Source organism: Pseudoalteromonas shioyasakiensis, from assembly GCF_022398475.1.
GTDB lineage: Bacteria > Pseudomonadota > Gammaproteobacteria > Enterobacterales > Alteromonadaceae > Pseudoalteromonas.
Genome location: NZ_JAKEVM010000002.1, coordinates 1 through 115,343, shown reverse-complemented (window position 1 = coordinate 115,343; position 115,343 = coordinate 1). Strand labels below are relative to the sequence as shown.

Annotated in this window: 89 protein-coding genes, 1 rRNA gene, 3 pseudogenes and 1 riboswitch (1 of these 94 running past the window's edge); of the genes and pseudogenes, 46 read left to right on the top strand and 47 right to left on the bottom strand. The window is 42.4% G+C overall.

The features are described from left to right. The 4 genes from L1D51_RS01240 to L1D51_RS01225 form a co-directional block, all read right to left on the bottom strand. Positions 1-896: the 5' portion of a S9 family peptidase gene (locus L1D51_RS01240; protein ID WP_239962234.1), read on the bottom strand. It extends 1,183 nt beyond the left edge of the window; 896 of the gene's 2,079 nt are visible here — the first part of the coding sequence; it begins with the start codon at positions 894-896; the stop codon falls past the left edge of the window. A gap of 275 nt (positions 897-1,171) precedes the next feature. Next, positions 1,172-1,741: a hypothetical protein gene (locus L1D51_RS01235; protein ID WP_062566323.1), complete on the bottom strand. Its 570-nt coding sequence runs from the start codon at positions 1,739-1,741 to the stop codon at positions 1,172-1,174. Positions 1,742-1,848: 107 nt separating this feature from the next. After that, positions 1,849-1,932, bottom strand: a riboswitch (cyclic di-GMP riboswitch). A gap of 135 nt (positions 1,933-2,067) precedes the next feature. After that, positions 2,068-5,205, bottom strand: a complete 3,138-nt coding sequence (locus L1D51_RS01230; protein ID WP_054562956.1) for an efflux RND transporter permease subunit — start codon at positions 5,203-5,205, stop codon at positions 2,068-2,070. Between the two features lie 9 nt (positions 5,206-5,214). Then, positions 5,215-6,387 carry an efflux RND transporter periplasmic adaptor subunit gene (locus L1D51_RS01225; RefSeq protein WP_054562957.1) on the bottom strand — a complete coding sequence of 391 codons (1,173 nt, stop codon included), beginning with the start codon at positions 6,385-6,387 and terminating at the stop codon, positions 5,215-5,217. 265 nt (positions 6,388-6,652) lie between these two features. On the opposite strand from L1D51_RS01225, the gene L1D51_RS01220 reads away from it, so the two are divergent. Next, a complete protein-coding gene (locus tag L1D51_RS01220; RefSeq protein ID WP_239962232.1) occupies positions 6,653-9,163 on the top strand; it encodes a zinc-dependent metalloprotease in 2,511 nt (836 codons plus the stop codon). 45 nt (positions 9,164-9,208) lie between these two features. On the opposite strand, the gene L1D51_RS01215 is transcribed toward L1D51_RS01220, so the two are convergent. Further along, a complete protein-coding gene (locus L1D51_RS01215; RefSeq protein WP_054562959.1) occupies positions 9,209-9,823 on the bottom strand; it encodes a PQ-loop domain-containing transporter in 615 nt (204 codons plus the stop codon). A gap of 271 nt (positions 9,824-10,094) precedes the next feature. On the opposite strand from L1D51_RS01215, the gene L1D51_RS01210 reads away from it, so the two are divergent. Beyond that, the gene (locus tag L1D51_RS01210; protein ID WP_239962230.1) at positions 10,095-11,234 is read left to right on the top strand and encodes a tetratricopeptide repeat protein; all 1,140 of its coding nucleotides are present in this window, start codon (positions 10,095-10,097) and stop codon (positions 11,232-11,234) included. A gap of 1 nt (position 11,235) precedes the next feature. On the opposite strand, the gene L1D51_RS01205 is transcribed toward L1D51_RS01210, so the two are convergent. From L1D51_RS01205 to L1D51_RS01185, 5 genes are all read right to left on the bottom strand, one after another. Beyond that, positions 11,236-14,058: a TolB family protein gene (locus L1D51_RS01205; protein WP_239962228.1), complete on the bottom strand. Its 2,823-nt coding sequence runs from the start codon at positions 14,056-14,058 to the stop codon at positions 11,236-11,238. 85 nt (positions 14,059-14,143) lie between these two features. Further along, positions 14,144-14,386, bottom strand: a complete 243-nt coding sequence (locus tag L1D51_RS01200; RefSeq protein WP_054562962.1) for a hypothetical protein — start codon at positions 14,384-14,386, stop codon at positions 14,144-14,146. 79 nt (positions 14,387-14,465) lie between these two features. Continuing rightward, positions 14,466-15,998, bottom strand: coding sequence for a PH domain-containing protein (locus L1D51_RS01195; protein WP_082401663.1), 1,533 nt, complete (start codon positions 15,996-15,998; stop codon positions 14,466-14,468). Beyond that, positions 15,991-16,524, bottom strand: a complete 534-nt coding sequence (locus tag L1D51_RS01190; RefSeq protein WP_054562964.1) for a PH domain-containing protein — start codon at positions 16,522-16,524, stop codon at positions 15,991-15,993. Before L1D51_RS01190 ends, L1D51_RS01195 begins: the two co-directional genes overlap by 8 nt. Before the next feature lie 68 nt (positions 16,525-16,592). Continuing rightward, positions 16,593-17,444, bottom strand: a complete 852-nt coding sequence (locus L1D51_RS01185; RefSeq protein ID WP_054562965.1) for a D-hexose-6-phosphate mutarotase — start codon at positions 17,442-17,444, stop codon at positions 16,593-16,595. A gap of 329 nt (positions 17,445-17,773) precedes the next feature. Here L1D51_RS01185 and L1D51_RS01180 point away from each other — a divergent pair, with 329 nt between their 5' ends. From L1D51_RS01180 to L1D51_RS01125, 12 genes and pseudogenes are all read left to right on the top strand, one after another. Continuing rightward, positions 17,774-18,259 carry a MarR family winged helix-turn-helix transcriptional regulator gene (locus L1D51_RS01180; RefSeq protein WP_054562966.1) on the top strand — a complete coding sequence of 162 codons (486 nt, stop codon included), beginning with the start codon at positions 17,774-17,776 and terminating at the stop codon, positions 18,257-18,259. A 105-nt stretch (positions 18,260-18,364) separates the two neighbouring features. After that, positions 18,365-19,684, top strand: coding sequence for a porin (locus L1D51_RS01175; protein ID WP_054562967.1), 1,320 nt, complete (start codon positions 18,365-18,367; stop codon positions 19,682-19,684). A 155-nt stretch (positions 19,685-19,839) separates the two neighbouring features. Continuing rightward, positions 19,840-20,310, top strand: a complete 471-nt coding sequence (locus tag L1D51_RS01170) for an RNA polymerase sigma factor (RefSeq protein ID WP_062566333.1) — start codon at positions 19,840-19,842, stop codon at positions 20,308-20,310. 11 nt (positions 20,311-20,321) lie between these two features. Beyond that, positions 20,322-21,266, top strand: a complete 945-nt coding sequence (locus tag L1D51_RS01165) for a FecR family protein (RefSeq protein ID WP_239962226.1) — start codon at positions 20,322-20,324, stop codon at positions 21,264-21,266. Positions 21,267-21,343: 77 nt separating this feature from the next. Then, positions 21,344-23,977 (top strand): TonB-dependent receptor plug domain-containing protein, encoded by a 2,634-nt coding sequence (locus L1D51_RS01160; RefSeq protein WP_239962224.1) that lies wholly within the window; start codon positions 21,344-21,346, stop codon positions 23,975-23,977. Between the two features lie 69 nt (positions 23,978-24,046). Beyond that, entirely contained in the window at positions 24,047-24,637 is a 591-nt protein-coding gene (locus L1D51_RS01155) for a biliverdin-producing heme oxygenase (protein ID WP_239962222.1), read from the top strand. Beyond that, a complete protein-coding gene (locus L1D51_RS01150) occupies positions 24,634-25,023 on the top strand; it encodes a YbaN family protein (RefSeq protein ID WP_239962213.1) in 390 nt (129 codons plus the stop codon). The genes L1D51_RS01155 and L1D51_RS01150 overlap by 4 nt, the downstream gene beginning before the upstream one ends. Before the next feature lie 329 nt (positions 25,024-25,352). Further along, entirely contained in the window at positions 25,353-25,931 is a 579-nt protein-coding gene (locus L1D51_RS01145; protein WP_239962211.1) for a biliverdin-producing heme oxygenase, read from the top strand. After that, positions 25,931-26,320 (top strand): annotated as a pseudogene (locus L1D51_RS01140) (YbaN family protein); the annotation flags it as partial. The gene L1D51_RS01145 and the pseudogene L1D51_RS01140, both read left to right, overlap by 1 nt. A gap of 196 nt (positions 26,321-26,516) precedes the next feature. Then, positions 26,517-27,149, top strand: coding sequence for a PepSY-associated TM helix domain-containing protein (locus L1D51_RS01135; protein WP_055198552.1), 633 nt, complete (start codon positions 26,517-26,519; stop codon positions 27,147-27,149). Continuing rightward, on the top strand, positions 27,149-27,649 hold the full coding sequence (locus tag L1D51_RS01130; RefSeq protein WP_055198551.1) for a DUF2271 domain-containing protein: 501 nt from the start codon (positions 27,149-27,151) through the stop codon (positions 27,647-27,649). Before L1D51_RS01135 ends, L1D51_RS01130 begins: the two co-directional genes overlap by 1 nt. Positions 27,650-27,658: 9 nt before the next feature. Then, entirely contained in the window at positions 27,659-28,501 is an 843-nt protein-coding gene (locus L1D51_RS01125) for a DUF4198 domain-containing protein (RefSeq protein ID WP_054562971.1), read from the top strand. A gap of 26 nt (positions 28,502-28,527) precedes the next feature. On the opposite strand, the gene L1D51_RS01120 is transcribed toward L1D51_RS01125, so the two are convergent. Next, complete coding sequence (locus L1D51_RS01120) at positions 28,528-29,064, bottom strand: hypothetical protein (protein ID WP_239962209.1); 537 nt, start codon at positions 29,062-29,064, stop codon at positions 28,528-28,530. A gap of 128 nt (positions 29,065-29,192) precedes the next feature. Between L1D51_RS01120 and L1D51_RS01115 the strand changes: the two genes are divergently transcribed. The 3 genes from L1D51_RS01115 to L1D51_RS01105 are packed head-to-tail and all read left to right on the top strand — an operon-like array spanning position 29,193 to position 31,487. After that, positions 29,193-29,618, top strand: a complete 426-nt coding sequence (locus L1D51_RS01115) for a DoxX family protein (protein ID WP_054562973.1) — start codon at positions 29,193-29,195, stop codon at positions 29,616-29,618. 60 nt (positions 29,619-29,678) lie between these two features. Further along, positions 29,679-30,545, top strand: a complete 867-nt coding sequence (locus L1D51_RS01110) for a pirin family protein (RefSeq protein ID WP_239962207.1) — start codon at positions 29,679-29,681, stop codon at positions 30,543-30,545. A gap of 54 nt (positions 30,546-30,599) precedes the next feature. Further along, a complete protein-coding gene (locus tag L1D51_RS01105; RefSeq protein ID WP_055198544.1) occupies positions 30,600-31,487 on the top strand; it encodes a LysR family transcriptional regulator in 888 nt (295 codons plus the stop codon). On the opposite strand, the gene L1D51_RS01100 is transcribed toward L1D51_RS01105, so the two are convergent. From L1D51_RS01100 to L1D51_RS01085, 4 genes are all read right to left on the bottom strand, one after another. Beyond that, on the bottom strand, positions 31,482-32,366 hold the full coding sequence (locus L1D51_RS01100) for an SMP-30/gluconolactonase/LRE family protein (RefSeq protein WP_239962205.1): 885 nt from the start codon (positions 32,364-32,366) through the stop codon (positions 31,482-31,484). The genes L1D51_RS01105 and L1D51_RS01100 overlap by 6 nt on opposite strands. Before the next feature lie 27 nt (positions 32,367-32,393). Beyond that, positions 32,394-33,101: a sulfite exporter TauE/SafE family protein gene (locus L1D51_RS01095; RefSeq protein WP_239962203.1), complete on the bottom strand. Its 708-nt coding sequence runs from the start codon at positions 33,099-33,101 to the stop codon at positions 32,394-32,396. Positions 33,102-33,229: 128 nt separating this feature from the next. Next, the gene (locus tag L1D51_RS01090; protein WP_054562977.1) at positions 33,230-34,009 is read right to left on the bottom strand and encodes an SDR family NAD(P)-dependent oxidoreductase; all 780 of its coding nucleotides are present in this window, start codon (positions 34,007-34,009) and stop codon (positions 33,230-33,232) included. A 45-nt stretch (positions 34,010-34,054) separates the two neighbouring features. Beyond that, on the bottom strand, positions 34,055-34,777 hold the full coding sequence (locus L1D51_RS01085; protein ID WP_054552285.1) for a FadR/GntR family transcriptional regulator: 723 nt from the start codon (positions 34,775-34,777) through the stop codon (positions 34,055-34,057). Positions 34,778-35,038: 261 nt separating this feature from the next. On the opposite strand from L1D51_RS01085, the gene L1D51_RS01080 reads away from it, so the two are divergent. Beyond that, positions 35,039-36,667, top strand: a complete 1,629-nt coding sequence (locus tag L1D51_RS01080; protein ID WP_239962201.1) for a sodium:solute symporter — start codon at positions 35,039-35,041, stop codon at positions 36,665-36,667. Between the two features lie 43 nt (positions 36,668-36,710). Here L1D51_RS01080 and L1D51_RS01075 read toward each other — a convergent pair whose 3' ends face one another. Further along, a complete protein-coding gene (locus L1D51_RS01075) occupies positions 36,711-37,739 on the bottom strand; it encodes a glycoside hydrolase family 43 protein (RefSeq protein WP_239962199.1) in 1,029 nt (342 codons plus the stop codon). 133 nt (positions 37,740-37,872) lie between these two features. Here L1D51_RS01075 and L1D51_RS01070 point away from each other — a divergent pair, with 133 nt between their 5' ends. Beyond that, positions 37,873-38,847, top strand: coding sequence for an arabinan endo-1,5-alpha-L-arabinosidase (locus L1D51_RS01070; RefSeq protein WP_239962190.1), 975 nt, complete (start codon positions 37,873-37,875; stop codon positions 38,845-38,847). 84 nt (positions 38,848-38,931) lie between these two features. Here L1D51_RS01070 and L1D51_RS01065 read toward each other — a convergent pair whose 3' ends face one another. The 4 genes from L1D51_RS01065 to L1D51_RS01050 form a co-directional block, all read right to left on the bottom strand. Then, a complete protein-coding gene (locus tag L1D51_RS01065) occupies positions 38,932-39,357 on the bottom strand; it encodes an FKBP-type peptidyl-prolyl cis-trans isomerase (protein ID WP_055020599.1) in 426 nt (141 codons plus the stop codon). Positions 39,358-39,367: 10 nt separating this feature from the next. Further along, a complete protein-coding gene (locus tag L1D51_RS01060; protein WP_239962188.1) occupies positions 39,368-41,812 on the bottom strand; it encodes a beta-L-arabinofuranosidase domain-containing protein in 2,445 nt (814 codons plus the stop codon). Between the two features lie 77 nt (positions 41,813-41,889). After that, entirely contained in the window at positions 41,890-43,227 is a 1,338-nt protein-coding gene (locus tag L1D51_RS01055) for an MFS transporter (protein WP_054562984.1), read from the bottom strand. Between the two features lie 271 nt (positions 43,228-43,498). Then, entirely contained in the window at positions 43,499-46,315 is a 2,817-nt protein-coding gene (locus L1D51_RS01050) for a TonB-dependent receptor (protein ID WP_054562985.1), read from the bottom strand. 598 nt (positions 46,316-46,913) lie between these two features. Between L1D51_RS01050 and L1D51_RS01045 the strand changes: the two genes are divergently transcribed. From L1D51_RS01045 to L1D51_RS01025, 5 genes are all read left to right on the top strand, one after another. Then, complete coding sequence (locus L1D51_RS01045) at positions 46,914-47,876, top strand: glycoside hydrolase family 43 protein (RefSeq protein WP_054562986.1); 963 nt, start codon at positions 46,914-46,916, stop codon at positions 47,874-47,876. 354 nt (positions 47,877-48,230) lie between these two features. Next, entirely contained in the window at positions 48,231-51,674 is a 3,444-nt protein-coding gene (locus tag L1D51_RS01040; protein ID WP_239962186.1) for a LamG-like jellyroll fold domain-containing protein, read from the top strand. Between the two features lie 52 nt (positions 51,675-51,726). Continuing rightward, complete coding sequence (locus tag L1D51_RS01035) at positions 51,727-52,224, top strand: hypothetical protein (RefSeq protein ID WP_236702908.1); 498 nt, start codon at positions 51,727-51,729, stop codon at positions 52,222-52,224. Between the two features lie 466 nt (positions 52,225-52,690). Then, a complete protein-coding gene (locus tag L1D51_RS01030; RefSeq protein ID WP_054562990.1) occupies positions 52,691-53,125 on the top strand; it encodes a DUF4019 domain-containing protein in 435 nt (144 codons plus the stop codon). A gap of 174 nt (positions 53,126-53,299) precedes the next feature. Next, entirely contained in the window at positions 53,300-53,695 is a 396-nt protein-coding gene (locus tag L1D51_RS01025) for a DUF4019 domain-containing protein (protein WP_239962185.1), read from the top strand. Positions 53,696-53,732: 37 nt separating this feature from the next. On the opposite strand, the pseudogene L1D51_RS21840 reads toward L1D51_RS01025, so the two are convergent. The 8 genes and pseudogenes from L1D51_RS21840 to L1D51_RS00990 all read right to left on the bottom strand — a co-directional run. Continuing rightward, positions 53,733-54,011: pseudogene (locus tag L1D51_RS21840) on the bottom strand (hypothetical protein); the annotation flags it as partial. Further along, positions 53,935-54,096 (bottom strand): annotated as a pseudogene (locus L1D51_RS01020) (hypothetical protein); the annotation flags it as partial. The pseudogenes L1D51_RS21840 and L1D51_RS01020, both read right to left, overlap by 77 nt. Positions 54,097-54,137: 41 nt before the next feature. Further along, positions 54,138-56,087, bottom strand: a complete 1,950-nt coding sequence (locus L1D51_RS01015; protein ID WP_239962181.1) for a family 43 glycosylhydrolase — start codon at positions 56,085-56,087, stop codon at positions 54,138-54,140. Positions 56,088-56,099: 12 nt separating this feature from the next. Further along, a complete protein-coding gene (locus L1D51_RS01010) occupies positions 56,100-57,167 on the bottom strand; it encodes an aldose epimerase family protein (RefSeq protein ID WP_239962179.1) in 1,068 nt (355 codons plus the stop codon). Positions 57,168-57,382: 215 nt separating this feature from the next. Further along, entirely contained in the window at positions 57,383-57,967 is a 585-nt protein-coding gene (locus L1D51_RS01005) for an HAD family hydrolase (protein ID WP_239962177.1), read from the bottom strand. 136 nt (positions 57,968-58,103) lie between these two features. Further along, positions 58,104-59,603: an L-arabinose isomerase gene (gene araA / locus L1D51_RS01000; RefSeq protein ID WP_054562995.1), complete on the bottom strand. Its 1,500-nt coding sequence runs from the start codon at positions 59,601-59,603 to the stop codon at positions 58,104-58,106. A gap of 23 nt (positions 59,604-59,626) precedes the next feature. Then, positions 59,627-60,322 (bottom strand): L-ribulose-5-phosphate 4-epimerase, encoded by a 696-nt coding sequence (locus L1D51_RS00995; protein WP_054552270.1) that lies wholly within the window; start codon positions 60,320-60,322, stop codon positions 59,627-59,629. Then, positions 60,319-61,971, bottom strand: coding sequence for a ribulokinase (locus tag L1D51_RS00990; protein WP_054562996.1), 1,653 nt, complete (start codon positions 61,969-61,971; stop codon positions 60,319-60,321). Before L1D51_RS00990 ends, L1D51_RS00995 begins: the two co-directional genes overlap by 4 nt. 231 nt (positions 61,972-62,202) lie before the next feature. On the opposite strand from L1D51_RS00990, the gene tal reads away from it, so the two are divergent. Next, entirely contained in the window at positions 62,203-63,156 is a 954-nt protein-coding gene (tal, locus tag L1D51_RS00985; protein WP_054562997.1) for a transaldolase, read from the top strand. Between the two features lie 121 nt (positions 63,157-63,277). Here tal and tkt read toward each other — a convergent pair whose 3' ends face one another. Next, complete coding sequence (gene tkt, locus L1D51_RS00980; protein ID WP_058586024.1) at positions 63,278-65,278, bottom strand: transketolase; 2,001 nt, start codon at positions 65,276-65,278, stop codon at positions 63,278-63,280. A gap of 354 nt (positions 65,279-65,632) precedes the next feature. On the opposite strand from tkt, the gene L1D51_RS00975 reads away from it, so the two are divergent. The 5 genes from L1D51_RS00975 to L1D51_RS21715 all read left to right on the top strand — a co-directional run bounded on the left by L1D51_RS00975 (position 65,633) and on the right by L1D51_RS21715 (position 73,910). Continuing rightward, entirely contained in the window at positions 65,633-66,520 is an 888-nt protein-coding gene (locus tag L1D51_RS00975) for a MipA/OmpV family protein (RefSeq protein WP_239962175.1), read from the top strand. After that, positions 66,520-66,903, top strand: a complete 384-nt coding sequence (locus L1D51_RS00970; RefSeq protein ID WP_055020608.1) for a DUF3019 domain-containing protein — start codon at positions 66,520-66,522, stop codon at positions 66,901-66,903. Before L1D51_RS00975 ends, L1D51_RS00970 begins: the two co-directional genes overlap by 1 nt. Continuing rightward, complete coding sequence (locus tag L1D51_RS00965) at positions 66,903-67,613, top strand: response regulator transcription factor (RefSeq protein WP_055020609.1); 711 nt, start codon at positions 66,903-66,905, stop codon at positions 67,611-67,613. Before L1D51_RS00970 ends, L1D51_RS00965 begins: the two co-directional genes overlap by 1 nt. A 6-nt stretch (positions 67,614-67,619) precedes the next feature. Further along, a complete protein-coding gene (locus tag L1D51_RS00960; RefSeq protein ID WP_239962173.1) occupies positions 67,620-68,804 on the top strand; it encodes an ATP-binding protein in 1,185 nt (394 codons plus the stop codon). Between the two features lie 159 nt (positions 68,805-68,963). Further along, positions 68,964-73,910 carry a S8 family serine peptidase gene (locus L1D51_RS21715; protein ID WP_275669099.1) on the top strand — a complete coding sequence of 1,649 codons (4,947 nt, stop codon included), beginning with the start codon at positions 68,964-68,966 and terminating at the stop codon, positions 73,908-73,910. Between the two features lie 62 nt (positions 73,911-73,972). Here the strand turns inward: L1D51_RS21715 and L1D51_RS00940 are convergent, their stop codons facing one another. Both L1D51_RS00940 and L1D51_RS00935 read right to left on the bottom strand, forming a co-directional pair. Further along, positions 73,973-75,118, bottom strand: a complete 1,146-nt coding sequence (locus L1D51_RS00940; RefSeq protein WP_239962171.1) for an acetyltransferase domain-containing protein — start codon at positions 75,116-75,118, stop codon at positions 73,973-73,975. Beyond that, entirely contained in the window at positions 75,108-77,192 is a 2,085-nt protein-coding gene (locus L1D51_RS00935) for a TonB-dependent siderophore receptor (protein ID WP_239962169.1), read from the bottom strand. The genes L1D51_RS00940 and L1D51_RS00935 overlap by 11 nt, the downstream gene beginning before the upstream one ends. Before the next feature lie 178 nt (positions 77,193-77,370). Between L1D51_RS00935 and L1D51_RS00930 the strand changes: the two genes are divergently transcribed. Further along, on the top strand, positions 77,371-77,835 hold the full coding sequence (locus L1D51_RS00930; RefSeq protein WP_054563006.1) for an energy transducer TonB family protein: 465 nt from the start codon (positions 77,371-77,373) through the stop codon (positions 77,833-77,835). An 85-nt stretch (positions 77,836-77,920) separates the two neighbouring features. Beyond that, positions 77,921-78,166 (top strand): DUF3297 family protein, encoded by a 246-nt coding sequence (locus L1D51_RS00925; protein ID WP_171037140.1) that lies wholly within the window; start codon positions 77,921-77,923, stop codon positions 78,164-78,166. A gap of 60 nt (positions 78,167-78,226) precedes the next feature. Here L1D51_RS00925 and L1D51_RS00920 read toward each other — a convergent pair whose 3' ends face one another. From L1D51_RS00920 to L1D51_RS00910, 3 genes are read right to left on the bottom strand one after another with little or no spacing between them, the layout of a single operon-like run. After that, positions 78,227-78,628, bottom strand: a complete 402-nt coding sequence (locus tag L1D51_RS00920) for a MerC domain-containing protein (RefSeq protein ID WP_054563008.1) — start codon at positions 78,626-78,628, stop codon at positions 78,227-78,229. A 45-nt stretch (positions 78,629-78,673) separates the two neighbouring features. Further along, complete coding sequence (locus L1D51_RS00915; protein ID WP_058586015.1) at positions 78,674-79,141, bottom strand: Fur family transcriptional regulator; 468 nt, start codon at positions 79,139-79,141, stop codon at positions 78,674-78,676. Next, positions 79,138-79,641 (bottom strand): ZrgA family zinc uptake protein, encoded by a 504-nt coding sequence (locus L1D51_RS00910; RefSeq protein ID WP_239962167.1) that lies wholly within the window; start codon positions 79,639-79,641, stop codon positions 79,138-79,140. Before L1D51_RS00910 ends, L1D51_RS00915 begins: the two co-directional genes overlap by 4 nt. A gap of 138 nt (positions 79,642-79,779) precedes the next feature. On the opposite strand from L1D51_RS00910, the gene L1D51_RS00905 reads away from it, so the two are divergent. From L1D51_RS00905 to L1D51_RS00895, 3 genes are all read left to right on the top strand, one after another. Continuing rightward, the gene (locus L1D51_RS00905; RefSeq protein WP_239962165.1) at positions 79,780-82,194 is read left to right on the top strand and encodes a TonB-dependent receptor; all 2,415 of its coding nucleotides are present in this window, start codon (positions 79,780-79,782) and stop codon (positions 82,192-82,194) included. A 28-nt stretch (positions 82,195-82,222) separates the two neighbouring features. Further along, a complete protein-coding gene (locus L1D51_RS00900; RefSeq protein ID WP_239962163.1) occupies positions 82,223-83,590 on the top strand; it encodes a 5-methyltetrahydrofolate--homocysteine methyltransferase in 1,368 nt (455 codons plus the stop codon). Between the two features lie 158 nt (positions 83,591-83,748). Further along, complete coding sequence (locus L1D51_RS00895; protein WP_239962161.1) at positions 83,749-86,964, top strand: S41 family peptidase; 3,216 nt, start codon at positions 83,749-83,751, stop codon at positions 86,962-86,964. Between the two features lie 96 nt (positions 86,965-87,060). Here the strand turns inward: L1D51_RS00895 and rtcR are convergent, their stop codons facing one another. Continuing rightward, positions 87,061-88,653 (bottom strand): RNA repair transcriptional activator RtcR, encoded by a 1,593-nt coding sequence (gene rtcR, locus L1D51_RS00890; protein ID WP_239962159.1) that lies wholly within the window; start codon positions 88,651-88,653, stop codon positions 87,061-87,063. Positions 88,654-88,854: 201 nt separating this feature from the next. Between rtcR and L1D51_RS00885 the strand changes: the two genes are divergently transcribed. Genes L1D51_RS00885 through L1D51_RS00870 form a run of 4 tightly spaced genes read left to right on the top strand, consistent with a single transcriptional unit; the run spans position 88,855 to position 93,196 of the window. Continuing rightward, positions 88,855-90,081 (top strand): RtcB family protein, encoded by a 1,227-nt coding sequence (locus L1D51_RS00885; RefSeq protein ID WP_055020618.1) that lies wholly within the window; start codon positions 88,855-88,857, stop codon positions 90,079-90,081. Between the two features lie 2 nt (positions 90,082-90,083). Next, positions 90,084-91,112, top strand: coding sequence for an RNA 3'-terminal phosphate cyclase (gene rtcA, locus L1D51_RS00880; RefSeq protein WP_239962150.1), 1,029 nt, complete (start codon positions 90,084-90,086; stop codon positions 91,110-91,112). A gap of 15 nt (positions 91,113-91,127) precedes the next feature. After that, the gene (locus L1D51_RS00875) at positions 91,128-92,384 is read left to right on the top strand and encodes a multifunctional CCA addition/repair protein (RefSeq protein ID WP_239962148.1); all 1,257 of its coding nucleotides are present in this window, start codon (positions 91,128-91,130) and stop codon (positions 92,382-92,384) included. Beyond that, a complete protein-coding gene (locus L1D51_RS00870) occupies positions 92,381-93,196 on the top strand; it encodes a nucleotidyltransferase domain-containing protein (protein ID WP_055020621.1) in 816 nt (271 codons plus the stop codon). Before L1D51_RS00875 ends, L1D51_RS00870 begins: the two co-directional genes overlap by 4 nt. 19 nt (positions 93,197-93,215) lie before the next feature. On the opposite strand, the gene L1D51_RS00865 is transcribed toward L1D51_RS00870, so the two are convergent. The 3 genes from L1D51_RS00865 to L1D51_RS00855 all read right to left on the bottom strand — a co-directional run bounded on the left by L1D51_RS00865 (position 93,216) and on the right by L1D51_RS00855 (position 95,590). Further along, positions 93,216-93,536, bottom strand: a complete 321-nt coding sequence (locus L1D51_RS00865) for a low molecular weight protein tyrosine phosphatase family protein (RefSeq protein ID WP_239962139.1) — start codon at positions 93,534-93,536, stop codon at positions 93,216-93,218. 267 nt (positions 93,537-93,803) lie between these two features. Further along, on the bottom strand, positions 93,804-94,442 hold the full coding sequence (prfH, locus tag L1D51_RS00860) for a peptide chain release factor H (protein ID WP_239962137.1): 639 nt from the start codon (positions 94,440-94,442) through the stop codon (positions 93,804-93,806). After that, the gene (locus tag L1D51_RS00855) at positions 94,439-95,590 is read right to left on the bottom strand and encodes an RNA ligase RtcB family protein (protein WP_239962135.1); all 1,152 of its coding nucleotides are present in this window, start codon (positions 95,588-95,590) and stop codon (positions 94,439-94,441) included. The genes prfH and L1D51_RS00855 overlap by 4 nt, the downstream gene beginning before the upstream one ends. Positions 95,591-95,994: 404 nt before the next feature. Between L1D51_RS00855 and L1D51_RS00850 the strand changes: the two genes are divergently transcribed. Beyond that, positions 95,995-97,143, top strand: coding sequence for a serine hydrolase domain-containing protein (locus tag L1D51_RS00850; protein ID WP_239962133.1), 1,149 nt, complete (start codon positions 95,995-95,997; stop codon positions 97,141-97,143). Between the two features lie 19 nt (positions 97,144-97,162). Here L1D51_RS00850 and L1D51_RS00845 read toward each other — a convergent pair whose 3' ends face one another. The 4 genes from L1D51_RS00845 to L1D51_RS00830 all read right to left on the bottom strand — a co-directional run bounded on the left by L1D51_RS00845 (position 97,163) and on the right by L1D51_RS00830 (position 102,854). Next, positions 97,163-98,281 carry an alpha/beta hydrolase gene (locus tag L1D51_RS00845; RefSeq protein ID WP_239962131.1) on the bottom strand — a complete coding sequence of 373 codons (1,119 nt, stop codon included), beginning with the start codon at positions 98,279-98,281 and terminating at the stop codon, positions 97,163-97,165. A gap of 169 nt (positions 98,282-98,450) precedes the next feature. Continuing rightward, entirely contained in the window at positions 98,451-100,037 is a 1,587-nt protein-coding gene (locus L1D51_RS00840; RefSeq protein ID WP_239962120.1) for an N-acyl-D-amino-acid deacylase family protein, read from the bottom strand. Positions 100,038-100,167: 130 nt separating this feature from the next. Continuing rightward, the gene (gene glmS / locus L1D51_RS00835) at positions 100,168-101,988 is read right to left on the bottom strand and encodes a glutamine--fructose-6-phosphate transaminase (isomerizing) (RefSeq protein WP_054563023.1); all 1,821 of its coding nucleotides are present in this window, start codon (positions 101,986-101,988) and stop codon (positions 100,168-100,170) included. Between the two features lie 95 nt (positions 101,989-102,083). Then, on the bottom strand, positions 102,084-102,854 hold the full coding sequence (locus L1D51_RS00830) for a DeoR/GlpR family DNA-binding transcription regulator (protein ID WP_054552250.1): 771 nt from the start codon (positions 102,852-102,854) through the stop codon (positions 102,084-102,086). Between the two features lie 155 nt (positions 102,855-103,009). Between L1D51_RS00830 and L1D51_RS00825 the strand changes: the two genes are divergently transcribed. Next, positions 103,010-103,537 (top strand): sugar O-acetyltransferase, encoded by a 528-nt coding sequence (locus L1D51_RS00825; protein ID WP_239962118.1) that lies wholly within the window; start codon positions 103,010-103,012, stop codon positions 103,535-103,537. Between the two features lie 299 nt (positions 103,538-103,836). On the opposite strand, the gene L1D51_RS00820 is transcribed toward L1D51_RS00825, so the two are convergent. The 4 genes from L1D51_RS00820 to L1D51_RS00805 all read right to left on the bottom strand — a co-directional run bounded on the left by L1D51_RS00820 (position 103,837) and on the right by L1D51_RS00805 (position 108,935). Further along, on the bottom strand, positions 103,837-104,283 hold the full coding sequence (locus L1D51_RS00820; protein WP_082401671.1) for an REP-associated tyrosine transposase: 447 nt from the start codon (positions 104,281-104,283) through the stop codon (positions 103,837-103,839). 287 nt (positions 104,284-104,570) lie between these two features. Further along, positions 104,571-106,967: an ABC transporter permease gene (locus L1D51_RS00815; RefSeq protein ID WP_239962116.1), complete on the bottom strand. Its 2,397-nt coding sequence runs from the start codon at positions 106,965-106,967 to the stop codon at positions 104,571-104,573. 1 nt (position 106,968) lies between these two features. Next, positions 106,969-107,670, bottom strand: a complete 702-nt coding sequence (locus L1D51_RS00810; protein ID WP_054552246.1) for an ABC transporter ATP-binding protein — start codon at positions 107,668-107,670, stop codon at positions 106,969-106,971. A gap of 11 nt (positions 107,671-107,681) precedes the next feature. Further along, positions 107,682-108,935: an efflux RND transporter periplasmic adaptor subunit gene (locus L1D51_RS00805; RefSeq protein ID WP_054552245.1), complete on the bottom strand. Its 1,254-nt coding sequence runs from the start codon at positions 108,933-108,935 to the stop codon at positions 107,682-107,684. A gap of 230 nt (positions 108,936-109,165) precedes the next feature. On the opposite strand from L1D51_RS00805, the gene L1D51_RS00800 reads away from it, so the two are divergent. The 5 genes from L1D51_RS00800 (at position 109,166) to L1D51_RS00780 (ending at position 114,691) form a co-directional block, all read left to right on the top strand. Then, positions 109,166-110,569, top strand: a complete 1,404-nt coding sequence (locus L1D51_RS00800) for a sigma-54-dependent transcriptional regulator (RefSeq protein ID WP_239962114.1) — start codon at positions 109,166-109,168, stop codon at positions 110,567-110,569. A gap of 3 nt (positions 110,570-110,572) precedes the next feature. After that, positions 110,573-111,877 carry a sensor histidine kinase gene (locus tag L1D51_RS00795; protein WP_055198484.1) on the top strand — a complete coding sequence of 435 codons (1,305 nt, stop codon included), beginning with the start codon at positions 110,573-110,575 and terminating at the stop codon, positions 111,875-111,877. A gap of 85 nt (positions 111,878-111,962) precedes the next feature. Then, positions 111,963-112,502: a hypothetical protein gene (locus L1D51_RS00790; RefSeq protein WP_150114707.1), complete on the top strand. Its 540-nt coding sequence runs from the start codon at positions 111,963-111,965 to the stop codon at positions 112,500-112,502. A gap of 118 nt (positions 112,503-112,620) precedes the next feature. Then, positions 112,621-113,898 carry a LysM peptidoglycan-binding domain-containing protein gene (locus L1D51_RS00785; protein ID WP_054563028.1) on the top strand — a complete coding sequence of 426 codons (1,278 nt, stop codon included), beginning with the start codon at positions 112,621-112,623 and terminating at the stop codon, positions 113,896-113,898. A gap of 91 nt (positions 113,899-113,989) precedes the next feature. Then, positions 113,990-114,691, top strand: coding sequence for a hypothetical protein (locus L1D51_RS00780; protein WP_239962112.1), 702 nt, complete (start codon positions 113,990-113,992; stop codon positions 114,689-114,691). A 450-nt stretch (positions 114,692-115,141) separates the two neighbouring features. Here L1D51_RS00780 and rrf read toward each other — a convergent pair. Next, positions 115,142-115,256, bottom strand: a 5S ribosomal RNA gene (gene rrf, locus L1D51_RS00775). Positions 115,257-115,343: the final 87 nt, after the last annotated feature.

Here is a 115,343-nt window from a genome sequence, read left to right as displayed (position 1 = left end):
TGCCAGTTGGTAACAATGTAAAAGGTATCACCTAGCTTATCGACATCGAACTCATGGCCTTCTTCGCGTGGCATTAAGGCGCTAAATTCACCCTCTGGGTTATTGGCATCAAGCACCCAAGTATCGTTTGTTTCTGTGGTCGCAAGGTCAATAATAATAAGGCTTTCATCGCGGCTTTTGCCAAGCCCCATAAAGAAGCTTTTATCTTGCTCTTCATAAACAAGTACGTCATCAGCTTGCGGGGTGCCTAAAACATGGCGGTAAACCTGAAAACCCAATAAGGTTTGCAGGTCTTTTTTCACATAAAACACCGTTTTGTTATCATTAGCCCACACCACTTGACCTTCGGTGTTTTCCAGCACATCACTAAACATCTCACCGCTCGCAATATTTTTAAAACGCACGGTATAAATACGGCGACCTTCGGTGTCTTCAGAGTAAGCAAGCAGCTGCTCATCAGGGCTAATTGCAACTTCACCTAACTCATAAAATTCGTAATCGCCAGCTAATTGATTTACATCTAACAACAGGTGCTTGTCGCGCGCTTCTATTGAGCTGCTACGATAATGGCGTGCATATTCATCGTCACCACGTACTTCTGAGTGATACCAATATTGGCCATCTTTCACGGGTACCGTGTTGTCGTCTTTTACAATACGGTCTTTTAACTCATTAAATAGCTGTTCGCGCAGTGGTTTTATGTCGGTAAGTTGTTTATCGCAATAATCGTTTTCGGCATTTAAATGCGCTAATACATCTTCATTTTCGCGCTCATCATCACGCATCCAATAATAATTATCGGTGCGCATCAGTTGATGTGTAGTTAATTGCTGAGGGTGTTTTTTTGCAACAGGAGGATGCGCTAATAAAGACAAAGAATACGAATATGACGACACAAGAAAAACCAAAATAAAAAAACGAATTGCTGGCAGTTTATCACAGAATTATACCAATCAGCTTAATTAAGTAGTCTATTTTGAGGCAATAAAACCTCGTTGATAACAAGGCAAAAATGTCGTTATTTAGTTGTTCTAAATGAGAAATTTTTAACGCAGTTAGCAGCAGGTTTAATCCCTCAAAATGATTAAGTATTATTGCGGGTTGGTATTAAAAAAGCCCACTCAAATTGAGTGGGCTAAGCAATGCTAAAATAGCATTTAGGGGGAAACTGTTAATGTGATACTTGCTGCCAAGCCATAGCCCAGCTTTTTCCTACGCCTGGCTCAAACAGCGGGTTGTGTGAATCTTTAACACGACAAAACTCGCTAAATGGCCATGGTTTACACATATAAATATGACCCGTTTTTGGTTGCAGTACTTTAACACCTGCACTGTAATCGCTGCATGCTTGTGGGTATATATAGTCATAATCTTGCAGACTATCTTGCACTCGCTCTTTACATTTTGCGATGCAATTAAACGCCACTTTTACATGCGTAATGCCCGACCCTTCAAGGGCATAAATTTGGTTTGAACGGTACGCAACCACTAAACCTTGTTCAGTCATTTTGCCCGCTTTTACCAGCGGAACATGCACGTTTATATGCTCGGCAACAGAACGTGGCCAATTATGAGGCTCACCCTGATCGGAACTGCTGATCGGGTATTCGAATGATAAATCGACTAGCTCTCCTTGCATGTCATAAAAGGTTACAATCACCCTATCTCCAACAAACAGTTGGGTATGATGATTTAAGCAACCAATCGGCAACCACTTCCCGGAGGCCATTGACGTATGCATAAACAAAATATCACCCTAAGAACAACTAATAGGCATTATCTAACAACCGAACAAAATAAATACTTTTAGTTTGAGGCAAGTGAACCAAAGCACTAGATTATGTGCTTATCAGCGGTCCCGCTATCATAGTTTAAAACCTTAGACCGGAAACTTTGCGTCCTAACCTTTCAGTTAGTTTGCCAAAAACAAGACTGAGTATAATCGTGACCGAATCACAAATCAAACAAAAGAATGTAACCAAACGTCTTATATAGCAAATAGTTACTAGCAAATGCGTTAGGAACAAAAAAGCCAACCTCTTGGCTGGCTTTTTCGCAAATGGGTTATTAATCCCTTGCTAGCTTTCTTCTGGTCGCTACTCGGTGCCCTGCGCGGAATACATTCAAGAAGCCATTACCCACATCACTCATTACAATATACAAACAAGGTACTAGTACTAAAGTGATTAGAGTTGCAAACATAACCGCAAAACCAAGTGCAACCGCCATTGGAATTACAAATTTAGCTTGCAAGCTGGTTTCGAACATAATCGGTAGTACACCGGCAAAGGTTGTAATTGATGTCAGGGTGATTGCTCTAAAGCGCGCACAACCTGCTTCAATAACCGCTTGGCGAGTTGAAATACCTTCTCGGCGTGCTTGGTTTACAAAGTCGGTCATAACTAACGAGTCATTAATTACAACACCGGCTGCGGCAATCAAGCCAAAGCCCGACATCAAGCTAATATCTAGACCAAACCAGAAGTGACCCCAAATAGCTCCGGTTAAGCTAAATGGAATAACCGACATAACAATAAGAGGCTGCGAATAGCTCTTAAGCGGCACTGCAAGCAAGATATATACTAAAATCATACCACCGATAAAGAACATGATTTGCTCGTTAGCTTGCGCTTGTTGTTCTTCAATAGAACCACCTAGCTCAGTTTTAACTGATGGGTATTCCTCTTTTAACTGCGGTAATAAGTTCTCATCAACTTGCTTAACCACTTCACCCGGTTCAATCGCTTCTTCATCGATACTGCCGTAGATATACACAGTACGATAGCCACCTTCACGGCGAATATAGCTAATACCTGGCTTTTCGTTCAGTTCAACAACATCACCCAGCATCACCTCTTGGCCTGCAGGCGTTGTGATAACAGCGTGCTTTAATGATGCAAACGCTTCACGTGTTAGTTTCGGGTAACGAACCATAACACGTACTTCTTCACCGCGACGAATAACACGCTGAGCTTCACCACCGTAAAAGCTTGCGCCCACTTGGTTAGCAATGTTGGCAAGGTCTAAACCTAGATCATATGCCACAGGTTTTAAGCTTAATTGCACCTCTTTGCTCGCCGGATCGATAGTCGAACTAATATCAAATAAGCCTTTTTGCTGTTGTAGTAGTTGGATAAAACGACGACCTGCCTCATTTAAGGTATCGATATCTGGGCCGTAAAGTAAGTAACCAAACTCACCATCCATACCACCGCCATTTACATCATCGTAAATTTGCAGCGATTTCACACCTGGGATACTTGGCATTTGTTCACGCCAACGACGAGATAATTCGAATGCGTTATACGGGCGAAGCTCTTCATCTACCAGCGGAGCAAGTAATTGTGCTTCAGTACGACCTTGGTTGAACACTAAGATATCGCGAATTAGCTTTTGACCAAATTCTCGTTCTGTCTCTTGGTCTACCTTGTTAACCATGGCTTCGATTTCACGAATAGCATTAATCGTTTGCATATCCGAGGCATTTTCATTCATTTCTAAACGAATTTGCGGGAAGTCATGAGGTACTTTTGGTGTTGGTACCACACGCACTTGATTTGATGAAATTAAGCCAAACGTCAAAATCAATAAACCGATAAACGCAAATAGCACAAACCAACGCCACTCCACACACAACTCAATAAAACGCTTATATGGGCCATTTACAAAGTTAAAGAAACGTTTGTTAAAACGCGCTCGCCAGCTATTAGGATTAATTGGCGGAAACTTAGTGTGGGCAATGTGTGCCGGTAAAATAAGTTTCGATTCAATCAAACTAAATATCAGACACAGAATTACCACCACGGCGATACCAAAGAAGAATGCGCTTTCTGGGCCACTTGATAAGGTGAATGGTGCAAATACAGCAATTGTTGTTAAAACACCAAATGTTGCTGGGGTAGCAACGCGTTTTGCGCCATTTACCACGTTTACAACACCACCGCCTTTTTTCTCAATTTCGGTGTAGGCACTTTCCCCTATGACGATGGCATCATCGACCACGATCCCCAGCACCATAATAAAGGCAAATAACGACACGATATTAATACTGATACCAAATAATGGCATCATCATCATTGCACCTAAGAAACACACAGGTAAACCAATCATTACCCAAAGTGCCAACTTAAAGCGCAAGAAGATAGACAACATAATGGCAACCAAGATAGCCCCTTGGAATAAATTGCTTTTCATCATGTCTAAACGGGCATTTAGGTAGTAAGTCATGTCCATTAATGGCTCAAGACGCAAGCCCGCCGGTAGCTCTTTATTCTTTTGCTCAATAAACGCTTTAACTGAATCAGCAACCGGGATCATGTTTTGTTCTTTGGTTGCTTTTACTGATAAATAAACGGCATTTTCACCATTAAATTTAAAGTAGCGCTCACCTTCTGTGAATTGGTCTTTAATCACAGCGATGTCGTTTAGCAGCACTTTCGCGCCATTAGCACCAATTTTTACTGGGATCTGGCGGAACTCATCACCGCTGTAGTATTGATTTTCAACACGTACCGAGATAATACCTGCGTCAGTACGTAGTTGACCTGCCGAGATATTCGCAGAGTAACGACGTACTGCACTAGCCACCTCACTTAAAGTAAGGTTATATTGACGCAGTGAATCAGGGTCAATTTCAATTGCAATTTCATCAAGTGGTACATCGTTTTGCACCAGTGACACATTGGATAATTGCAGTAACTCATCTTCAATTTTATTTGCTACTGGCTTTAACTCAGTAAGTGGAATATCACCTACCAGCGTCATACCGATTACATCTTGGCGAAATTCAACCTGACTAATCGTCACAGGCTCCATGCCCGCAGGGAAAGTCGCAATACTGTCTACCCGTAGCTTCACTTTATCGAGTACATCAGTAAGTTCTGCATCAGTGTTGATCTCTAAACTTGCACGGCCACTATTTCGAAACGAGCGATATACACCACGTTTAATTTCGGTGACATCTTTTAGTGACTCTTCAATCTTGATCAGAATACTTTCTTCAATTTCCTGTGGTGAGGCCCCCGGATAATTGGCTTGTACTTCAATATAGTTAATTTCAACATTTGGGAACATCTGGCGCTGAATAGTGAAATAACTAATGATCCCCATGATGATGATAAACACCATCATTAAGTTAGCAGCGACCGAGTTATTGGCAAAATAAGCTATAAGGCCAGACTGTTTTTCTGTGTTTGTATCAGTCATAGTGCTACCTTAAAGCTTTTCAACCGCTGCAGTTTCTGCATCGCTTGTCATTTCTTTCATTCCAGCAACCTTCACTTCCATACCCTCTTGCGGGTACTCAGGCAGCGTCAGAACCAACTGGTCATTCACTTCAAGGCCATCACTAATGTAGAAATACTCACCTTCTTCGCGTACTACCGTTACTTTACGTGGTTCAAGTTTATTCTCGTCGTTCACAATCCACACCGTTTGGTTATTCACTAAAGACTGTGGTAAACGGTAGATGTTTTGTAATGTTGCACCGGCAAAGCTCACTTGTACGTAAGCACCAAATTTAATAGGTTGTACGTCGTGCTTTAAGCCGTATGGGTCATCAACACGAACAACTAAGTTGCTCATGCGAGTCGCGTTATCAACAACGCCTAGGTCACGGTCAATTTCGGCTTCACGAGTAAAGCTGTTTAAGCCTTTATTGATGATAGTCGCTTTAACGCCTTTTAAGCGTTTTGGCAAAAATACACTATCGAAACCAGCGATTGGTACAATGATTTCTGCACTTTCAATATTATTAATTTCAGCAACTTGGCTACCCACATTGATGTATTGACCGACACCAATTTCACGGCTGATCACCAGCGCATCGTAAGGTGCTTTCACCTCACAACGAGCAAGGTCACGTTCGGCACGTTTTAATGCAGCTTGCGCTGATTTAACAGCGGCTTGCGCGCTTAAAACTTGAGGTTTACGTAGGAATAAGTCTGTGCGCTCACGTTCTGGGTAACGTCTTGCTTCATCCTCTGCCACTTTAGCTTGTGCTTGCTCTTCGATCAGCGCCGCTTGAGCACTAGCAAGTGACGCCTCAGCTTGTAGTACAGCTGCTTCGTAGTTATCTTTTTCGATGGTAAATAACACTTCACCACGAGCTACAATCCCACCAGCAACAAAGTTTGGGTGCCAGCTTGTAACTTCACCAGCCACTTGCGAGGCAAGTAAGGTACTTTCAAGCGGTTTCACTTCGCCGTAACTATTAATAATCACTTGATGATCATCACTTGCTACTGGCTCAACCTGTACTAAAGGACGCACATCAACTACATCCTTGTCTTTAGGCTCTTGAGCAATCGCGTTGATTGCCTTAAAACCAGCAACACCAACGATTAATGCAACAAACGGTAATATCCATTTTAATAAACTTGTGCGCATAACTTACACCTATAATATTTTCACTGGCCCTATCATACCAAAGCTGACAGAAACATTAATGTGACATTTGTAAGGAACTGTTACAAAAACAGATAAATTGGCAACACAAAAACCAAAACTTATCTAAGAACAATTTGTTACAAACAAAAGCCACCTAATATCAAAGACTTACATAAACACCTTCACACTTGTTAACAAACAGCCTTTTATCAAGGGGTTAATTCATTAAACTTGATTGAGAAATAATTAAAGGAACGAGTTAACAATGAAAATAACAAACATTGCGCTGGCACTAAGCTTAGCGTTTGCCATGAATGGCCACGCAGCCGAAACAAAAAAAGAAGAAAAGAAGCCAAAAACACTGGCTGAAATGATCAAAGATAAAAGCGAGTTTGCCGGTGTTTTCAGCATTTACCAAGATGCGAAAACCGGCGATAACTTAATGTTGATCGACCAATCTCAACTTAATACACCATTTGTGTACTTTGCTCACACCGTTGATGGTGTTACTGATGCAGGTCACTTCAGAGGCGCATACCGCGAGACAAAACTAATTGAGTTTCGTAAATATTTTGACCGCATTGATATTATTAGCAAAACACCACGCTATAAATTTGATGAAAACTCAGCCTTAGCACGCTCTGCCGATGCCAACATCAGCGAAGCTGTCCTTGCGAGTATTAAAATCGAAAAAGAAGAAGACGGTAAAATTGCTTTTAAAGTTGATAAGCTCTTTTTAAGTGAAGCACTGCATAAAGTGTCACCTTGGGCAAACCCAAAAGATAAAAATGCCAGCAAACGCTTTAAACTTGGTAAGTTAAACGACAAAAAATCGCGAATAGTTAAACAGCGCCCTTACCCAAATAACCTAGATGTTGTAGTGGATTATGTATTTTCTAATGCCAACCCAACAGTACGAGGTTCAAAAGCCGTAAGCGATCCTCGTAACGTTTCAATTAAAGTCCAGCATTCATTCGTTGCGTTACCAAAAAATGATTATCAAGCTCGCCAAGATGACGCGCGTATTGGTTATTTCACTAACGAATTCGACAATATGACATCAGCGGATTGGGCACCTTATGAAGATGTCATCAAGCGCTGGGACTTACAAAAGAAAGACCCATCAGCGGCACTGTCTGAGCCAGTTAAACCGATTACTTGGTGGATTGAAAACACTACGCCAGTTGAGTGGCGAGACACTATTCGCGATGCAGTACTAGCATGGAATAGCTCATTTGAAAAAGCAGGCTTTAAAAATGCCATCGAAGTAAAAGTACAACCTGATGACGCCGATTGGGATGCGGGCGATATTAACTACAATGTATTGCGTTGGACTGCATCACCGCGCCCTCCATTTGGCGGTTATGGCCCTGCCCTTGCGAACCCATTAACCGGTGAAATCTTAGGCTCTGACATCATGTTAGAGTATGTTTTCATGAAAAACCGTTGGATGTATGACACCTTATATACTCAAGGTGCAGCCACGCTTGAAACTAGCCAAAACAGCACAGACTTACATTGCTCATTGGGTCACAGCATTCAAGAAAACATGCTACTTGCTAAAGGCTTAGGCACAGGTGCGAGCATTGAAGACAAAGAGATTTTACGCCAAGGCTTAACTCAGCTTGTTTTACACGAAGTGGGCCATACCCTTGGTCTTAACCACAATATGAAATCATCTATCTTGTGGGATGAAAAAGAAGTTCACGATAAGAGTAAAACACAAGGTATCGTAACGGGTTCAGTTATGGACTATGCACCAGCAAACATTGCCCCTATTGGTATGCAGCAAGGTGATATCTTCCAAACAAAACCAGGCCCTTACGATGATTGGGCAATTGAATACGGCTACAGCCAAGCATTAGCAGATAAAGCCGCTGAGCAGCAGCGCCTTGAAAAAATTCTCGCTCGCTCATCTGAGCATGCTTTAGCTTTTGGTAATGATGCTGATGATATGCGTGCCCCAGGCCGCCATATTGACCCTCGTGTAATGATTGGCGATATGTCATCTAACCCTGCCGCATATGCTGATGATCGTATGGAGCTTATCAATAAGCTGTTTACTGAACTTAAAGACAAAGCCACGGTTAATGGTGAGTCATACCAACAGCTGGTTACCTCAGCGAACATTTTATTTAGAAGCTACAGAACACAAGCAGGCGTGGTATCTCGTCAAATTGGTGGTGTTTATGTAGAACGTAATGTGGTGGGTGATGACAAAAATGGCGCACCATTTACGCCAGTGCCACTTGAGCGCCAGCAACATGCAATGCAAGTGTTAGCCGACAAAGTATTCTCGCCAAATGTACTTTCGAGCATGCAGCCACTGTATAACTACCTGCTACAGCAACGTCGTGGCTTTAATCATTATGGTAAGAACGAAGATCCTAAACCACATGGCATGATTTTAGGCATGCAAAAGCTGGTACTTGCTCAGTTGTTACACCCAGCGGTCATGCTGCGTATTTCAGACAGTGCAATGTATGGCAACGAGTATTCACTTAACCAATTTATGAATGACTTAACAGCAAGCATTTTTGTAGACAGCAAAAAAGCAAATACCCTAAGTCACAATCTACAAGTTGAATATGTGAATCAGCTAATCGCGATTGCTGGTTTAGGCAAAGCGAGCAAGCACGATAACCTAGCCAAAGCTGCTGCGCTTTATCAGTTAAATCAAATTGCTGATATGAGCGTACCATGGGGGGCAGACACCGCAGCTAAAGCCCATAAGCAATATATCGATCGCTTAATTAGTAAGGCCCTCGAAGCATAAGTAAAACAACACAAAAAAGGCTGCCACTTGGCAGCCTTTTTGTTTTTAAGCCATTGCTGGGCGCGATTTATAATACTGAATACACCCTAGTTGTGCGGCATTAGTCAGTAATATCATCACAAAGGTTAAGATGTGAGACACACTCGGTGTCGCCATAGCAAGTTCGGCAGCGAGGCCGCAGCTTCCAGCAACAAACTGTAGGCTAAAGTAGCGCGCACTTAAATTACTAATATCACCACTTTTAATGGTTTTATAAGTCTGCGGCATAACACGAATAGAGCTCATGACTAAACCTACATAGGTTAGCCAGTTAAGCACCATTGCTGTTTCATAATGAGGGTTAAGCAACAAACCAAAAGGCACGACCGACATGGCTAATAACCCAGCTAGCTGCATGCGTTGCTTTCGCGCAGCGTTGTAACGAACAAAGTAGTAAAGAATCACACCACTTAGCATGCCGGTAACAACAAACGGCAAAACCATGTAAAAACGCTGAAAAAACAGGTTAAAGGTGATGAAATATAAACTTTGCGCGACACCAAAGCTCATCATTAACAGCGAAACGCCCGACACACTGCGATTTTTACGGATCTTATTTAAAAGCGGATAAAAGCTAAACGCTAAAATAAAGCATGAAATAATCGGCAAAAAGTGCGCCAAAACAGACCTCTCTCGTTACAATTTAGTTAATAAGTTAGCAGTTTATAAATCGCCCATGAAATTACAGTAAACACCTGTTTTTAAAGCAATTTAAAAGAGCGCGGCATTGTAATGAGAGCGCTTTAGAATGCAATAAAGAATAAAAAATAAACAACAGTCTATTGGCAAGATATCCGTACAAGCTGTTTACAGCTGATGACACTAACGACTGACTTGAATAATTAATGTGATCTGGGTACATTGATTAAATAGTGCTCAGGAGGGTTAAGCCATGAAGTCAATTTTATATGCGCTTGTTTTAAGTACTTTTTTATTTGGATGCAAGAGTACAAAACAACAACCAACGCCACCACCGAGTGTGGCCAGTTTACTCAATACTGCGCATTTTAAACACGTTGAACTTAGCGACCCTGAGCTTTTTACGCTCCCTGCAGATGAGCAGAAACGTTTTCTTAATTATTTTACCAAACGTCAAGGTGGTGATTTAAGGGATGACCAAATCCTATATCACTATTTAGAAAATAAGCTCACCAATTTTAATTACTTTAGCGCCACACTCAATGCCCAGCAGACTCTTCAAGGTCATCAAGGTAACTGTATTAGCTTAGCAATTTTAACCCATGCTTATGCTCAACTAGCAGGACTTCAAACAGGCTTTCAAGCGGTCTCCAGTGAGCCTGTTTATAGTAAACAAAATAACATCGTGTATGTATCGGGCCATTTTCGCACCAAAGTCTACGCCCCTTTAAATGAGGACGATAATTACTTGGTGCCACCAGGCACAGTCATCGATTACTTCCCTGCTCGTGGTAGTTTTTACTCTGGCCGCGCTGAATTAAAAGATTTAATTAGCCGTTATTACAGTAACTTGGCTGCAAAAGCACTGGCCTTGAAACAATTCGACTTAAGCTATAGTTATATATTAAAAGCCAATGAATACACCCCAAATGCAGCAGCACTTTATAATCTAGCTGCCGTTTTACATCGCCAAGCGGGTGATTTAGCTGGAGCAAAACATATTTATCAAACAGCAATGCAGCATGGCTTTAGCGATACAAATTTACTACATAATTACGCAGTGCTGGCCGAGCAACTTAATGATCAAGTTTTGGCTGAGCAGCTCAATTCACAGTTAGCGATGCTAGAGCAGGATCCATTCGAGTTACTGGCAACGGCAATTAACGCCCGTAACAATGGCAAGCTTTTTAAGGCAAAACAACAACTCGAAGACGCTATTGCATTAGCCCCTTATTTATCTGAACCCTATATAGAATTAGCGATTATTAGTTTTCAGCAAGGTAATGAACAAAGTAGTAAGGAATGGTTAGAAAAAGCCATTGAGATAGAGAATAAAGACGAAAAACTGGCGCTATATCACGCCAAGCTTTTCGCCTTAAAAGACCAACACTAGGCTATAACGAGTAATAGAAGCTTAGCCAAGCCCGTAAATCATTTTCAAAGTCGTCGCCTTCTACCCGGGCGACGCCAAAATCAAGGTTTACATCATTTAAACCAGCGGGCCCCATACCAAAGCTAAAGTCTCCTCGCCATTTTAGCCCGTAACTTTGTGCATAGACTCGGTTATCAACTTGATGCTGTTGGTAATAAAGCCAAGGTAATGAATCTTTGTAACTAATGCCCCCGCCATAACCTTTATAGCGGCTACCTGATTGACTAATAAACGGCAACTCAGGAGCGACAACAAAGCCGCTTTGCGTGTCATTATTAATTAAGTTTGACTCATAACCGCCAAGAGCAAGAATACTGTCATCGCGATATTGCTGTGTAAAATTAACATAAACAGGAATATCAAAAGCATAACCGCTCAATACGGTGGCAAGGTTATAGCCTTGCCAATTATTCGAGTTAGCATCACCGGATAACCACTGAGCACTCACAGACTGAGCAAAACCATATCGCTGTCTATCATGTTGCCATTTTTGTTCAAGTCCAAGGGTTAACCATTGATCATCCCCGTTACTAAAATCACTGTAGTTATAGCTCAAACTCGGTGTAATACTGAGCTGCTGAAACTGCAACGGATAGCTCATGGCTAAATGCGCCCCAGTGTTACTTATATTCACCGGTATTTGTGAATGGTACTGTTTTGCTGATTCAAGGTCGTAATCAAATAACAGTGCTTTAAATTTTAAATCAAACGCTGAGTACTTAGCGGCCGCAAACACCCCTTCTAATGCTTTGTCATGTAAATCAGCACTGTAGCCTGCTTGTAAATCAAGCTGCTTTAAAAAGTCGTTACTTTTGACCCCAAGGGTAAGCAGCGAAGATGATGCCGAGTAATACTGAGATGCCAATGAAAAGGTGGGTTTTTGCTGCCAAATATCATAATCGGCTGGCTCAGTTGGGCTTTGCGGGTAGATTTTAGCCTCAGGTAATACTTCGCTCGTTACTTGCCCTCGTGGTGGCGCTGCACTTTTAGCAAATTCAACAATCTTTAATCCTTGTGGTTGCTCAGCAAAATGCTTGATATTCGGCCCTTCAGCAGTGATCGATAAATACAAAAGTTCACCGTTATTCATTGCCATTGGGTGTGCAACAGCTTCTTGGCCTTGCGTTAATTGGCGTAGTGAATTGCTTTGTATATCATAATGATATAAATCGAGAGCTTTATTTTTACCAGCGACAAAATAAAGCCCTTTGCCATCGGCTCGCCAATTAGGTTGTGACACATACTGATAGCCCTCTGGCATTGGCACAGTAAGTGATTTTTGGGAACCTAAATCTTGTATATACAACTGCCAATTAGCATTCAATGTCGCTTTTAAATAGGCAAGTTGTGTTTTATTAGGGCTTAGTAATGGATAGTCATAAACCGTTTCTAGGCTTTTCTCAAATAAAGCCGTAGCGACACCAGTATTGAGGTCAAGGCGCACTAGCTCCGAGAAACCATGCTTCGTTTGCTCAGCATAAACCGTTTGCCCGTTATCACTGATACTAAAGCGGCGCAGCCCTGCATGATGGCTTAATGCAGTTACTTTACCTGTATCAATATCATAGCGGTATAGATCGGAAATACCTTGAATTGAGCCTTTAGCAACAGTTGTTGTGGCGGTAAAAAACAATGTATTTTCGTCTAACCACTGCGGGTTTTTTATACCCTGCCGATTAATTTGGTGAAGCACATGTTTTTGCTTACGTTTAAAAACACTGGGGGCTTTATCAGCAATATCAGCAGGGTCATCATCGAGTAACGCTTGTTGCTGTTTTGCAAAATCATCAGCAGCCTGTTGATTGTCATCAGTGCTATAAATGACTAAACGGGTTTCGTCATCTTTGTTGCGCTCAACAATGGCAAGCTTACTGTTATCTAAACTTAAAACAGGGTTCGAGGCGTATAAATCAAGCTCCAACCATAGCTTACTTGTAAGTGCTTGCTCACTTACTTCTTTAGCCATTGCTTTATAAGTATATTCTGCAATAAAACGGCGGTAGAGGCGATCAGGTGAGTCGCCAAAAACGCCGCTAAAAGCCTCATTAAAATCACGTGCTTTAACCGCTTGCATGCGAGTCCAAACTGCATCAAGAGTTTGCGCTGAATAGTTTTCTTCAAGCCAAGCAAGAAAGCGAGAACCCATTAAATATGCCATTGAGCCAGCTAAATAGCCCCCTTCGGTACTACTTAATTGGCTATATCGTGGCAATGCACCTTGCTGTGCAAATTCAACCAGTATTGCCTCTGAAAGGTTGTCATATAAACGACCCCGCCCTGTCATTTTCGACTCCAGCAGCGTTGCATACCCTTCGGCAGCCCAGCGCGGCATTTCGCCTTCAACTAAGTCGTAAATATCCCAACTATTACGAATAGCTTGGCGCACGTCACTTCGAGTAGGCTGAGCAAGGTGCACCAAATGAATATATTCGTGCAAAATCAATAACTGCTGCCAGCCATCGGTGTTAGAAATCACCGTATCGGATTGTGGAGGCGTAGTAAACAAAGCCATTAAAGGCTTGTTAGTCACCGGCAAAGCAAAGCCATTGGAGGCGTTAAATGGGTCAAAAACCAGAACATCGACCACTTCATCAAGAGCACGGTTTTGCTGTTTTAGTACCTTATCGCGAACAATTTCAAGCTCTGTTGCCGCTGAACGGGCCCATTGCTGATTCTCAGTACTAAAGTGCACATTAAAGTGCTCGGTATGAATAGTTTGCCAAGTCTCTTGGCTTGAAGCGTGGCTAGCAGCAAGTAATGCCACAGTTAACAGAGCTTTTTTCATCACAATCCTTGATTAGCAAGTTGCTTAATTTAAGGACTAGTATGCGATGCTTTTTTAAAAGGCTGAAGTTAAAAAGTGTAAGAAATTACTCGATTTTTAGCGGCCGTACTAAACCGAGTAATTGATAAATAATAAAAATAGTCACGGCAAACATCAGGCTACTTCTTAATGCACCGAGCCCCGCAATGACTAAAGCTGCGGTTACGAGTAAAGCAATTGCTGTAACGGCAACACTCACACATAAGCCCTTACACTCCTGCTGCGAACGTGCATAACAAAGTAAGGCAACAACACCTGAAATAGCTAAAATAGGTAGTAAATAAATCATTGCGCACCCGTGATTATTGACGTTGCGCTAGTATACCTCGATATTAAAATGAGTCAATGATATTGAGAATTATTTTCATTTAAAACCAATTCCGCTCAACGCCTTCTATTTCATATAGGGCGAAATCAGCAAACTGCTCAGCCAGCTCTGCTTTTAAGTAAGGCATTGATACTGAACCAGAAGCTAGTTGTATATACAAGCTTTTAAGCTGTGATCGGCGCATTAAATAAGTGCTTATTGTGGTGACGCTTTGCGCTTTATAGATTTCAAAAACACGATACTGCACACCCAGCATGCCGGTTTTAAATACGGCAAAAAAACGGCCGTCATGTTGATACATAGCCAAACCCGTTTTTTGATAATTCAAAAACACACCGGTCATCAAAACTAAGCCCACGACAATGCTCCACAGCATCGTAGCAGCATCAAATAAGGCGTTGAAAATTAAAGCAGAAAATACAGTTGGCAGGATCACATATAAAAACGTATTTTTATAAAGTAAAGCTCGCTCAGGCTTAATAAAGTTAAGCTCTGTTAAATCAACAAACCATGGAAATAACCAGCCACACACGGCTTGCACTTGCTCTTTGGTGATTACTGGCATCACTAGCGTTTGTTTATTTTTATGTGCCGCAACTCCAGCTGCCATCCCACCACTACTCACTTGTGGGCAAATTAAGGTATAGCGATTAAGGAACCTAGCAATAATATTTTGTTTGATTTGCACACTTTGAATTTTCGACACGCTGATCGAGAGTTGCTGCCGCTCAAATAAACCTGCCACACGCTTAAACTTATCGTCCTGAAAATACAGCTGAAAGTTAAAAAAGCGCACTAAGGCCATGACAACAGAAAGTAAAATGGCACATAAAACAATGGCAACAACCATAATTAACACAGCGATTGCAGCTGCGCTGCCAACAAAAGCAGCTTGCTCATTCAGTATGGCCTCTAGGCGGTTTATGATAGTTTTTTCGAGGTACTCAAAAATCACATTCATAAATGGGGCAAGCGCAGCCAATGCTAAAATTGCCATGTTCGACATCAAACCAAACTTAGCAATTTCAGCATTGCTGATCGTTAAGGTTTTCGGTTTATCTGTTGCTTCGCTCTGCTCAACAGGTAGCTGCTCTTGCTGTTGTAACTGAGCCTTAAATTCCATAACTTGTTCACGAACTTGCTCGGCATAGCTAAGCTTAACTCCCGGGATAACAGCTTCTTGAGCACTACTACCGGCGGCATCGAAAATACAATTAACTAAATTAACTGGCTGAAAATAAAAAGGCTCGGCAATGTTTACGTTCTGTACTCGAGCAAATTTTAGGGTTAGCCGCTCTTTTTTAAATACCCCTTTATTGAGCAGTATTTCATGACCATCTGTTATGCGGTATTTAAAATTACGATAATAAGCAAAGGCATACAGCACTAAAACTAAAGAGGCTACGGCAACAGCTATTTGCCCCCAAAACAGCTTTTGCTCAACTTGCGTAACAAATAACACCAAAATTGGCAGTAAATTAAGTAGCCCATCTTTTATGAAGCGCAGTGCAAAGTGAACAATAAAATACAGTAGCGCCCATGGCGACACGCGTTGCCATTGTTGATCACTCATCGGCAAGCTCATTTTCTTGAGTTGCTGCATTATCACCATAACTTTGCACGAACTGGCGAACATCATTGCATTGTTCGTCAGTTAACCCACTGATATGTAAATCAGCACTCATGCCACCCGCACTGTAAAGCCTGAGTGTTGCGAGTCCTAACTTTCGCTCAATTGGGCCGCGATGAATTTCGGTGTGTTGCACGCGAGAAATAGGCAATAAAGTGATTTGTTGCCAAATTAAACCTCGCTTAAAGGCAATATCATGCTCTCTTACTGCCACCCCTTTAGCGCGAACGCTGTAAAGGTTGTAAACCATCGACAGTATTACCAACAATGGCAAAACCAAAAGCCAAGGTGTAGCAATAGCTTCGCTAACGGCAGGATTAAAGTGCCGTACCGCAATGATCACAGCCATCAGAGGCACATAAAACAACAACCAATTTAGTTGTACATGCCATATCGCATTATCAGCAAGTGGTTGGAATTGAATCGTTTGATGCTTTGGAAGGGTTTCTATTTGTTGATTACTAAACACGGTAATTCCTTGTAAAGGCCAGCTGTGCTGGCCTTACGTGCTAACACTGAGTTGTTATATGTTATAAATTATACCCAGCGTAGTTTTGTTGCAAGTGTGTGGCTTGCTCCTGGTGCAAGTTCAACACTATCATCAAGGACATTAGCCGCTTCTAAGCACAGCATTACGTGGTATTCTTCATCAGCAAAATTAGAAAGGCGTTTTGATTTATCAATCCATGGATTCCAAAGAACACACGATGTTGAATTTTCGCGACCTACTTCAATAATGCCATCAGGTGTAATGATACGCTGAGTGTCTTTTGCTTCGGTATAAACCATGTCTGTTTCACGTGCGAACGACACTAATTCATTTTGCTCAAATGGACCTTCAGCAAATTCAATGTATTTCGCGCCTTGCAGACCATCTACTTTTGTTTCTTCAATTGCTGGTGTTGGGAAGTACGTGTGTAGTGCTTGGGTAAACTGTACTGTTTGGTTATCTAAGTTCGTGGTTGTTAAACGCATCTCTAAGCTAGAGGTTAAAATAAACTCAGCCAATAACTTAGTTTTATAAGGCCAATACTTTTCATCAACTTGCGCCATCGGCAATGACAAGCTGATATAAATAGAATCGTCTTGTTCTTTCACTTCTTCTGCGCGCCATAAACTTGTGCGAGCAACACCATGAGCTGGCCAGCCTTCATGTTGGCTTACTCCGAACCATGGCCAACAAATCGGAATACCGCCTCGCACACCTTTGCCTTCTTGGTAATCTTCTAATTCTGAGACCCATAATAGTGGCTTTTTATCGGTTGGCGTGAACTCAGTGATCTGCGCACCTTGCAGAAAAATAGTTGCGCTACAAAACTCACTAGCAACTTTAATAAATTCAAGCCCGGTTTCACTTTGCTCAATCGTAACTGATGGCGATAACTTCATAATTCGTCCCATTTAATGAAAGAAAAATCCACCTTACCCAATGCAGTGGCTTTTAGTAAATAATATTTAGTTATTTGTATAAATTGTTTTACTACAAAGTGATGGTGTCACCTCGTAGTAGCATTTTAAGTGTTAACAACAATTACTCCATCTAATTTTTAAATTTTAGCTTTTAATTTCTGCTCTAATTAATTTGAAAGCACAAAAACACCCTTTATGGCCATAAATTATAAGCAATATAGTCATTATTTATTTGAACTCAATTTATTAGATGTGTAAAATTTTTTGATTGCGGTTGCTCCACGCCGCCTTATTTAAGAGACAGAAACATGCAAAAGTATGACGAGCTACTAGTGTCGCTGCGCAAAGTGATTAGAGCCATCGACCTTCATTCAAAACAGCTCAATAAAACCTCTGGCTTAACAGGCCCACAATTACTGATTATGAACGAGGTTGCACAAACCGATGGCATAACCGCTAGCCGTATTGCACAAAATGTTAATCTAAGCCCAGCGACGGTTACTAATATCTTAGACCGTATAGAAAACCGTAACCTGATCACCCGTGTTCGTAGCCAATTAGATAAACGCCGAGTTAGTTTGCATCTCACAGAAGCGGGTAAACAGCTACTAGATCAAGCACCTCAGCCTCTGCAAGAACACTTCATTGAAAAGTTCTCAGCACTCGATGAGTGGGAGCAAAGCTTACTACTTTCATCAATGCAACGTATTGCCGCAATGATGGATGCAGATCAGCTTGATGCTTCACCTCTGCTTGAAGTTGGCGCAATCACCAAGACATTAGAACCACAGTAAAAATTAAAACTGATTGATTAATATTAATTTTCTGTGTCTAGTCTTGGGTTCAGCATGATTATCAACTATGCTTGGTAGTACCCATTCCAACACTAGCGAAAATTCATGCTTAAACTATCAAAGTTAGCCCTCGCAATAGCCTTGGGCACAACTTCAAGTCTTAGTCAGGCATCTGAAATTGATGACCTTCAAAAGCAGCTGCAATTGCTGAAACAGCAAATGCAGCAACTGCAAAGCAAACTTGATGCTGCCGAAGAAAAATCGCAGCAACAAGCCGAAAAACAAGCGCAGATTGATGCACAAGTAGCAAAACAGCAAAAGCAACTTGAGCAGCAAACAGCAGCTGTTGAAGCGCCTAAAAAAGAATCTGGCATTAAGGTCGGGGGTGCAGTACGTACCAACTTCAGCCATACATCTTATAATGATGGTAATAAAAACCGCGGTGGTGACTTCGATTTTGACATCTTCAGGCTAAATTTTGCAGGTGATGTCGGTGATGTACAGCTTAACGCTGAGATCCGTTTTTTCGATTACATGACTGCAGTTAAGTATGCCTATGCAGCCTATGACTTTGCCGAAGACTGGCAAGTGCAGGCAGGTATTACCAAAGTGCCTTTTGGTAACTGGCCTTATAACTCACACAACTACTTCTTTGGCACTACTTACTATATTGGTCTTGAAGATGACCATGATTTAGGTGTGTTATTCAAGCGCAAAATTGCTGATAACTGGCAAATTGACCTTGGCTTTTTCAAAAATGATGAGCTAGGTGGCGTTGATGGTTACGTAAGCGACAGAAGCGACCGCTATTCATACGATGTTGTCGGTTTCCGCTCTGCTGATGAAGGTATCTATGCCGAACCAACCAATGCGATTGGTGAGTACAACACCTTCTCTGGTCGTTATGGTTATCACTTTGAGCATGACGGCGGCACCACTGAGCTAGGTGTTTCTGCTTTATCGGGTGGCTTGCATGACGGTGAAGATAAAGCCGGCGATTACTACGCCTGGGCTGTGCACTTAAACAGTACTATCGGTCCATGGAATTTCCAGCTACAGCATGGTGAGTATAACTACGATATCGACAACGTCGACCGTATGGCCGTGGGTGCTTATGCGTTTTACGATAGTATTGCCGCAGAAGCGACCATGACTAATGCTAATATCGCTTACAGCCTGCCTGTAGAGTGGGGTCCGGTAACAAACCTGCAGTTTTATAATGACTACGGCATTATTTATGACAAGTCAGATAACAGCGAAGATACATGGATGAATGTAACCGGTGTATCTGTTGCCGCAGGTGGCTTATTCACTTACTTTGATTTTGTTCAAGCGAAAAACCAACCATTTGTTGGTGGTTCAATTGCTGGCGACAGCGACGAGACTGAAACCCGCTTCAATATCAATATAGGTTATTACTTTTAGTAACCCTATTGCTCCATACATCTATTTAGCCCAGCCTTGCGCTGGGCTATTTGTCACACCTCAAACCAGCCACAAATGCAAACGAAAACTATTGCCATTTAATTGACTGGCAGCTAGTATCCTTTTCCTTTTTAAATTACCTAAAAAGGTGACTTTTGGAACGCTATTACGCTGAAGTTTTAAATTACATTTCACGCTCCGTTGGCTGTAAAGAAAAGGCGCAAAACATTGTACAAGAAGCCTACTTAAGGATACTGAATCATAAGAAAAACAATCCAAATCATGATTCAACCCAGCAGCGTGCTCTATTTTTTACTACAGCAAAAAACATTGTTATTGATCAGTATCGTAAAAAGCGAAAAGTAACCGAAGAGGTTGAACTAGATCTTATTGCTCCCGCTGACTTTGAGCCAGAATCAAAACTCGCGGCACAGCAACAACTCAAGCAACTTTACCAATGCATTGAACAGCTGCCGCAAAAAACAAAACAAGCCTTTGTACTTTATAAGTTTAAAAATCTTAGCCAACATCAAATTGCATCGCAAATGAACATTTCTGTTAGTATGGTTGAAAAGCACCTAGCAACAGCCATGATGTTATGCCGTGAAACACTGAATAGAAAATAGGAAAGTATACAATGGACCGTCAGCAAGCATTATTGCAAGAGCAAGCAAATAAGTGGCTAGAACAGCAAAAGTGTGGCTTTACTACAGAACAAGAAGAGCAATTTCAGTACTGGCTTTCACTAAACCCTGATCACAAGACTATTTTCGAAGAAAGTAAACAAATAGACGGCTTGTTAGCACAGTTTTCAGAACAAGAAATCGAGAACCTATCTACATCAAAAGTCTTTCGTTTTTCACAAGCAAATGTATGGATGGCAACAGCAGCATGCTTAGCGATATTCATGATAAGCCTGATCAGTTTCACATTATTGCCTCATACTGAAAGCAGCGATTACAGTGCTCAATATAGCTCAGCAGTTGGTGAGCAGCTTGAAGTAAACCTACCAGAAGGCTCTAAGCTATATTTAGATGCACAAACAAACCTAAACATTAATTTTAATGAGCACATTCGCTCTAATACCTTAGTAAAAGGGCGAGCCTTATTTGATGTTACGACAAACCCCAAGCGACCATTTATCGTCAATACAGATACCACTAAAATAACCGTGTTAGGTACTAGGTTTACAGTCGATAAAAAACCATTAAACACACGCATTCGCGTCTCGCATGGTAGAGTCAAGGTTCAAAGTAATCAGCATACTGTTGAACTAATACAAGGTCAGCAAGCTTATGTTAATGAGCAAGGTATCTCTGTTGAAAATATTAACCCAACTCTTATTGATGCATGGCAACATGGGCGACTAATTTTTGACAACACACCTCTCAATGAAGTTTTTGTAGAGTTCAACCGATACCATGACAGAGAATTTAAATTTGCCAGCAATGAATTGAGCCAACTACCTTTGTCTGGAACATTTAATGCCTCAGAATTGGATAATTTTTTAAAATTATTACCCCATGTAGTTCCTGTTGAAATAAAAACAGAAAAAGATCAGATAATTATAAACAAACTATAATTTTTAAAGTTTTTATTGAGGGATTCTCATTCTCATTCGTTTTCATTTTAGTTAGTTAATTACTTGGATGTAAATGAATGAAAACCCCTTACTCTTTAACCACTAAATTATCACCTTTGGCATTTGCACTTGGGTTAGCCCTAAGCGCTCCCCTTGCCGCTCAAGATAGAGCGGTATTTAATTTTAACATTGCTGAGCAATCATTAAGTAACTCACTAAACCAACTAGCACAGCAAGCGAACATGAACCTTATTGCTGATGCAAAAATATTAGAAGGTATTGTCGCTCCTTCAATACATGGCCAAAAATCAGTATATGATGCTTTAGAAGTCGCTCTTAAGAATACAGCTATTCGTGCAGAAGTAATCGATAACAGTATTGTTATAAAGTCGACCAATTCAATAAACTCAACCTCTTCTACTACCGATAAAGACAGCGCTGTCTCTAATGATTTAACAGAAAAACAAAAAGATATAGAAGTTATCGTAGTAAAAGGTACGCAATTAAAAATAACTCGAGCAGAGATGGACCGCACAAGCGGCCTCTCAAACTCTGATATTTTTTCAACTTTCTCAGGAATTGAGGCGAATAATATTCGTAACGAAGCAGGTGCATTAGACGTGGGCATCCGAGGCGTCCAGGGTGAAGGCCGAGTTCCCATTTTTATTGATGGTAGCTTACAGTCTACTCACACTAACCGCGGTTATATGGGCACCTCTGATCGCACTTACATTGACTCAGACCTGATCAGTACAGTGAATGTCGAAAAAGGCCCTGCGGCAAAAGCCTCACCATTTAGCGCAGGCGCTATCGGTGGCACAGTCAGTATGAGCACTTTAAATCCTGCTGATATTTTAAAGGAAGGTCAAAATTTAGGCGCATTAGTAAAACTAAAAACATACAACAACAACTCTATGCCAAAAGTAAGTGATGACCCTGTAGAGCAAGAGTATTACCAAGTAGCGCCAAGCCATAACACTACAGACTTTGAAAACGGGTCAATGGTTTTAGCTACAGCTTATAAAAATGATGACTTCAGCGCAGTATTTGCTTTTAGTGACAAAAAGGTCGGCAACTACTTTGCTGGTAGTAATGGTTATGAAGATTTTGTTGAAGTTGTTGAGGGTTGGCTGAGTACTTTTGAAATTCACCCTCCGGTATCACCTGGCGCAGAAGTCGTTAATACGAGCTTTGAAAGTGAATCTTACTTAGCTAAATTTAGCTATGAGTTTACCGATGAACACACTCTCGAAGTCAATACCCGCCATCATCAACAAGCCGCTGGGGAAATGCTCGCTTCTTATTGGCATAAATATGAAGAAGGTGATTACCGCCGCCTACCTGACGGCTCATGGGAAGAAATTCGTGCAGGTGAAGAGGCAATGCCACAATGGCAACTTGGTACAGCACATGTAAATAGTATCAGTGCTATTTACCACTACTTACCAACGAACAACTCGCTTATCGATTTGAAATTGAACCTTTGGAACACGCATGCAAAATTAGATCAATACAATGCATTGGCAAGCAACCTAGGTTCAAACGCATTACAATATACCCACCAGTATGCAAATACTCGTTCAGGCTTTAGTGCTTATAATGTATCAAGCTTTAAAATTGCCAGCCAAATCCCTACAACCTTGACCACTGGCTACGCGTGGCAGTCTGAAGAATTAAAACCAAAAGAAGGTTATGAAGACACCTTCTATACAAAATACCCTACATCACGTGATGGTAAGCGAACCTCAAATAGCTTTTTTGCTAATGCGCAATTAGATTTTAATGACTTAGAACTACTACTAAACATGAACCTTCATGATGCCAAAATTGAAGACCGCCAAGCTGAATTAGAGCATGACTTTGATGCTAAACTAGATTTAACCTTGCAAGCTTCATATCTTCTGATTGGCAACACATTTGTATCTGCTAAGTATAGTAAGGCATATCGAATGCCGAGTTTATACGAGGGAACCGTTTCTAATGAGGTGTTTTCTTTCTCACCCGGCTACCCAATTACTCCTGAGCGAACAAATTCATACGAATTGAATATTGAAAGCACATTTAGTGACATCATCGCAACCAATGATAACTTTACTTTCAATTTCAGCCTATTCCACACTGAAATAAAAGATATGCTTGCTACGGCGAACCTACCCAACAAGGATCCTGAAGCGTATTCTTGGCAACGCACCTATGCATTTACAAACTATGACTCATTCACCCTTCCCGGTATCGAGTTAAAACTAGATTATAAAAGTCAGTACCTCTATGCATCTGCATCAATGATCAATTACCAAGACGTAGAGATGTGTTCAAATGAATTGGCAGATATTGGCGGTGCTGAACGTTGTAATAGTGAAGGCTTTTTAGGCAGTTTAACCCCGTTGCGAATTCCTCCAGAAAAGAGTTACATCGTCAATATCGGTGCAACCTTGTTTGATGATTCATTAGATACAGGTTTTATTTATAAAAAGCATACCGATAAGCGCCACCCTGGCGGCTTCTTATCATCAACAGGTGTTGATGCACTTGAGTATATCCCATCTGGTTATCAATTAGATTTTTACCTTGATTACACGTTCAACGAAAGCCTGAGTGGCTATGCATCTGTAACTAATCTAACTGACCAATATAAAGTTTCAACGGGTTCTATTGTCGCCATGCCCGAGCCTGGAAAGACCATTACTCTTGGCCTAGAAATCAAACTTTAAGTTCTTATTTTACCTTATACATTGCAGCGATCATTTTTCACTGCAATGTGATTTAACTATGGAGTAAACATGTCTCTTACCATTACTGAACATTCGCGATCTCAAGCACTAAAAACAGCAACGACTGATGTGCACAATAATGTCGATAAAAGCATCATGGCCCAAAACCCATTTGCCGATACAAGCAGCTATCTATTATTTTTAAGTTTACAGTACAACTTCTTGAAAGATGTCAGTGCATTATACGAACACCCAGAACTTGCTAAGCATATAAATGATCTAATCGCACGTCGTCGCTTGTCTTTATTAGAACAGGACTTTCAAGACCTGAAATACGCATTACCAGAAACCACTTTAGAACCTTCTATCACCCATGAGACAGATTTTGCTACCGCTTTAGGTTGGCTCTATGTTGTTGAGGGCTCAAAAGTTGGAGCTGCTATGCTTGGTAAGCAAGTAGAGGCACAGCTAAACTTTAATGCTAACCATGGCGCTCGATATTTGAAAGGACCTGGAGCAGGTCGAGGAAGTGCATGGCGAGAACTCACACAACTAATAGACACGTTAGAGCTAACACAAGCCCAAGAAGCTGCTCTAATTGAAGGTGCTCGCCAAGCCTTTACACGCTTTCAACAATTTCAAAGCCAAGTGTATTCATGAAATTTAACCTTCGACTAATAAGGTACAAACAAACCGCACTAAAACTAAGTGGGTTTACTTTAGTAGCTCTAGGAGTTGTAGGTATGGCTTTGCCTATTATGCCAACAACGATTTTTTTTATACTTGCCCTAGTGTGCTTTAGTCATGCTTCACCAACACATGCAAAGCAGTTACTTAACCACCCTCGCTTTGGATTAAAATTGCGTTTATGGCAAGAAAACAAAGTAATACCTGTCAAAGCAAAGCTCATGGCAGTAACGTGTATATGTTTTAGTTTCTCATTATTAGCCTTTGCACAACCCGCTCTATGGCTGGTTTTCATGATTGGTTTTATAAAGATTCTTATTGTGACATATATCCTTACACGACCATCAAGTATCGCTTAGTACATGCTATAAAGCATGTTGGAACTAAACTTCACAGTCAAAAACCTCCATGCTTTTTTACTTTTTAATAATGTAGCTTTGGAGTATTGATAAAACGTTACAAACACAAAAGAAAGAATATTCAGGTCCGATCTGTACCTTTAGTAAAAACATTTTCTGGCTATACAAATGAAAATCATTATTATATATCACCATTCCAAGCCCGGTTTATTGTTAAAAGCTGTATAGCAGCTTTGCTTGATTATCACTTAGAAATTATGGGTATAACCCTATGACAACATCAACTACCCCGTGCATTTACTCTAAAGACGTTGCTGAGGAACATATTCATGCCAATACTCGAGCTACTTTCTCGAGCTGAAAAGCTAAAACAAGCGATAAGCATCATAACCGATGATATTGATCATCATTTATTAGCGCTAGCGCCTAGTGCTGATTTAGATAACTATAAAAAGTTTTTAACCTTACAGTATGCTTACCAGTTAGAATTAAAAGGCCTCTACGAGCATGCTGGTTTACATCAATATATAGATAACTTACATGATCGTACGCGATTATCTTTAATCAAGCAGGACTTAGACGATTTAAAGCACCCATTACCAAATCATCATCAGCAACCCTGCCGCTTTCAAAATGCTGACTTTGCCTATGTACTTGGTTGGCTGTATGTAATTGAAGGAGCGCAATTTTCTGCAGCTACATTAGGCAAACAGGTAGAAGCTGAGCTAAAGTTAAATAATCAACGTGGTGCACGCTACCTTGCTAAAGCCAGTGAATACTCTAAAGACTGTCAACTAAGTCATCTTATTGATAACCTTGAGCTCTGTGAACAGCAACAAGCCACCTTGATAAAAGGTGCCGAGCAAGCACTGCAACGATTTAAGTTTTATCAGGCCCAGTTTTATTGATGAATGTGAGAGCGGCGTTTACCGCCTATAAAAATGGCTGCTATCAATTACTCGGGTTATTGATGGTGGGTTTAGGTATCATAGGTATTGCATTACCTGTGATGCCTACGACTATCTTTTTTATACTCGCATTGGCGTGCTTTACCCGCTCATCACCCAAGCTTTCTGCCTGGCTGCTAAACCACCCCAGATACGGCCAACCGTTAAGGTTTTGGCAAGAGCATAAGGTTGTCCCTACCCGTGCTAAGTTATTAGCAGGTTTTGGTATGGCTATCGGATATGCTTTTTTACTACTAAGTGCCGCGCCAATTTGGGTGATGTATTTAGTAGCAGTGATTGAATTGAGCGTATTAGCCTATTTAATTAACCGCCCATCTGAGCCAAATAAACCAACCCTAATTCAAGTTAATATAACCACACAGATGCGCTTGATGTTGCTTGCTTGTTTTCTCAGTTCGCAACTAGCTGTTATGGCTTACCTCGCTATTCATTTCTAGCACAAAGAAATGTAAAGAACGTAAACCTGCTTGTTATCAGTAATGCAAATCATTATCATATTTGTATCTTTAACGAATAAACCGCATTATGTTCTCATTTAACAAACGCAGCTTTTATAGCGTTAGCCGCGCCTTACACATATACCTTTCAACGGCCTTATTCTTTTTGCTTATTTTGTTTTGTGTCAGTGGCATCATTCTTAACCACGTTAGTTGGCTCGAAAATGATAAACATAATGGTCAGAACCAACTACTTGTTTCTGCAGAGCTATTCGAAAAAGCACAAGCAAACCTCGATACATTACCAAGCCTTTACCCTGAAATAGAGCAATACATGCAACAGCAGTTTTCACTCAACAATGTAAAAAGTATTGAGTGGGAAAAAGAAGATGCCTTGGTAATGCTCGACTACCCGCTTCCGGCTGGCTTTGCCTACGCCGAAATCGATTTTCAAACCGGTGAACTTAATATTGATTATCAAACTGGTGGCTTTATGAGTCTGATTGGTGACTTACACAAAGGCCGCCATACAGGCGAAGCATGGAGCTGGGTGATTGATATCTCAGCTGTTTTGATGATTCTGTTTGCTATAACCGGATTATTTATTCTCTTTCAAAACCGTAAAAAACGTGCCGCAGGCCTTTGGTTAACGCTGCTTGGTGTTGCCACGCCTTTGGTTATTTATCTAGTTTGGGTGCCTCAACTTAAAGGAGTATCTTAATGAAAAAAGCCCACTTACTCGTTGCTCTACTAATTGGCTGTTTGTTCAGCCCACTGAGCTTTGCAAAAGATCCCAACCTAACCGTTGAATTTACCTTACCTGAGCTAGATGTTTCTCCATATCATCGCCCTTACGTGGCGTTATGGCTAGAAACACCTGAACGTAAACACGTTACCACTATTGCACTTTGGGTCGAAAAAGCTGAATGGTTTAAAGACTTACGTCAGTGGTGGCGAAAAGCAGGTCGTAGCAACGACAGCTTTGATGGTGTAACAGGTGCAACAAAACGCCCTGGCACTTACACCATTGAGTGGCAAGGTAAAGATTTAAAAGGTAATCCAGTTAAACCTGGTAGCTACCTACTAAATGTTGAAGTTGTACGTGAAGAAGGTGGCCGGGATTACACCCGCGTTGAAATCGACTTAACGAAAGACGGCAAAGTCACTATTAAAGGCGAAAAAGAGTTCGCGACTAGCTTTGTTACCATTACCAGTAATTAAGGACAAACAATGAAATTAAAATTATTAAAGACGGCGCTGATCGGCGCCGTGACCTTCACAGCAATTGCATCTGGCTATGCACAAGCACACGCCCGTTGGTTAATGCCATCTCACACTTCTTTATCTGGTGAGAAAACTCACTATGTGATGATCGATGCCAGTATTTCAAATGAGTTGTTTAGCCCAGATAAAGCATACCGCCCAAAACAAAAGGGCGCTGAGTATGACGACAACCTATTAATTGCCCTTGCTCCAAATGGCAAGCCGGTTGAAGAAACGATTCGCGCATACTATTTAAAACGCAAAAACTCAGCGGCAGTGAGCTTAACGCAAGATGGTACTTACCATATTGCTATGCAGCAAAAGCCAATGCTAATGACTTTCTACAAAGACAAAGACGGCAATCGCGGCCGTGTTTTCGCAGGTAAAAAAGAAGCAGACCTACCAGCAGGCGCAACCGACGTGCGCACTGTAAAATCAATCGCAACTGTTGATACTTTTGTTAGCCGTAATGGTACTTCTAAGCCAACATTGCTTGGTCAGGGCTTAGAAATTTCAGGCCCTACTCACCCGAACGATCTATTTGCTGGTGAAGAAGCTAAGTTCCAATTACTAATGGATGGCAAACCAGCTGCTGACGTTGAGCTTGCTATTGTTCGTGGTAGTGCTCGCTACCGTAATGAGCGTGACGAAGTTAAAGTAACAACCGATAAAAAAGGTTTCTTTACTGTGACATTCGCTCACGCTGATATGTATTTGATTGAAGCATCTGTAAATCAAAAGCCAACAGAGGCTGATATCGATAACGTACGCTATTCATTGTTCACAACGCTTGAAGTAGCGCCTGAATAATATGCTGACTAGGCCTTAGCAAAGGCCTAATTCGACTTACGAGGAAGGCTGTAGTCAACCGTATGATCGCAGCTACCGTCTTTCTCGCAATCATTTATCCCATCACCATCGACATCCCAGCTTGGGTGCATGCCTTTTAATGTACTTTTTACGACGCTAATATCTGCTGTAAATTCACTTTGCTCATCACGGCGCGCAGCATTGCGCATGAGAAACACCCGAATCACATAATCGCCATTATCAGGAATTTTAATCTCGGCATGATCACCTTTTGCCGGGCCAACAAACAAAGCAGTTGGATTGCCTTTTGGTAAAATATTAAAGTAGTTGCTTGAATTTGATGGAGCAAAATCAACCTTTAAAGTAGTGCCTTTATTAAGGTTAATTTGATATTCCAGCATCTCATAACCTTTAATTGTGTCTTTAACTTGCCAGCTTTGCTGCACCGCAATATCTGAAGCTAGCAACTCATAATGACGACTATTTGGTAAATTTTGTTCGGCAAACACCAAGCTACTTGTAGCCACCGAAAAACAAAACCCTATTAATAACAACAACTTCATATTCAACCTCCTTTTATGTTCTTTTTTAAAGAATGATAAATACTAATTTTACAATTTTTAATTCTTTTAAAGTGAACTTATAGTTACTCCATCGCAGACACACTGCTTAACTAAACAGGATACCTACTATGAAACTTTTTACTTTAATCTCAGCTCAACCACACTTACAAAATATTAGCACTTTATTGGCACGTATTGGTTTATCGGCCATCTTTTTACTAACCGGCTTTAGCAAAATAGAATTTTTTGATGCAACAGCACAGTACATGGCATCAGTAGGTTTACCAGAGTTCTTACTGCCGTTTGTGATTGCCTTTGAAATTGTTGGCGGATTATTTATTTTACTCGGCTTTTTAACACAACTAACCGCTGTCGCTTTTGCTGGTTTCAGCTTAGTTAGTGCTTTGTTATTCCACTTTCAACTTGATGATCAAATGCAATTTTTAATGTTCTACAAAAATATTGCGATGGCAGGCGGCTTTTTAGCATTAGCCAGTGTTGGTGCAGGCAAAATAAGCCTAGATCAACTAGTGTTAAAACGTAGTCAGGCATAATATTTATCCCAGCCAATAACCTAGGTTGTTGGCTGAATTTGTTTTTAAGAGGGCGCGAATATGGCAACGTTATTAACAGCAACCAGCCATGATATTGGTGGGCTCGATGTGAAACGCATCTTGCCTCATTTTGACAATAAAATGGTTGGGCCATTTATCTTTTTTGACCACATGGGGCCAAATCACTTTCCTCGCGGGGAAGGCATAAATGTGAGGCCTCACCCTCATATTGGCTTATCAACGCTCACTTATTTATTTACTGGCAGTATTTACCATCGCGATTCGCTAGGTAATAGCCTGCAAATAGAACCCGGCGATGTTAACTGGATGACCGCAGGTCGCGGTATAGTTCACTCAGAAAGAGAAAGCCTTGAAGTGCGGGCGAGCGAGCACGACATTAATGGTCTGCAATGCTGGGTTGCTTTACCTGAAAGTATGACCGAAATAGCACCGCATTTTGAACATATCAAAAAACAACAATTGCCTGAGAAAATCGAAAAAGGCGTGCTGATGCGACTCATTGTCGGTGATGCTTATGGCTTAAGCTCCCCTGTCAAAACCTACTCTCCGATGTTTTATGTAGATACGGTAGCAGAGCAAGGCAGCCATATTACTAAACCGTATCCTCACCATGAAACCGCTGTGTATGTTATTTATGGTGAAATTAGTGTGGGTGATACTCGCTATACCCAAGGCGACTTTGTACTACTTGATGACAGTGAACACGAAATAACGACTCTGGTGCACAGCCGCTTTATTTTACTCGGTGGCAGTAAATTCAATAAAGTCCCGTATTTACACTGGAATTTTGTTGCTTACAGCAAAGAGCGCATCGAGCAAGCAAAACAAGATTGGCAAGCACAGCGTTTTGCTAAAATTCCCGGTGATGAGCTTGAGTATATTGAGTTGCCCTCACCTAAAAAGTAAACTTTTTCAGCATTTACAGGTACTATTAGGTAGTTAAGTAAGCAAAGGAACATCATGCTAAGAATTACGCTAGAACAGTGGCGCATGTTTCGTGCTGTTGTTGAATTTGGAGGCTTTAACCAAGCCTCACAAGGTATTCATAAAAGCCAATCGAGTATTCATAATGCAGTTGGCAAAATTGAATCTGCACTCGATGTAAAGTTATTCAGCATTCAAGGCCGTAAAACCGTGCTCACTGAAGCCGGCGAAATGATGCTGCGCCGTGCTAATTACTTACTTGATGAAGCTGCTAAAGTTGAGGCCATTGGGCAAACCTTGGGTGAAGGTATCGAAAGTAAGTTACGCATTGCTGTTGATGCTATTTTCCCACAACAACTGCTTTATAAAGTACTTAACGACACGTCATCGCAATACCCACAACTGCGTATTGAGCTGCATGAGTCTGTACTAATGGGGGGCAATGAACTGCTCGAAAACGATCAGGTTGATATTGCCATTACCGGCTTTCCAATTGCGGCAAACTTTCACGAAGAGTTATGTGATATCGAGTTTATTGCCGTCGCCCACCCAGAGCACCCCTTGCATGATATAGAGCGTGAAATTACCCTCGAAGATTTAAAATCACACCGCCAAATAGTAGTTCGCGATTCAGCGAATAAGCACAAACAAGATGGTGGCTGGTTAGGTGCCGATCAGCGCTGGACCGTCACTCATATGCGCACTTCGATTGATATGATCAGTAATGGACTGGGCTTTGCGTGGTTACCAAAAGTCGCGATAGAAAAACAACTTGCGACAGGGCAAATGAAAGCACTTAATTTAACCCATAACAGCAGTCGCAGCGCTAAGTTACATTTGCTCTTTAAAGACGGTGACAAGCTGGGTCCTGCAGCACGCTCGTTTATTGGCGAGTTGCGTTATCAAGTAATGGAAAACCTATAGCTTCAAGGGCGTTTCAGCAATACCTTTAACGCCCGGCTCGAGAATAAACACGCCACCACTGTGAGGGTAATCAGCGAGCACTGAGTCTTCGAGCCCTACTGCCGCAGTTGTCACCGCCAGGTGCGTGAGCTCTTCACCTACAAATGCGACACTCGTAACACGCGGTGCGGGTAAGCGAATAAACTGTACTTGCTCACCGTTTGGAGCAAAACGATACACGCCATAACCATTCCATGCAGCAACCCACAGATGATCTTCGCTATCAACTGTCATGCCATCAGGAAAACCCATATTGTCAGTAAAGCGAATAAACTCTTGTTTATCTGCAAGCTCGCCATGCTCATTCAGAGTGAAGCGGTAGATTGTTTGTTTATCTGAGTCTGTAGAATATAGAAACTGGCCATTTTTACTTACCGCAGGCCCATTGCTAATGGTGTAGTCATGATCAACTGCTGTCGGAGCCTGGCCATGACCAAAACGGTATAACTTGCCACTATTGGTTTGCTCTTGAGAGTCCATTGAGCCAAAAAAGCCAAAGCCTTGGCGAGACGTTTTACCATCGTTTAAGCGGTTTTGTGAGGGTTCGTGATCGATTGAGTAAAGAAGTTCGCGGCTAAAGTCTTCACTATTGAGCTTATAAATGCCTTTGGCAAAGCCTGCGATTAATTCAGCTTGCTCGGTTTCCATCACCCAGCAAATCGGTTCTGGCATAGTAAACTGGCTAACTCGCATCGATTGACACTGCAAACGAAACAAACGCTGCCCTAAAATATCGACCCAAAATAAACAGTTATGTGCCTTAGCAAAATAGGCACCTTCGCCCAACTGGCATTGGCTAGAAATGATTACTTTAATGGTGTCATCGAGCATAGGCTTCATTACACAAACTGCTGAACTATTCTCATTCTATCTGTGTATGAAAATAAGTGCTAGACCAGATAAGCCAGCAACCAGCAAGATGATGCCGCGAATGGCCTTTTCATTGAGGTTATTGTTGATCACAAACGACAAGCCCCAACCAATTAAAATAGCGGGTAAACAGAAAAAGAACAGCTTCACATCGCCCATATCGGCAGAACCTGTCAGCATTAATACAATAATGCCAAACAGGTTTATAAATACAAAAAAGGCACTCAGGTTTGCTTTAATTTTGTCTTTATCTTCAGCTTGATAGAGTAACCCCATTGGCGCGCCACCGGCTGACGTTGTGGTACCTAAAAAACCAGACGACATTGACGCGAGTAAGCTAGTAATGGTGGAGATTTTCGGTTTCATACCTATGATGGATAATGCCACCACTACCAAAATACTCACACCTAGCAAGAGTTGATACTGCTTCGCATTGACATACCACATCACCATAGCGGCAAGAATAACCCCTACGGCCCCACCAATAATGGAAATGCCTGTTTGTTTCATGTCTATCGCGCCGCGGTGTTTAATCATTAACACCGACGTTAAAAACAGCGCATTCAGAATCATTGGCCCAGGCACCAGCTCTGGCATAAGCCAGTAAAGCACAGGCACACATAGCATGCCTAGACCAAAGCCAATAACACTTTGCAGGCAAGCGCCAATAATCAGAATTAAATAAACAAGTACAAAGTCGGTCAAACTTTCTTACCACCTTCCTAAGTATGAGCTTTGTTGATTCTACAACCCATATTTTATTATTATAGTATCATTTGAATTATGTAAAAATTTTTATTGCAAGCTAGTTATCTTACGATTGTTTCGCAAAATTATGTCCAACCTGCATCCACTATCAATGATTGTGCTGTCATCATTCGGCTGTCATCAGCGGCCAAAAACAATGCCGCGTTTACCACATGGTCTGGTTGAATTGTTTCGTTAATACACTGACTTAAACGAACATCTTCAATCATTTCTGGGGTTAGCCAATGAGTGATTTGGCGCTCTGTCATCACCCAACCCGGAACCAGTGAATTCACACGAATATTGTCTTTACCATATGAAGCAGCTAATGAACGGGTTAAACCTTCAATTCCTGCTTTTGCTGTTGTGTAGGCTGGCATGCCTGTTTGCTTAATACGCCAACTTACCGACCCCATATTGATAATGCTGCCGCCGCCTAAACGCTGCATCTGTTCAACCACAGCTTGCGATGAAAAGAAACATGGGCGTAAGTTAACTGCAAACTTATCTTCCCAATATTTCACATCCATATTTTCAGCAGCATGACGGGTGTCATCGGCTGCGTTATTAATTAACACACCAATGTCACCCTGTTGTTGACGCGTTTGCTCAATGGCCGCTTTTAAGGCTTCAACGTCACGGATATCACAATGGATAAACTGCGGATCAAACTCATATTTACCCGCTAATTTAGCGCATAACGCATCACTTTGCTCAGTTGCAATATCAACAAAGGTGACTTTCGCGCCCTGCTCGCAGAACCGCGTTACCATTACTTCACCAATTCCCGATGCACCACCAGTAATAAACACACTCTTACCAGCAAGGCTTGGGTAAACTGTTTTTAGCTCGTTCGAATTTGGCATGATAACCTTTTGTTTTAAAGTAATTACAACGTCAAAAAGTGATACTTATTGAGCCGCTTCTTTATCAGCGATTTCTTTTTCAATAAACGCCATTGCTTCATCAATCATGTACGTCATCATGTTTTTAGCACGCTCAGGGTCACCGCTCGCAATCGCGTTATACACTTTAAAGTGCTCTTCAGCGATCGCCTTTTTATTGCCCTTAGCAGGTGTAGTATGTTGAATACTCACATGTAATGCGGTGCGAATAAAATCACGTAATTGATAGAAAAAACGGTTACCACTGGCATGTAAAATTGCTGTGTGGAAGGCAAGATCTGGCTCATGCATTACGCCTTCTGGCTCTTCTGCAGCCGCTTGCATTTTATCGAGTGCCATTTTAATTTCTGCAATGGCTGCTTGGTCGCCTTTTCTTGCTGCAAGTGCTGCTGCTTGTGGCTCAATCGCCAAGCGCACTTGTAGAAATTCTTTAAGTACGTAAAGTGATGGGCTGCTTTCCAACAACCATTTTAATACGCTTGTGTCGTATAAGTTCCAGTTCTCCGCCGACTCAACACGAATACCTTGTCGTGGACGAGAAGAAATCAGTCCTTTTGCAGCAAGCATTTTCACTGCTTCACGAACAGCTGTGCGGCTAATACCATACACTTCACAAAGTTGTGCTTCGGTTGGTAGCCCCGTTTCAGTGTTATAATCACCAACAATAATTGCTTTACCAAGCTCATTGGTAACTTGTTGTGATAGGTTTAAATTTTCTAAACGCGCCATGTGTGTTCCTCAAAAGATCTGAGTAATATGATACATCTATAAAGCTATTCCGTCATCCTGGAAATAATTGATTAAAATCAATAACAAGCAAAAAACAACCTAATACAAGTGTCTATATTTCGAACAACATAGTCACCATTTCACCTACAGACTGTCACCTTATTTTAACAAATCTCTTTCACTTACCTTATTTATAATATAATATTTTTATTCAACAACTAAAAAAGCAAAATTCTCTTTCAAAATTAGGTGGAACACACGATGGTCGAACTAAGTACCTTAGACTGGGCAGTGCTAGCAGGATTTTTTATCCTGTTACTAGGCGTTGTCGTGATGTCTATGCGACAAAAAGAAGAAGACACCGCTGATTACTTTTTAGCGGGTCGTAATGCAAGTTGGTTAGTGATTGGTGCCTCTATTTTCGCATCAAACATTGGCTCGGAACATTTGGTGGGCCTTTCAGGTTCAGGTGCACAATCGGGTATGGCACTGGCTCACTGGGAAATGCAATCGTGGATCATTCTACTACTCGGTTGGATTTTCGTGCCTTTCTATTGGAGTAGTAAAGTCTACACCATGCCTGAATTCTTAGAGCGCCGCTTTAACTCTAAATCACGTACCTTCTTATCTGTTATCTCATTGATTAGTTATGTACTAACCAAGGTTGCGGTAACGGTTTATGCCGGCGGCATCGCATTTAAAACAATATTAGGTATTGAGAGCATTTGGGGCATCGATTTCTTCTGGATTTCAGCTATTGGCCTAGTCGTTATCACCGGTATTTATACGGTACTTGGCGGTATGAAAGCCATTATGTGGACCTCGGTGTTGCAGACCCCTGTACTCATTATTGGCTCCTTAGTCATATTAGTTGTTGGTCTAGATAAAGTAGGTGGCTGGGCAGAAGTTGAGCGTATCAACGATGCTAATATGCACCTTATTCGTAGCGCTTCAGATGCTGAATTCCCTTGGCCTGGCATTGTATTTGGTTCATTCATTATTGGTTTTTGGTATTGGTGTACCGACCAATACATCGTACAACGTGTTTTATCTGCAAAAGGTATTAAAGAAGCCCGTCGCGGTACCATGTTCGCCGGTTACTTAAAATTACTTCCTGTATTTATCTTCTTAGTACCAGGCATGATTGCATACGCATTGAATGTTAAAGGTATTATTAGCTATGAAAGTGCTGACCAAGCTTTCCCAACTCTCGTTGCTGAGCTATTACCAGCCGGCGTAAAGGGGATTGTAATCGGTGGTTTAGTAGCGGCTCTTATGAGCTCTTTAGCATCATTATTTAACTCATCAGCAACCTTATTTACCATTGATTTCTATAAGAAATTCAAACCTGAATCATCTGAGAAGCACCTTCTGAAAGTAGGCCGTATTGCCACTATCGTTATTGTTATATTAGGTCTTCTGTGGATACCCGTCATGAGCTTAATTGCCGATGTGCTTTATGAATATCTGCAAAGTGTGCAGTCTCTTATTGCACCGGGAATTGCAGCAGTATTTTTACTCGGTTTATGTAGTAAACGCATCACTCCAACAGCGGGTTTTGTGGGCTTAGTTTCAGGTTTTGTGCTGGGTATGATCCGCTTAGTGTTACTGCCATTTAAAGATGATTTAACAGGTTCATCATTTGCGTGGATCACCACGATGAACTGGTTATATTACTGTATTCTGCTATTTGTCGTGGTCGTTGCGATTATGATTGTGGTGAGTATTTTCACCAAGCAAGCAGACGAAGAACAATTGAAAGGTCTTACTTTCTCAAGCCTAGATAAAGCAACCATGAAAGAAGTAGCTGCCGGCTTAGATAAGTGGGATTACATTCATACCGCGGGTATTATTGGTATTACTGCCTTTATTTACTACCGCTTCTGGTAATCGTTCGTTCCCAAAGTTGTAGGGCGCCAATTGGCGCCCTTTTTTAATCAGCGAGTTCTGGTGAAAACACTGGAAAACCGTTCTTATCCCACGTAATAATGCGTGCTCGCGCATGGCGATTTGGGTCTGTAAGCGGTGTGCCTTTCAGCTCTTTATAGTCACGACTGTGATAAATCATTAAATCGGTTACACCATCTTCAGCTTTTACAAAACTGTTGTGCCCAGGGCCAAAACGACCTAGCTCAGCATTGGTGGTGAACACCGGCTCAGCCTTTTTATGCCAACTAGCAGGATCAAGCAAATCAGCATTCACATCTGCCCATAGCAAGCCCATCGCATATCGATGATCGGTGGCACTGGCTGAATAAGTGACAAATATTTTATCACCATGGGTGATGACTGCAGCACCTTCGTTTACCTTGTAGCCTTGCACTTCCCAATCAAGGGTTGGCTCAGTAATCGCGATAATGGGTTCTTTAATTGATGTTGGTGAGTCCATTTCAGCTAACCATAAAGCTGAGTTATAAGTTGCAGGCTGGTTCTGCTGCGCCCAAATCATGTAACGCTTACCCTTGTGCGTAAAACTTGTGGCATCAAGCGAAAAACTATCAAGGTGGCTAGTTACTTGCCCCATTTCTTGCCACTCACCTTGCATCGGATTAGCACTGTCGTTTTTAAGTGCATACATGCGAATACTGAACGGCTTTTCGATATCACCTGCGGCGAAGTAGATATACCAACTGCCATCAATTTGATGCAGCTCAGGGGCCCAAATATTGACGCTCATTGGGCCTTTATCGCGCTTTTGCCAAATAACCTTCGGCTCAGCTAATTTTAAATCGTTTAAACGACAAGCTTGGCGCAGCTCAATTTCATCAAATTTCGGCGAACTACCTATAAACGTGTAACAGCCACTTTTATCATCACGAACTAACCAAGGATCAGCCCGTTTGAGTACAATGGGGTTATCAATTGGCGCTAAAGTCTTGCTACTATTAGCATCAGCAAGGGCTGACAATGACGAGGCGCTTAACGCACTAAGAAGCGTTAGCCGAGATAATTTTTTGAGCATAATGTGTCCTGTATTTCGTCTCGATTTTATTGTTAATATTGTATTACATATTATATAGTAGCTGAATGAACACAAGAGTTAAAACAACAAAAGGTATTCAAGCATGAGACCCGTAAGTAAGGTGACACACGCAATGAAGTGGCTTTCAACAGGGCTACTTTTTTCTGCCGCAGCCGTATCTGCAAAGCAAGTTGAAGTACATGATCCGGTAATGACCAAAGAAGGCGACACGTACTATGTATTTAGCACAGGCCCTGGTATTACCTATTATGAATCAAAAGATTTAACCAACTGGAAACTCACAGGCCGCGTTTTTAAAGATGAGCCGAGTTGGGCAAAGCGTATTTCACCAAGTTTTGATGGCCACTTATGGGCACCTGATGTGTATGAGAAAAATGGTAAGTTTTACCTTTATTACTCAGTCTCTGCATTCGGCAAAAACACTTCGGCAATTGGTGTAACGGTTAATGAAACACTTGACCCATCATCACCTGATTACAAGTGGATTGACTACGGCATAGTGGTTGAATCAGTGCCTGAACGTGACGATTGGAACGCTATCGACCCTGCAATAATCGAAGATGACAATGGCACACCGTGGATGAGCTTTGGTTCGTTCTGGGGTGGTCTTAAACTAGTAAAACTTGATGATGACATGGTGCGCTTAGCAAAACCTGAAAAGTGGCATCACATTGCGAGTCGCCCAAACACGGAACATGGCCCGATTGAAGCACCTTATATCTTTAAAAAGAATGGCTATTACTACCTATTTGTTTCGTTTGATAAATGCTGCCGTGGCGTAGAGAGTACTTATAACGTACGCGTAGGTCGCAGCAAAAACATCGAAGGCCCATACTTAGATCAACAAGGTCGCTCTATGGTTGATGGCGGTGGCAGTTTAGTTATTGAAGGTAATAAAGACTGGGCAGCTCTTGGTCATAACGCTGCGTACACCTTTGATGGCAAAGACTATTTAGTATTACACGCCTACGAAACAGCCGATAACGGCGTGCAAAAACTACGTATTTTACCTATGAGTTGGAAAAACGATTGGCCGGTTGTTAACCCAGCCGACCTAAATAAGCTTAAAACCAAGCTTAAGAAGTAATTATCCAACACACAAAAAAACCTGCAAAATTGCAGGTTTTTTATTTGCTTTAATGACCTAGTTTGAGGTTGAAAGTAGGTGTTATTAACTAAAATCAACCAAGGTAATATCAACGAGCATGGGGCTTTGGCAGCCTTGCTGATGCTTTTCTTCAATAAATGCGCTGTACACATCACGTGCCAAATGCGCAGGTATTAGCACCTCAAAGCGACTGCCTTTATTCATTAGTTGCAACGCTTCTTGCAAGCCCACTATCGCCTCTGCAATTTCGTACTCTACAGCTGCACCTTGCTTTCGAGTATCAAATAATACCCGACCATTTTTAAGGGTAACTCGTTGATGCACAGTCACTGTGGCATCCCAACTAGGTTTATCCCCCTGACCTTGCTCAATCACTCGATAACCAAGTCCTGTCGGGGTTTGGTAAAAACAGTGTTGCTCTGCGCTGTTATCTAAAAGCGACGGTAAAACATGCTCTTTAGCCGTCGCAAACACATTGTTGCTTAACATAGCCAACTCTTTATTGTGCGTTGATTAAACGAATACCATAGATACCACCGGCAACAGAATCTTTGTCGGCAGCAAAACGTAAGGTAAGCGTTTTCGACTTTTTCATTGCTTCTGTTAATGGGTAATCAATGGTGTAGAACTCATCCGTCGGTTTACCTACAGGCAAACTAACTGCAGCTAATTGCTCTCCATTTAAATTAATAGAGAAATGACGATCTACATCGCCAATAAAATAGCGAACACGCAAAGCAACCGCTTTTTGTTCTGGGTTACTAAGCTGATACTCAAACCAACCTGTCGCATCGCGCCAGTGATGACCATTATTAACACCTGCACGGGTTCCCTCACCTTTAAAATCGTGTTCGACTTCAGGTTGTTGTTCACCCGGTGTAATTTGATCAACGGTTAATAAACGAAGTTCCTCTTTCGCTTGCTCAGCCGCTTTTGCATCGGCAACAAATTGCGTGAACTCTGCTTCGCTTTGCTGAGGCCAATACACTTGATAGCGACTATCGTGTAAGCGGAAGAACGGAATTAGCTCTGTGCTCTTAGTGTTATCGATACCTTGCTTGGCAATCGCCACATTTTTATCGGCGATAAATGCGAGCTTTTGGCCCGGTTTACGAGTGAGATCGGCAATAAATTGTTCTGGCTCACTCAGCATGATTGGAAGAGCCTCTGGCGGACAAGTTGGCCCAGCGGCGATGTGGCCCATGCGGCTATTGTCAGCAACAAAGTTAAGCTGCTCATTTGCAAATGCTTGTACTTTGGTAGCCATTACAACAGGCCCATACATCACAGAGTAATAATGCTGACCATCAGGTAGCTGCTCAGTATAAAGCTTAGGACTAAGTTCAAAGGCAAGCTTATCACCGCTTTGCCAAGCATGGCTGATACTGTAGTAACCGTCTTTTTCGGTTGCGCTTACAGCTTGTCCATTTAAAGTAAAGCTCAGCTCACCTTGCTGCCAAGACGGTTTACGAATATGAATCACCGACTCAGAGCTTTGCCCCTCAGACAAACGATTCACGGTCAGTGAGACCTTGTTATCATCTGGGAACTGGCTTTCTTGCGTGATTTGCAAACCCTGCTGTTGCCAGTTTAACGTGCTAGGAATAAACAAGTTTACCCATAGCTCTTTACCGGTATTGCTATAAATCAGCTCACCATATTTGCTGTGATTCTCAATACCTGAGCCTACACAACACCACATTGAATCTTGCACTGACGAATACATACGGTAATGCCCAGGGCGCATTGAGGTAAAGTAAACAAGACCGCCATGCTCTGGGTGTTGTGACGATAAAATATGGTTATATGTGGCGCGCTCATAATAGTCTAAATAACGCGTATCACCGGTTTTTAAAAATAATAACTTACTAAGTTTCATCATGTTGTAAGTGTTGCAGGTTTCTGGGCCTTCAACATCTTCAACCATTGGCGTGAAGTCACTTTTATCATGAAAATGCTCACGTACCGAGTTACCACCAATTGATACTGAGCGCTCTTGGCTGACTGTTTTCCAGAAAAAGTCAGCACCTTTCTGCCATGCTTTATCATCACTGGCATTTGCTACTTTCAACATGCCAATAATTTTTGGAATTTGCGTATTTGCATGCAGGCCAGTTAACTTATCTTCTTTGTGTAATAAGGGTTCAATAATGATGTTATGAGAGAACTGACGGGCTAGTTTTAAGTAACGCTCATCGTCACTAATAAAGTACATATCAGCAAACACATCATTTAAGCCACCATGCTCTGAATACAGCATTTGTTGAACTTGTTCATCAGTTAGCTTAGCAGTGGTCGCTAAGAACCATTCACCTAACTTAAATAGCATTTGTTTGGCTTTATCACTGCCAGCAACGTCGTATGCATCACGCAAGCCATGGAAGATTTTATCGATGTTATAAAGAGGCACCCAGCGGTCATTTAAGCTGAATAAATCGGCTTTGATTTCACCTTTTTCAATCTGCTGCCACATTTCATCGCCATTTGGGATACCGCCTAAGTAACCACCAGTGGCTTGCTGGGCGCGATCCAGCTCGCTTAGCATATAATCTAAACGCTGCTTTAATTCTTCGTCACCTGTGGCTGCCCACGCAAGGCTTAAGGCTGAAAGATAATGACCGCCAATATGGCCATCAAGGCCAGTACTTTCCCAGTTGCCATAGTTAGGCGCTTTTGGCTCAAGACCTGCTTCACGCAGATAAGGAGCAAGCAGCTGATCAGGATGAAGAGCTAATAAATAACGCACATTCGTTTGCTGCGCATGTAAAAACGGGCTGGCGCTTAAACTTACTTGATTTAGGGCAAATAAATGTTGTTCGCTGGTATGTTCAGCATGCTCCACTGAAGCGGCTTGTTTACTTTCTGTTGGCATTTCACTGCAACCGCTAACAGTTAATATTGCAGCGCAAACGCTTGCTAAATAGCTAACCTTGAATGTGTTCATACTGTTGTCTCCCAGCGAATTATTATTTTAAAGAGCAAAGCGCACACACTTATTTAGTGTGTGCGTTTAAAGAGTGGTTATTTTGGTAGGCGCTTATGAATAACCATATCCGTATAGTACTCATCGGTAATTTTGTATTTTTTCAAAATCAGACCTAGTAAGGCGTGGAAAACACCCGGAATGATAGTTAGCATCAGTGCTAAGCCCATAAGGGTAAATTCAGTTTGCTCAACGTTAGGCTTGTACTCAAAAAATGCCAGTAATAAACCACCCGCTAAGCCCGCTAAACCGCCCCCGGCTTTTTGGCAGAATGAAATACCACCAAATGATAGACCCGATGCACGAACGCCGTCTTTAATTTCACCGTAATCAACGGCTTCAGCAATTGCAGACCAGAACACTGGCGCATGTAAATCAACCACAAATGACAAGATGATATAAAGCACAAACGCCGTCATCACATCGCCAGGCTGCACTACAAAGTACATTAGTAATGAAATAAATAGCACTGCAATTTGTGATTGACGGAATAGCTTCATTTTACAGTAGCGCTGGGTGATCCACGTACTTGCCACCATTGAGACAATAGATGCTGCAATACCTGCACTGGTAAAGGCACCTGCTAAATCTGGTACACCTAAGTAATAGGTTGCGTAATACATAGCAACACTGCCACGAATCGCATAGCCAAGCGTACCAAGCACACATGCTGCACACAGTAGTAACCATTGATCGTTTTTAATAAGTACTTTTAACTGCGTAAGTACGCCTTCGGTTTGTGGCTCATGGGTAATACGTTCGCGAGTAGTAAAGAAGCAAAACAAAAATAGTGCTACGGCACATGCCGATACCAATGCCATTGCCAGTTTATAACCATACGACAAGCTGCCATCTCCCCAATATGAGGCAAGTAGCGGCACTGAAAATACGATCACTACATTGGCAATCTTAGCGAAGAACATACGGTAACCATTGGCTGACAAACGCTCTTTAGGATCGGCAGTTAATACACCAATGTAAGAGATATAAGGAATAGCAACACCGGTAAACATCAAGGTCGCAAACAAGTAAGTGGCATAAGCCCACGCTAACTTCATGTTGTAGTCGAAATCAGGCGTGGTAAATAACAGTACGACCGACAAACCATATGGAACAGATAAAAATAAGAACCAGTGACGGAACTGACCCCAACGGGTTTTCACTTTGTCGGTGATCACCCCCATTAATGGATCGGTAAAGGCATCAACAAAACGCGCCACTAAGAACAACACACCCATATCAACCGGATCAAGCCCGTAGATATCGGTGTAAAAGAAAGACATAAAATAGAATAACGCTGCAACCATGACATTTACTGCCATGTCGCCGGCGCCAAAGCCGACCTTTTCTACAACGGATAACTTTTGAGATTCCATACAACAACACCCTAATTGGTCAATAATGAGCCGCCGCTCACTATTTCAAGCAATGCTAAAAAGCTTCAACATTGCGTATCAAATAAATTTATAGCCCTAGATATTACACAGCTTGGCCATTGCGTTCGTTATTTTTGTAAATTTAATGCTAATCCAATTAATAGTATTATCATACTTATTAAATCGCAACTCTTTTCGACCGATGGTTTGGTTTATAAAAACCAATAAAAAACCCCAGCAGAGCCGGGGTTTTTAGGTCTATAAAAGAAATTTAGAAAGAATAACGTGCACCTAGTGCGAATGTACGTGAGTAGATACCGTTACCAAAGTTAAATAGGTTGTCGTTACCTTCACCGTAGTAGCTCTGATATACGTCATCTAGGATGTTCGTTGCATCAAAAGTAACCACTAAATCATCATTCACATTGTAGCTAAATTGGAAGTCTAAGCTTTGCTCTGGACGATTCCAGAATTGAATCGGGTTAGCAAAGATTGCCGCTTCGTTACCTGTGTAGAACTCAGAACGCCATACATATGATAAACGCATGTCGAATGAATCACGCTCGTAGATACCTACGATGCTGTACGATTCATCAGAAACACCTGCCATTTGTGAATCAACATAACCAGAGATTTCACCTAACTCATTGAATTCAGGTGTATCTTGCTCTGAGTCAAGCATGGTGTAGCTTGCTTGCACACCAAAGCCGTTTAAGTACTCTGGTAAGTTTTCTGGGAAGTAAACTAAACCAACTTCTAAACCAGACAGTTCACCGTTTGAAGCATTCACTGGTGCACTTAATACATATGGGCGTGTTACGCCATCATCGCCTTCGCGCACAACTTGCTTACGACCCGCAACAACTAAGCCTTCTATTTCACGCTTAAAGTAAGCCGCGTAAAGTGAGCTTGTATCTGCGAAGTACCATTCAAGTGATACATCATAGTTCTTTGATTCTGTTGGTTTAAGCTCTGGGTTACCACCATTACCTGTACCGTATGTAGCACCTTCTGTTAAAGGATCGTACCAGTATTGCAGCGCGTTTAAGTCAGCAAAGTTAGGCATACGTAATGTTTCTGTGTACGCTACACGGCCCACTACATCATCAGTGATGTTCCAGTTAAGTACTAAGCTTGGTAGTAATGCGCTGCTATCAGCACTTGCTGAGCTTTCTTCAAATACATTTGAGTTCATGCCGCCAGACTCAGCAACAAAGTCCATATCTTGCTCGTAGCTTACATAACGTAAACCAAACTCACCGCTAATATCTTCCGTTAAGAAGAAGTTAGTTGTGGCATATAGCGCGTATGAGTTTTCTTCGATATCAAATGTTTTGTATACATCTTCAGCCTCAAGGCCATATACGCTACGAACAGCATCGCCGTTATCAAGCATGTAGCCACCGTCAGCAGTTACAAAGCTGTCGAATACGTCAGCACGGCCATCGAAATAATCATCAACTTGGAACACAATACCAGAACCATCACCTGCTGCACCCGCTGCTGCTAGCTGCTCAATTAAGCTAGCCACAGATGTGTTTGCAATACCAGTATCTTGACCACGTGTGTACTCTTGCGCAGTTCGTTTTTCGTAGCGACCACCGAATTTCACTTTATCAAAATAAGTACCACCAATTAGGTATTCAGCATCAAATGTGAATGTTAGTGCATCGCCGGCATTACCACCGCCATTGTCATAAATAGTACCTGCATTCCAGTTTTCGATAGCAGCCATATCTGCTTCGTTTACCGCTGTGTTTGGATCATCCCAAAACGCGATGCCTGGTACGCCGTCTTTATCATTAAAATCAACGTCAAGACCCGTCGCTACACGATCAAAACGCATTGCGAAGAAATCTGTTTCGTACTCACTGTCTTGGTAAACAACTTCTGTATTAATGGTTAGGTAATCGCTTGCTAGCCACTCTGCACCTAGCGCATATAAGTAGCTATCTGTTTTACCATATGAAAAGTCACCACTTTGGAAACCGCCAGCGCCAATCGCTTGCTTTTCTTTAACTACGTTAGTGCCATCAAACACAGTTGGTGTTTCAATGAAGCCGTTACCGTTTTCAAACGTATTTGAGAACCACATCGCGTTTTGCGATTCGTTTTCGTAACCTGTGTAGAAACCTTCAGCTGTGATTTCTAGGGTTTCATCTGGTGCCCACTGTAAAGATACAGACGCTGCCGGGCGCTTACGAAGACCGGTGAATGAAGTACCAAAAATAGCATCACGTGCTAATAGGTATTCAGTTGGCTCACCATTTACGTCTAAAGTAGAACCAGCCGCAGTAGGTAGACCTAACTCAGTACCTTGAGTCCAGAATTCATTTGGAACACGTGAATACGGTGAGTAGTTGTACTGTGGTTTATCAGTAAAGAATGGGAATGCAGCACCCGCTGTGATGGTGTCATCGCGGTAATGTGTTTCAGCATAAGAAATATTGAAAAGTGCACCAAATTCACCAGCGCCGTCGATTTCCCAACGGTTAGAGAGTAATGCACTAATATTTGGATCAACTTCATCTGGTTGATCTGAGTAAATCGCACGTGCCGCTAAAACAACTTTTTCACCTTCGAAGTTGAAAGGACGGTGAGTTTTAATATCAATCGCACCTGCGATACCGCGTTCGATTTGGTCCGCCGAACGGGTTTTATAAACTGTTACACCCGAAAGTAGACTTGCAGGAATGTCTTGCAGCGCCACATCACGACCCGCACCTGTAAAGATAGCGCGACCATTAACTGTGGTATTAACATCAGTAAGACCACGGATTGAAACCGCGCTTACTTCACCAGCACCACGGCCTGTTGTTTGTACACCTGTCACACGTTGTAGTGCTTCAACCACGTTGTTATCAGGGAATTTACCAATATCTTCAGCAACAATTGCATCCACGATTTGAACGCTTGCACGTTTTTCATCTAACGCTTTGTTTAAACTGCCGCGAATACCTGATACTTGAATAACTTCCATCTCATCGACGTTATTCTCAGGAGTGTTTGGTGCTTCCTCCTGTGCAAAAGCAAATTGACAGGTAAATGCCATAACTACAGCACTGGCTATGTGTGTTCTTTTAAACATAAGCGGTGTTCTCCAAATTATAGTTATATCGGTCCGCTGAACTTTCCCCATTCAGTTACCGAAGAGTGACCACTGCATTGTGCATCGTGTGTTGTCAAAACGGTGCGCGAGTGTGTCTATATTTTTATGTTAATACATTGCTGCCTGAACTTTAATCATATTGTATGATTATTTAACAGTCAACTCAAAAAGCCAAATTAAAATAACTGCCATTATGTTTACAAAAAACTTTGCAATTATAACATGTTACAAACTCAAAGCATGCTGCGTTTTTGTTTTGGGAATTCATTAAGACCCATTATTATCAGCTACTTAGCGATTATTCGTTTGCTTGTTTTAATTTGTCTTTCACTCATCCAGAGCAACAAAAAAGGCTAACAAGTTATTTACCCAGCGTATTTTGATGCTACTATGATTAAAATACAATAATACAATATAGAGTTATTTTTTGCTGCACTTTTACTGGTTTGTTTCGATGTAAACAATCAGTTACTCAGTATAATCAGGCATACACAGTGTATTATCTGGTCACTTAGAGCGAGTTCTGGGTAGAAAAAGCTGCAGTTCAAACAACAATTATTAGTTACTAAGGACACTCATGAAGAAATTGAAAGCGTTGGCGCTACCATTACTTTTTTCGAGCAGCTTAGCTGTTGCACAAAACCCATTATTCACCGATGTATTTACTGCAGACCCTGCTGCACTTGTTCACAATGACACCGTATACCTTTATACAGGCCATGATGAAGCACCTAATAATGATGTGTTTTTTGAAATGCATGACTGGTTAGCCTTTTCATCAACAGATATGGTGAACTGGAAAAAGCACGGCCCAATCATGAAAGCAACAGACTTTAAATGGGCTAAAGGCGAAGCATGGGCTTCACACATGATTGAGCGTGATGGCACTTTCTACTTCTTTACAACCGTTCGTCACAACGACACAAAACCAGGTTTTGCAATTGGTGTTGCAACTTCTAAATCACCAACAGGTCCATTTAAAGATGCAATTGGTCACGCACTGGTTACCGATGATATGACCAAACATACGCCAAATGATTGGGACGACATCGACCCTGCTATTTATACAGAAGAAAACGGCGATACTTACATGTTCTTTGGTAACTTAATGCCAAAATACGTAAAGCTAAGCGACGATTTACTGTCTCTTGATGGTGAAATTAAAACGCTAGACTTACCAAACTTTACCGAAGCGTTATGGGTTCATAAGAAAAACGACAACTACTATGTATCGTACGCATGTGAGTTCCCTGAGAAGATCTGTTATGCCATGAGCAAAAGCATTCATGGCCCGTGGGAATATAAAGGTATCTTGAATGAGATCGCAGGTAACAGCGAAACCAACCACCAATCAATCATCGAATACAAAGGTAAAGACTACTTTATTTACCATACTGGTGCCGTACCACCAATTGATGGCAAACCAAGTGGCGGGCGTTTTCGCCGTTCAGTGGCGATTGAGCCGCTTTATTACAACGAAGATGGCACACTTAAACGTATTATCATGACCACTGAAGGTCTAAGTAAACAAGACAAGTAATCTCAAAAAGGGCTCTTTAAGAGCCCTTTTTAGTGCTCAAATGTAATACAAATAAACAAATTTACCGGGAAATCCTCACTTTCAGATAAGCAAAAAACTTCTCTAATAGAGCAAAAACAGCGAAAAAAACGCCAAAACTGGCAACTTGAAAAAATTAAAATCACGCTGTACATATTGTAAACACTGACACTTCGTGTTTACATATCAATTACCTTTGCAAAAGTATTTGCACATTTTAAATCGTACTATAAAATTACAATACTACGTTCTTATTAGTTTGATATAGGCACGCGGCAATTTTATTGACAACAATCGAATAAAAAAATGAATCCCAGTTTCAAGAGGACACATAAAATGAAATTAAATAAATTAGCCATGGTCATAGCCTGCTCTTTGGCTGTTACAGGTTGTGGCAAAGAAGATGGTACTAAGCTTGACACAGCACCAGCGGTTGCCGACCCGCAAAGTGCGAAACCGACAGTAAGCAGCAGTGTTGAATACACTGAATCAGGTAGCGTAATGGTTACCAATGTAAGCGTGCACGATCCTTCTGTCGTTAAAGTTGACGACACTTATTATATTTTTGGTTCACACCTTGCTGCCGCTAAATCAACAGATCTCTTGAACTGGGAAATGATTTCTTCGCCTTCTGTTTTAAGAATAGACGGACAAGATGTATTACAAGTTAATGAAAGTCCGTTATTTGATTACAATTACTTAGAAGAAATTGCCGAAGGCGTTGAGTGGACCGATGGTTACCCAAGCAACTGGGCTGCCGATGTAATTCAATCACCAAATGGTAAGTTTTGGTTTTACTATAATAGCTGCGGACAAGACAATACCAACACAGCCGACATAACCAATGATCAAGTTTGTTGGGACCGCGGTTATTTAGGATTAGCTGAAGCTGACAATATCGAAGGTCCGTATACAAACAAAGGTATTTTCCTGCGCAGCGGCTATCGCAATGAAGCTGAGTTTGCTGCATATCCACTTGATAATGGCCAAACGACTTATGATGGTGGCATAGATCCAAATGTCATCGATCCGGCTGCATTCTATGACACAGACGGCAAACTTTGGATGGTTTACGGTTCTCATCATGGTGGTATTTTTATTCTGGCTATGGACGAAGAAACAGGTATGCCAGAAGCCGGTCAAGGTTATGGAAAACACCTTCTTGGTGGCGCCGGGCGCTTCATTGAAGGCGCTTTCGTAATGTACAGCCCAGAAAGTGAATATTACTACTTATTTTATTCTACGGGTGGCCTTGACTTAAACGGCGGTTACAACATCCGCGTTGCTCGTTCTAAAACACCAGATGGCCCTTACCTAGATAACGCAGGTAACGACATTGCGACAGTAGGCGGCTTAGAAGTTGGTGAAAAACTAATGGGTGGCTTTGAGTACACGCAAGAACTTGGCGAAACAGCACCTGCATGGGGTTATCAATCACCAGGTCATAACTCTGCTTACTACGATGAAGCAACTGGTCGTCACTTGTTAATCACGCATACGCGTTTTCCACAAACGTCTACTGAGTTTCCTGAAAATACTGAAGCACACCAAGTTCGTGTACATGAAATGTTTATTAACTCATTAGGTTGGCCTATGGCTTCACCACAGCGCTATGTACCGCTTGAAGGCAATAACATGGTGGTTGCTGATGAACTTTACGGTTATTACAAATTTATCAGTCATGGCACTGATGTAAATACAGATGCGATTCGTTCAATGCATATTGCACTAAACGAAGATCACTCAGTAACCGGTGATGATCCAGGTATCTGGTACATGATTGATGACTCAAATATTAAACTTGAGTTAGATTCTGGTACTTACTTTGGCGTGGCTAAATGGCAATGGGATGATGCAACTAAAGCAATGGCTGTAACTGTATCAGCTACATCAAGCGAAGGCGCTACCATTTGGGCAAGTAAACGTGATGAAATTACGGATACTGCAAACGTGCTGGGCACTGTTCAAGAAGCGCTAGATATTAAAACTGAATTATCAATTGCTGACGAAGGCTACTCATTACCAACCAAAGGTAAAGATGGTGCTGTAATTAACTGGGAAAGTAGTGATGAATACTACATCACCAGTGAAGGCTCAGTATTTATTCCAACGCCAGATCGCGGTGATAAAGCAGTTACTTTAACTGCTAATATCTCTTTAAATGGCGAGAGCATCACTAAGACATTTAATGTAAATCTAGAAGCACGCCCAGAATTTAAAAATGCGATTGCACACTATGCATTTGAAGAATCACTCAGTGATGGCTTAGGTAACCTAGATGATGCGGGTGTAACAGATAACAACCTATTAAATGTAGGTGCCGGTACAGCTGCATACGCAGAGGGTCAAACAGGCAAAGCATTTAACTTTGATGGTGCAACGGGTGTTCGCTTACCTGATGAGTTAGTAACGGGTGATGAGTACACTATTTCGTATTGGTTTAAGCCAACAGTGCTAACAGATTTCTCTCCAACACTTTTTGCTGCAGCATCAGATGCGCGTTGGATGAGCTTGATCCCAGGTAATACACACTTTACAACAACACCGATGCTTTGGAGCCGTTATTTAGCTGATGATGGTGCTGAAATGTGGAACCAAATCATTTCTGACTCTCCAGCAGTGATGGATTGGAATCATATTGCCATCACTTATGCTAATGGTACTGCAACACTTTATCGTGATGGTGTGCGTGCAGGTTCGATGCCTCGCCCCGATTTCTTTAGTGAACAAACAGGTAACTTTGCCCTTGGTGTGAACTACGGCTGGGACTTACCTTTCCAAGGTCAAATTGATGAGTTCATCGTCTATGACTACGCACTAAACGGCCTAGACATTAATGGTGCGGCTATCAATAACCTGACAGATCCGACTGAATTTGAGAGCTTCATTACTGATGCGCTTGATTTAGGTGATGTATCGGCAGTACGTGAAAGCTTTGAGTTACCGCGTGTAGGCCCATTTGTATCTGGTATTAGCTGGACGTCAAACAACGAAGAGTACTTAAAACCGGTTAATGGCACAGCTGTTGTGACACAACCTAGCGCCTCTGCTGGCGACCAAGTAGTGACATTAACTGCAACTATTAACTACAAAGACTTTACTGATACTAAGTCATTCGATGTAACCTTAAAATCACTTGCACCTGCTGAATACAGCTTCGAAGGTGACTTAAGTGCATTAAACGGCACATATGCAGCGGGTAAACCAACGGGTGGTTTTATCAACAACACTGGTGGTAACGTAACTTTTGTTGACGGTATCATGGGTCAAGCAGTATTCCTTGAAGGTTCAGGTGTTCGTTTACCGGATAACCTAATCACAACTAATGACTACTCTGTGTCTATGTGGTTAAAACCTGAAACCTTCACTGATTACACTACAGCGTTCTTCGCAGGTGCTAGTGCAGGCTCTTGGTTAAGTTATGTGCCATCTATGGCAGGTACAGGCCTAACTCGTTTATGGGCAAATAACGGTGCCTTCTTCGATAATGCAGAACTAGATAGCCGTATTCCAGCAAAAGAATGGACACATGTTGCATTCACTGTTGATGGTACGAACGGTGATGTGTTGAAGATGTATGTTAACGGTGAATTACAGCTAGAAACCGATGGCTTCCCGCGTGTATTCACGGTTCCTGGTGAAACAAATGAGTTTGCACTCGGTGTTAACTACTGGGATACACCTTATAACGGTGCTATCGATGAACTGAAAATTTTCAACGGTGCGATTAGCGCTGAAGAAGTAAAAGCACTCTTTGATGCAGCTGCTGCACAAGAGTAACAAAGTGAGGTGAGCTGCCTCACCTCAACTATTTGTTGTCTGGAAAGGCCGGGTGAAAACCCGGCTTTTTTCTAAAGCTTTAGTACCCCTTGCCGATACATACATGTCATTCACTTTCATCGCTCTCATTATGGCTATTAACTCATTAGCAAGTGCGTTAACTATCTCAAACGCATATACAGCAGTCAGTAATACCAACTCAAAAGTAGGCTACAAACTCAGCAGCCAAGAGATGAACAAACTCTCTGGTCGTGAAGTAGAGCCCGCTCAAAAAGAAGAAGTATCTAGCGACCTCCCCGCACATATTCGCAAAATGGTTGAGCAACTCGAAAAGCTCAAAGAGCAACTCGAACTTGCCAAAGAGCAATTAGCCAAACTACAAGCACTTAAAAACCAAGAAGATGAAGCTGTAAAAGTGCAAGTTGAAACGCAGACCAAGATGGTTATGGAAATCCAAACGCAAATAATGACTCTTAGCCAATCAATTAGCGACGCGCTTAAAGAAGCAGGTATCAGCGACCCTGGAGTACTGATGAGCGTGCTGGTGTGATGGAAGCTGTAAGTTTTGAGCTATAAGCTTTAAGTCTCAAGCTTTACTCTTGTCTCTTTCATCTTGCTAACTCCCTTTCATGCTCACTTTACTCTTGCAACTTTACCCTCGCTAACTTCTCTAAAAAAACCCAAAAAAGGGTCCAAAATCCAGTAACTATGCGGGCTCTGAATTATCGAGCACGCAAATACGAAACTTCCTTAGCAGTAAAAATAAGTGCTATTTAGGGTCATTGTCGTTACATTTAGCAGCTGTTAAAACGAATTAATTTGCTCAATAAATCAACAGTATAAACTTAACAATTTAATCTACATCGCCACTTTGAGGACTCAGTTGCAAAGATCGTTAAAATAAAAAACAACACTTAAATCCCACTAAAAAGCCTTCCCCAGTACTTTTTCAGTATAGAAATCAACCAACTCATTCGTATTATGAATTCACCCTATGAACGAAGTGAGGGCGTCTTATGCGTCAAATTTTATTACTTTCTGTAAATGGATTTACGCTACAAAAACTGTTTTTACTGGCATCGTTATTGGTGTGCTTTTTCACCTCAGCTGAAGAAACAAGCCCTATTTCAACAGCGAGAGCATGGTTAACCTTGGTTGATTCTGGAGAATACCACGAGAGCTGGCAGCAAGCTGATCAGGTCTTTCAAAGCACCACGCCCAAAGCTCGCTGGCAAACGGCCTTAAATCAAATACGCGTTCCTTTAGGCCGAGTTATGTCTCGCACCTATTTTGGCACAGCAAAATATGACTCATTACCCGGCCTGCCAAATGGTGAGTATTTAGTGGTCAAGTTTCAAACCGAGTTTATGAATAAAGAGGCAGTAGTTGAAACGCTCAGCCTAAGCAAAGCCGCCGATGGCTGGCATCCATTAGGTTATCTGATCGATTAGTTTAGAGCAGCGCAAAGCGCCCTTGAGTTTTGTGCTGTAAGATTTATCGACAGTTAAAATGCTTATCTGCGGGAAAATAAACCGCACAATTGATGAATAGTATTTATTGTTCGTCGCCGAAACATAAAAACATTTCAAGACGAATTCAATAAACAACAAGTAAATGGAATTGCTATGAGAAAAATGCTCTTATTGATCACTTTTTTACGCTGCTTTTGTGCAAACGCTGAAGAACTCGATGTTATAAATCGCGCTAAAAGCTGGCTCGTATTAATTGATAATGGTCAGTATCAGCAAAGCTGGCAGCAAACAGACTCATTATTTAAACAAGCGATGCCACAAAGCAACTGGAGCAAAGCGTTAAAGCAAGTTCGAGTACCACTTGGCAAGGTGATTTTACGTAAGAATTTAAGCCTGATGAATTATGACTCTTTACCCGGAACACCTGATGGTGAATACGTGATCATTCAGTTTCAAAGCCAATTTATGAATAAAGAGCAGGCCATTGAAACAATTAGTCTCAGCAAAAGTAGTGGCCAGTGGCAACCTATCGGTTATTTTATTAATTAGGGGTTATATTTAGGTTTTAGGTTCTAGGTTCTAGGTTCTAGGTTCTAGGATTGCATTGTAGAACGGCTTTAGCCGTGAAGATTATGTGATGGACAAAATTCGGCACTAAAGTACCTCCTACGTGGGGTTTTATATGCAATGCAGAGGCATGAGAAGGTTTTGATGGATTATGTTGGGTTTCGCTTCGCTCAAAACAACCGCACCGCTCAGCTTGGAACTTTACTCTCGTTAACTTTACCCTCGTTAACTTTACCCTCGTTAACTTTACCCTCGTTAACTTTACCCTCGTTAACTTTACCCTCGTTAACTTTACCCTCGTTAACTTTACCCTCGTTAACTTTACCCTCGCTAACTTTACCCTCGCTAACTTGCAGCTGACAGCTATAAAAAAAGCCACTCATAAATGAAGTGGCTTTGGTTGAGTCGATTTTTTACTTATAACTTAATTTGGTTCACGCAGATGGAACACTTGGCACTTGTTACCTAAATCAGGTTGTTGTGCGAAGTTAGTGTTTTCAGCTAAACCACAGTTACTTAAACCAAGCGCTTGTTTTGTGTAGCGGTTGATAAGCATCACACCACCACCCTCTACTGGAGCAATGCGCCACTGTGCTGTTTTAGCTGCACAAGAAGCCATTTCTACGTTGGCACCTGGTACTAAGGCGTTATCAGCTACCGCAGCACAGAACTCGCTGTCAGCGCTTTGTTTAAGGCTTACATAGCCAGTATCTGTTGGTGCGAAGAACCATTGCTGTGCATCTTTATGCGTGTAAGCTTGTTGCTCAACATTGGTACCTGCTTTAACTGTATCCGCCACGCTAAGTGCTTTACCACTTTGTTGGCTTAATACTACAACACTACCCATTGGGCGTAATTGCCAATCACCACACGCTGTTGCGTCACTTTGCTGTAAAACCGCTTGGTTTTGTGCAGCAGAACAACCAGCAACCGCTAATGGTTTGCCTGTGTAACGGTTAGTAATAGATACATTACCATCTGTGCTTGGTGCTACTTTCCATTGCTGGCAGAAGTTATTACGCCATGCTGCAGATTGTACTTTAGCATTATCTGCGTCATTACAGCTTTCAAGCTCTAAGAACTTGCTGTCTTCACGATTAGCTAAACGAACAAAACCATCTGTTGTTGCATCAATAACCCATTGACCATTGGTGCTTGCACACTGACGTTGCACAGCACGTGCATCTTGTGGATCAGCTGCGATGTCTAAACATAAGCCGCTAGTTGCATTCACTAATTGGTAGCGCTGACCTTGTACTCGCGTTACCAGTGGACCGTATTCACCTGATGGCGGTGCTACTTCAACGCCTGGTGTTAATGGTTTACCAAAGCTTGGCGTGCCATCGTCGTTCCAAGTAAATTTTTGCGCACGTAATGAACGAGTCGCACTACAACCGTGCTCTACCGAATCATTACCGTGATAAACTAACCAGTCTTCTGTACCGTCTGGCGATGTGAAAAAGCCGTTGTGACCAGGCCCAAACACTTCTTCTGTACGCTCAAATACTGGCTTGTCGTATTTTTTCCAGCTGCTCGCTTTAAGTGGGTCGTCACCAACAAGCTCAAGCATACCTAGTTTGTAATCTGGGGTATTACAGAAGCTCGCTGAGTACGTCATAAACGTACGACCATTGTGCTGTAAAATTTCAGCACCTTCAGTTACTTTACGACCACTGATCTCCCAATCTAGCTCAGGACGCGTGATCACCGTATGCGGTGAGTTCTCTTTCAGTGTCCACGGATCTTCCATTTCAGCGATAATGTTTAATTGCTGATCGCCTTGCCATTGTGAGTAAATCACATATAGCTTGTCTTTGTATGTTAAGTAGTTACCGTCGATGTTCCATACGTTAGGCATTAATGCACCCTTGTATTCGTATGGACCCATAGGATCGTCACCAGCACTTTCTAATACGTTTAAGTGTTGGTTATCTAAAGTGCCATCAGTACCCGCTGTGTACATCATGTACCAACGGTAGCCGTTTGGCCCTTTTAAGCGATGGAATTCAAACGCCCAAAAGTTACAACAGCGCTCAGGGTTTGAATCAGACCAAACATTGACAGGTGTTGCATCAGCAAGGCCAGCTAGTGTTGGTGATTTACGCATCACTAACTCAGATGTCCATGTTGTTGTGGTTAGGTAATAGTTACCATCCCAATACTCAAGCCATGGATCGGCGCCATTAGGAAAAAGTGGGTTGGTAAAAATACCATTATCTTGGATTGGCGCTTTTTCTGTGGCTGCCACGTCAGTTTTCTTAGCTGTGTTGTCTTCAGCTGTAGTCTGACAACCAGTCAGTGCACCAAACGACAAGGCAAATACGCTGGCTAAGCCAGCCTTTTGCATTGCGCTTTTAAGCTTTGTTGTTTTCACGATTGTGTTCCTTTATTTTGTACCAAATTCGTACACGATGCGTGTTGAATACACGTCACCCGGTAATAATGTTGTGCTTGGGAACGTTGGCTGATTTGGTGCATCAGGGAAATGCTGTGGCTCTAAACAAAAACCACTTCTGAAATTATGCACTAAGCCAGACGCTTGCACAGTACTACCGTCTAAGAAGTTACCTGAATAAAACTGTACTGCAGGCTCTTCTGTGTAAACTGTTAACGTACGGCCAGAGTTTGCTTCGTAAACCGTCGCTGCTTCAATAAGCTCATTGCTTGGCGTGTCTTTAAGCACAAAGTTATGGTCATAACCTTTACCAAGTTTCAGTTGTTCATTGCTTGCTTTGATATCTTGACCGATTGCTTTAGCTGTACGGAAGTCAAACGGTGTGCCAGCCACATCCATCAACTCACCAGTTGGGATCAAGCCGCCATCCACAGGTGTAATTGCTTTTGAGTTGATTTGCATTTGGTGATCAAGAATGTCGCCTTTACCCGCTAGGTTGAAGTAGCTGTGTTGCGTCATATTGATGATGGTAGGCTTGCTTGTTGTAGCAATAAACTGCATATCTAACGTGTTGTTGTTCGTTAGTGTGTAAGTCACTTCTGTCGTCACTTCACCCGGGTAGCCTTGGTCGCCATCAGGACTCACTAAGCTTAAGGTAACACCGGCACTGTTTTGCGTCGTGAACGGTGTCATGTTCCACACTTTTTTATCGAAACCTTGCACACCACCATGTAAGTGGTTGTCACCATCGTTAGTTGCTAATTGGTATTCAGTGCCATTTAACGTGAATTTACCGTTTGCGATACGGTTACCAAAACGACCGATGATTGCACCGTAGTAAGTTGTCGCTTTTGTGTATGCTTCTAGGTTATCTAAACCCAGTACAATATTACCCATTTCGCCTTTTGCATCAGGTGTTTCAATACGCGTAATAATGCCGCCGTAGTTGATTACATCAACGCTAATACCATTGCTGTTAGTCAGCGTTACTTGATTAACCGGCGTTTGATCAGCCAGTACGCCATAGGCCGTCATTGATGCTGAAGGGGAAGTAGTCATATTGTCTCCTTGATGAGCACAAGCTGGTGTAAGGGCAATCCCACATGTCACCAACAATGCATAAAGCCCGCGCGACTTTTTCGTGTTCGAACTGGCTGTTTGATGAGTTGTTTTTAAACCTTGGAAAACACATTGCAATGACATATGAATAACCTTTTTGTAATTGTATTTATAGTTTTATAATACAAATAAGGGTGTCATTGCAACTTTAATCGCTAAAGTTGAATTTTTCCGTCTTTCACCATGATGCAATCCATTCCAGCACTTTTGGCAGCTTGATAACCAATTTGCGTGTCTTCAAACACCACGCATTGGCTTGGCTCAACACCTAACTGCTCTGCCACTTTTAAGAATGTTTCTGGGTTTGGCTTGCCTTTACTAACATCACTAGCAGTCACTAACGCACCAATTTTATTTATTAAATTGGTATCAGTTAAATGATCAATTGCATGTTCGCGGTCAGCACCTGTGCCCACACCCATCGGTAATACACCATGGTACTTTTCAAGTACTGCGACGGTTTCGTCAATCACTAGCGGTTGGTGCTGTAAATCAACCCAAAATTGGTGTTTATCTTTTGCCACAACTAGAGGGTCATGATCTAAGCCAAATTTTTCATTAAGCATTTCAATTGTTTTAACGGTCGGAATGCCACCTAAGCTGTACATATAGTCGTAATCGAATGGGTAGCCATAGGCTTCGCAAGCTTTTTGCCATGCCTGTAAGTGACTGCCCATTGAGTCAATTAAGGTGCCATCCATATCAAAAATAATGCCTTGGTAGGCGCTTAAATCGATCATATCTACTCCTAAAATGTTTCGCTTCACAATAGCATAAGCCAGCGAAGAGCGAGGCTCATCACTGGCTTAATCGACAACAAAATTTGGGGTGAACGTGCTCACACACAGCACGTTCTAGTACATAAAGTACTAATTCTTACACGCCACGTTTTAGCATGTAGTAAGCTGCGTTATGACGAAGCTCTGTTTTGAAACCACGGATCGTCGTATCGTTATCGATGATCATAGTTTCAACGCCAGCCATTTCAGCAAAATCGATAATCATATCGGTTGTTACTGCTTGGCTGTATGCAGTGTGGTGTGCACCACCGGCGTGGATCCATGCAGCTGATGCTACAGATAGGTTTGGTTTTGGTTCCCAAAGCGCTGAAGCAACAGGTAAGTGAGGTAAATCAGCTGGCGGAGCCACTGTATCTACTTCGTTGATCAGAATTCGGAAACGGTTACCCATATCAATTGGTGATACGTTGATTGCAGCACCCGGTTTTGCAGTAAACAATAAACGACCTACATCACATTTAACACCGATCGTGTGCTGGTGAACTTCAAGACGTGGTTTTTGTGCTGCAATTGAAGGACACACTTCTAACATGTGCGCGCCAAGTACTTGGTCAGTCTCACCCATGTTGTAAGTGTAATCTTCCATGAATGAACAACCACCGTCACGGCCTTCACCCATTACTTTCATGATGCGAACCATAGCAGCTGTTTTCCAGTCACCCTCACCACCGTAACCATAGCCTTTCGACATTAGGCGCTGTGTAGCAAGACCCGGAAGACCAGAAAGACCTGATAAGTCTTCAAAACAGTTAGTGAATGCTTTAAAGCCGCCTTTCTCTAAGAAACGCTCCATACCAAGCTCTAAACGTGCTTCGTTGCGTAGCATTTTCACTGCGTAATCGTCTTGTAGAGTTTCATCAGCAATTACGTAGTCTTGCTTATAAAGCTCTAACTGTGCATCAACTTCTTCTTCAGTGATAGTATCAACCACTTTAACAAGCTCAGCGACACCAAACGCGTGTACTTCATAACCAAAAGTAATTTGCGCTGAAACTTTGTTACCTTCAGTAACTGCAACTTGACGCATGTTGTCGCCAAAACGCGCAACTTTAAGTGTTTGGCTTTCTGCCCAACCTTTTGCCGCACGACACCAGTCATCTAACTGCTGTTGTACGTCAGCACGTTGCCAGTGACCTGCAACAACTTTACGCTCTTTACGCATTACAGTACCGATGAAACCGAACTCACGGTCACCGTGTGCACTTTGGTGCGTATTCATGTAGTTCATGTTGATGTCAGACCAAGGAAGGGCTGCATTGAACTGAGTATGAAGGTGTAACCAAGGCTTACGTAATTCGCTTAGGCCAGCAATCCACATTTTCGCAGGTGAGAAAGTGTGCATCCATAAAACTAAACCAACACAGTTAGGATCCGTATTTGCCGCTTGGCAAACAGCGTGAATTTCTTCAGGTGACTTAACGGTAGGCTTACATACCAAGTTTACTGGTAGATTAGCTTCGCTGTTTAAGCCCGCTACAATTGCTTCGCTGTCTTTGGCAACCGTTTCTAACACCTTAGGACCATAAAGATGTTGTGAGCCGGTAACAAACCAGACTTCTTTCGTCATCGTCGTCATGTTAATAATCCTCTAAATTCTTGCTATTTGCTCTGACCGTAATACGCGTTTTTACCGTGCTTACGTAGATAATGTTTATCCATCACTGCTTTTTTAAGTTCAGCTGCGTGTGGATCTAAAGTGCGTGTTAAATACGCCATGCGTGCAATCTCTTCGAGTAGCGCGGCATGGTATACAGACTGAGCGGCATCTTTACCCCACGTGAAAGGCGCATGACCCGCAACAATCACCATAGGTGCAGCTTTCGGATCGCGATCTTGATACGCATCAGTAATTTGAATACCGGTTTCTAATTCATAATCGCCATTCACTTGCTCATCGGTTAACTCACGAGTACAGGTGATGTCACCGTGTACATAGTCAGCGTGAGTTGTGCCAAGGCAAGGAATGCTTTGTTTTGCTTGCGCCCATGCAGTTGCATAGGTCGAATGCGTGTGTGTTACACCGCCAATTGCATCGAAGTGGCGATATAAATGAACATGCGTTTTAGTGTCAGAAGACGGACGCATAGACCCTTCAACAATGTTGTTTTCAAGGTCGACGATCACCATGTCGTCGGCTTTCATTTGGTCGTACGATACACCACTTGGTTTAATTGCAATCACGCCTTTGTCACGGTCGATTTGCGATACGTTACCAAAGGTATAAATTACTAAGCCACGACGTTGCAGCTCCATGTTCGCTTCATAGACTTCACGTTTTAGTTCAGTAAAACTCATGCTTTGTCTCCGTTTACATAGCTTGCAAGTGCTTGGTAGTTGGCATAAAGCTCGTCATACACAGCAACGCGCTCAGGGTTTGGTAAATACTGATGACATACAGACGACGCCATAACTTTTTGAGCATCTGCCACTGTTGCGTGCTCACCCGCAGCAACCGCAGCCATAATTGCTGCACCCAATGCACAGCTTTGCTCACTTTCTAAAACGTCGATTGGGCAATTCCAAACATCGGCACAGGTTTGCATTACGTAGTCTGATTTTTTAGAAATACCGCCGATAACAACCACTGACTCGATTGGCACGCCTTCGCTACGGAAACGCTCAGTGATAGCACGTGCGCCAAACGCAGTTGCTTCAACAAGTGCTTTGAAGAACTTAGGTGCATCAGTGCCCATTTTTAAGCCTGTTAATGCCATGGCAACGCTTTGGTCAGCATCTGGCGTTCGACGACCATTTACCCAATCAAGCGCAGTTACATCGTTGCTTGTTACAGGCAGTGCTGCCGCTGCTTTTGATAGATCAACTAAGATTGAATCTTCTAGCTTGTTAACTAACGCTTGTTCAGCGTCTGATAAATTTGTAAGTTGGCGAGTTGGCCAAAGTACTAGGTTTTTGAACCATGCGTATAAATCACCAAACGCAGATTGACCGGCTTCTAAGCCAATTAACCCAGGGATTACTGAGCCATCAACTTGACCACAAATACCTTTAACGCAAGTATCACCTAGTTGTTCTTTAGACGTTACTGTGATGTCACACGTTGAAGTACCCATTACTTTAGTTAGAACGCCAGGACGAACATTGGCTGCTACTGCGCCCATGTGACAGTCAAATGCACCGTAACCAATCACGATACCTTGTGGTAAACCTAGCTTCTCGGCCCACTCAGCAGTTAAGTTGCCAGCAACTTGGTCGCTTGGCTCTGTAGTTGCATTTAACGTATCAACAACACCATCTAATAGTGGATCGATATTGCTAAAGAAACTGTTTGGTGGGAAACCGCCCCACTGCTCGTTCCACATTTGTTTGTGGCCCGTTGCACAACGACCTAGCTTTAATGCTTCAGGGTGTGTTGTGCCGCACATTAGCGCGGTCATCCAATCGCAGTGCTCAACCCATGAATATGTGGCTGCTTTAACACTGCTATCAACGCGGAAAATATGTAATGCTTTGGCCCAGTACCATTCAGAAGAGTAGATACCGCCCATGTGTGAAAGGTAGTTCACATCGTTGTTAGTTGCAGCTTCAGTGATTTCATTTGCTTCTTTAATAGACGTATGGTCTTTCCACAAAATGAACATTGCATTTGGGTTTTCTGCAAATTCTTCAGTTAATGCCAGTGGTGTACCTTGGCTATTAATTGCTACAGGTGTTGAGCCTGTCGTATCAAAGCTCATACCCACTACTTTGTCTGCAGTACCTGCTGGAACTTGTGACCAAAGACCATTAACTACTTCTACAAGGCTATCAATATAGTCTTGTGGATGCTGACGAAACTGATCTTTACTTGGGTCACAGTATAAACCTTGTGCCCAGCGCGGGTAGTTTACTAAATGGCTGGCAAGTTCTTCACCAGTCGCAACATCAACGAGTAATGCTCTTACCGAGTCCGACCCGTAGTCTAATCCCAACGTATAACGAGACATAATTACCTTTCACTAATTGCTTACTAACATTGTTAGTCATTATCTTTATTTGTATGATAATATCAACAATACCAGATTGTAAAGGTATTATAAAAATATTATTAACAGGATTATTTGCTGCTGGCGGGCGATTTATTGCGCAGTTCCTCTGGTAGATTAGATTGTTTTTTCAGCACAAATAATAGGTTAAAGCCACTACATTAACTTTTGTATGATAAGAATGGGATAACTATGTCTAGTCAATTAGAACAACTTAAAGCAGTAACAACCGTTGTTGCTGACACGGGTGATTTTGAAGCAATCAACGAATATAAACCGCAAGATGCTACAACAAACCCATCACTAATCTTAAACGCGATTCAAATTGAGAAATATCGCCCACTTGCTGCCGAAGCCGTATCATGGGCAAAAGCACAAAGCAGTGACACAGCAGAAGTTGTAACAAAAGCAGCTGATAAGCTAGCAGTATTAATTGGCTCTAAATTAATGGAGCAAGTGCCAGGTTTAGTTTCAACAGAAGTGGATGCGCGTTTATCATTTGATACTCAAGCAACTGTTGATAAAGCACTTGAGCTTGTTGCTTTATATAAAGAGCAAGGTATCGACACATCGCGCGTGTTAATCAAAATTGCTTCAACATGGGAAGGTATTCAAGCAGCTAAGGTACTTGAAGCACAAGGTATCCGTTGTAACCTAACGCTGGTATTTGCATTTGCTCAAGCACGCGCTTGTGCCGAAGTAGGTGCTTACCTAATTTCACCATTCGTTGGTCGTATTCTTGACTGGTACAAAGCACAAGATGCAAGCGCTGATTTCGACGGTGCTAACGATCCGGGCGTTAAGTCAGTAACGCATATCTACAACTACTTCAAAAAGCACGGCTACGAAACGATTGTAATGGGCGCAAGCTTCCGTAACATCGGTGAAATCCAAGAATTAGCAGGTTGTGACCGTTTAACTATCAGCCCTAAGTTACTTGCTGAACTAGCTGCAACTGACGCACCATTAACTCAAAAACTATTACCAGCAACAGAAAAAGCAGAAGCGCCAGCTGCAATGACTGAGCAAGCTTTCCGCTGGGAAATGAATGAAGATGCCATGGCTACTGAAAAGCTAAGCCAAGGTATTCGTCAGTTCGCAATTGACCAAGAGAAACTAGAGTCAATCTTAAGCGAATTAGTTTAAACCGATTGTTTAAGCAGCAAAAAGCCCGCAAACCAAAGTTTGCGGGCTTTTTTATTACCTACACATCATCACAAATGTAGGTTTATCGTGTTGCGATTACGATAATTTTTAGCCAGTCACATTATTCAGCAAGTAATGCGTTTGCTTTTGCAACTAGGTTTGCCACTGTGAAACCAAAGTGCTCAAGCAATACTGCGCCAGGCGCTGACTCACCAAATGTCTCCATACCTAGTACATCACCATCTTGACCAACATACTTGAACCAGAAGTCACGGTGTGCAGCTTCAACAGCAATCTTAGGTGTACCCGCTGGTAGCACGCTTTGACGGTATGCTTTATCTTGGCTATCAAACTGATTCGTTGATGGCATAGATACCACGCGAACTTGTTTACCTTGTGCTTTTAGCTCAGCAGCGGCATTCACAGCTAACTCTACCTCAGAACCTGTTGCAATAAGGATAAGCTCTGCGGCTTGTTCGCTATCAACAAGTACATAACCCCCTTTTGCAATGTCAGCAACTTGTTGTGCATCACGTGCCATTGCTTTGGTACCCTGACGGCTGAAAATAAGTGAACTTGGGCCTGTTTCTTTTAATAACGATTGACGCCAAGCTACTGCTGTTTCAGTTTCATCACACGGACGCCATGCAGTCATATTTGGTGTCATACGAAGGTTAGCGATTTGCTCGATTGGTTGGTGAGTAGGACCATCTTCACCTTGACCGATTGAGTCATGGGTATACACAAAAATGCTTTGCGCTTTCATTAATGCTGCCATACGTACTGCATTACGTGCGTATTCCATAAACATTAAGAAAGTTGCGCCAAATGGAATGAAGCCACCATGTAATGCAATACCATTCATGATTGCGCTCATACCAAACTCACGTACGCCATAGAATACGTAGTTACCATCAGCTGCATCTTGTAAACCTTTTGCTTCTGGCCATAACGTTAAGTTAGAACCGGCAAGGTCAGCAGAGCCACCCATTAATTCTGGTAGTTGGTTAGCAAAGAAGGTGATCGCGTTTTGTGATGCTTTACGTGTCGCAATGTTTTGCATGTCGGCTTGGCATTTAGCAATGTACTCATCAGCTAATTCAGCGAAGTTAGCTGGTAATGCTTTTTCAAGAACACGACGTGTATATTCTTTTGCAAGTTCAGGGTGTGCTTTGCTATAAGCTGCAAACTTTTGCTGCCATGCACCTTCAAGCTCTTGGCCTTTCGCTTGATTATTCCACTCGTTATAAACTTCTTGTGGAACTTCAAATGCTGGATGTGGCCAGTTTAGCTGCTCACGTACAGCTGCGATTTCGTCGTGACCCAGTGGTGCACCGTGACAGTCGTGGCTACCTGATTTATTTGGCGAGCCAAAACCAATCACTGTTTTACAACAGATTAGTGTTGGTTGCGTAGTGTTGCTTTGTGCCGCTTCGATTGCACCCGCAATTGCATTCATATCGTGACCATCAACATCACGAATAACTTGCCAACCGTAAGATTCAAAACGTGCAGGCGTATCGTCGGTGAACCAACCTTCTACTTCACCATCGATAGAGATGCCATTGTCATCCCAAAATGCGATTAGCTTGCCTAGGCCTAATGTACCTGCCAGCGAACATGCTTCGTGCGAGATACCTTCCATTAAACAGCCATCACCCATAAAGCAGTAAGTGAAGTGATCAACAATATCAAACTTTGGCTTATTGAATTGCGCTGCTAAGGTTTTTTCAGCGATTGCCATACCAACTGCGTTAGCAATACCAGAACCTAATGGGCCAGTCGTTGTTTCAACACCCGGAGTATAACCATATTCTGGGTGACCCGGTGTTTTAGAGTGAAGCTGACGGAATTGCTTAATATCTTCGATGCTTACGTCATAACCGCTTAGGTGTAACAATGCATATTGAAGCATTGAACCATGGCCATTTGATAACACAAAGCGGTCACGGTTAGACCAGTCTGGGTTTAATGGGTTATGGCGGTGAAAGTTTTGCCACAATACCGCTGCAATATCAGCCATACCCATAGGCGCACCTGGGTGGCCAGAGTTAGCTTGTTGAACGGCATCGACAGCAAGTATGCGAATAGCATTTGCAGATTGAGAACTAGGCAGAGTCATCTTATTAGCTTCCTGTTAATATTATAATATAAATAATATCGCAAAAACTCACCCAAATAGCAACTTAATAAACCGCCATGCCAGTAATGACGTGTATTTAGGGCCATTTTGTACCGCTAAGCGCAGGTTTTAACACCATTTTATTGTTAATAACTTTTTCTAACTAAAGAAATGACGACACCGCTCAAAATAACCAAATCAAATTAGTGAAATATGCTTATTTATCAAGCAATTTCCTTAACTAATTCAGGTTACAAAAACCAGACCTTGCTACAATTTGGTACATTATTTCATTGTTCAAGCCATTAATAACAACTTAATGTTAACAAGTTTTTTCATTAAGGTTGTTTATTTGTGACTGTTCTAGGTAGTTGCTCACTTGGGCTACGAGTTTTATTTCTAATCAGTGCATTTTGCCTTTCACCAATGGCAAGCAGCACTGACTCTGCTTATTTAGCAGATGAAGGAGTAAGCCTTGGTTTCAGCTTAGGTTATGGTCAACTCGACAACCCAGTTTATAAAAAAGACGACATTCCTCTTTATGCCCTACCGCGTATTGAAGTATTTGCCGGTGACTTTTCATTTGCAAATACTCAGTTTGCTTGGACACCCGTGTGGGGCGATCACTATCAAGTGTCGTTATTCACCCAACTCAATGAAGATGGGCTGTATTTTGCCAAACACTCAACAGCACTAACTGCAATTAGAACAACCAGTGGCCGCCCTTCAATGACACCGCCACCACCCGGTTCAAGCATTGAAGCACCAGTGGTGATAAAGCGCCGCGGTGATATTACTAAAATATCAAAACGTAAACTGTCGGCCATGAGCGGTATTGAAGCGATTGTTGACTGGCAAAGCTGGCGTTTTAGCGCGTATTGGTCAATGGAGCTCACCAACTATCACAAAGGGTTACAAGGCGCATTATCTGCACAGCGCTTGTTTTTATTTGATCAGCACCTAGTTTTGCTCGGCGCAGAAATACAACATTTAAGTGCTGGTTTAGTGGATTACTACTATGGCAGCGCACAACAAGAGATACGAGCCGGATTTAGCCCTTTTTTAGGCCACTCTAGTCAAAAGTACAATCTAAAAGCCAGTTACCAATATCAGTTTAATCAGCAATGGCAATTTATCAGCGATATAAAATACCAACGCTTATCATCGGGTATTGCCGATAGCCCCCTTATCGATGACAGCAACTTACTGTCTTTTTATGCTGGCTTTGCATGGAATTACTGATGATGTTGCGTACGAAGCTTTTTTCACTCTTATTCATTTTTAGCCTCGCGTTTGTTAGCAGCACATTCGCACAGGCAGGTTATATCGAGGCAACACCAGAAAACTGTGTAACGGTAGAGCAAGATTGCGTGATGGATGTATCGATTAATTGGTATACCGAAGTCAGCGAAACGGTGTGCATTCGTGTGACTGATCAACAAATTAGGCTGTTCTGCCAAAAGCCAAATCAAGGGCAGAACTTTGCAATCACAGTGCAAAACAATCGCAACATTGTTTTAGAGCTACTGAGCGAGCAACTAGAACCATTAGAAAGCACTGAAATTAGTTTATTCCACCAGCATGTTAAAAAACGCCGACGTGATATCGCATGGAGTATTTTTTGATGAGCCAACATACTATTTTGTACATTGAAGATGATTTAAAACTTGCCCAGCTAGTCTCTAATTATTTAACTGAACATGGCTATACCATTGAGCACTTTGAAAGTGGTTGCCATGCCTGTTATCAAGCAAGCTGCAAAAAGTACGACCTAATTTTGCTTGATATCGGATTAGGATCAGAAGATGGCTTTGAGGTATTTAAAGAACTAAAACAATACCAAGATACACCAATTATTTTTATGACGGCAAGGCAGAGCCAAGTCGATCATATCACTGGCCTTGAGCTAGGCGCCGATGATTACCTAACCAAACCTGTTTCCCCGTCCATTTTATTAGCGCGAATAAATAACACGATTCGTCGCAGCCAAGCTGTTAAACCAACAAGTACCACTCACAACGCGCATAATATTCGCTTTGGCTCGTTGAGTATTAATACAATTCAGCGCGAGGCTTATTTGCATAGCCAGCCACTTGAATTGACCAGTGCAGAGTTCGAAATACTGATCCAATTAGCTCAATCAGCGGGTCAGTTGGTCAGTCGAGACCAATTATTTGATGGTACCATTGGCCGTAAATACGATGGTCAAAGCCGCACTATCGATGGCCGCATTAGCCGCTTACGCAAAAAGCTCGGTGACGAAGCGGTTCCAGCACAAAAAATCGTCACAGTTTGGGGTAAAGGATATATTTTTTCTCCACAAGCGTGGGGTTAATGCAGTTTGTTACGCCTGTTTTGTTATTTGTATTTAACCCTCGCAGTTTGCCTGGGGAGCGCCGCTTGGTTACTAGAAACCTATTTTCCAAGCCCACCAAGTTACAGTACAGAGCAGCAACTAGCAGAGAGTATATTGAGTCTTGCCCCCAATAACCCTGATATTAAACAAACACCTCTGGCGAACTTTTACCTTGGTAAACAATTACAGGCATCACTTTTAGCAGGTCAGGTAATTAGTGTTAACGATGCCAATAACAAGCTTTACTTTCATAAGCTTGCTGATGATAGACAGACCTTATTAAGCATTGGCCCATACAGCCAACCAGCTGATCAGGGTTATCAGTCTTTAGTGAGCCTTCTTTTTTACTCTAGCCTTGCCTTAGCTGTGGTGATTTTTACAGGCCCACTGCTGTTTGACTTAAATAAACTGCGCAAGGCCAGTAGTAAAATGTCTAATGCTGACTTTACTGCACAAGTGCACTTCACACGTTTTAGCTTGCTAAAAAGCATTGGCGATACCTTTGATAACATGGCATTAGCGCTTCATAACCGTAATCAAAGCCAACGCGAATTGATCAATGCCGTTTCTCATGACTTTTTAACGCCTATATCGCGGGCTAAATTCGCCCTCGAAGCAGTCGTTGATAACAACGCTTATCGGCACAGTGTGTTGCAAGACATTATTGAACTTGAGCTATTAGTCGAAGAGTTTTTAACTTATGCCGAGCTTGAACAATGCGAACCCACCTTGTTAGTAAAAGACTACTGCCCAGACGAGCTATTACAGCCCTGCATTACTAAGTTTCAAAGCTATAGCCCTTTGGCTATTCGCCTTGACTGCGAATTAACAGCCATTTGTGTTGATAAACAAAGCTTTCAACGCTTATTGCAAAACTTACTCGGGAACGCGGTTCGCTTTGCTAAAACGCAAATTCATATCAGGCTTTCACAATGCGAAAGCGGCACTTTGCTAGTGATTGAAGATGATGGCCCAGGGATCCCAGAACACATGCGCGCCAGCCTCATGCAACCATTTTCTAAAACCGCTTCGGTACACCAAACAGGCTATCAAGGTGTTGGGCTTGGCTTATCAATCGTTAAGCAATTATGCCTATGGAATAACGCAAAATTTAGTTTAGATAACGCGCAAATCTTAAGCGGAGCAAGAGCAAGTATTCTGTTTCGATAAGCAGTTTTTCGGTAAAAATGTACCAAGCTGTAACAGTGTGTGCCAATTGTTTACATTTCATTGATGTTATAGTCACAACTCAACACTATCCCTACTGATTACAACCGTTCGCCGCTGCGCGAGCTCATAATTATAATCCTTCGAGGGAAGTTAGATCACATGTTCAATATGAAAAAAGTATCAGTGATGGTCGCATCTGCACTTTACTTAGGTGTAGGTACGTCTGCTGCTGCGCTAAATGACCAAGCATGGCCAGAACAGCCAGCAGGCTATGCGCCAAAGCAAACCGTTAGCAATGAATTTGTGTGGGAAGACAAGGTTAATAACACAGTTAAAAAGCAAAGCCGCGTTTTCACACCAGAGAAAGATATTAGTGGTATTCAAACTTATATCGTGCAACTGGACGATGCACCTATTTCGACTTACCAAGGAGGTGTTAAAGGGCTTGCGAGCACTAAAGATGTGGTAATGCAGACGCAACAAGCAACAGCGCGCTCAACGCTTAATATGGCGCAGCCTGCGATTGCAACTTACGCTAATCACCTAGCAAGTAAGCGTCAATCAGTTGTTAATGCCGCAATGAGCCAGCAAGGTTTACAGCTAAATGTTGAGCGTACATTCAATGTGACTTTAAACGGTTTCACCACCCAAATGACACAAGATGAAGCGAAGCGCCTTGCTAAAGTGGCTGGTGTTAAGAAGATCACTCGCTCAAAAATCTACAGCCTAAATACTTTTAATACCATTGAGCAAACTGGTGCTTCTGCACTGTGGAGCACAAGTGCTAGCAACCCGAGCAGCAACAAAGGTGAAGGCACGGTTGTAGGTATCATTGATACGGGTATCAATACCGATCACCCATCATTCGCAGCAGTAGGCGGCGATGGCTACACTCACACCAACCCTCTAGGCGACAAGTACCTGGGTGACTGTGCAACCGCCGAATTTGCTGATCTGTGTAACGACAAGCTAATTGGTGTTTATTCTTACCCTGAGATCACCGCAGCCTACGTTGATACTGTGTTTGAAGAGACTCGCCCTGAAAATGGTGAAGACTATCATAGCCATGGTTCACACGTTGCAGGTACAGCGGCAGGTAATATCCTTTACGATATTCCTTACAAACTGACAGAGTATGAAAGCCAATCATCTGGTTTAGAAACCAATGTAACTTTCCCGCAAGTATCAGGTATGGCACCTCATGCCAATATCATTTCATACCAAGTATGTTGGCCTGGTGGTTCAGGTGACCCTTATGCAGGCTGTCCAACAAGCGCTATCTTAGCAGCCGTTGAACAAGCAGCGATTGATAATGTTGACGTACTGAATGCTTCATTAGGTGGCCTTGAAGAAGACCCATGGAGCGACCCAATTGAGCAAGCGTTCATGAATGCGGCCGAAACCGGTGTATTTGTGGCGGTAGCGGCAGGTAACAGCGGCCCTGAATATTCAACGGCTGACCACTCTTCACCTTGGGTAACCACAGTTGCAGCTCATACGCCTTCAACTAAAGTCAATTTTGGTAACAAACAACTTAAAAACCTAACTGGTGGCGATACTGCAGCGCCAGGACCATTTGCTGGTGCAGGTGTTAACTTTAACGAGCTAACAGGTTTAATCGTTGCCGCAACTGACTTTGAAAATCCAAATGAAAGCTCAAGCTATGCACTTGCCAACTGTGACAAGCCATTCCCTGAAGGGACATTTGATTTAGTTGATGACCCAGCAACCGCTATCGACGAAAGTGCACAAGATGTGATTGTCGTATGTAAACGTAGTTCTTACCCGCTGTACTCTAAATCGCTAAACGTAGAGGCAGGCGGTGCAGAAGGTTTAATTATTTATAACCATGTATCATTTTACGATCGCTACACGATTCCTTCAGTGACTTACCCTATCCCTACCATTCACATTAAAAACGTCGATGGTACGAGCTTACTTGACTGGCTAAGCACAGGCGACAGCCACATGGGTACCATTGAAGCAACCGAAGGCACCGTAGATACTGTAGATAAAGACCGCATTGCTTACTTCTCTGGCCGTGGTCCATCATACTTTGGCTTTGACACCTTACTTGTAGACCTTGCTGCTCCGGGTGTTGATATCTATGCGCCATCATCAGACGATCAACCATTTACTAGCAACCCAGCGACTTCAGACTGGCAATCTATGTCTGGTACATCAATGGCAAGCCCACACGTTGCGGGTGCAGCAGCATTGTTAAAACAATCTCATCCTGATTGGACACCAATGCAAATTCAATCAGCATTAATGTTAACTGCAAACAACCAACTTGGTATGGCTCGCTATTTAGATAATTATGCTGATGATGGCTTTGATGCGGCACTTGCTGAAATGGGTTCAGGTAAAATGCAAGTTGAACGTGCTGATAAAGCGGGCCTATTGCTTGATGAAAGCATTGCGAACATGAGTGCAGCCAACCCAAGCCTTGGTGGCCGTGAAAAAGCACTAAACACAGCTTACATGGTAGATAATGACTGCGGCTTTAAGTGTACGTTTATCAGGACCTTCACGGCAACTGAAGATGCAAGCTGGACGCTACACACTGAAAGCTGGATTGGAAATAGTACGATTAGTGTTGAGCCAGCGCAATTTGATATTAAAGCGGGCGAAACTCAAAGCATTGTTGTCACTGTAGAAGCACATCAAAATGCAACACCACAAGAAACGGTTGACTACACAGGTAACCAAGGTCAATTAATTCTAACGTCTAGCAATCCTGAATCGCCAGTACTTGAAATGCCTGTATGGACCTACGTTGGCGATACAGGTTTACCTGAATTTATTAAGGTTGATGCACACCGCCGCTCTGCGACGATGAAAGTCGGTCCATTTAATACTTCTGAAATTAGTAATCTAACAACACAATCGTACGGCTTAGTAAAAGGCCAAGTTGAAACAGTACACCTATTCAACGACACCACACCAGGCGACCCATTCGATAGCGTAGAGGTTGAAGGTGAAGACGAAGCTGTGAACAACAACCACATTCAGTGGACGACAGTGCCTGAAGACGCAAAAATGTTCAGCGCAAGCATTATGAATGAGCAGTCTCGCGTATTGGTCTTTATGGGTAAAGATAGTAATGGTGATGGCATCGCGTCTTTTGAAGAAACGCTATGTATGTCAACTAGCTACACCCTAACTAACTTCTGTAATATTGTTGATCCTGAAGCAGGAGAGTATTTCACCGTTTATATGAACCTTCAAAACTACTCATATGGTGAAGTTGATGAAGGTATCGAAGTGTCTTTCGCAACAGCGGTGACCACTGAAGACAATGGCTCACTCACTGTAACAGGACCAAACAGCGTACCGGGTTATGACGAACTGGAGCTTGACCTTGCTTATAACCTACCTGATATGGAAATTGGCGATATTTACTTCGGTGGCTTTGATATTGGTAGCAACCCAGAAGATGCAGGCAATCTTGGTTTTGTGCCAGTGATCATCGAGCAAGTTGATAAAGACGTGACCTTTACGGCCAACAAAAACAAGGCTTATGTAGGTGACTTAGTTGACTTTGAAATCAGCGTCATTGCTAATAACGAAAATGAAGCGCGTCAATTTGCACTAAACACTGAGTTCCCTGCGGGCGTAGATATTGTTCCTGACAGCATTGTCGCATCTAACTCAACGCCAGTAACACCAATGCTAGATAGCAACGCTCTAGCACTAGTTGGTGTTCAAGAGACGACTAAAAATGTTGAGCGTAATTATAACATTACCACCAACATCACAGACGAAATGTGTTCATTAACTTCGGCGCATTCACCAGATCCTTACTACCTAGAACTACGTGAGCTTGGCTGGCGTACACTAGAAGGTGTTGAAGGTCGTTACTACAACGAGTTTGAGTACACATTTAAAGAAATCATGAACACTAATCTTGATGTGTCATTCCCATTCTTTAACAAGTACCACTTTGACTCAATTAAACTTAACCCAGCTGGTTTAGTCACATTTGGTTCGCAAGGCCGTACAACGCCATTCCACGTTGAACTGCCTGAGGGTTACACTCAGCCGCCACCGCCGCCATACCTAATCGCGCCGTTCTGGGTTGGTGATAACATGATCCCTGAGCGTGTTGACGGTGGTTACGGTAACTATGACGCCAACGCAGGTATCACACCAACTTATACGGTATCGCGTGAGTGGCTAGTACTTGAATGGGATAATATCCAGCGCTCAAGAACTGAAGGCCAATCTGTTGATGTTGAAATGTTCATGCGTATGGGCATTGACTATGAGCCAGGTGAATACGAGCTACTATTTGCTTATGACAACTTAAGCTTGGTTGATGCACAAGGTTCTATCGGCTTGAAAGCTGCTGATGGCCGTGGCTTTATCAGTGGTGATATTCCTATTGATTTAAACATCGGTAACAAGTACGGCTTCGACAATATGGACGAAGTACTACACGACAAACTGGTTGTGTGTCTTGACTACACAGGCCCTGAAATCTCTAAGTTTGACGTGAAATTCCAAGCGTACATTGGCGAGCAAGCGGCGAATCAAACGCATCAACTATCACTTACAAATGGTTTAGTTGGCGCAGATGATGAAACCCTCACCCTTGATCTTGAAGTTATCGGTAACCTAGAAATGGCAGCCTTAACTGATATGTCGGTGGCAGAGAACGAAACGATTAGTTTTGACGTGCTTTATGCTGACGAAAACCAAGTGAGCAACCAAATCGACGTGTTAGGCGAAAACTTCACTTATGAAGTATCTGGTCACACATCAGGTAGCACCGTGACTATCACGCCAGCGGCGCACTTCCATGGTGATATTGATGTAACAGTAAAAGTTAGCGACAGCGTTAACCCAACTGATGCAGCAATGAGTTCATTTGTATTATCGGTGATGTCTGATGGTGAAGAGCTTGGCTGTACTGACAGCTCAGCAACTAACTATGATGAAAGCGCCAATACTGACGATGGTAGCTGTACTTTCCCTGAGGCAGTGATTCCAGAGACTGAGGTTGAAAAAGACAAGAAATCATCAAGCGGTTCATTCGGCTGGTTATTACTAGCTGTTGCACCACTGATGGCACTTCGTCGTAAAAAATCTCGAATTAACTAAGGATTAGTTAATTAGGATAGTTAAGAGTAATGCCGATATGCTTAGCATATCGGCATTTTTCGTTACAAATACTTTAACCAAGGGTTGTTAGCCTTACGCTTGTATTCACTAAACGTCTTGGTTGGCCAATAAAGCCCTATTGCCAGCAGCAAAGTAATAAACCAAATACCTGAGATTTCACTGACTCCTAAATATTGCCCTTGATTTGCCCCCCAGATCAGCATGCCTATTTGATACATAAAGAGCAGTACATAGAGGTGGAAAATATAAAAGAACATAGGCACAGAGCCATATACACGTAGCGCATTAGTAACGCGGTTGAGTGGTCTTTCAAATAACCATAAGCCAATAAACATGCCTGCTAACGTGATCAGCAAAAAGCTCAGTGACGGTGGGTACTTAGTCACGTTAAACACCGACATCATGGTTTCTGTTGTGGTGCTAAACGTTTGCCACGGCAAGGTTTCACCATAAATATTAAAACCACGCAGCAGCGCAAATAATCCCACACATAACAGGGCTAACAGCAGCAATGCTCGTTTACGTGAATCCGCTGATTGAGTGTGCGCATATAAAGGACCCGCACAGTAACCCAATAAAATAACGCCAATCCAAGGCAGCACTGGGTAGCTAATTTTGACGTCGATTAAACCGCCTTGTGATAGATAGCCTCGGTCATGCAAAATCGTCCACAACGAGTAGCCAAACTCATCGGGCGTAAAGCTGATTGGAGTCAGTAAGTTGTGACCAAATACAATAACTAAACCAAGCACCAGCAATAGGTTGCGTGGCAGCTTAATCAGTAATGCTAACGCCAACATACAAAGGCCAATCGCCCACATCACTTGTAGCCAAATGGTGTGGTAGTAACCCATCCAAGAAAAACAAATCAGGGTCACTTCAAGGGCGATTAAAAATAGCCCTCGCTTGATTAAAAAGCTTCGAGCCGAGCGCGCCACACCACTTGCTGGGTGACTATAAAGCCACGCCGACAAACCGGTTAAAAAGATAAAGGTTGGCGCACAAAAGTGCGCAGCAAAGCGGCTCCAAAAAAGCCCCGGCGAAGTTGTATCAACCACCATGGGATCGCCCACCTGCATGTGCAAGAAAAATCGCTCTCGCACATGATCAAGTAGCATCAGCAGAATAACGACACCACGCATGATGTCGATACTGTGAATACGGCTTTTAACTTGCTCAGAAGTCATAACTTACGCCAAGTTTAAATTGCGTCGGCGCACCCGGGTAGGCCCACAATGCATTGTAAGAACTAGCGATATACTGTTCATCAAACACGTTATCAACATTCAGTGATACTGTCGTACGTTCAGTCGCTCGCCATTTAGCAAATAAACCAACAGTTTGGTAACTCGGTAAACGGAAGGTGAGATCAGCTGGGTCGCCCAAACGGTCAGACACATATTGATAATGACCACCAATCTTTATTTCTTGTGCGAATAGACTTAGGTCATGGTTTAAGCCAATCGAAAGGTTATTCTTTGGTACGTTCACAAGTGGGCTACCTTTAGGAATTGGCACTAACCAATCAACATTTAGACTGTCTGTTGCAGTCTCAGCATCAACATAGGCATAAGATAGGTTGTACTCGGTATTGTCACCCAATGAACCTGTTAAATCTAACTCAAAACCTGTGCTATTTGCTTTACCTACAGGTGTTGAATAACCCACATTTACTGGATCTGCCACCAGCATGTTGCTCTTACTCGCATCAAAGTAAGCAAGCGTACCGCTGATATTGGCGTAGCTAAATTTAACGCCTACCTCAAACGAGTCACTTTCTTCAAAACCGAATGGATTACCTTCAGCATCGGTGCCGCTCAGTGGTAAAAAGCCTTCTGAATAGCTTGAGTAAAGGTTAATGTCGTCATTAAGTGCGTAAACCACACCAAAACGTGGACTAATGCGGTTTTCTTTGCTGTTTGATGCCACACCAGACTTAGTCTCAAAAATATCTTGTTCAATTTCATCAAAACGCAGACCTAACATCACTTTTAAGTTATCGGTTAGATCTAGTTGGTCTTGCAGGTAAATACCGTACGCATTTTGTTGTTCGTTATTTTCGTACTGCATGCCCACTTCAGGGCCTTCAGTAGTGCTGTACTCTGGCTCATAAATATCAATGGTATAAGTACCATTACCACCACGGTAGCGATAAAGCCCAGTGCGCAGCTCATAGTCGTAACCATCAACACCAATCAATACATGATTGGTAATACCGGCAACATCAAAGTGGCCGCTTAATTCAAAGCGCAGCGATAAATCATCAGACTCATAGTCACGGTATCTGTGCTGGCGAGTTAAGGTTCTGCCATCATCAAATAATGACTGACGCGATGGTGAAAGCTCAGCATCTGACGAATAACCCGTTAACGTTGCAGTACGGTAACTAGCACCTAATAACAAGCTCCAATCTTGGTTTAGATCGTTGCTGTAATTTAATTGATGGCCGCGCGAGTGCACCTTGGTTGGTGCATCATTTGGGTTACCTAAAAAGCGTGACTCAGGCACGGTATCAAAATCACCATTTAACACCACAATACCGCGGTCATACATTTGCTGTTGATCAACATACTCAAACTCATAAGTCAGCGATGAGTTATCGTTGATTTGATAATAAAGCGAAGGCGTAATCACGAATTTGTCGTGGTGTACATAGTCTCTGAAGCTGTCACTATCTTGCCATGCGCCATTGATACGAAACGCTAAATCATCGCTTAAACCGTTAGTGTAATCACCTTGAATACGCTTGTGATCATCGCTACCCAACTCAGCTTGAAGTTGCCCTTGCTGATAAAACTGTGGCTTTTTAGTAATAATGTTTACAGTACCACCCGGCTCCGAACGGCCATAGAGTGCCGAGCCTGGTCCTTTTAATACTTCGATGTATTCAATGTTTGATACATCACGCGGGCCTGCAAAGCCGCGACCACCACTAAAACCGTTAACTAAGTACCCAGACGGCATATTTTCGTTACCAGACAAACCACGAATTGAATAGCTATCCCACAGTGCTCCACCATTATTCTTACGAGTAATACTGGCAGAAAAATCCAGTGCATCACGAAACTTTGTAATACCGTTATCAGTCATCATGTCTTTACTTAATGTGGTGATCGATTGCGGTAAATCTTTTGTTGGAATATCACCACGAAACGCCTGTTTATGTTCAATGGTGATCGTTTCGATATCGCTGTTATCAGCTGCATGTGTATTCGCTGCAAACGCCGCAGCTAAGGCTAAACTAAGAGTTGAGTACTTCATAAGGTCTGATTGTAAAAGTTAAGAGAAATGATTTGTTATAAAATAACATAAATAAAAAATAGGTTATAGTATAACAATACATTTATCCCTTAATTTTTAGCCAAGCCTCTAGTTTACAAAGATAATTTTTAACGCTAAATTTGAGGTGGATTAAAAAACAAACAAGTTAAGGAAAACTATGTATAAATCACTTTTAGCATTAACGCTCGTATGCGCATCAATCAGCTCATTCGCAAACCCTGATTTATCACGTAAATTTCCATTTGTTGATATTCAAGCGCAGGTACTCGATACCACTACAGATAAGCCTAGCTGGCAACGGCTGCCACCAATGCACCATGTACAATACCCGACAGGGCTGCTAAATCGACAAGGCAGTGGCTGCGCAATTGTCAACTTTCAGGTAACGCCAGAAGGCGATGTGAAAAACTTAAATATTGAAAATTCAGCGCCAAAGCGCTTTAGTAAAGACGTAAGAAAGGCAGCAAGGCAAATAGTGAGAGACTGGCAATGGCCAGAGCGCACGGATGAACAAGTAATTGAGTTAACCATGCGTTTTGACTACTGCTTAACACACGACTTCGACAAAAAGAGTGAAGCCGTTGCCATGTGCGTTGAGCATTCAGAACAAGCCTGCGAGTAAACAATAAATTTGCCGTGTAGATACTTGAGCCAATGCCAGCTATTGCCTACAATGGCGCACAATTTATTCAATGCAGATCGCAACTATGACTGATACACAAAAACCAGAATTACCAAACCAACTTTCTATCAATCCACGTAGTAAATTTTATGTGGAAGAAGTTTTCGAACATGAAATTGGTGTAAAACTTAACGGCAAAGAGCGTTTTGACGTTGAAGAATATAATATCAGCGAAGGCTGGATCAAAGTCGCTTCTCCAAAAGCCCTTGATCGCCGCGGCCAACCTTTACTATTAAAAGTAAAAGGCACTGTAGAAGTATTCTACAAGTAATTCAGTTTTGCTGAATTAGCTTGTTGGCCAATTCAATGGTTGGCCAACAAGTTTATATCTTTACGAGCTTAGGCACTCAGCCCCTCGTTTTTTCCCACACAAGCGAAAGTTAAACCAATGCCCGGTGACGACAAAGAGCGAACCCAATAAAGTAAGTACTTTTTCGCCAGCCTCACCAATAACATTTTCGCCAAGCAGCACCGCTGCAGACAACAACACCAGCCCTGCACCACCTAGCATCAATAATCGATATCGCTTATGTTTTTTACACCCTAAAAATAGTGCTAATAAGCTGCTTGGCAGTACCGCAACTAACATCCAAAAATGAAATTGCTCGTTACCTAAACCCAGTGCTGCAGCACTAGGTAATAAAACCAATAACACAGGCACAGCTAAACAGTGAATAGCACACATAGCTGATAACCCGATGGCAAACTTGTCCATTATTTCTTGTAATTTCACTGAATAATCCCTACAAAATTGAACACATGAATTATAAAAAGTGCATCAAGCAAGTTTTGCTTGGCACTCATTGCATACTCCCAGCATTTCAAATTGCTTTGTTTGTGAGGTAAAACCTGCATCATCAAAATGAGGGAAAAGCTTTGCAACATCACTCTGTGAAACCGCTAAAGTCTCAACTTTTTGGCAATGACGGCAAATCAAAAACAAAGAAGTCTCACGCTTAAAAACCTCACTGTCGGTACCGTAAGCGATATATTTGTTAGCACTATTAAGCCTGCGAACAAGGTTTACCGACTCCAAAAAGCTCAAGATTCGATAAACAGACATAACAGATACACTTGAACTTGTGCGCAGCTTGTAGCAACTGGCTAATTCGTAGGCCGATAACGGCACGTCTGTGGTTAGTAATATTTGCAGTATTTGCTTGCGCTGAATGGTGAACTTTCTACCATGCTCAAGGCAAACCTGCTTCGCTTTATTAAGTGTGCTGGTTAATCGCTGTTTATTCATAGCGGCCACTCAATATAAGGTTTTGTTGCTGTCAGCTCTGCTATCCCGTGTGCTTGCTCTGTGATCCACTGTGCTTCGATAACAGATATTGCTTCAGCCCATGCAAATAAAGTAACTGTGACTTTAGAGACGGGCTTATCACAGTTAAACGAGTATTCAACTTCTAAGTCTTGATGTGCATGATGAGTGTGATGCTCAAATGGGTTTTCAAAATTTGCTTGAGTAAGCTTACATTCGCCGTTAAATGTCACTAACTGCTGTGAATCTGCTAATTGGGCTAACGTTTGTTTAATGGTTTGCTTTTGCTCAGCTGTCTCGGGCTGATGCTCAAAGCCAAAAATATCTCCAGCCGGTAAAATGAACTTAACCTGCCATTTGTTTTGATCATGAACCACAAAAAGCACTCCCTCACCATGTGAGTGATGATGGTGTTGATGCCCTTGAGCTGAAAAGATACATCCAACCATAAAGCATATCACTGCTAATTTTGCTGCTTTCATAACCCCAATCACTCCATTTACCTCACTTTAAACATGCTGTTACAAAAAAGAATAAAACTCATTCGTCGATTCACACTTGATACATTATAACAATTAAAGCACAATTGATACATTATAACATATCCATAATGGTGAATAATGAATAACATCTCAAGAGTGGCTGTCGTCATAGCAGCGTTATTACCAGCCAGTGTTTTGGCACAATCAATCAAAGGCGTTGTTTTAAATAACCAAGGTAAAGCGGTGGCTAATGCCACAGTTGACCTTGAAGGGTCTGATCAAAAAGTAACAACTAACGACAAAGGTGAGTTTGAAATCAGCGGCTTAAATAACGGCTTAAAAGAGCTACATATTTCAGCGCCAGGTTATGCTCACTTACATCGAGATATCACACTTGCCAATGATCAAGACCACAGCGCAACCTTTAATCTAAAGCGCTCACCGATTGAAGTGATTGATGTTGAAGCAACGCCGATTCATATGTCGGCAATGGAATCTGCCTCACCTGTTAGTGTGTTATCTGGCGAACAATTAAGACGCCAACAAGCATCAACGCTTGGCGATAGCCTCGAAAAGCTGCCGGGCGTTAACACAAACTTTCATGCCAAGGTTGCCAGTACGCCTGTGATCCGTGGTTTGAGCGGCCCACGTGTTTTAATTACGCAAAATGGCTTAGATGTAAGTGATGTGTCACGTGTTGGCCCTGATCACTCAGTGGCATCGGAAGCATCAACAGCGCAGCAAATTGAAGTATTACGTGGCCCAGCAACTCTATTTTATGGCAGCGGTGCAATTGGTGGTGTCGTCAACGTAGTTGATAGCCGAGTACCAACAGACAGCACAACACGTGGTGAATGGAACCTAGAACATAACTCTGTAGATGAGCAAAAAGTTGCTTCGTTTAATGCCACCACAGGGACAGAGTCATTTGCCTTTTATGCTGATGCATTCTGGCGTGAATCAGGCGATTACGAAGTACCTGTTGCCGCCGATATTGACGACACAGAGCACAGCTCAAAGTACGTAGTAGAAAACAGTAATGAAGACTCAGATGGCTTTACTGTTGGCTCTAGCTACTTATTTGAGCAAGGTTACCTTGGTGTTGCGGTTGAGCAATTTAACCGCCAATACGGTATTCCTGGCCATACTCATGGTGAAGAAGAAGAGCATGATCACGAAGAGGAGCACAGTGAAGAAGAAGCTGTTTTTGCTGATCTTGAACAAACCAAAGTTCAGCTACTTGGTGAATACAATATCGACAGTGAGTGGCTAAGCAAAATTAACTTACGTGCAGGCCACACAGACTACGAACACGCTGAAATCGAGCACGGTGCTGTAGGCACAACTTTCAAAAACGAAACCAATGAGCTGCGCGTTGACATTCTGCATAGCCAATTTGATGAGTGGAATGGTGGCGTTAGCTTTCATTACAAAAAAAGTGATGTAGAAGCACAAGGCTCAGAAGCATTCACCCCTCCTTCTGTTACTGAAAGTATTGCTTTTGCAATTATGGAAGAAAAGCACTTTGGCGATTTTTTAGTGCAATTAGGTGGCCGTGTTGAGCGAGTTACTATTGATGCTAATAATGTGCTGTTACCTGAGATCGACGCCCATGCACATGATGAAGACGGTGATGAGCACGACCATGATCATGACCACGAAGAATCAAACTACACACGCGTATTTGATGTTGCCCAAGAGTTTACACCGGTAAGCTTATCAACAGGTGTGGTATGGGATTTTACACCAGGTTATAACCTAGGTTTATCTGTATCGCGTTCTGAGCGTGCTCCGTCTGCTTCTGAGCTGTTATCTTTCGGCCCACACATTGGTACTGCAACGTATGAAGTTGGTGCGCTATTCGACACTCATGATGGTCATTTTGAGCTATCAGATGACGCTATCGATTTAGAAACGGCAAATAATATCGACCTGACATTCCGTAAAACCGAAGGTGATATTGGCTTTATCTTCAATGCCTTTTACAACCAAGTAGATAACTATTATTACCAGATCAACACAGGCCTATACGCTGAAAGCGGTCATGATCACGACCATGGCGACGAACATAACCACGAAGAAGAGCACGATCATTCATCTGAACTACCAGTTTATTTATTTAAAACAGACGATGTGATTTTACATGGTTTTGAAGCGCAAGTTGCTTGGCAGCTAAGCGACGAATTTAAACTCGACTTATTCTCTGATTATGTACGCGCGCGTCTGAAAGACGGCGGAGATTTACCGCGTACTCCACCACTGCGTTTTGGTACTGAGTTTAGCTATCAAACCGAAAACCTAACGGCAAATATTCACGTTACGCGCTACCAAGAACAAGACCGCATAGCACAAGAGGAAACCACAACAGACGGCTATACCCTTGTTGATGCCAGTATTTCTTATGACTTATCTGTATTGAACCAAGACCTATCGCTTTATTTAAAAGGCACAAATTTAACGGACACAGAAGCCCGCGTTCATAGCTCATTCTTAAAAGACATTGCACCACGTCCTGGGCGCAGTTTTGCGTTTGGTGTTCGCGGCTACTTCTAAAACAAAATTACAAATAAAGGAAACCTACATGACACACTTATTTAGATTAAAACTATTGGCACTGGCAATTAGTAGCACCCTGATCACCGCATGTGGTGACGCAGAAACAAATATTGTTGAGAAAGACCCTATCGAGCTTCCTGACGACAGTGGTGATGACCATGATCATGATGACGGTTATACCATTGACTCAATGGGCCGTTTAGCGGTTTTAGCAGCTGATAGCAACGAAGCGAATATCTTTGATTTAGATGACGACTCATTACTAGAAACGTTTTCGCTTATCCATGATTCAAGCTCACTAAATGTTTCACCAAGCTACCGTTATGCAGTTATTGCTAACCGCAGCCAAGATTACTTAGGTTTTATCGATGGCGGTTTATGGCGTGAAGATCATGGCGAGCATTTACATGATTATAAACAAGGCCCTGCATTTAGTGACTACGAGCTAACAACGGGCAGCCGCCCTACTCACATCGTTAAACATGATGGTCAAATGGCCGTGTTTTACGATGGTAATGCCGATGCAGGTACGGTTGCCTCTGTAGAAGTGTTAACCGATAACGACATTGCTAACGAAACAGAGACGCTTGCTGGTATTCAGTACGACATCAATATGCATGGTGTTGCAGAGCCACGTGGCGAGCACCTAGTTGCAACATTGCGCCGTGCGGATAGCGAAAGCACTTCAAACGCTAAAACCCTGCCGGATCAAGTGGGTGTTTTCCACCTTCATGACGGTGAATATGAGCTTGAACAAACATTTGAAGTTACTTGCCCTGATTTACACGGTGCAGCGCAAAACCATGATTATGTAGCATTTGGTTGTGGTGACGGTGTACTGGTAGCCCACCAGCATGATGATGAGTATCATGCAGAAAAAATCGCCAATATTGATGCTCTAGGTGATACACGTATTGGCACATTATATGGCCATGAAGGTAGCGAAAGCTTTATTGCAATTGCATCGGGTGTATTTGTAAGTATCAATCCAAGCGAAGCTGAAATGGAAGTACTTGAGTGGCAACTTGATGAAGGCGCAAGTGCTGTATCTTACTCATTTTCAGCAAGCGGTGAGCACTTTTTAGTACTTGATAGCTTAGGCTTTTTAAACGTGCTTGAAGCCCATGAGCACGACGGCCACATGCACTGGGAACTTGCCGGTAAAGTAGATATCACTGAAGAAGACGTAACAACAATGCCAGAGGGCATGAACTTCAGCATGACTGTGTCACAAAATAGTGAGTTTGCTTACGTTGCTGACCCTATCGCTCAGTATGTACTAAAAGTACATATCGAAGATCTTGAAATTGAAGGTGATCTTGAACTGACTTTTGCACCAAGCGCCATCACTTGGTTAGGTATTGCAGAAGAAAGTGACGATCACGACCACTAAGAAGTTATGTTTTATGGTATGACATAGCTCGCAAAGGTTGGCATTTACTGCCAACCTTTTTTTATTCATATTTTGTAACAGACCTTTCATCGCAACTGCATCGCTATTTAAGCCTTAATGGTTATGATGTAACAGTTCCCAATATAGGATGTAATCCCATGAAAAAACTAACAACGTTGGCACTGGCCATGGCTGCGACACTGGCACCTTGGGCATCAGCTTACGAAACTAAAGACACGCGCTTACTGCGTTTTCCTGATATTCATAACCAAAATGTTACCTTTGTTTACGGTGGTGATATTTACATTGCTAATACGCAAACAGGCGAGAGCAAACGCTTAACCGACCATATTGGCTTTGAAACTTTCCCTAAGTTTTCACCTGACGGTAAACGCATTGCCTTTGCAGCCGAGTACAATGGCAGCCGCCAAATTTATGTAATTAACAGCGATGGTTCTGGCTTAAAACAACTGACCTACTACAACGATGTTGGCCCAATGCCACCACGCGGCGGTTTTGATTATCGTGTTCTCGATTGGACACCAGATGGCAAAAATGTGGTGTTTCGTGCTAACCGCACACCGTGGGGTAAACGTATGGGTCGTCCATACATGGTGCCTGCTGACGGTGGCCTTGAGCAGCCTCTGGCTATTCCAGAAACCGGCGGCGGTATGCTTTCGCCAGATGGTAGTAAATATGTTTACACGCCAATTGACCGTGAGTTTCGTACTTGGAAGCGTACCCGTGGCGGTCGTGCACAAGATGTCTGGGTTTACGATCTAAAAAACAATACCTCAGAGCAGCTAACCACTAACCGCGCTACCGATCAGCAACCAACCTGGGTTGGCGACAACATTTACTTTGTATCTGACCGAGATTACACCCTTAACTTGTATCAATACCAAAAAGGCGCTGAGCCGAAGAAGCTGACCAACCATAAAGACTTTGACGTACTGTGGCCATCAGCTGGCCCAAATGCTGTTGTTTATGAAAACGGTGGTTACCTTTATCGCTTTGATCCAAAAACTCAAAAAAGCAGCAAGCTAAGTATTAACATTGCTGGTGTGCGTCAATACGCAATGCCGTACACAAAAAATGTGAGTGACTTTATCGACTCAATGTCGATTTCTCATGATGGTAAGCGTGCACTCTTTACTGCCCGCGGTGAGCTATTTAGCGTACCGGTTAAACAAGGCCCAACACGTAACTTATCTTACACAGCAAAAGGCCGCGAAATTGACGCAAGTTGGTCGCCAAATGGCCGTTATATTGCTTATATGAGCGATGAAAGTGGCGAATACGAAATTTACTTAAAAGACCGCAGTAAAAATAATGCCACTAAACAGCTAACCAGCAACGGCACTATTTGGCGCTTTACACCAATTTGGTCACCTGATAGCTCAAAACTGTTATTTGCAGATAAAAACCACACTCTTTGGTGGATAGATGCAAAATCAGGTAAACAACACAAAATTGATACCAGCATCTACGATGAAGAAGGCATTCGCCAGTATACTTGGTCACCAAATAGCGAAGACATTGTGTATGTGAAAAACAATGAAAACCGCTATGCCTCGCTGTGGCACTACAATGTTGATAAAAAGAAAGTGACTCGCTTAACGGATGAAATGACCAATGAGCAAAACCCAACTTTCTCTCCTGATGGTCAATACCTGTATTTTAGTTCTGAGCGCGACTTTAACTTAGCCTTCAGCAGCTACGAGTTCGACTACATGTTTAATCGTGCAACGCGTATTTATGCCGCAGCCGTAAATGACAGCATCAAACCACTTATCGCACTACAAAGTGACGAAACAGCGATCGTCAGCGATAAACAAAAAGATGACGACAAGAAAGCGAAAAATACCCTGCAAAGCAGCGATTTTATGCAGCGCGTTACCGCTTTAAATGCACCGGCTGGAGATTATCGCGGTTTAACGGCTGTAAAAGATGGCGTGCTAACACTGGCTAATGGCGGCCTACAATTAATAGGCACAGCTCACGACAGCGAGCTTGAAACTGTGGCTAAAGGGGTAAGCAGCTACACTATTTCGAGCAACGGTGAGCACCTGTTAGTGCATGCGGGTAACGATTACAGCTTAATTGAGCCAAAAGCAAAACAAGACCTAGCAGCGAATAAGCTAGATCTTAGGAACATGACCTTAAAAATTGAGCCACAAATTGAATGGCAGCAAATGTATGTTGAAGGCTGGCGTACATTACGTGATTGGTTCTACGATGAAAACCATCACGGCCAAGATTGGGACGCAATTTTAGCCAAGTATCAACCTATGGCTGATGCTATCTCACACCGTAGTGACCTAGATTACATTCTCAGTGAAATCGCAGGTGAAATTAACTCAGGCCACATTTATGTGCAGTCGGGTGATATGCCAAAAGCAGAGCGTAAAAAGCACGGCTTATTGGGTGCAAAACTTGCCAGCGATCCATCTGGATATGTAAAAATTGAGCAAATCTTCCAAGGTGAAAACTGGCATGAAGACTTCCGCTCACCACTTGGCACAACAGGGGTAAAAGCACATAACGGCGACTACATCATTGCCGTAAATGGCCGCTCAGTAAAAGACGTCGCTAACTTCTACGAATTACTAGAGAACACTCAAGGTGAGCAAGTTGAGCTAGTCCTTAACAGTAAACCGCGCAGCAAAGGTGCATGGCAAGTTACCATTAAGCCTGTAGCGAGCGAGCAAGGTTTGCGTTATTTAGACTGGGTTAACTCTCGTGCAGCCTACGTTGATAAGCTATCAAATGGTCGTATTGGTTATGTTCACTTACCAAATACAGCGTTTGAGGGTAACCGCGCCATGTTCAAAAACTACATGCCGCAAACCACCAAAGACGCCATGATTATTGATGACCGATACAATGGCGGTGGCTTTATTCCTGAGCACATGATCACTTGGCTTGCTCGTAAACCACTTAACTATTGGAAGCACCGCGGTGTTGAGCCAACGAAAACACCACAATTTGCTCATGATGGTCCAAAAGCCATGCTGATCAATGGTTACTCAAGTTCTGGCGGTGATGCTATTCCTTACTACTTCCGTCAAGCGGGGTTAGGTAAGCTTATTGGTACCCGTACTTGGGGTGGATTAATTGGTATTTCGGGTAACCCAAGCCTAGTAGATGGCGGCCAAGTTATCGCGGCAACATTCCGCATTTTAGATAACGATGGCAACTGGATCATCGAAAACGAAGGTGTTACCCCAGATATCCAGGTTGTTGACCGCCCAGAGTTAATCTACCAAGGTAAAGATCCATCGATTGAACGTGCCGTAGAAGAGCTATTAAAAGAGCTAAAAGACAACCCGAAAAAGCCACTCACCGTGCCACCAGCACCGACTGACTTTTAATACTTAACTGGTTGTTAAAAAGCAAAAAACCCCGCTGCAATGCGGGGTTTATTTTTAATTAAAAGAACTACCTTTTAACTTGTATATACAAATAATTTAAGCTAAGTCAGACCATGCTAAATTGAATTTACGTAAGTATTTTTGTAATCGAGTTGAGTCATTGGCTTGTGCTTTTTTGGTACGACTCACATCAAATAATTCACGACCAGCTGAGGCCATGCTTGAATGCTGCTCACAGATACTAAGCACATAATTTAACTGAGCAATATCAAACTGATCTAAATTCGCTATTTGCTCTTCTGACAAATAGTGAGCAAGGCGATTAGACGCTTTAGGTTGCACATTAGATTGCCATGAGTCTTGTAACCGTGCGATTTCGTCATTAACATCAGTCACGGTGATACGCGAAGAGCTCGCTAAAGTACATAAACGAGTAATTGCAGAGCTTAAATCACGAAAGTTTCCACGCCATACCGCTCGCTTCGACATAGCAAACTGCTCAAACAGCTGCTTTGCTTCTTTATTGAATTGAATTCGCTGCCCAGTTTTTTGCTCAAATAAACCCATTTCATAGTCAATATTGGCTGGTATATCTTCTTTTCTGTCTTTTAATGCCGGTAACTGATAGCTCCACAAATTGATACGCGCTAATAAATCTTCACGAAACAACCCTTTTTCGACTTCGGCTTTTAAATCTTTGTTAGTGCCAGCTATTAGTTGAAAATCACTCGCAACAGTTTGATCACTGCCCACTGGATGAAAGGTCTTATTTTCAATGGCGTGTAACAGCATTGCTTGCTCTTCTAAACCAAGCTCGCCAATTTCATCTAAAAACAGCACACCATTATTTGCAGTTAGTAAGTAACCGCTTCGCTCTTTTTGAGCACCTGTAAAGGCTCCTTTTGTGTGGCCAAACAAAGCAGCCATGGCATTTTCACCACGTAACGTGGCGCAGTTAACCGACACAAGCTCACCTTTTAAAATGGCGCGCTTCTTTTTCAGCTTATAAATTCTCGTTGCCAACTGGCTTTTACCAGCTCCCGTAGGGCCCGTCAGAAGCATAGGATCATCTGAACGAATAGCCACAACTTCAATCTGCGCAATCAACTTATTGAATGCACTGTTTTTAGTTTGAATACCGCCTTTTAAAAATGCATTACCTTCTAAATGCTCTTTATCAAAACGAGTGGCAAGTTGATCATACTTAGATAAGTCCAAATCAATAATTTGAATCTTACCTGTCGCTTTATTTTGATTATGCTTATCGGGTGATGTTTGAATTAAACGCCCAGGAAAATGACCACTCTCGGTTAATAAGAAAATACATATCTGCACAACATGGGTGCCAGTCGTGATATGAAAAAAGTAATCGTGCTGTTCAGTATCAAAACGCTGTTGATGGCACCAATCATAGAGCTTGGCGTAAACCTCTTCAAAATCCCAAGGGTCTATAAAGTTAATATTTTCAAGGCATACCGTGGTTTCTGGGGAAACTGACTCAATATCTACTGCAACATTATTCGCTAAACGCGAGCTATGAGTGTCATGCATCATATACAGCTTATTAACGATGAACTCTTCTTGACTACATAAACTGACATTGGGTCGCCATCTTGCCCAACGGTCAACGCGCTTACCCACATAGTCTAATTGAGTTCCGAGAATACTCACCACAATCGCACTTTTCAAAATATATCCTTACAGATAGAAACTGTATCCATTTAAATACCAAATAACACTATCGTCAAGTACCTCATCACACAGCACAAACTACAAAAACAGAATAAAAAACATAAAAATCATTATGTTAAGAAATAAAAAACACTCTTTTTTAGTTGTGGCACAGCTCTTGGAATAGATAAGTGTGATTAATTAGGAGTGATTCAAATTATGTGTAATAACTACAACACAATCGAACAACAAGGACAGGTACCTATAAAGGCATGGACAAAAGGCGTACCGTTTGAAGATGCAGCTATTGCTCAATTAAATAATATTGCGCAAATGTCGCTAGTTCATTCTCATATCGCGGTCATGCCAGATGTTCACATGGGCAAAGGCGCCACAATAGGTAGCGTCATTCCCTCTGTAGATGCAGTGATCCCCGCAGCGGTAGGTGTTGATATTGGTTGCGGTATGGTTGCAACTAAAACAACGTTAACGGCTTCGCAACTGCCCGATAATCTGGCGGCAATTCGTCATGCGTTTGAAGCTGCGGTACCACATGGTCGAACGGGCCGTGGTAGAGGAGCTCGTGACCGAGGTGCTTGGCATAATATTCCTGATGTTGTTGCAGGTGAGTGGCAAAAACTTGAGAAGCGGTTTGAGAAAATCTGCGCTAAGCACCCTGCAATTAAAAACAGTAATCATGTAAATCACCTAGGTACGATGGGCACAGGCAATCATTTTTTAGAACTTTGCCTAGATGAAAACAATGCAGTTTGGATCATGCTGCACTCAGGTAGCCGAGGAGTTGGTAACCGCATAGGCACTTACTTTATCGAGCTGGCTAAAAAAGAGATGGGGCGTCATCAAATCAACTTACCTGATATGGATCTTGCGTATCTGAAAGAAGGAAGCGAATACTTTGATGACTATGTTGAGGCTGTAGAATGGGCGCAAGATTTTGCAGCTAAAAACAGAGAGATCATGATGTTTAACGCAATCAAAGCGCTTAAAAAGCAAATACCTATCGCTTTTGAAACCGCGGAGCTTGCTGTTAATTGTCATCATAACTATATCTCACGTGAGCATCACTTTGGCAAAGATTGTTTTGTAACACGCAAAGGAGCTGTACGTGCACAAAAAGGGGAAATGGGGATCATTCCCGGAAGTATGGGAGCGCGCTCTTTTATTGTTCGCGGCTTAGGAAACCCAGATAGCTTTAATAGCTGTAGTCATGGAGCTGGCCGAGTCATGTCACGTACAAAAGCTAAAAAGGTCTTTAATATTCAAGATCAAATAGCGGCAACCCAAGGGGTAGAATGTCGTAAAGATGCCGCGGTGATTGATGAAATTCCGCATGCGTACAAGGATATTGAAAAGGTTATGGCAGCACAGCAAGACTTGGTTGAGGTTGTACATACACTAAAGCAAATAGTCTGCGTAAAAGGATGATAATGAACTATTTAATAATCGATGGAGCACAAGGTGAAGGCGGAGGGCAAGTACTTCGCACCGCCCTCACCTTATCCATGTTAACCAAGCAAGCCATTGAAGTCGTTAATATTCGTGCCAAGCGAAAAAAGCCTGGCCTGTTACGCCAGCACCTAACCTGTGTGTTAGCAGCACAACAAATCTGTGATGCCGAAACAGCAGGAGTTGAATTGGGCTCAAACCATATTCGCTTTGCGCCTAAACAAATAAAAGCGGGGGATTATCACTTTGCGATTGGCACAGCAGGCAGTACAACGCTTGTATGCCAAACTGTATTACTGGCATTAGCGACAGCAAAGCAGCCCTCTACCATAACCTTTGAGGGTGGCACACATAATGGCATGTCACCTTCACTGTGCTTTTTTGAGCACTGTTATTTGCCAGCTTTAGCAAAAATGGGGGTGTATTGTGAGCTCACAGTTGCCAAGTATGGCTTTTACCCTGCCGGTGGTGGCAAATGGCAGTTAACCATTTACCCGTGTGAAACATTAAAGCCCTTTACGCATTTTGCACAGCCAACTAAGGATGCCAAAAAGGCGATTAAAGTACTTGTTAACAAGTTACCGGGGCATGTTGCGAAGCGTGAAATTAGCACTGTAAAACAGTACCTTGATTGGGCAGGCGCTGAAACCACGATAACTCAAGTAGAAAGTATTGGAGCAGGAAACAGCTTGCAGCTACATATAACATCAGACACTCATAACAGTATTTTTGAAGTTATTGGTCAACATGGCGTTGCAGCACAAAAGGTGGCTCTGAAAGCCGTAGAACAAGTTACACAATTTACCCAATCAGTAGCGGCAGTAGAAGAACATCTGGCAGATCAGCTGCTTTTGCCATTAGCTTTGGCCGGTAAAGGCGAGTTCAAAACCAGTGAACCAAGCTTGCACAGCTTAACCAATGCAGAGGTCATAAAAACGCTTTTGCATGTAGAGATAACGTTTACTCAGCTTGATGATAACCTTTGGCAGGTATCATTAACTGATACCTAATTAGGATGATCGGCAATGGAAAACACATTAAAACATGTTTATTTAGTCGGCGGTGCAGTTCGCGACAAATTGCTAAACAGAGCGGCAGCTGATCAAGACTTTGTTGTTGTGGGTGAAACACCAAAAACCATGTTAGCCCTAGGCTTTGAAACTGTTGGTAGTGATTTTCCAGTCTTTTTACACCCAACCACCAAGCAAGAATATGCCCTAGCTCGCACTGAACGAAAACAAGGTCGTGGTTACAAAGGGTTCACGGTGAATGCCAGTACCAGCGTAACTCTAGAAGATGACCTAGCAAGGCGTGACTTAACTATCAATGCAATGGCGATGAGTGCCGATGGCGAGCTTATAGACCCATTTAACGGCCAACAAGATTTAAATAACAAAGTACTTAGACATACATCAGCCGCATTTGCTGAAGATCCATTACGTGTTCTGAGAGTGGCTCGATTTTTAGCTCGTTTTGGTGAAAGCTTTAGTATACATCCGGAAACCAAGGCATTAATGATGCAAATACACCAACAAGGTGAATTAGCTTATTTAACGCCAGAACGGGTTTGGAAAGAAACCGAAAAAGCACTTGCTGAGCCTCACCCTGAGCTTTACTTCAAGACGCTGTATGGTTTAGGTGTGTTTCCAGAAATAGATGCAATGAGTGGTGTTCCCCAACCAAAAGAACACCACCCTGAGGGCGATGTTTACACCCACACACTGTTAGTTTTGCAAAGAGCGGCTCAGCTAAATTTTGATGTAGAAACTCGCTTTGCCGCATTAACGCATGATTTTGGCAAGGCGACGAGCTTTGAGCTAAACGGTAATTTACATGGCCATGAACAACGCGGCGTATCAGTGATCAAGGCGTTTTGTCAGCGTTTAAAAGTGCCTAAACGGTTTTATGAGCTGGCAGCATTAACCAGTGACAATCATACGCGTTGTCACAAAATCGCACAGCTAACACCAAAAACAGTACATAAATTACTTGTCGACAAGCTAAATGCGCAAAATAAGCCTGCGCGGTTTTTGCAGTTTTTGGATGCGTGTCAGTGTGATGCGCAAGGACGGGGACCAAGTTTTATAGATCGGCCTTATGCGCAGCGAACACTTGCACTGGATTTAGTCAAACAACTAAACAAGCTAGATAAAAAAGCACTTGTGCAACAAGCAATACGCCAAGGTAAAAGCGGCATAGCCATCGGAAAAGCAGTTCGCGAAGCAGAAATAAAGCAACTACGAGATTACCTCACAGAGCAAAGTAGTAAGGAAACAAAATGAATAACACAACAGCACACTCAGCAATCGATGACAGTGTAAGAGCTGAAATAATGCGACGCATAAAAGCGGCAGAAGCAGAACATAACGTTAAAGTGTTATTTGCTATTGAGTCGGGTAGCCGAGCATGGGGATTTGCAAGTCCTAACAGTGATTATGATGTGCGCTTTATTTATGCGCATGCTAAAGATTGGTATGTAGCAATTGATGTTGAAGAGCAAAGAGATGTAATTGAATACCCAATCGTCGATGAAATCGATATAAATGGTTGGGATATTCGTAAAGCACTCAAACTATTCAGCAAATCAAATCCCGCGTTTATTGAGTGGATACAATCACCCATAGTGTATGTTGATGATGGCTATTTTGCTGCACATGCAAAGCGGCTAATGCCACAGATAGTGTCATCTCATAAAGGCATTTATCATTACCTGCATATGGCAAAAGGTAACTTTAGAGAGTATCTGAAAAAAGAGCGCGTTCCGCTGAAAAAATACTTTTACGTATTACGACCACTACTGGCGATTATGTGGCTCGAAAAATACGATGAACCAGCCCCAATTGAGTTTGATAAACTAAGGGAGCTTGTCAAAGAGAACCTTGCATTGGATGCTGCGATTTCAGATTTGCTCGCCCGAAAAAGGGTAAGCCTAGAAAAAGAATACGCGCCGGCTGTGCCTGTAATTAATGAGTTTATCGAAGCAGAGTTAACACGGCATGAAAACTACACAGCTAACGTAAAGAAGAAAGTCGTCGATTTTGATGCTTTAAATCAGTTATTTAAAGAAACATTAGCAAGATACAGTGAATCCTAAGCTCACTGTATCTGTTTTTCTACAAGTATTGATTTACGACATCAACTAAAGTTTCAATGAGTGCCTCATCCATATATTGGAACTCATCGGGTATATCGAGTACCTGAATCGGCTTGTGCTGTAATAAACGGCTAAAATGCGCTTTAAGGCGTTGTTTATGCTTATGTTCCATCACAAAAATTATATCTGCCCAATTAATATCAGCGGTTGTTACCGTGTGCCTCGCTCGTGGGCTTGTGCCTGCAGAGCGGGCTTTAATGCCATTGTATTGGTTGAATACCTTTTCTGCCGTTGGGCTACGCCACTGATTACGGCTACATAGATACCCAAGCCACCTCAAAATACAGAATTCAGCGTTTCACCGGTGTTTAATATCAAGGCGTTACTTTGCAAGAATGGCAGTCCCTTTTAAGAAGTAACAACGATGAGAGTAAGTGCCTGTGAAGCGCCCAAAGGATTGGTTTAAAAGCGATTTATACTGCGTTATTGATCTTAACAATAGAACCACTATTACTTGCAATCAATGCCTTGCCTAAATCGCTTTTAATTCCAACTGAAACTCGCATCTTGAGGCGGTTTGGGTATCAACAGTTTTCCATGTTATTTGCTAACCTTTTCCTTTGTGAGTCTGGCTAAACTCAGGGCCCTTAAACGTACGAATCGGATTACCCCGTTGCAGCTCATTGTGTTGTTGCCACCGCGACTTTTGCTGCTGGTTTGCAGCCTGCTGAGCTTGCTCTGCCAGTTTTTGCATTAGCAAAACTCGGGCTAAACGCTTATTCGCATGCTGACTTCGTTCACTCTCTACGCGAACAGAAATTCCTGTCGCAACATGGGTAGCACGAACAGCCGAATCAGTGGTGTTTACATGTTGGCCTCCCGCGCCACTTGCGCGGCATTGCTGAAAGCGGATCTCGCTATCAAAAGTTTGCTCAGCTATTTCAAATAGTTGACCGCCAAAATACCAGTTTTTACGCTTATGCCTTGCTCTGAATGGGCTTTGACAAACCCACAACATCGAGCCATGCCATTGCTGCGCAAACTGTTTTAAAATTTGCGGCTCAGCACCGGTTAATTCAAGCAATACCGATTTGTAGCAGCCTGAAAGCTCAGCTTGCTCTACTGCAAGAGTATTCACCTTAATAGCTAACGCTTTAGCATCACACTCAAGGCGCTTAACAGCCATTGCCACCGCTTTACAGCACTCTAAAGGACCCGCCCCTGACGATAATTGCACTAAGATCATCCGCACGTTCCTTGTGTTTTAAAGGTAAGCACAGGCTTTAATTTGGCAATTACAGTAACCAGCCCAGCATCAACAAGGTCATCAATAACTGTTTGGCAGTCTTTGTAAGCTTGTGGTGCTTCATCATAAAGCAGCGTTTTATCATTACAGATCACCCTGCTACCAAACGCAGTGCGATATAAATCTTCCCTTTTAAACTTGTGACTCAAACGGCCTTGGCATTCTCCACGCTTCCATTTGCGACCAGCGCCATGTGCAAGGGAGCGTAAGTTTACGTTTTGCTCCGCCGTTGGCTTAACTAAGTAACTGTAATCACCGCGAGAGCCCGGGATCATCACAGCCCCTTGATCGCTAGGTGTAGCGCCTTTTCGATGTAACCAGCCTGCTTGTCCTGCAATCTGTGATTGACTTACAAGGTTATGATTTACATCTAAAACCTGTTCGCCACCAGCGCGAATAGCTTGTAAAAAACGCCGTGCGATCAGTTCTCGGTTTAACTGAGCCCAACGCAGTGCTTCGCCATGTTTGGCCATATAATCTGTAAAGGCACCACTTTCTACCTCAAGGCCATCATGGTTATGCTCTGCAATATGCTTAACTAAAATAGCTTGTCCTAACCCTCTAGAGCCAGAGTGCACCAATAGCTGCAATTGTTTAGATTGTAGGCCTAAAGCAAGTAAGGCTTGTTGATCAAACACCTCTTCAATCGCCTGAAATTCAGCGAAATGATTGCCACCACCTATGGTGCCAAGGGCGCTATCAAAACCAGTTTGTGTGATAGCCATTTCATGTTTTCGCTCGCTAATCAATGTGTGCCAACTTTCATCTAGCGGCTGTTCAACATCGCTTAAGCGTTTTGCGAGCTTATCTACATTTAACTTGGCTAACTTAGTATTGGTTTGCCAAAGCGACATACCGCAGCCAATATCATTCCCCACTAAAGCGGGGTAAATTCTACCTTCTGTAAAAAAGGCTGCCCCAATGGGGTAACCTCGACCTGGGTGTAAATCGGGCATACCCGCTACAGCGTGCATACCAGGTAATTCAGAAGTTTTAATTAATTGTTGTATTGCTAGCCCTTCAATCCACGACTCTTTAGACGCAATAAGGCTAACGTTATCAGTAAGTTTTTGGACGGACTTGCCCATAATACCAATTCCTTTCTCTGCAATAGAAAAATGCTAACGAAAAATGATTTGGCAGGTCTTTGATTAATTGATCAGGCTTAGCTTTGGAAAGCTAATAAAGAAATAGCTTCGAGCTAGGCAAGAAAACGACCTGCAAAGGAACAAGTTGTATAAGTCATATTGTTTACTCCTCTACAGTGTGTGAATGGTTAAAATCGCGGCGATTGTAAACACCTTAAAAAGTGAAAGCAACTAAAAAATAATCAATCGTTGTTATTTACGCCCTTTTTAAATGTTCATCACAACGTGAAAAATGTGCAATTAAGCGACTATGGGTTGTCATCTAGAGAAAATTTGAGCAATCTAAAAATGCCTTAAAAATAATAACAAGAGTGACTGCAAGGTTACTCAAAAAGGATGCCGCCATGCTCAAACACCGTATAGCTCGCTCACTCATCAGCTTACCACTGTTGATTGCTGCCCATGTCACTAGCGCAGCTGAACTACCACAAGCGATTGATGCCGCCTTTCAATCGGCGGTAAGTGCGAAAACGGTGCCGGGCATTACTGTCGCGGTAGCCGATAAATCAGGAATAATCGCGGCAAAGGGTTATGGTTTTGCCGATATCGAAAACCAAGTTTTAATGAGTCCCGAGCATAAGGTTCGCATTGGCAGTGTTTCTAAACTTATTGCTACAGCTGCTATGATGCGCCTTTACGACAAGGGATTGATTAACTTAGACAAACCTGTAACCGACTATGTAACTAACTGGCCAGAGAAACACGCAGCTTTAACACTGCGCCAGCTCGCGTCACATACCGCAGGGATCCGCCATTACAAAAAAGGCGCCAATGAGTTTTTACTCAACAAATGGTATGGCGATATTGATAGCGCTTTAGCCATGTTTAAAGATGATCCCCTACTGTTTGAGCCGGGCACCAAACAGCAGTATTCAACATTCGCTTGGACATTAGTTAGCGCTGCGATGGAAGGCGCTGATCCGAAACGCAACTTTCGACAAATTATCGAACAAGAAGTCTTCGCGCCACTCAAGTTAAACGACACATATTTTGATGAGCAGTTTACCCTGATCCCACATCGTGCAAGACCTTATAGCATTGATCAGGGCCGTTTAATTAACTCACCGCAAACCGATCATAGCTATAAATGGGCAGGCGGTGGATTTATTGCAACGCCAAGTGATATCGTCAAGTTTGCAGTAGCTCACACCCAGGGCAATTATCTAAAAGCAACCACCGTGGATGAAATGTTTACCCCAGCCACTCTCAATAATGGTGAACAGGTCAATTTTGGTATTGGTTGGATGACAGGTTTCAAAAACTATCAGCAAAGAGAAAAATACCAACATGATACTGAACTACAAGCATTGATGGCCGACATGCCACACGCGGTAATGCACTCTGGCGGTAGTATGGGTGGCATTACTATGACCATTATGTGTGTTGAACATCAACGCGCGGTGACTGTGGTTAAAAACGTTAATGGTGATAACAGCGCAGATGTATTTGCGCTTGCCCTACAAACCCTAAGCTATTATCACCAAGACCATTGATTTGTTTAATGCAGCTTAATTATAGCTGCCCTTGTAACCTCGTTTTTGTCTCTTTTAAGTAATCTGGGTAGGGATACGAGTCATCTGCAACAGCGATTGCAGCCTCGATTTGAACTAATGCTTGGCGAGTATTACCTTGCATTTCATAGCCATATGACAAAGCTGACAGTGCATACGCTGATTTTTGGTAGTTTTTGATATTGTACTTAAACACCTCAATAGCCCGCTCAAATTGCTGGTTATCTGTTAAGCTGTAACCCAGCATCCGAACAGCGCGGTCTGGTGGCGCTATTTGCTCGCCCCATTGCTGAGATAAACGTTGATAATAAACATCAATTGATGAAACATCATCGCCTAGTGCACTCAAAGGCATATGTTTAGATAAAAATAAGCCATGGTACGCATTAAATGCCCCAGCAACTGAGGTTAGGTTATGCGAAACGCCTGCAAAGGCGTCGCTCTTAAAGCGCAGATTTTGCACTTTACTATTTTGCATCGTTTGCTGCATATCATCGTATCTTTCGCGCATAATGCCGGCTTCTTCGCCGATATTCATATATACATAGCTGTTAATACTTTTGGCTTTAGTAACAAAGGTATTTAGACTCTTAGCAGGGGCGCCATAGTTCCACCATACCGCAGGGCTATAAGCAATATGCGCTTGAAATAACTCAGGATTAGCCTGCATTGAGTGAAGAGCAAATACACCCGCAGCTGAGGCTCCTGCGATAACTCTATAATCATGAGTACGATACTGTTTATTAACCAAAGGCATCAGTTCTTGCTCTACGAAAGCTAAAAACTTTGCTGCACCACCGCCTTCGCCAACAGGCCCTTGTGGTTCTTTGTTCACTGTAGGATAAAAATCTCTAAGTCGATTAGTGCTTTCAATCGCAACTACAATCACCTCTGGCGCTTGATCATTTTGTTGTAAGCGCTCAAGCACAGCATTAATCAATGGTAAATTACCGACCCCATCTAAACGGTAAATAACGGGATACCTTTTGTTTGGATGTGTTTGATAGCTTTTTGGTAATTGCACAACGACAGTGCGTTGCTCACTAAGATTACTTGATTCGATAGTATGCGTATGTTGGCTGTAATGTGGAACCGCATCATCTGCAGCTGGTTGAGCCATTACATGACTAGTACAGAGTAAAAAACCACTAATACAGAGTAACTTAAATAGTCGCACGACTTATCCTTAAGAAAAATTGGTAATTTTTTAAGCTAACAGAATTGCAGGTACAAACAAAGATAACTTATGTACATTTTCGTATAAAAGTACATATAAGTCATTCTTTTAGCTAAAGCGTATGGCGCAATATTTGCCCAGCGCTTTTACCCGTCATGCCATCCGGTGATTTAATGACTTGGCCATTAATAATGACGTATTGAATTCCTTCTGCGTACTGATGTGGTGCGCTAAACGTTGATTTATCAGCAACCGCCGCAGGGTCGAGTATAACAATATCAGCAGCATAGCCTTGTGCTATCACTCCTCGGTCAATTAGGCCCATTCTTGCTGCGGGTAAACTGGTCATTTTACGTATTGCATCAGGTAACGAAATCACTCCTTGTTCACGCACATAATGACCTAGTACTCTGGGGAAGGTGCCGTACCCACGTGGATGTGGGTTGCCTTTACCAAGTTCTGAACCACCCGCATCGGTGGCGATTGCAGTAATTGGGTAAGCCATGATGTACTTAACATCATCTTCATTAATAGCGTGGAAGATCCCCTGAGCACCGCCATTTGCTTGAATTTCCATAGCAAGTTCAGCTGCTTCATCAATACTTTGCGCTCGCCCTTCACGTTTTAATACTTCAGCAAAGGTTAGTCCATCCCATGCAGGGTTTGCCGTATAATGCGCTATTTGCAGCCTTGCGGGGTCACCACCGCCTCTGTCTTCACGGATATTTTTGATCAAGCCTTGTTTTATTTTTTGCCTTAACTCTGGATCTTGTAGACGCTTTTCAACTTCAGCTTGGCCACCAGCCAATGACCATGCAGGAAATAATATAGCAAATCGCGTAGAAGAAGCCGTGTAAGGATACTGATCGAGGGTGACATCGAAACCCACTTTGCGAGCATCGCGAATCATCTGAATAGTGTGCTTACTCTCACCCCAATTTGGATGACCAATCAGCTTATGATGAGAGATATGCACAGGAATACCGGTCTCTTTTGCAATATCGAGCACTTCATTCATCGCCGTGACAATCTCTGCGCCTTCGTCCCGCATATGAGAGGCAAAAAATCCATGCTGAGCATGAGCGGTTTCGGCAAGCACCTTTACCTCAGCAAAGTTTGAGTACACACCAGGAACATATTTTAGCCCAGTCGATAAACCAAACGCCCCCTGTTGCATCGCTTTATCTACCAGTGCTTGCATTGCTTTTAACTCATCAGCAGTGGCAAGTCGTTGCTCTTCACCCATAACAGCTTTACGAACATCATTATGGCCAATTAATAAGGCTAAATTTGGCCCTAGAGGTGAACGCTCGGTTTGCGCAAAAAATTGCTTAAAGTCGACAGGAGAAAAACCACAGTTACCGCCCAAAATAGTGGTGATACCCTGCTGCACTAAGTTATCGAGCCGAGGCAGCTCTGCAATTGAACGCTCAGCATGGGAATGTAAATCGATAAAGCCCGGCGCTACAACCTTGCCATTGGCATCTATAACTTGTTGAGCTTTGTCAGCCGCCATATCACCAATTTTAGTGATCTTGCCGCTTTCAATACCAACATCTGCGCGAACCGCTTTGCCACCACGACCATCGAGCAACATCGCGTTTTTGATGATGAGATCAAAAGATTGTCCATAAGCAATCCCCGAGCTGAGTACTAATACGGTCAATCCTATAGAGGTTAAAACACTGCGCTTTTTCATTGTTATTATCCTTAGCCAGAGTGTTTAACCATCCTAATCAATTGCAATACAAATTGCATCAGTGAACACTAATTAAGCAAATTATAGACACAAAAAAGCCGGCTAATTAGCCGGCTCTTGATGCTTTAACTTACTCAACCGTCACTGATTTTGCTAGGTTTCGAGGTTGGTCTACGTCGGTGCCTTTAATAACCGCAACATAGTATGAAAGCAGCTGTAGCGGGATTGTATATACAACTGGAGCAATCACGTCATCCACATGGTTTACGTTGATTACACGCATTGTTTCGTCAGATTCAAACGCTGAGTCTTTGTCTGCGAATACATAGATAATACCGCCACGGGCACGTACTTCTTCTACATTTGATTTAAGCTTTTCAAGTAGTTCGTTGTTTGGTGCCACAACAATGATTGGCATGTCGGCATCAATCAACGCAAGAGGGCCATGCTTAAGCTCACCCGCTGCATATGCTTCTGCGTGAATGTACGAAATTTCTTTCAGCTTAAGCGCACCTTCCATCGCGATTGGGTACTGTGAGCCACGACCCAAGAATAGTGAGTGGTGCTTATCAGCAAATTCTTCAGCTAAATCTTCAATCCCTTCAGCAAGAAGTAATGCTTCTTCTAACTTGTTAGGAAGTGTTTTAATTGCATTTACAATCGCACCTTGCTCTAGGCCTTTTTCTTGGGCAATAGATGCTGTTAGCATTAATAAGCCAACAAGTTGTGTGGTGAAGGCTTTAGTTGATGCAACACCAATTTCAGCACCTGCTTTAGTCATAAAGGCTAAATCAGATTCACGTACTAATGATGAACCCGGCACGTTACAAATGGTCATTGACGCCATGTAACCTTGCTGTTTTGCAAGACGAAGTGCAGCAAGCGTATCGGCTGTTTCACCAGACTGTGAAATGGTCACAAGTAAGCTATTTTCATGTACAAATGATTCGCGGTAACGGAACTCAGAAGCAATCTCGACGTTACAACTCACGCCTGCGAACTGTTCAAGCCAGTAACGAGCAACCATACCTGAATGGTATGAAGTACCACAGGCAATAATTTGCACGTGTTTTACGTCTTTAAAGATTTGCTGAGCACTTTCGCCAAAGGCATCGATCGCTACAGTGTCATTAACTAAACGGCCATCAAGGGTGTTACGTACAGCAAGCGGCTGCTCGTAAATTTCTTTCAGCATGTAGTGACGATATTCGCCTTTACCTGATGCATCTTGCGTAATGTTTGATTCAATCACTTCGCGCTCAACTGCATCACCATTTGCATCAAAAATTTCAACACTGTCACGGGTAATACGAGCAACATCACCTTCTTCAAGGTAAATAAAGCTACGAGTAACAGGTAATAGAGCAAGTTGGTCAGAGGCAATAAAGTTTTCGCCAAGACCTAAACCAATCACCAGTGGGCTACCTGAGCGCGCTACGATGATTTCGTTGTCGTTCGCTTTATCAAAAACAACCGTACCAAATGCACCTTCAAACTGCTTCACAGCAGCCTGTACTGCAGCTAAAAGCGTATCGTGTTGTTGGCGAAGTTGGTGAATAAGGTGCACCATAACTTCAGTGTCTGTTTCTGATAAAAACTCATAACCGTCGCCTTTAAGCGCATCGCGTAGGCTGGCATGATTTTCGATAATACCGTTATGAACAAGAGCAATTTCGCTATTCGAAATATGTGGGTGAGCATTCGCTTCAGTTACACCACCATGAGTTGCCCAGCGCGTATGTGCGATACCGGTAGTGCCTTTAACAGCGGCTTCATTCAGTGCCGCTTCAAGGTTAGCAACCTTACCTACTGCTTTTACAGTGTTAAGCTCAGTACCTTTAAGTAAAGCCACACCTGCCGAGTCATAGCCACGGTATTCAAGGCGCTTAAGGCCTTCAACAAGAATTTTATTTACTGGGCGTTCTGCAACAGCCCCTACGATTCCACACATAATCTCTCCTTTTGCACATGCCAAAGTGTTTTACTTTGGGCGAGATGTGTTGTCATAAACGATGCGTAATAAGGTGTTGTCGGTCTTATTACGGGTTATTCAATTTCTGCACAGATCAGCTGTACACCACATGCTGTTATCGCCTCGCGCTTGTCGGCGCTTAGGTTGTTGTCTGTGATAACGGTGGTAACACGCTGCCAAGGCAGTTCTAAATTCGGTATTCTTCGGCCAATTTTTTCTGACTCTACCAGCACCACTACCTCACGGGCTGCTTCAGCCATCACTTGGCTAAGCCCCACTAATTCATTGAAGGTTGTAGTACCTCTATCAATATCAATGCCATCGGCACCAATAAAGAGTTGGTCAAAGTCGTAAGAGCGTAGAACATTCTCTGCAACTTGGCCCTGAAACGATTCTGAATGTGGATCCCAAGTTCCCCCGGTCATCAAAAGTGTTGGTTCATTTTCTAATGAAAGCAGTCGGTTAGCGACATTAATAGCATTTGTCATCACCACTAAACCGCGTTTACTAGCAAGCTCAGGGATCATCGCCGCTGTAGTGCGACCGCTATCAATGATGATGCGGTTATGATCTTTAATAAGCTTTGCAGCCGCCTGTGCGATTGCCATTTTGCGAAGCGAGTCGCTTTTCTCGTTGCTATTTGCAACGATTTCTTGTGGCAGTGCAATGGCACCACCGTAACGGCGTAGCAACAAGCCACTTTTTTCAAGGGCTGTCAGATCTTTACGTATCGTCACTTCAGATGTTTGAAACTGCTCTGCTAACGCTTCAACAGCAACTTCACCAAGTTCATTCACTTGGCTTAAGATTGTATGGCGACGTTGTTGAGTGTTTCGTTTTGTCATAAAGTGAACCACATAAGTTTCGTTTCGAAAGTTTTGAGATTTTAAACGAAACAATATAAATGGCAAGTGAATGATCATTAACCTACACAGCTTTAATTTTGATCTTCATCACCAACACGCTAAGCTATTGGCAAATATAACCATGAACATGCCCCATGAAAGAGTTTAATAGCCTCGATAAGTCCTTACTCGAACAACGAAAAAATACCCATGAAATTTGCCGTTTATTTGCCAAAAGCCCAAGTAAAGGCAATTTAAAACGTCTAAGAGGCATGTTTGCTCACTGTGGCGAGCAGGTTGTTATAGAAGCGGGTTTTCATTGTGATTACGGTAGTGGTATTAAAATAGGTGATCGAACCTTCATAAATATTAACTGTACTGTGCTCGATGCGCCGTTATCTGATGTGCAAATTACGATAGGTGATGACTGCTTAATAGGCCCTAATGTACAAATACTCGCGGTATCTCATGCAGTAAACCCAACCGAGCGTTTAGCAAAAGCTAACTTTGCAGCACCGATTAGCATTGGCAACAATGTATGGATTGGTGCAGGCGCGATTATACTTGCGGGTATTATAGTTGCTGATAATTCAGTGATTGGCGCAGGGGCAATAGTTACCAAAGATGTCGCGGCAAATACTTTAGTAGCGGGTAACCCTGCGGTGAAGGTCAAAGACCTTTAAGCCTATATTTACGCGCTAAAGCACGTCCTACCGTAGGTTGTCATTTATGGCGACAAAGAATACATACTAACGCGCTAAAGCACGTCCTACGTAGATCGTCATTTATGGCGACACAAAGAATACATGCTTACGCGCTATAGCACGTCTTACCGTAGGTCGTCATTTATGGTGACAAAGAATACATGCTTACGCGCTATAGCACGTCTTACCGTAGGTCGTCATTTATGGCGACACAAAGAATACATGCTTACGCGCTATAGCACGTCTTACCGTAGGTCGTCATTTATGGCGACAACCAATCACAAAAAAACAGAATTCCAATATGGATAACTACCTAAATTATCAACTAGCTTTTTTCGTAAAGGATTTGCTGCTATGTATCTGGCTACTGCTATTCTACTTTCATCTTTACGTAGTGCATGATCATAGTAAGCAGGTTGCCACACTGTTTGCGAAAAACTACGTCTCTTATTTATCTCTCTTGCAGAAAGACCTTTTAGATGACCAACTGTTTTACCCAAGCTACTATCACTAAGCCTTAATAAACCATGAAAATGATCGGGCATAAGAACCCAAGTTAACCAACAACATTGATGTATTAATTCATTTATTTCAATACACCTACAAAATACTTTTGCTAAGTTATGATCACTGAACAGTGCTTTTCTGTTATGGCAGTTGAACGTTATGAAATATTCACCTGATTGAATTGAAACTCGTCCTTTCTTTAAATGGCTCCAGCTCATGAAAAATCCTTTTTCATAAAATTGTAGAACATTAAATATAGTAGATTAACGCACTAAAGCACGTCCTACGTAGATTGTCATTTATGGTGGCAAAGAATACACACTAACGCGCTAAAGCACGTCCTACCGTAGGTCGTCATTTATGGCGACAAAAAATACATACTAACGCGCTAAAGCACTCCTTGCCGAAGATCGCCATGTATGGCAATAACACTCCAAACAGGTATTTAGCGAGTAAAAAAAGCCCAGCTGTATTGCTGGGCTTATAGTTGGGAGTTAGTTAACTGTTATTCATATCGTAAGATAAGTGATGGTCTGGTGCTTGCGGCCTTAAAGGCTAAGCTTGCAACGGTAACCCAAGTAATGGCGGCCACCGCGACGGCGGCAACTAAATACACCCATACAGCTTGTTCAATGCGGTCATTAAAGTTTGCTAACCAATCACCAACTAACAAGTAAGTCACTGGATACGCAATAGCAATACTCACGCCCACCAGCACTAAGAACTCTTTAGCAATGATATTTACGATACTGATGCGTGATGCACCTAGCACTTTTCGAACGGCCACTTCTTTTTGACGACGCACTGTTGCAAACGAAGCCAAACCAAAGGTACCTAAACAAGTTAAGAACACAGCAAGACCAGTAAAGATTAAAACTACATTCGAAATTCGCTCATCACCTTTTAACAGAGTTTTGTAGTTGTCTGCGAGTAAGTTAATTTTTGGCTCATAGATATTGGCTGAGCTTGCTAATACTTCAGCGATCTGAGCTTTAATGTAAGGCAAGTTTTGCTGATCAATCGTTAAAATTAATTCTGATACAGGTGATAAAAAGTTAAAACCACACAAGAACATGATATTAGAGTTGGCATCTTTAGCATTACCTACCTTTACATCCTCAACCACACCCACAACACGCATATCTACGCCGCGACCTGAGTCTTTAATTACCTTACCAATAATGTCACTCATGTTAGTGTAACCCGCTTGCCTTGCGACAGACTCAGTCACGATGGTGCCCGTACTTGTTACTCCATTTTCACGGCTTGCCCAATCACCAGCAAATTCACGGCTAAAGTCACGACCAGCAACCAGTTTTAACCCTAGCGTTTTTACAACATCGTAGCTTGCACCTACAACAGGCGTTAAGCTGCCAGATGCTTCACCATTTGGCCACGTTGGCATAAGTGTATTATTGATTGAAACAGTTAAACGGGTATCAATAACTGTTGTTTGCTGTACGCCTTGAATTGCACTAATACGGTTAACTAAGGCATTTTTTTCTTTTGTGAATACTTCGCCTACAGGTAGCTCTGAAATAACCAATCTTTGTGTTGTTTCATAGCCTAAAGGTAAGCTTTGTAAGTAAGTTAATTGCTTTAACAAAGTAATAGAGGCAATGATTAAACCTATTGCTAGTGAAGCCTGTAAGGTTAGTAAGCTCTTACGAACCCATATTGCTGTATTACCACGCTGTAAGTCTCCACTTAAAACGCGTTTTGCACTGAATGACGAAATAAAGAATGCAGGATAAAGCCCAGCTAATATACCCACAGCAATTGCGACCACAATAATTGCAATGCCAAATTCAGAGGCATAATTCACGACCAATTCGCGGTCTACTAGTTGGTTAAAGTTTGGTAAAAATAGTTCCACTAAAGCACATGCAATCACCATTGAAAGCATTGATACCAATACAGATTCAGATAAAAACTGCGTTACTAACTGGCCTTTACTTGCGCCAAGCGCTTTACGCACACCCACTTCTTTTGCACGTTTAGTCGATTGAGCGACGGTCATATTGATAAAGTTAAAACCTGCAATAAGAATCAGTAACACACTTAAACCAACACAGATCATCACCACTTGTTTAGCACCACCCGCTTTCATCTCAAACGGTGATTTAGCCGTTAAGTGCAAATCAAGTAATGGATGCAGCTCTAAACTAACTTGCTCCAACATAGAACCGCTAAAAAAGCGTTCTGTTAAGGTTTTAGCTAATGCATCTGTATCGGTGCCCTCTGCTACACGCATATAAACATAACTACTGTTGATATCTATTTCGCTTGGATCATGCTTAACATAAACAAGGTTTTTAAAGGCAAAGTGAGTGTTGTCTGTTAAGTCTGCAAACACGGCACGCACTGTGTACTGTCCTTGTTCATGCGTAAGTGTTTCACCAATCACATCGGTGCGACCAAAAATGCGCAGTGCTTCTGATTCACTTAAAGCTAGGCTGTCTGGTGTACTCATTGCTGTTGTTAAGTCACCCGCAATCGTCTTCATAGCAATAAAGTTTTCAATATTTGCTGTAGCACCATATAAGGCATTTAACTTATAGCCTTGGTTGCGGTAACTCACATCAACCATGGCTTCACGAGTCAACTCGACCATAGTTAATCCGAACACTTCTTCAACTTGGCTGTAATCTTCGGCCTGCTTTGACTGCACATAATTAAAAATAGGCACCACAGCTAAACCAAGTTTTGAGAAGTCTTGTCCAACGCGATAAACACGCTCAGCATGTGGCTGTTGGCTATCGTACGAAAGCTCATTTTTTGCAAACAAAGCAACTAGAATTGCCGCAGCTAAGCCCACACTTAAACCCAGAACATTTAAAATAAAGTGCTGTTTTTGGTTTTTAAACGCACGCAGCGCGGTGATCAGATAACTTAAAATCATGTTATGCCACCTCTGCTGTTTGTTGAACACGGTTAGCTTTATCTACCATCACTTGGCCATCAAGTAAGCGCACTAAACGGTCAGCATAATTGCCTTCTTTTTCTGAGTGAGTAACCACAATTACCGTGGTACCTTCACGATTTAGCTCACGTAGCATCGCCATGACTTCATCACCATTTTTTGAATCAAGGTTACCCGTAGGCTCATCCGCTAAGATTAGTTTTGGATTAATCACCAGAGCTCTGGCTACTGCTACACGTTGCTGCTGACCACCCGATAGCTGCTGTGGTAAGTGATCTGCTCTATGGTCGATTGCAACACGTTTTAAAATTTCTTCTACTCGCTGTTTACGTTCACTTTTTGAGATATTTTGATACTGTAATGGCAGCTCAACGTTTTCAAATACTGTTAATTCATCAATTAAGTTAAAGCTTTGGAAAACAAAACCAATCGACGCTTTTCTAAGTGCCGCTAATTGCTTTTCACCAAACCCTGCGATGTCTTCACCTAAAAATTCAAAACTGCCTGCCGATGGCGAATCCAACATACCTAAAATAGAGAGTAATGTTGATTTACCACAGCCAGATGGCCCCATAATGGCAAGAAACTCGCCTTCGTTTACATGTAAGTTAATGTTATTAAGCGCTGTTGTTTCAACATCTTGAGTACGGAACACGCGTGATAAGTTAGTTAATTTAATCATTGTTTTTATCCTTAAAATTGTAGTTGTTGTGCTTTATCAAAGTTGCTGTAGCTAGAGGTGATCACGCGATCTCCGGCGCTTAGGCCACTTAACACTTCATAATAGTTTTGATTCTTTTTGCCAAGACGAATGTCTTTTCGTACTGCACGATTGCCATCTTTTTCCATGACATAAACCCAGTTACCCCCTGAGCTGGTAAAAAATGCGCCGCGTTCAAGTAATAAAGCAGTGCCTTTGCTATCACCTAGCATCAGCTGTACATCTAGGCTTTGCCCACGCTTTATGTTGCTCGTGCCATTAGGTAAATCGACTTCAACCTGAAACTGTGATTGCTGAACACGGCTATCAATTTTGCTAACTGTTGCCGCAATTTCGCCTTGCTCGTGTTCAATAAGCACTTGCATACCTGTTTGAACTTGGCTCAGGTAAAACTCGTCTAGTCTCACAACTAGCTTGTATTCATTAGGAATATCAATCTGCCCTAGGCGAGCACCACGGCCTTTTGATTCACCAATTTCAACATCAAGTTCACTTAAATAACCATCGGCAGGTGCTGTTACGAGTAAGTTTTCAAGGTTCTTACGCGCAAACTGTAGGTTTTTCTCTAGCATGTCGGCACTGTCTTTTAACTGAGCTACCTGAACTTCACGAATGCTGTTTTCTTGCTTTTGACGCTCAAGGGTTAGTTCTTTACGCGCTTTGTAATACGCTAAGTCTTCTTGAATTTCAGATAATTGTTCTTGTGCTAACACACCCGTTTTAACTAGCGGCTGAGTTTGTTTTAAGCGACGCGATAAATGTGTGATTTTAAGATCGATTTCAAGCAAATCTCGGCGTAAGTTTAAACGGCTGGTTTCCATATTCATTTGCGTGTTGCGTAAAAAGTTAAGTTGCTCAGTCACTTGTGCTTCACGGCTCATTACATCAAGCTGCAAATTGGTATTGCTTAAACGCACAAGTGGTTGACCTTTTTTAACAAACTCACCTTGCTCAACAAGTCGCTCTTCGACTTGGCCTCCGGCAATGGTGTCGAGGTAAATTGTAGTGCGAGGCATAACCTGACCACGAAGACTTAAAGCATCAACAAATTCACCTTGTTGTACTGTGCTAATCGTTAAGCTTGTAGCAGTTACTTGCTGGCTACGACCTGTTTGCTCAGTTTGTGTGAAACCATAAGCTGCAGCCGCAACAGCTAAGCATGCCGCTGCAATGACTGATTTCTTAAAAAATGCTTTGTTATTTGAGCGTGTAATTTTCTTATCCATGTTGACGCCTTTAAGTTATCTAGGTGCTAATTACCTATAGATAAAACAACTCTTGTGCCAACTTTTATTTTTATTAAATTACAACAACTTACATAAAAGCCAATAAAGATGCATATAATCAAGTGTCCGCTTATAGAACACTTCACAGCCCATATATCGTCCATAAATGGACACTCTTACTATTTTCAATTAGTCTTAGTGTTCCCATAAAGGAATAATAATAAATAGCTATGAAACAAGCAGGATCAATTCTTATCGTCGATGATAACCCCGACGTACTTATCGCTGCACGATTACTTTTAAAGCAGCATTATCAGGTTGTAAAAACCACAGATAACCCCTTTGATATCGAAGGTATCATTAACGCACAGCATGAGGCAGATCAGGCTATAGATGTTGTGTTACTCGATATGAACTTCACGCAAGACTCAATTAGTGGCAAAGAAGGATTCTACTGGCTAAAAAAGATCATGAGCCAAGACGCTAACATTGCGGTACTGCTTATGACGGCCTACAGCGATATTCAGCTAGCTGTCGAAGCAATTAAAGCTGGTGCCTCTGACTTTATTGCCAAGCCTTGGCAAAATGAGCAATTACTCGGTGCTGTAGCGGCGGCATTTTCACACGCTAAAGACAAACAGCAAGTTGGTAAGCTCACAAAACAAAAGCAGGCCTTGCAGCAGTCAATCGGCAATCAACCATTTGAGTTTTTAGGCCAAAGTTATGCCATGCAGCAGGTTTTTTCGGTTATCGACAAAGCAGCCAACACAGATGCCAACATATTGATTAGTGGCGAAAGTGGCACAGGTAAAGAACTCACTGCCCATGCAATCCACAATGCAAGCCAGCGCCAAAGCCAACCCTTCATAAGCCTAGACATGGGCTCACTAGCCGAAAGCCTGTTTGAAAGCGAACTATTTGGCCATAAAAAAGGCGCGTTTACTGGCGCGAAAGAAGATCGCATTGGCCGATTTGAGCTGGCCCATGGTGGTAGTTTATTTTTAGATGAGCTAGGTAATTTACCGCTTAACCAACAAGTTAAGCTGCTCGCAGCACTACAAAACAGACAAATAACACCGGTTGGTGGCTCTAAAGTCATCGATATTGATATTCGCTTGATCTGTGCAACCAATGAAAACCTCGAACAAGCAGTTTCTGAAGGCAAGTTTAGGCAAGACTTACTGTACCGTGTTAATACCGTAGAGATCCGTTTGCCAGCTCTGCGCGAGCGCAGTGAAGACATTCCATTACTGTGTAACTACTACTTGCAGCACTTTGCACATAAATACAAACGTGAGCTCTCGATTGCGGCATCTGATATGACACGTTTAAGCCAGTATCATTGGCCAGGCAATGTCCGTGAACTTGCCCATGCAATTGAGCGAGCAGTCATTCTCTCTGAAGGCTCAGAGCTCGATATAAGCTCAGTGATAAGCTCACCAAGTGCTGCTGTTAGTACAAGTGAGCTCTCTTCAAGCGCCACTGACTACGACACTTTTGATCTCGACATCATCGAGCAGAGAACCGTTCGTGCAGCTTTAAAGCATTTTCAAGGGAATGTGAGTCATGCAGCTAAAGCCCTCGGCCTAACACGCGGAGCCATGTATCGTCGTTTAGAAAAATACGGACTGTAATCGATGCGAAATTTTATTAGCTTAGCCTGCCTATTAGCTGCGCTAATTGGTTTATCAATTGCTTTGTTTTGGCAAGTAGAGCAAAGCGGGTTTTCTGCAATTTCGGCACTTTTAGTTATTTTAAATTTGGTATGTGCCGCGCAAATTTTTAATTTATTTAAACGCCAAACAAGGCGTGCAGATATGGTGTTTCGCGCTTTAGCAAATGGAGACAGCACATTAGGCTTTGGCGACCAACACCCAATGCAACAGCAATTTGAGCAGGTTAAACAGCAAATTCAGGCTGCGCGTTTTAATGCAGAGCAACAAGCCCAGTTCTTACAAGCGCTATTAATTCATATCGATTTAGCGGTATTAGTGTGTGATGAACAAGGCACTATTATTGAAAGCAATCCGGCGGTCAGCCGTTTACTTGGACAAGCTGTAAAGCACATCGATGATTTAGGTGTAATAGCCAACCTAGTCCAAGACGCAAAGCAAAATAGCCGTAATACCGTGCCATGGCAAAATGGTGAGCAGCACGATACGCTATCTGTGCAGATCAGTATTGCCGAAATACAAGGTAAAGTTCGTAAAGTGATCAGTTTGCAATCGATTCATGATCAGCTGCAATTAAAAGAGCAACAAGCTTATAAGCGCCTTACCAAAGTACTAACCCATGAAATTGCTAATTCGATTACGCCACTTTCTTCTTTAGCACAAACTTGTACGGCACTGCTGCCAACTGAGCTTAGTTTTGATGATCAGGAAGATAAACAAGACTTGCAACTCGCCCTAACAACACTCGCATCACGAACCGAGCATTTAGGGGAATTTATAGCGCAATTTAAAAAGGTTAGTAGCTTACCCGCCCCACACTTACAGCCACATATTCTGGCAGATCTTGCCAAGCAAGTTGTCGCTCTGCACTCTCAACAAGCTAAGCAGCTTAATATTACGTTGAATTTGTCGGTGCAAAGCCAACAGTTAGTAATGATAGATAGAGGCCAAGTTGAACAAGTAATAATAAACCTGCTTACCAATGCCATTGATGTCCTTAAGCAGCTAAACAATCCAGAGTCAGCAAAGTACATTGAGGTAAGCATTGCACAAAATGCTAATCAGCAACTGTATTTAGAGGTCAGTGACAATGGTACAGGTATCAGCGATCATGTGATTGAGATGATTTTTGTGCCATTTTTTACTACCAAGCAACAAGGTTCAGGAATAGGCTTAAGTTTATCGCGCCAGATCATGCTCAATCATGGCGGCGATCTGGTTTATATCAAACGCCAGCAAGGAGCCTGCTTTCGCTGCGTGTTCGGTTAGCTTACATAGTTAGCACACTTACTTACAATTTGCTAAGGCGCTGTTTGGTATCATGTACCCATTAACGTTTAATGGACTAACCAATATGCGATACCTCGCCTTAGCACTCTTTTCATCACTTGCCTTCATTCCTGCTACAAGCTTTGCTGGTATTTATGACAGCCCTAATATGAACCTGTTTGTTAAATCAGAGCATAATAGTACTGATTCAATCACCTCAGCCGGCATCGAAGTCATGGCTATAAATAACTACAGCAATTTCGGCGCAGCATTTACAACGGCACTAGGCTCAGCAGAAGTATTTACTAAAAAAGGTGATCGGGAGACATTTCTCACCTTAGATAGCGGCATCAAATTTGGTTATTTCAGTGACTTTTTTTTCTATGGCGAAGTGGGCTTAGATTTAATTGAGCTTGCTGTATACGACGACCGAGATGACCACGACTACAGCGACCGCTATGATGACGATCACAATAATATTGATGGCTATGTTGGTGTGGGCATGGGCGTTGACTCAAAGCCATTCAGAATAGAGATCTATGCCAGGGCCCGAGAAATAGACAGCCGCTATTGGGAAGCACAAAACCATGGTTATGCTGGGTTACAAGTTAGTATTTCGTTTTAATTTCAATTGGGTGAGTAAGTTAGCGAGCTGTTAATCTAATGGTCATTTTTAGCTCACCCTATGTTAAGCTTAGGCGCTTTAGTTTACCCGCACCTAAGTTAACGGAGTATTTTAATACGTGTTTTTAAATCGATTTTTAGGCCTTGTTGTTGTTTCTTTTATTGTAACAGGCTGTCAGACTGCCCCTGAGTCACTTCCCGAAAAGAAGCCCATCATCAAAGCCAATCCAGGCACTGTGGTTGCAGAAGCTAAAACAAAACAAGTAGACGCGGTGACACCGCTCAAACCAAGTGAACTTGATGACGTATGGCAGCGTATTCGCATTCAACTGCAGTTTAGCGATTCAAGTCACCCAGATGTGCAAAAGCGCATTGCTTGGTACCTTACTCATCCAAATTACATGGAAGAAATAAGCCGCCGCGCAGCGCCGTATTTGTATCATATCGTCACAGAAGTAGAAAACCGTGACTTACCAATAGAACTCGCTCTAATGCCGCTTATAGAGAGCGATTTTGATGCCAGTGCCTATTCGCACAAACATGCATCGGGTTTATGGCAACTCACCCCCTCAATCGCCAAATACTTTAAAGTAAAAATTACCCCTTGGTATGATGGTCGCCAAGATGTGATCGACAGCACCCGCGCAGCTTTGGATTTTATGGAATACCTTTATAAACGCTTTGATGGCGATTGGTATCACGCTATTGCTGCTTACAATATTGGTGAAGGGCGTGTATTACAGGCGATTGCTCGTAATAAAAAACAAGGTAAGTCGACGGACTTCTTTAGTTTAAAGCTACCATCGCAAACCAAACAATACGTGCCTAAGTTACTGGCCGCAGCACAATTATTAAAACACCAAAAAATGATATTCCCTGCGATTAAGAATGAGCAGGCTATTGCGACCTTACCAGTAACTGGTGCAGTGATCTTGGCAGACAAAGCGAAATGGCAAGAGCTAGAAGAGCTGAACCATGGCGTTATCCGATATCCCGCGGTGATTGATGCGCCACACATTGTGGTCCCAAAAGATCAGCAAGCAAGTTATCAAACTCTATTAGCTAATCAAAAGAGCAATGATTATAGCCAGTGGCAACATTACACAGTTAAACGCGGTGATAGCTTAAGTGTGATTGCAAAGAACTATAAAGTAACAGTTAGCCAACTGAAAACCTTCAATAACCTAAAAACAAACACCATTCGTATTGGTCAAAAACTGATATTACCGCAATTGGCTGATCAACAAATCGAGTATAAGGTGAAATCTGGCGATAGCCTTTGGAAGATTGCAAAGCAATACAAAGTCAGTATCACTAAACTCAAACAATGGAATAACCTTTCAAGAGATAGCTTAAGAGTGGGTGAAAAGCTCACCGTATTTATCTCAAATAGTTAATACCAAATCAGGGAGTTTTACTCCCTGTCTCTTTTATCTATCCAATTAAAGTTGTATCTTTATTAGTCTATAAAAACAACAATTAAAAATTATGGATAATCAGCAACAGGACGCAAGCTGTTCCACCGTTAAAACAGAGCAAAACTCTAACGTTGAAGAGCAAACAAAGACCACCCAGCAAAACACTCAGCGCAATGCATGGTTTACCAACGAGCGGCTAAACCTATTTCTCGCACTCTGCGCCATTATAATTTCAGCAGCCTCCTTTTATGCCACTTACTTGCAAGCCAACGCCGCAGAACGACAAGTAAAAGCCGCAACCTGGCCATGGCTCGAAGTGATGACGGGAAATTTTAATGAAGAAAAAAATCTATCTGAAATCACCTTTGTACTCTCTAATTCAGGTTCAGGACCTGCGATAGTAAAGTATGTGAAGTATCATTATAACGACCAATCATATTTAGATATCTATAAAGTAATTTCTGCATGCTGTTTTGATACACAAGCATATGAAACACAGCTACAAACTCTGCAAGATGATTCTCCCGACATAAATATTTTCGAAGCATTTGGCTGGATTATGACGAGTGCCAGTGATAACCGGTTACTGGCATCTGGCAGCAAACTTAAACTTTTTGGTTTCAAGCAAACGGGATTTAATGAAACTCAATGGGACAAGGTAAATGACCAACGCTTTAATATCAAAACCGAGATCTGCTACTGCTCGTTGCTAGAACAATGCTATCTAAGCGACGGCCGCGGCGATGTAAAAGAGATAGAGCAGTGTGAGTGACAACGAGCTATCAGCTATCAGCTTTCAGCCGATAGGTGGAGGTTCTAGGTTCTAGGTTCTAGGTTCTAGGCTCTAGGCTCTAGGCTCTAGGCAAAGTGTACTTGTAGGAATGGCTTTAGCCATGAATGCTTATGTTCTGGTCTAGATTCGGCACTGAAGTGCCTCCTACGCGGATTCTTGCTGAGGGTGACACAGTACTAAATAAACCCACCGCTCAACTGACGTCTGAGATACGCATCACGTAGGAATGGCTTTAGCCATGAATGTGTTTGTTATGGTCTGATTCGGCACTGAAGTGCCTCCTACGGGGTTTGTTGCTGAGGGAGTATCTGCACTAAACAACCCCACAGTTCAACTGATGGCTGACAGCTGACAGCTGATAGCTGAAAGCTGAAAGCTCCAGACGCAAAAAAGCCCGACTCTTTCGAATCGGGCTTTCTCTTATTTGGAGCCTGGCGATGACCTACTTTCACATAGCAGCTGCTACACTATCATCGGCGCTGTTTCGTTTCACTACTGAGTTCGGCATGGGGTCAGGTGGGTCCAAAACGCTATTGTCACCAAGCAAAAGGCGTGGAAAGGATTCTCGACAAAGCGCGTAGCGCTTACGAGTCCTTTGCGCAAGGTGAACTGATTTCGCGTTAAGCGTTGC

Coding starts and splice junctions, on each gene's coding strand:
- L1D51_RS01045 (WP_054562986.1), top strand. CDS start 46,914: ATGAAGAAATTGAAAGCGTTGGCGCTACCATTACTTTTTTCGAGCAGC.
- L1D51_RS00790 (WP_150114707.1), top strand. CDS start 111,963: ATGCGATACCTCGCCTTAGCACTCTTTTCATCACTTGCCTTCATTCCT.
- L1D51_RS01085 (WP_054552285.1), bottom strand. CDS start 34,777: ATGGCGCGTTTAGAAAATTTAAACCTATCACAACAAGTTACCAATGAG.
- L1D51_RS00965 (WP_055020609.1), top strand. CDS start 66,903: ATGAGCCAACATACTATTTTGTACATTGAAGATGATTTAAAACTTGCC.
- L1D51_RS01180 (WP_054562966.1), top strand. CDS start 17,774: ATGCAAAAGTATGACGAGCTACTAGTGTCGCTGCGCAAAGTGATTAGA.
- L1D51_RS01205 (WP_239962228.1), bottom strand. CDS start 14,058: ATGAAAAAAGCTCTGTTAACTGTGGCATTACTTGCTGCTAGCCACGCT.
- L1D51_RS00910 (WP_239962167.1), bottom strand. CDS start 79,641: ATGAAAGCAGCAAAATTAGCAGTGATATGCTTTATGGTTGGATGTATC.
- tkt (WP_058586024.1), bottom strand. CDS start 65,278: ATGACTCTGCCTAGTTCTCAATCTGCAAATGCTATTCGCATACTTGCT.
- L1D51_RS01145 (WP_239962211.1), top strand. CDS start 25,353: ATGCCAATACTCGAGCTACTTTCTCGAGCTGAAAAGCTAAAACAAGCG.
- L1D51_RS01030 (WP_054562990.1), top strand. CDS start 52,691: ATGCGTCAAATTTTATTACTTTCTGTAAATGGATTTACGCTACAAAAA.
- L1D51_RS00810 (WP_054552246.1), bottom strand. CDS start 107,670: ATGATTAAATTAACTAACTTATCACGCGTGTTCCGTACTCAAGATGTT.
- rtcA (WP_239962150.1), top strand. CDS start 90,084: ATGAACTATTTAATAATCGATGGAGCACAAGGTGAAGGCGGAGGGCAA.
- L1D51_RS01135 (WP_055198552.1), top strand. CDS start 26,517: ATGTTCTCATTTAACAAACGCAGCTTTTATAGCGTTAGCCGCGCCTTA.
- L1D51_RS01120 (WP_239962209.1), bottom strand. CDS start 29,064: ATGAAGTTGTTGTTATTAATAGGGTTTTGTTTTTCGGTGGCTACAAGT.
- L1D51_RS01155 (WP_239962222.1), top strand. CDS start 24,047: ATGTCTCTTACCATTACTGAACATTCGCGATCTCAAGCACTAAAAACA.
- L1D51_RS00850 (WP_239962133.1), top strand. CDS start 95,995: ATGCTCAAACACCGTATAGCTCGCTCACTCATCAGCTTACCACTGTTG.
- L1D51_RS01175 (WP_054562967.1), top strand. CDS start 18,365: ATGCTTAAACTATCAAAGTTAGCCCTCGCAATAGCCTTGGGCACAACT.
- L1D51_RS01070 (WP_239962190.1), top strand. CDS start 37,873: ATGAAGTGGCTTTCAACAGGGCTACTTTTTTCTGCCGCAGCCGTATCT.
- L1D51_RS01050 (WP_054562985.1), bottom strand. CDS start 46,315: ATGTTTAAAAGAACACACATAGCCAGTGCTGTAGTTATGGCATTTACC.
- L1D51_RS01075 (WP_239962199.1), bottom strand. CDS start 37,739: ATGCTCAAAAAATTATCTCGGCTAACGCTTCTTAGTGCGTTAAGCGCC.
- L1D51_RS01130 (WP_055198551.1), top strand. CDS start 27,149: ATGAAAAAAGCCCACTTACTCGTTGCTCTACTAATTGGCTGTTTGTTC.
- L1D51_RS01195 (WP_082401663.1), bottom strand. CDS start 15,998: ATGAGTGATCAACAATGGCAACGCGTGTCGCCATGGGCGCTACTGTAT.
- L1D51_RS01160 (WP_239962224.1), top strand. CDS start 21,344: ATGAAAACCCCTTACTCTTTAACCACTAAATTATCACCTTTGGCATTT.
- L1D51_RS01025 (WP_239962185.1), top strand. CDS start 53,300: ATGAGAAAAATGCTCTTATTGATCACTTTTTTACGCTGCTTTTGTGCA.
- L1D51_RS00915 (WP_058586015.1), bottom strand. CDS start 79,141: ATGAATAAACAGCGATTAACCAGCACACTTAATAAAGCGAAGCAGGTT.
- L1D51_RS00830 (WP_054552250.1), bottom strand. CDS start 102,854: ATGACAAAACGAAACACTCAACAACGTCGCCATACAATCTTAAGCCAA.
- prfH (WP_239962137.1), bottom strand. CDS start 94,442: ATGATCTTAGTGCAATTATCGTCAGGGGCGGGTCCTTTAGAGTGCTGT.
- L1D51_RS01235 (WP_062566323.1), bottom strand. CDS start 1,741: ATGCATACGTCAATGGCCTCCGGGAAGTGGTTGCCGATTGGTTGCTTA.
- L1D51_RS01210 (WP_239962230.1), top strand. CDS start 10,095: ATGAAGTCAATTTTATATGCGCTTGTTTTAAGTACTTTTTTATTTGGA.
- L1D51_RS00905 (WP_239962165.1), top strand. CDS start 79,780: ATGAATAACATCTCAAGAGTGGCTGTCGTCATAGCAGCGTTATTACCA.
- L1D51_RS01055 (WP_054562984.1), bottom strand. CDS start 43,227: ATGGAATCTCAAAAGTTATCCGTTGTAGAAAAGGTCGGCTTTGGCGCC.
- L1D51_RS01065 (WP_055020599.1), bottom strand. CDS start 39,357: ATGTTAAGCAACAATGTGTTTGCGACGGCTAAAGAGCATGTTTTACCG.
- L1D51_RS00845 (WP_239962131.1), bottom strand. CDS start 98,281: ATGGCTCAACCAGCTGCAGATGATGCGGTTCCACATTACAGCCAACAT.
- L1D51_RS00940 (WP_239962171.1), bottom strand. CDS start 75,118: ATGACTTCTGAGCAAGTTAAAAGCCGTATTCACAGTATCGACATCATG.
- L1D51_RS00885 (WP_055020618.1), top strand. CDS start 88,855: ATGTGTAATAACTACAACACAATCGAACAACAAGGACAGGTACCTATA.
- L1D51_RS01125 (WP_054562971.1), top strand. CDS start 27,659: ATGAAATTAAAATTATTAAAGACGGCGCTGATCGGCGCCGTGACCTTC.
- L1D51_RS00870 (WP_055020621.1), top strand. CDS start 92,381: ATGAATAACACAACAGCACACTCAGCAATCGATGACAGTGTAAGAGCT.
- L1D51_RS01110 (WP_239962207.1), top strand. CDS start 29,679: ATGGCAACGTTATTAACAGCAACCAGCCATGATATTGGTGGGCTCGAT.
- L1D51_RS01080 (WP_239962201.1), top strand. CDS start 35,039: ATGGTCGAACTAAGTACCTTAGACTGGGCAGTGCTAGCAGGATTTTTT.
- L1D51_RS00935 (WP_239962169.1), bottom strand. CDS start 77,192: ATGAAGTACTCAACTCTTAGTTTAGCCTTAGCTGCGGCGTTTGCAGCG.
- L1D51_RS00800 (WP_239962114.1), top strand. CDS start 109,166: ATGAAACAAGCAGGATCAATTCTTATCGTCGATGATAACCCCGACGTA.
- L1D51_RS00815 (WP_239962116.1), bottom strand. CDS start 106,967: ATGATTTTAAGTTATCTGATCACCGCGCTGCGTGCGTTTAAAAACCAA.
- L1D51_RS00925 (WP_171037140.1), top strand. CDS start 77,921: ATGACTGATACACAAAAACCAGAATTACCAAACCAACTTTCTATCAAT.
- L1D51_RS00995 (WP_054552270.1), bottom strand. CDS start 60,322: ATGAGTTTTACTGAACTAAAACGTGAAGTCTATGAAGCGAACATGGAG.
- L1D51_RS00895 (WP_239962161.1), top strand. CDS start 83,749: ATGAAAAAACTAACAACGTTGGCACTGGCCATGGCTGCGACACTGGCA.
- L1D51_RS21715 (WP_275669099.1), top strand. CDS start 68,964: ATGTTCAATATGAAAAAAGTATCAGTGATGGTCGCATCTGCACTTTAC.
- L1D51_RS01165 (WP_239962226.1), top strand. CDS start 20,322: ATGGACCGTCAGCAAGCATTATTGCAAGAGCAAGCAAATAAGTGGCTA.
- L1D51_RS01005 (WP_239962177.1), bottom strand. CDS start 57,967: ATGATCGATTTAAGCGCCTACCAAGGCATTATTTTTGATATGGATGGC.
- L1D51_RS00805 (WP_054552245.1), bottom strand. CDS start 108,935: ATGGATAAGAAAATTACACGCTCAAATAACAAAGCATTTTTTAAGAAA.
- L1D51_RS01225 (WP_054562957.1), bottom strand. CDS start 6,387: ATGCGCACAAGTTTATTAAAATGGATATTACCGTTTGTTGCATTAATC.
- L1D51_RS01185 (WP_054562965.1), bottom strand. CDS start 17,444: ATGAAGTTATCGCCATCAGTTACGATTGAGCAAAGTGAAACCGGGCTT.
- L1D51_RS01220 (WP_239962232.1), top strand. CDS start 6,653: ATGAAAATAACAAACATTGCGCTGGCACTAAGCTTAGCGTTTGCCATG.
- L1D51_RS01100 (WP_239962205.1), bottom strand. CDS start 32,366: ATGAAGCCTATGCTCGATGACACCATTAAAGTAATCATTTCTAGCCAA.
- glmS (WP_054563023.1), bottom strand. CDS start 101,988: ATGTGTGGAATCGTAGGGGCTGTTGCAGAACGCCCAGTAAATAAAATT.
- L1D51_RS00930 (WP_054563006.1), top strand. CDS start 77,371: ATGTATAAATCACTTTTAGCATTAACGCTCGTATGCGCATCAATCAGC.
- L1D51_RS01105 (WP_055198544.1), top strand. CDS start 30,600: ATGCTAAGAATTACGCTAGAACAGTGGCGCATGTTTCGTGCTGTTGTT.
- L1D51_RS00795 (WP_055198484.1), top strand. CDS start 110,573: ATGCGAAATTTTATTAGCTTAGCCTGCCTATTAGCTGCGCTAATTGGT.
- L1D51_RS00855 (WP_239962135.1), bottom strand. CDS start 95,590: ATGGGCAAGTCCGTCCAAAAACTTACTGATAACGTTAGCCTTATTGCG.
- L1D51_RS01150 (WP_239962213.1), top strand. CDS start 24,634: ATGAAATTTAACCTTCGACTAATAAGGTACAAACAAACCGCACTAAAA.
- L1D51_RS01115 (WP_054562973.1), top strand. CDS start 29,193: ATGAAACTTTTTACTTTAATCTCAGCTCAACCACACTTACAAAATATT.
- L1D51_RS01200 (WP_054562962.1), bottom strand. CDS start 14,386: ATGATTTATTTACTACCTATTTTAGCTATTTCAGGTGTTGTTGCCTTA.
- L1D51_RS00875 (WP_239962148.1), top strand. CDS start 91,128: ATGGAAAACACATTAAAACATGTTTATTTAGTCGGCGGTGCAGTTCGC.
- L1D51_RS00840 (WP_239962120.1), bottom strand. CDS start 100,037: ATGAAAAAGCGCAGTGTTTTAACCTCTATAGGATTGACCGTATTAGTA.
- L1D51_RS00970 (WP_055020608.1), top strand. CDS start 66,520: ATGATGTTGCGTACGAAGCTTTTTTCACTCTTATTCATTTTTAGCCTC.
- araA (WP_054562995.1), bottom strand. CDS start 59,603: ATGACGACGATGACGAAAGAAGTCTGGTTTGTTACCGGCTCACAACAT.
- L1D51_RS00825 (WP_239962118.1), top strand. CDS start 103,010: ATGAAAGAGTTTAATAGCCTCGATAAGTCCTTACTCGAACAACGAAAA.
- L1D51_RS01010 (WP_239962179.1), bottom strand. CDS start 57,167: ATGACTACTTCCCCTTCAGCATCAATGACGGCCTATGGCGTACTGGCT.
- L1D51_RS01090 (WP_054562977.1), bottom strand. CDS start 34,009: ATGCCAAATTCGAACGAGCTAAAAACAGTTTACCCAAGCCTTGCTGGT.
- L1D51_RS00780 (WP_239962112.1), top strand. CDS start 113,990: ATGGATAATCAGCAACAGGACGCAAGCTGTTCCACCGTTAAAACAGAG.
- L1D51_RS01040 (WP_239962186.1), top strand. CDS start 48,231: ATGAAATTAAATAAATTAGCCATGGTCATAGCCTGCTCTTTGGCTGTT.
- L1D51_RS00820 (WP_082401671.1), bottom strand. CDS start 104,283: ATGAGCTGGAGCCATTTAAAGAAAGGACGAGTTTCAATTCAATCAGGT.
- L1D51_RS01230 (WP_054562956.1), bottom strand. CDS start 5,205: ATGACTGATACAAACACAGAAAAACAGTCTGGCCTTATAGCTTATTTT.
- L1D51_RS00990 (WP_054562996.1), bottom strand. CDS start 61,971: ATGTCTCGTTATACGTTGGGATTAGACTACGGGTCGGACTCGGTAAGA.
- L1D51_RS01060 (WP_239962188.1), bottom strand. CDS start 41,812: ATGAACACATTCAAGGTTAGCTATTTAGCAAGCGTTTGCGCTGCAATA.
- L1D51_RS00900 (WP_239962163.1), top strand. CDS start 82,223: ATGACACACTTATTTAGATTAAAACTATTGGCACTGGCAATTAGTAGC.
- tal (WP_054562997.1), top strand. CDS start 62,203: ATGTCTAGTCAATTAGAACAACTTAAAGCAGTAACAACCGTTGTTGCT.